Here is a 115,343-nt window from a genome sequence, read left to right on the forward strand (position 1 = left end):
ACTCGGATTAGCAAACTGATGCAACCATAAAAGAAAAGATGTATCAAATGCAAAAGCTTCTTTCTCTAAAACTTCTTCAGCAAGCTTGGCGACAACAAACAGGATCAGCAGACAACTAGTAAGTCCAACAATACCAATTGTGGCGATTAAGGAAATCAAACGAGGATGTATATAACGCAACCAAAAGGTAGAAATAATTTGTATCATATGTTAAAATATTAAGCTCACAAAAGATATGCTTGGGAATGAAAACCTTACTCTCTGCTAACGTGACTTCCGTCTTCCGCCTTCAAGTAGCAGCAGTTTAAATGCATCACTCAATTGGGTGACGCACTTTTTTCTCCTTTCGCACTGAAAAGAATAGGACAACAGCCAGCAGGATAAAGGCGATCGCCGAAGCATAGCCCCTTGGCAGTGATAGACCACCATCTTTGACTGGTTTGGTAAGAAAATCTCCGAAGGTGGCTCCGAAGGGTCGCGTGAAGATGAACGCGAGCCAGAATAGGAAAACATCGCTCAACTTTGTTAGGTAGTGAAGGGCGATGACAACACCAATGACGCTGCCTGTCACGAATGCGCCCTCAATATAGCTCAGTCCCAAGTTGCTTGTCAGAAAGTCACCAAATGCCGTTCCCAAACTGTTGGAGAACACGATAGCCAGCCAATAGGTGGTCTCTGCGTCTTTCCTCATAATCGGATAAACGCTCAGATCCCGATCCCGGTAGTACCAGATGGCAAGAACGCTCAACAGACTGGCTACCAGGATAAGCGATCCCACTGCGTAGCCCAGCCCGAGAGATCGATCCATCAAGTCTGAAACTTCGGTTCCCGCTGTGGTTGTCGCAATGATAGCCGCCCAATAAAGGACTGGACGATATCTGTCGGATTGAATTTGAAAAAACAGGAGAATAGCCAGAATGGCGAACGTTACGGCAAAGGCTATGTAATACCCCAGCCCAAGAGACATTGAGATGAAGTCACCTGCCGTCTCGCCAAGCGTCGTGGCGATAATCTTCATAATCCAGAAGAAAATTGTGACTTTTGCAACTTTGTTCATTTCTTTTTCACAATAAAAAATAGTAAGTCATCATCATTCCGATGAGCGCAGTCTGGTAGAAACAACCTAAGCTATGTGGAATCAGGACTACAGTTTTAAAAGCTATTGAACAGTGAAGGGATGGATCAGGCGATCACAAATTGCCAACCAAATCGCCTCTTCACAAACAGAAAAATGCCCAAGTTCGAGAAGGCGAGCGCCAATCAGTGTTGTGAGTTGATCGGCAATGATACTGATTTCTTCTGCTTCAGGCTTAAGTAAATAACCAAACTCGTTATTATAGAAAGAAAAAGCATACTAGTGCCAACCGTACCTAAACCAAAGCCACCATTTGAAGCAGGTTGGGATAGTAAATCGCCTATAGATGCTCCAAGCGGACGAGTCAAGATGTAAGCTAACCAAAATGCCAAAACAGCATTCATTCTGAAGTAATAATAACTGACTGTTATTACTGCAATTGAAGCACCAAATATCAGTGCTGATTGGGTATATCCCAGCTTCAAAGCCTCTGCCAAGAGATCTCCTGTTGCGGTTCCCAAGGCAAACGTAAATAAAATAGCTACCCAGTAGAAAAGTTCTCTTTTCGCTGTATTTATGGAGTGCATGGCTAACGTCTTTTCGTTTGAATACCAGAGCGCAAAGACTACCAATAAGGAAACACTAAAAATCACAGTAGTTGTCATCAAACTAACTTTAAGCTCGTCCACCAATCTATCAGTGATCAGTGTGCCAGTAATACTCATCAAAACAACTACAATCCAGTAACTCAATGGAATATACCGTTTCAGCCTAAACTGATTCAAAAGCACAATCAATAATATGCCGCTCATTATATACGATGTAGCACTTAAACCAAGGTTCAGGGTTACTGACAAATAATCTGCTGCCGTTTCACCTACCGTGGTTGCGAGAACCTTAATAATCCAGAAAACAAGTGTAATCTCTGGAACCCTGTTTAACATCTTCTTCATCGTATTCCTCCTCCTTTCTAAAAGTAATGATTTATAGTTTGTTGATATCAATTTAGTCACAATAGTACCTAAAAAAACTCGCCTCAATAGAAGCAGAGAAAAGTTTTTTTATAACTTTATTTGGTACATAGTGATTGCACTATACACACCAAAGGTCAAGAAAAAGTCAAGATTTTATCTCAAGCGGAATTTACCCTTAATAGATGGACAGAAAATAGCTTAAATATCTAATCATTACTTGATTTCACGATTTGATATTGAATTTTGTTAACTCCAACCAATCTTGACTATTTCTGAACTTTTATTACGTACCGTGAAAAGACAAACCCAGAATGAAAGGTATTCTACAACTGTGAAAACTTCAACAAAAATCATCTTGGCAGCAGCTTTTCTTGGTACTTTAGGATTTGCTGGATTGGCACGAGTCGTGTCTGCAAAACAAGCACAATCTCCAGTAGCAATTGTGCATCAGCATCACAGCACTACCCAAGTTGCCCAAGCGAGTGATGGCGATGGTGAAACCAACGACGATGCACAAGAACAGCAAGAAGCAACTAAATTACAACCTCTAGCTAAAATTACAGCACAACAAGCACAGCAAGCAGCAGAAACATCTGTAGAAGGTAAAGCTAGCCGCGTCAAACTCGAAAATGAAGATGGAAATTTAGTTTATGCCGTAGAAATTGCCCAGCAAGAGATTAAAGTTGATGCTGGTAATGGTAAGGTTCTCTACACTGAGAATGCCAATCAAGAAGACGATAAGAATGAAGCCACTCGCCCCAAAAGTAGCATTCAAGTTCAGGAAGCCAGTGATGGCGATGGTGAAATCAATGATGATGGTAAGTAGGGAAATTGAAATTTACACTATCTCAGTTGTAAACACCAGAAGTTAAGTAAAATACTGCTGTAGCGCGTATTAACAAAACATCAACTACATGGGGATTGTTGAAAATAACCTTCACAATCCCTTATTTGTATAATTGGGATTAGAATCAAGTAGATATTAAACAATTTCAAGAGGTTACGTGAAAAATAAGCGTCCACCTGCTTTATTAGCAATTGTAATTTACAAGACCTTTGTCGCTTCACTCTTAGCTGTTACTTCTATCGCTTTACTATTAGCACTAAAAAATTACCAAAACTTAGCTGACTTTTCGGAATCTTATGTTTTAGAAACCAAAATGACAATTATTGAATGGCTCATAGATAAAATTCTCAATATCAGTCCAACAAGACTGAAATTCAGCGGAATAGCTATTGGGGTTTATGCTATTGTAACTGCAATTGAAGCAGTTGGATTGTGGTATGAAAAATCCTGGGCAACACTGTTAGTTGTGGGACTTGTTGGCATTAGTATCCCTCCAGAAATATTTGAGTTAATTAAAGGAATTACAATACTAAAGTTCATAGTACTTTTATTGAATGTAGCTGTCTTCTGGTACTTGCTGCGTCATTTGATGAAGCATAAAAAGTAATTTTTATCAAGTCTTGATAGTCAAGAAGCTGGTAAGCGTACTGTAAAACAACTACCAACTCCTAATTGACTTGTGACAGTAATCAATCCACCATGATTTTGAGCAATGGCTTGTGCGATCGCTAACCCCAAACCAGAACCACCTCCCCAATAAGAACGAGACTGATCCGCCCGCCAAAAGCGCTCAAAAACCTTGTCGATATGTTCTGGCGCAATTCCCACACCTGTGTCTTGTACGTTCACATAAAGCTGGGAACCAACACGATTAGTTTTGATTTCAACTACGCCGGATGATGGTGTGTAGTAGAGCGCGTTTTCAATTAAATTCGTAAATAGCCGCGTCAGTTGAACTGAATCACCCATCAAATGAAGATTCCCGCTCAACTGAGATGTCAAGTTAATTTGCTTAGCTTGAGCTTGAGGTTTATACAGTTGTATTAAGTTATCTAAAATTGACGTTAAATTGACAGTCTCCCAATCCCGATTTGGAACTTTATCGGTACGTGCTAACAATAGTAAGTCTTCTGTGAGGCGAGTCATCTGATTAGTAGCGCTGGCGATCGCCTGAAACTTGTCTACATCTTTTGGTCCTATTTCTTCTGGATATAAGAGTGCAAAATCAGCATTAATTTTAATTGCCATTAACGGACTGCGTAGTTCGTGGGAAGCATCAGCAGTAAACTGTTTAAGTTTTTGAAAACTCTCCTCAATTGGCTGCATTGCTTGACGAGTGAGTAAAATTCCCCCAACTCCACTAAGAATCAAAGTCATAATAATTCCACCGCCTAATCCCCAGTCCAATTTTTCCAGGGTTTCCTCAAATTCTTCTAGAGATTGACTTACTCTGACATACCCAACTAGTTGACTATTATCGCTACCAATAATTGGTATAGTCACTGCTTGAATAGGGACTTTACCACTTTGAACTTGTACCATTTTGCTTGGTAACAAGGGTAAAGTTAAGACAGTTTGTCCTTGTTGGGCAATCAAATTTCCCTGAGTATCAAACCACTGCAATGCCTGATGACGAGTTATTAAGTCTTGTGGACGAAAGTCACTTTCTACTGTCAGGTGATCTTTTTCAAACTCTGCATTTGCAGCCGCACCTTGTCCTATGGCTATGAGTTTATCTGTTGTTTGTTGAGTCAGACTGCGAGTGAAAGCAACTCGGACTGCTAGAGCAAATATTCCCAGCAGCGATGCGAACACTACCAAATAAGACAACAATAACCGATAACGAATTTTTTGAAACACATTTTTGTGAGTATCAAATTATCATTTATTAGCTGAGAGCTTTGTTGATAAAAATGCTAAAAAATAACCAAGTTTTTCATTTTTGACAGAGACGATAACCAATGCCGTAGATACTTTCAATAAAGTCTTCTGAACTTCCAGCGGCTCTGAGCTTATTCCGTAAATTGGTGATATGAGTTTTGATGGTTTGTTCTCCAGAAGACTTATCAAATTCCCACAGTTTATCGAGGATTGCCGAACGAGTCAAAACTTGATTTGGGTTTCTCAAAAAATATTCTAATATCATGTATTCTTTAGGAGTTAATGATAGAGTATTCCCCGCATAAGTAACTTGTTGGGTAGCAGGATTGAGTTGCATTTCCCCGTGGATTAAAATCGGTGGGCGAATCTCTTGACTTCTCCTAGCTAAAGCCCTGATGCGTGCTGCTAACTCTTTTAGATCAAAGGGTTTGATTAAATAATCATCAGCTCCAGCATCGAGTCCAATAATTTTATCGCCTGTTGTATCTCGTGCTGTGAGCATTAAGATGAGAGCGTTAGATGAAGCAGCACGTAAACGCTGACACAGAGTAATTCCATCTAATTTAGGCAGCATTAAATCTAATAAAATGATTTCGTATAACCCTGATTTCGACCATTCCCAGCCCTCAAGCCCATCATTTGTGATATCCACAATATGGTGTTGGCGTCTTAAATACTCAGCTAATGGTTTGGCAATGCGATCGTCATCTTCAACTATCAAAATTCTCATATCGCTTTAGCAGTCTTGGATATTGTTACAATTCCTTTGGTAGCATGGTTATATAGTAGTGTCACTCTCACTTATTGGGAGAGTGAAAAACACTGTTATGATTCGCATTTGCTATAAGACACTCAAAATCTAAGCTGGAAAAGGTTTTGATAATAGCGATACAAGAGAGCGCACTGCCCCTTGGGCAATCGCATCGCTTGTGAGAAATGCGGAGATCGCCCATTTAATGATAGCACTCAGCATTTTTATTGTTGAGTATTTTTATTTACAACTGTGACTTTTGGCTCCTGATGAGCCACGTGGTGATTATCATCCCATGTTGGAGATTCCGAGGTTTTTGCAGAACCATTAGCAGATTCTTCTGGCACATAGATAAATTCTGGTGTTCCTGGAACCTCTTGACGTTTGGTGCGACGACCTGCTAAGAAACCAACTGCAGCAATAGCAGTCCCTCCTCCAGATAAGAGCAACCACAAGGGTACTGGCAAGTTAGGCGTTTTAACTTCCGTCTTCTGTGCGGGTTGCGCTTCCTTCTCCTCACCTTCTGTTGGCTTAGTACCACCCCGCAAAGACTGAGCATAAAGTTGAGGCGCACGCTGAGTGACAATCATATCCCCCTCAAATAAACCAGTCTTGACCTCAACCATGTCCCCAGAGGTTTGACCTAAAGTGACTTCAGTTGCTTGAAAAGCATTACCATTTTGTACGTAAACCTGTTTCTTACCATTGACATCAACCACAGCTGAATTAGGAATAGCTAATATAGCTGTCGATGTTTGGTTTGTCAAAACTTCAAGTTCGGCAAACATTCCTGGCTTGAGAACTCCACCAGGGTTATCTATTTCGGCTTTCACAGGGACTACCCGCGTTTCGCCTTCCACCACAGAACCAATTACGGCTATTCGTCCAGTGAAGGTACGATTAGGCACAGAAGCTACCTTCAAACTTACCCTTTGACCCCTCCTTACCTTGCCCAAATCTTTTTCATAAATATTTGCTGTGGCATAAACCCGACTGTCATTGACAATTGTTATCAGCTTGCCACCTACATCATTGAATGATTGACCAATAGTAACTTCTCTGTCAGCAACCCGACCGGAAATGGGAGCCGTCACCGTCACCAGTCCCTTAGCATTGGCGCTGTTTCCCAGTTGTTGCAACCGAGTCTCATAATTAGTATTACTAAGTTGAATACGTTTTTTTGCTAACTGAACTGTTGATTTTGCAAGTTCGAGTTTATTTTCAGCATCAATTACGTCTCGGCGGCTCAAAGCTGTGGTCAGTACCGCTTTGGCTTCTGCCAGCTGGGTTTGGGATTCGAGGGCATTGCGACGGGGGAGAGCGCCTGCATCAGCTACTACCTTATCTTTATCATACTTTTCTTGAGCAAAGGCTACCTGACGCTGTGCAGAGGCTATTTCAGCGGCGGCTATTTGCTGATATTTTTCGTAGTTTTGTTGAGCTAGCCGTAAGTTAGCTGACGCCTGCTGCAACTCAGCTTGACCTTCAGCAAGTTTCCCCTGGGATTCTACGCGCAGTGTCACTAAGTCAGGACTGGTTACAACAGCAACTGGTTGACCTTTTTTCACGACTGCACCGGGTTCCACCAATAACTCAACTACTTTCGCCCCAGCAATTGGGGTATTGACTTCCGCTTTTTGACTGGGCAAGGTTTCAATTTGTCCGGTGGTTTTAATACCAACCGCTAGTCGCTGGCTTTTGACTGGCTCGACCTTTATTCCCAACCGTTTTGCAGTTTCTGTATCAACTTGAACAGAGCCACTATTTTGAGAGGTTTCATTTCCTCCTTGAAATTCGTCTCCGTGTCCGCCGTGTGCTAAAACTACTGCAGGACTGGCAAGTAAGAGCAGACTTGCAAGTGTGCCTGACACACAACGAATGGCTGTTGATGGCTTAGAATAAGGGTGACGCATAGCACTTTTAAAGTTTTTATATACTGAGGGAACGGAGCTAGTAGGGCGCTTTTGTGCTTTTAGGCTTTATAAATAGTAGATGCACATATTTCTTAGTTTTGCATTGAGAAATGAAATTAGGATGAAATAGCGATAAGAACAGACAGGGGAGCAGGGGAGCAGGAGGGGAGCCACTGCGTTGGTGAGGCAGTACTGCGGGAGGGTTTCCCTCCACAGGTATCTACCGAAAGGGTTTCCCGGCTGGAAGCATGTGGCGTTTTCCTTCCGTAGGTAACTGGCGTTAATTCCCTCCATAAGCGATTGCACCAAGCCGGAGGATCAGTTAAAGAATATCGTTCCTCTACAGGAAAGTCTTTAGACACCTCAAATATTTTCATCGCAGCATCAAAAGCCATTTGATAAACTCTTAAATCTTTGTGACTTTTGATTGGTTCTCTTTTCAACACCTGGTGCTCCTCTGCTCCTCTGCTCCCCCACTCTTACTACTGGTTGTACCAAGCTTGTCGCCATTGCTTCATTTGTTCAATTTCTTTTTGTTGAGAAGTGATAATATTTTGAGCCAGTTTCTTGATTTCAGGGCGCTTGGACTTACTCAATGCATCTTGCGCCATTGTCACCGCTCCTTCATGATGCGGAATCATTGCATTGATGAAGCGCAAATCAAATTCAGCATCACCGGCTCCCAAGTCCATGTCCATTCGCATAGCTTTAGATTGTTCATCAGACATTGCGATCGTCTGATTCTTTTGAGTATTCCAAGCCATTGGCGTGCTAGATGCTTTGGGATACCAAGCTTGTCGCCACTGTTTCAACTCAGCAATTTCTTTGTTTTGAGCTTTGATGATTTCTTCTGCTAGCTTTTTGATTTCAGGACGTTTTGATTTCTGTAGGGCTTCTTTTGCCATCACCACAGCACCTTGATGGTGCGGAGTCATCCCATCAATGAACCGCAAATCGTAGTTGGCATCCGCTGGACCTAAATCCATTGCCATGCTGTGGTTCATGCCACTATCATGATGCATACCACTGCCGTGGTTCATCTGCTGCTTGTCACTAGCCTCAGTTGCGGTGGTACTTGGGGTTTGGGTTTCGTTTTGGGAAGTCGTTGTGGAACAAGCTGTCAGCACGCCGCTTGTTAAGGAAGCAAGTGTTATGAAAGTCATCGCAAAAAACCCAGTTTTCCAAGAAATACGTTGCATAAATTTGAAATTCATTACTTACTATAGTTTCTTCTATTTTTAAATCTCTAGTTAGCTGGAGTGTCAAGTGCTATTTTCCAACGGGGTACAATAGCCAATTTGTTATTGAAACAATAGAGATGACCAAACCCCGTCAGGAATTACGCAAGCAATTGCAAACTGCTTAAACCACAAGTGTTTCGGCTTTTCTTAGTGCCATTCGTCTCAATACGGTTCAGTTAGAGCTAAAAACCTTAAATTTCGTAGGTTGGGGAGCCAGCGCGAATGACGGCTTTCCCGACCTAGGCAAGTCTGGCGTTTGAGGAACGAAACCCAACATTTCCGAGACTTTGTTGGGTTTCACTACGTTCAACCCAACCTACAATTCTCCTTAACTGAACCGTATTGCCATTCGTCTATGCTCTTTTTTTATTTTTTACCTCATCGCATACCCTAAGACAATACTCATGGCATTTTCCTCATCTTTATTGGCGATAAGCCGGAGGCTTGACGCTCCGCTCATCGCACTTCTAAATTGTTCTCTCTTTTTAATACATACGTACTGTTTTCCTAGCCCGTTGCCCACCGCCTATACTATGTGACACTTCAGGGTGCGGAATGGTGCGACTCGTTTGCGGTGAATTCATAACCAGGTTTCGTTCGGTTACAACAAGGAATGTTTGGTTGTAAAAGACGTTAAAACGGGGTTTATCAGTCTTGCGTTTTATTAATGAATCGGTGTTCTAGAACCGTTATGAATACAAGATTTTTGGTATAAAGTGTTTCTTTGATTTCTCAAGGGTGGCGATCGCCGCATGCCTGTGACAGTTGCGTAAGTGCTGTGTAGTATTACACTTTTGCTTCCTAGTTAACTAGAGAATCAAAAATTGCAGATTATCCTGCTCATTACAGGATTGATTTTTTAAGTCGGATAGATAATCGGACAGATGGTATTTTCAGGTATTTCAGAAACACTTTTCCAGCCTGAAAGTAGCCCTTCTAACTCTAACTTCAAGACCTGTAGCTGTTCAATTTGGTATTCGATTGCTGTAACTTTATCATTCAGTTTTGCTTGGATGTGGTCGCAGGGTAAGTCCCCTTGGTCATGCACATCCAAAAACTCTTTAATCTCTAACAAGCTCAATCCAAGGCTCTGGGCACGCTTGATAAAGCTTAGGCGGGCAAAAACATTTGAGTTAAATAATCGAAATCCACCCTCAGTTCGATCCGAAGCCTTGAGCAAGCCCAGTTCTTCGTAGTAGCGAATAGTTTTAATCGGCACACCACTTTCTTTAGCAACAACACCAATTTGTTTTCCCTGTTCTTTGAGTAACATATTTAACAGTTCCCTCGCTAAACCTCTTATATTAGCTTTATTAGTCATAAACCCTCTAGTTAACTAGAGAGTTCAGACGAAACGTCAAATTATTCACTTTTGCTTGTCAAGTAATTGGCATTTTTTATCGGTATCATTCATGCTGCGCTCTTAGTTGCGATTCCTTTATATAGATGAGCCGTAATATCTGGCATTTTTTCAGGTGTAAATTGCTTAAGTTCAATATCATCAAATTGCTCTTCTACCAATTCCCGAATGTTTCGATTGAGATGACATCCATCCGCTATTACTTTTTGAATAGGTGTTAGCCGATGTTGCCAAAGCTGTATGTTAGGTTTATCGCTTAACCCATGTTCCAAAAAGAAAAACCTACCACCTCGTTTGAGGATGCGGTAAATTTCTTGAAGTGCTTGCTCTACATTGGCAATGCTGCATAATGTAAAAGTACTGACAACGCTATCAAAAGTATTATTTGATATTGGTAAATTTTCACTCGATAGCATTAATTGCTCAACTGTTATATTTGAGTTACTAATACGCTTTTTTGCAAAAGCATTCATACCAGGATTTGCATCTACGGTGGTAATTTTGTGAATATGTGGAGGATAGAAGGCGAGATTTAATCCAGTTCCAAAACCAATTTCTAGAACTTCTCCTTGGACATCTGCGAGTAGTTCCTGACGGTATTTGGCTAAATTTGGGTCTGATAAGCTCCAATCTAAAAAGCGCGGTAAAATAACCTGTGAGTAAAACCCCATAATTCTAAATCCTCTAAAATAACTATTTTCGCCTGCTTTCACCCCGAAGGGGTTAGGTAACAGCGAGTGGGGGAAATCCCCCTATTTTACGCGCTACCTAACCTCCAAGACACCGCGAAACATATTCATGCCGCAGGTAAAGGTGTAGGTTCCTGGTTGGTTGGGAGTAAACTCAATGGGAGTAACTTGGTTCAGGGGTAGCTCTTGGGCTATGTGGAAATCAGGAAATCGGATTTCTTCAAGACAACTGCTGGGGTCTTTGCGGTAGAAGTTGAGTCGCACTCTTTGAAGAGCATTAACTACCACTTGGCTTGGTTCATACCCACCATCAACAGTAATTGTTACCTCCTGAATGCCCTGGTTTGATTGTGCTTTTTGCGACTTTGGCTTACTCAACAGAAACCACCATAACTCCAGTCCGATCAATCCTAATCCGCCAGCAGTCACGACACCTTTTGCCCATAGGGGTTGTTCAATACGACGGAACTGAGTTGTTTGCTTTGTTTGAGATGGTTGCATCTGTTCGTGAGACATTTGTGCAATTGCTTTGTTAGAAGCAATTCCAAACACCAATCCCAAACTCACAACATTGCCAATGATTGCTATTGCTATTTTGTTCATGATTTAAACGTCTCCATAGCGCGAATGTAACTAGATTGCAAGCTACGCTAATGCACCAGAAATAGCTCCGAGTAAAAATCCAAATCCTGCCAAGGTTGCGAAAAATGTTACTTTTTTAAGCATCGTTCATACTCCTTGTGATTTATTCAACCAATTGTTTTAGGTTGGAAGTTACGCAAACGCAGCGCATTCGTTACCACTGACACAGAACTAAACGCCATTGCTGCACCTGCAATGATGGGACTAAGCAGCCAACCGAAGAAGGGGAAAAGAATTCCTGCTGCAATTGGAATACCAGCAACGTTATAAATAAAGGCAAAGAAGAGATTCTGACGAATGTTGCGAATCGTGGCACCAGAGAGTTGAATGGCGGTGACAATACCTTGTAAATCCCCAGAGATCAGGGTGATGTCACTCGCTGCGATCGCCACATCTGTTCCAGTTCCAATTGCCATCCCGACATCGGCTTGAGCCAGCGCCGGTGCATCATTGATACCATCCCCCACCATTGCTACAATCTTACCTTCCGACTGAAGTTTCTCGACAGTCTCGGCTTTCTGTTCCGGGCGAACTTCAGCAAAGACTCGCTTGATACCCACTTCACGGGCAATCACTTCGGCTGTACGGTGATTGTCTCCAGTCAACATTACGACTTCCAATCCCATTTTCTGCAATGTGCGAATCGCGTTCACAGAAGACGGTTTCACTGCATCGGCTATGCCCATAATCCCTTGGACTTTGCTATTGACTGCAAGCCAAATAACCGTTTTACCGAGATACTCCAAACGATCCCAATGTTCCTGCAATGCAGTTGTATCGATGCCTAACTCGTTCATCCAACGGTGGGTGCCAATTTGTATCCATTGATTTGACACATACCCTTGCACACCGCTACCCGCAATCGCTTCAAACTCCTGTGCATCCGTCAATTCCACACCTTGAGATTTGGCATAATTCACAACAGCTTCCGCAAGAGGATGTTCTGAATTGCGTTCAACAGATGCTGCAAGGCGCAGAAGATTTAGCTCGTTGCCATTGGCTGTACCTTTGACGCTTACAAAATCGGTGACAGTAGGCTTACCTTGCGTGATTGTACCTGTTTTGTCGAGAATGACAGTCTGAAGCTTGTGCGCGAGTTCCAGACTTTCTGCCCCTTTGATGAGGATACCATTTTCTGCACCCTTACCTGTTCCCACCATGATAGAAGTCGGCGTTGCCAAGCCAAGGGCGCATGGGCAAGCAATAATTAACACACCTACAGTGGTAATCAGTGCCATTGTGACATTGCCCATGATGTTGTACCAGATGATGAAAGTGGCGATCGCAATGGCAATGACAGCAGGCACAAACCATCCAGTCACTTGGTCAGCTAATCGCTGAATCGGTGCTTTTGAACCTTGGGCTTGTTGGACTAGCTTGACAATCTGCGCCAAGAATGTATCTTTACCCACTCGTGTCGCTCGGAATTTGAAGCTACCAGTTTTGTTAATCGTGGCTCCGATAACTTCATCACCTGGCTGCTTCTTCACAGGAAGACTTTCACCTGTCACCATTGCCTCATCAATAGTTGAGGAACCATCAATAATCTCGCCATCCACTGGAATCTTTTCACCCGGACGTACCAGAATCACATCACCTTTCATCACTTGGGCAATGGGAATGTCAACTTCTTTGCCGTCACGAATCACACGAGCAGTCTTTGCTTGCAAACCCATCAACTTACGAATTGCTTCAGAAGTTTGTCCTTTGGCACGATTTTCAAGCAGTCGTCCCAGCAAAATCAAAGTGATGATGACTACAGCTGCTTCGTAGTACACATCAGCTGGTAATCCTTGGTGAGTGAAAAACCCAGGCAAGAAGGTGGGGAAGAGGGAATAAAGATAAGCGGCAAGAGTACCAATCGCCACCAAGGTATCCATTGTTGCCGCGTGACGTTTCAGGGCTTTCCAGGCATTGATAAAAAAGGATGAACCACACCAGAACAAGACTGGAGTCGCCAGCACAAGCTGTAACCAAGGATTATGCATCCACATGGGAATAAAGGGAATGGAGAATCCCGTCATCATCGGTAGCGAACCAATGACCAGAATAGCGCTGATAATGCCGCCAACCCAAACTTTTCTGACTAACGCTCGATTTTCAGCTTGGCGTGCCTGCTGTTCTGTATCATCATCGTCTACAGTAAATAAATCATCATCTTGCATCGGTTGAGCAGAGTATCCCACCGCATCTACCGCATCACAAATTGCTTCTGGGTTAGTTTTTCTGGGGTCATAAGTGACAGTAGCTTGCTCTGCCCCAAAGTTTACACTACACTCATTCACACCCCTGACGGAGTTAATCGCATCTTCAACGATTTTAGCGCAAGAGGCACAACTCATGCCCCGCAGTTTCAGATTTGTGTTTTCCATTGAGTGACTCCTTGACACGCACTAGTATTCGGTCTTGGGAATTCGGCAACTAAGTAACGGAGTAACCCGCGTCGGTAATTGCTTGTTTTACAAGCGTTTGTGAAGCTTGAGTCTCAATGCTGACCAACTTCGTTTTGGGATCAGCTTGCACTGTTGCGGTTGGATCGACTGCTTTGACAGCTTTTGTAATAGTTTCTGCACAAGCTGAACACGCCATGTTGGGAACGTTGAGTTGTAAGTTCATGATTCTAATCCTTTTGCGATGAACTATTTTTAGTTTGCAGTCTCCAGCAGACTGGAGAGTCAAGAGAGAGCGCAAGCAAATTTTGAAAATCTGTCAAAAGAAAGAACTTCTAGTTTAAAGGGTTTCACGATCAGCAACCCGCACAACAAAGGGGAGAGTAATCACAAGCCCGTAGTGCTGGAACTGTGCCCATATCTTATAAAGTCCAGCACGAGGGAAACTAGAACACCGATTCAGTCATCGGGGAACAAGGTAAAAATCAACTTTGGTTGGAGTAAATGGTAAAGGAGAGAGAAAATAGAGCAAACGGTTGCTAGTCAAGGATTATGGCAGCGACATCTTGTCTAATTCCCTGATAATGACTGACGGCGGCAGGAATACGGTTCTCAGTTTGCAGGTTGGTAAGTCAGTAATAACGCTCTTCCATCACTTTGCTGAGAGAAAAATCAAAGCCAAAATCTGAAACATAGACACTGTTAGGGATTTGAACTTTAATTTTTCACACAAAGCTTGAAATATTTATTCCTACATAAAGCCTTTCACTGTAAGGGTTTCAGAATATACTCTGGCGAGAGTGATGAAAGAGCGATAAGCTGTTGGACATTTAACTTGCATATTAGCTAAAAGTAAAGCTCTTACCGAAGAAGAATTCAGGAGTCAGGAGCCAGGAGTCAGAATGACTCCTGTGCGACTGGTGGATGAATCGAGGTTTAAAGCCCCCGGATTTATCCGTGGAGAAAAGAAAGAATTTTCGTTTGTTGAAACCCCTGACTTCAGGCATGGGGTATTCTGACTCCTGAATTCTGACTTCTGACTCCTCTTCATGGCGTAGGCATCTTGCTCGTTCTAATTATGCAAACTAAAAGTACATTAGCTTAACGCTTCTGGTCAGAGAAGGAATTTGCCGCAGCCAATTCCTCCGTTAGAACTTTTTGATAAACCTGTGATAGCAAAGGTGTAATTTGATTATTTTCTGTGCCATATCCTAAGCTTGTCCACGTACCAGACAAAAGCTGCAAAACCTGATTTAGTTTTCCCTGTTCAAGAAGAACTACAATATCAGTTCTCCAAGCATCGTGGTCATTGAGCCAAGCATATACAACCTCATCTTGAATTTGTGGCTTGAAACTGTCAGGAGTTACACTTAACGAGTTAGAGAATTTATGATGGTACTTCTTAACTTTTTCCTGCCAGGTAGCAGCAAGGATTTGATACCGACCTGCTGCTGTACTGCACTCTCCTATGTGAGGACCAGAAACAATTGTTACGCATTGGTTTGGATGGCGGCTCAAATCAGAAAAATGTTTACCACCATAAAGCAGAGTATAAGGGTTAGAATCCTGAGCTTCACTGGCAGAAATAGTTCGCATCAAAGCCCGAATATAAGGGTTACCTCCTTTTATCACTAGAGGGGGAATTTGGTCAATGGTAGAGGTTCTGCGTCCTCCAAGTCCCTGCCAAAGAAGAATTAGCAAAGCGAAAGATAATATTCCAAGAATTATCGGTTGCCACTTAAACTTTTTAGAGTTTTTGAATGATAGGAGTTTAGCTAACTTTAGAGAATTATTTTCACCATTTGCATTAGCCAATTGCTGAAAATAAGCTAAAAAATATTTTTTAAGAGAAATGTGTTTTTTCATATGTTCTTCCAGAACGATACAATCTGCTGTTTCATATTTTCATTACTAATCTATTAATTCAGTATTTTTGATTTTCAATTATTGAAAGATTGGAAATACTTTAATTGTCAATGCTTGCTCATTAAAAAATATAAGAGTCAAACAGAAAAACATGATTAATTATATACTTTTTCATTTGCTAATGAAATTGGGGGTTAAATCTTCATGAAACAGACGTTAAAAAAGTTAAACATATAGAAATGAAATTAGGATGAAATCCTTGTACCTCACTAGAAATAAATTATTCTCCTGCCATTGGAGAGATGCTAACACACTTGGAACCTCTTAATTTAATAGCGAAGAAGTCTTGTCGCCAGATTTCTACAGCGATAATATCAGTTACTTTATGCACCAGTTACTCCTTTAATGTGGTACAAGTGCTAATTCAAAACAGCAATCAAGAGGAAAAGAGATGTCGGACAGCAACACCATAAGACAGAGTTTGACCCTAAACCCTACCTTTCCATCCTCGGTTTTCACTTTTGATGGACTTACCTTTGCACTTACTCCAACAGAACCAGCTTCACGCTTTGATGTGCGTTTTTTGCAGGAGACAATAGGTCACCACCAAATGGCTGTAGATATGGCGCAGCTAAGTGTGGAGAAAGCAATAAACTCAGATTTGCGAGACCTCAGCCAAAACATCATTACCACCCAAACCCAGGAAATAGAAATAATGCAATCCTGGTTGAAAGACTGGTATGGCTATAGTTACACGCCTCAGAAGAAACCGGGCGATATGCGAATGCTAGACCAAATGGCAATGATGAGCGGCGCTGAGTTTGAAATCGATTTCATGCAGGAGATGACCGACCATCATAAGTCAATGTTAAGTGATGCTGTTCCTTGCACTTATCGTGCCGGACACGATGACTTGACAGGTCTTTGTCACAATATTGTTGACACCCAAACTAGAGAAATTAACCAGATGCAGCAGTGGCTGAGTGAGCGGTATGGGATATCTGATAACATGAACGAACCTGTCTCTAACCATGTTGCTGATGCTGCAATTGCCAATGGGAGTTTCGAGACTAGTAATTTCACTGGATGGTCAACAATAGGAAAGGCTGAGATTGAAACAGCAGACTTTGGAACTGAACCAGCTGAAGGAACATATTATGCTGCATTATCAACTCAGTTTGATACAGTTTCAGGTTTAGATATAGAAACATTTTTAGGCTTACCGGCTGGCAGCTTGAATGTTTTGGAGAAAGGAAACATTGAGGAAGGCTCTGCCATGAAGACAACATTTACAGCCAAAGCAGGAGATGTTTTAACGCTTGATTGGAATTTTATGACAAACGAGCTAGACTCAACTCTCGTTGGTTCTAACAATGACTTCGCCTTCCTAACACTCAACTCTTTACCATACGATGTAGCTGATCCCTCCTCATCATTTAAGACTTCTCTAACACCGTTTTTAAATGAAACTGGGTTTCAAACTTTGTCCATTGAAATACCTGTTACTGGTACTTACACTTTGGGCTTAGGAGTAGTAAATGTGGATGACCCCATCTTTGACTCAGCCCTAGCTGTCGATAACATTAAACTTACCTCAAATCATGAGTCAACTTCTCTATCTGGAGTCATGGCATTTGATACTTTAGGTTTGGTTTAGATGTTGCAATGCAAGCACAAAACCACTTCAAATTAAGTTCACAAAACTGTACAAACTGTTAGACACTATTTAAGTCAAGTCAGATTTTACTCTATCTCAAGAAATGGCAGCAAAAGGGGAATACATTATCCTCTTATCCAAAGTGAATAGGCATTACCTTCGATGACGATTTTAATAAAACAGGAGCACAAATGGCTAAGATAGGTTTGTTTTTTGGCACTCAAACAGGCAATACTCAAACGGAAGCTGAAATAATTCAGAAAGAGTTTGGAGGAGAAAGTGTTGTTACCTTAAATGATATTTCCAAGACTGCTCCAAGTGATATTAATGAATATAGTTATATCATCATAGGTTGCCCTACTTGGAATATTGGCGAATTGCAAAGTGATTGGGAAGATTTCTATGATGAGCTAGATAACATTGATTTTACAGGCAAAAAAGTTGCTTATTTTGGAGCAGGAGACCAAGTTGGTTATCCTGACACCTTCCAAGATGCAATGGGTATTTTGGAGGAAAAAATTTCGGAACGAGGTGGCGAAACAGTTGGATATTGGTCTACGGATGGTTATGAATTTACTGAGTCTAAGGCTGTCCAGAATGGTAAATTTGTAGGTCTTGCTCTTGATGAAGATAATCAATCTGACTTGACGAAGGAACGAATTAAAGCCTGGGTCAGCCAACTGAAGAAAGAGTTTGATCTATAGATAGTATTTAGTCAAACTTTGTACAATGAAAAGTAAAAATTAGTCGTTCAACTGTTTTATCTGCCGTGACAATAACTGCATTGGTTACTTCAATAACTACTACAACGCGACGTAAATAGGGCAACCCTATGGCTGACGCCACGCCTTACGGCTATCGGGGAAGACCTCCGGTCTCGCTGCGCTAACACCAGTCGCCTAGGTCGGGAAAACGCCACATGCTTCAAGTCGGGCATTGCCCGCCCAACGCAGTGGCTCCCCTCCTGTAGCGCTGGTGAACCATTTAAAATCCCTAAAAACCTCATTCCATAATACTTTTGACTTTTGAATGCATAACTTCCGCCTTGCGGTACTAGCGTGTTTACCCTACAACGCTAAAATCACCAAAATTAGACAAATGCGCTCGTGAACCATACCCATAATACAGTAGTGTTTGGTTTAGTTACTTGCCGTCAGTTTTCTCAAATCAGGTAACGTTGATAATCATTGTTAAACCACCTGCGCCTTCTACCTCAACGTTATCGTTTGTTGCGTGATGGGCAATGTGGCAATGTAGCAACCACTTACCCTTCTCACGAGCTGTCCAAATTACGTCATAGCGTTCACCGGGAGCTACATTGATAGTATCCTTTTCAATTTGGGCAGCGGCTGGTAGCAGATTGCCATCTGTTTCAATAATTTTGAATGGCCCACCATGAATATGCATTGGGTGAATGAAGGCATTATTTGAGCCAATAAAGCGGAAGCGGATTTTTTGACCAATTTTGGCGTTAATTGTTTCAGTAGAGGGATAAGCTTTACCGTTAATCGTAAAAAAGTTAGGCATTAGCCCTTCCATCGGCATTGCTGGGAAGGTGTAGCCTTGCTTTACTGTCCACTCCTGAAGCTGAACCACAAAGTCTTGATCATAGGCAGGAGTTTCAGGTTTATTCTTGGGATCGATGATTAATGCACCGTACATCCCTAAAGTTTGCTGGCGGTCTACATCTTTGTGAGAGTGGTAAAAGTAAGTGCCTGCTTGCTTGACAGTAAATTCGTAAATATAGCTTGCACCAGGTGGAATTGGCTTTTGGGTAACATCGGCTGGACCGTCCATGTTGTTAGGTACAATCATGCCATGCCAATGTACTGTGGTTGATTCTGATAAGTTGTTCTTGACTACAATCCGGACGCGATCGCCTTCAGTAACCCGAATACGCGGTCCTGGAACTTGACGGTTGAAGGCATAAGCAGCTACCTGGACATTTGGTAAAATATTCCACTTAATTAAAGAAACATCGAGGTTAAAAACCTTCACACCATTCTCTAGCTTAGGCTGGAGAACCTGATCCCCACGTGCATCAACAGAAGCAGTATAGGTAATTTTTGTCAAGTCTACTGCTGCCATATCTTCCATTGTTTCCATGCTCATATCAGAGGTCATAATCATCCCTGGCGGCATAACTAAACCATTCGTCTGAGTGACACTGCTTATAGGTGCAGGTGGTAGCGATGACACTGGAGCCGGAGATTTCGTGCCACCCATATTCATCCCAGGCGTTGACTGGTTGCTCATATTCATTCCTGGCATTGACCCATGCTGCATATTCCTAGCACTCATGGTAAAGTTGCCATAGAGTGCGGCGATAAGAACACCGAATGCTAGGGCTAATAGTGTTAACAGCGTCACTGCCAAAAGTTGCGATCGCGTAGCTTTGGGTTTCATTGCCATATTCGCGTGCGAATCGGCAGCAGACGAATTCATGTTCATATTTCTATGAGTTTTCATTTTTACATTCCTTCCATGCTGGACATATCAGACTCAGCTGCCACATGAGTGAACTAGTGTGTGGAAGCATTGGGTGCAGGCACTTCACCAGAAGTTGCTGTAATTCGTTCTACTTCGGCAGCTAAATTATCCCTCTTCTGTCACTTTCCACAAATTAAAATCTGAAAACCTTGCTGCATAAGAGTTTTAGTGTCAAGCTATGAGAATGTTTATCATATTAGGAAATAAAGTCACAAACCCAGTCTCAGTCAAAGTTTTAAACATTGCTTTCTATTTTTGTTTCCGGAGAGTGACAAAAGTGGGTTATAGCGGTTCTCACTTGAATCATATACACCTCCACGAATGATGTAGAGATGTAGCATGCTACGTCTCTACAGATCTGTATTGCACTCAACCGAGAAGCGCTATATGACCACCTTTACCCAATGCCCGTACAGTACCCATACCATGTTTTAAACCCACTGCCACTAGCCACATATTGACGGGAAAAGCAATTATAAATCCTACTAAGGTTGCCAAAGACATCACGCCCCAAAAGCGGATTGAGGTTGCCTCCATTGCTGTCATATCACGACTCATCAGGATTACCATCACTGGAATCATACCTGCCATCACCGCATTCATTGAGAGCCATTCCGGTATGAAGGAACGCCGGACGGCTTTTAGATATGATCCACCCAGCATATCTTTCATAAATAGCGATTGAAAAACAAACAGCCCGAAGGCAAAGCCAAAAATGTACTCAGAAATTACGTCAAGCCACATTGGCAGTCCAAGCGTCATTGTGATTGCTGCAGCAACGATGATTCCTGTTGCATCACCTGCCAAACAGTGAATCGTCGATCCCAAGGTTTGTTTCCACACCGGCTTAATGAACTCCTCATGCTGCATCGGTCCTGGCTCCTTGCAGGACAGAATGTAGAGTGCTGCACCAATCGGTCCTGTGTAGAGAGTTACCAACAGCCACCCCCACTTCATGACTGTCAGTTCAGGATTACTGGTGAACGCATCCCAAGCTACGTAGATTGCTGAGAGTGCTGTCAGGCTAAACCAAACAATGAGAACGGTATCAATTAAAGTAGAGCTTTTGAAGTTTGCTTCATTCGTGCCTGACATATTCATACCAGGCATATTTTGGTTCATTGCAGGTTGAACTGGAGAGGTATTTTGGACAATCAAGTTGGGACTGTTCCTAAAAGTAGGTATGTTTTGACTGACTCCCAACCGAGGTGTTAAGAACACTAATCCCAAAGTTAGTGCAAACAAAACTATCCATAAAATTAATTTAGAGCGCATATTGACCTTTAAATTTGCAGCAAGCAGGTTCTTCCAAAATTTACTATTTATACAAAGTTCTAGCTGGATGTCATCTGTCAATAGCAACAATTCAGCGCAGAGTGAAAAACTCTTCTGCTGCTGAAGGATGAATGCCAATTGTTGCATCAAAGTCCTTCTTGGTAACACCCTTACGAACAGCAAGTCCGAGACATTGAATAATCTCTGTAGCGTATTCACCTACCATGTGAGCACCTAGCACTTCGTTTGTGTTACCATCGACCACTAATTTAATCAGAGTTTTCTCTTCCGGTTCAGCAATACTGTTGAACAGGGGTTGGAACCTTGAGCGATAGCAGCGTACAGATTCCCCAAATTTTTCCCTTGCCTCAGCTTCAGTCAAGCCAACAGTAGCGGCTTCAGGTTGAGAAGAAAGTGCTGAGGGAATGCACTCAAAATTCACAGTTCGCGGTTGATTACCAAATACGGTGTCAGCAAAGGCACGTCCTGTTGCTATTGCCATAGGAGTCCAATGGGGTCGGCTTGTGCAATCTCCGACTGCAAAAATATTTGTCTGGGTAGTGCGGCTGTATTCGTCTACTGCAATCGCTCCTTGTTTGACTTCAACACCCACCTTCTCCAAATCAAGACCACTTAAATTAGGAGTTCGACCTGTGGCACAAAGAACTGTGTTTACAGTTACAGTATCTTGTTTACCTCCTGATAGATTCAAACGGAAACCATCTTGGATTTGTTCAATTTTTTCGACAGTAGTATTGCATAAAACTTGAATTCCATTCTTCTCCATAATCTCTTGAACAGCAGTTCTAATATCTTCATCGCGATTTAATAAAACACGGTTTTCCGCCACTATTAAAGTGACTTTTGAAATCAGACCATTCATGCTCCCAGCAAACTTCACAGCTATCTGGTCGCTACCAATTATTGCAATATGTTCTGGTTGCTGCTTTAGTTCAAACATCTGACGGGAGGTGATGGCATATTCAAAACCTGGTATGTTTGGTTTGACTGCTTCCCCACCTACCGCAATCAATATTTTGTCAGCAGTGATTTTACGTCCCGCAACATCTAGAGTGTGAGCGTCTAAAAATTTAGTTTGCCCGTAAATTAATTCAACTCCTGCTTCTTTAAGATGCTTAATATGCAATTGGCTCAAATGTTCAATAGCTCTGTCTTTGGCTGTCATAAATTGCTGCCAATTAATACGGCGTTGAACTTTGCCCCAGCCATATTCGTCTGCATCTTCAAAAAAGTGGGAGAAACTAGCAGCATAGACCATTAGCTTCTCAGGAATACAGCCATGAATCACACAAGTACCGCCTACCTGGTCACGTTCTGCAATTGCCACACGAACACCATAAGCAGCAGCAAGTCTTGCAGCAGCAATGCCTCCAGGACCAGCACCAATTACAAAGAGATCGTAATCAAAGCTCATAATTACTGACCCAGCTTTTAACAACGCTAGGGTTTCCTATATCTTCAGCTTTTCATAGAAAGATGAAATCAGCATGAAATCTTTACAATCTCAACTCAAAAAACTTTATACATATAGAAATGAAATTAAGATGAAATCATCTTATTTCATTAGCTAGAAATATTAAACATTCCATTAGGAAGACGCAAACACATTAGCAATTTTTTAACGTGAGGGCTAAGGAGCATAAATGCTGCCTTCTATAGAATTGATAACTTCACATGATTGAGAGGAATTATGACGACAGCCCAATCTCATCAATCCCTGCTGGAAACTTGCATTCAGAATTGTCTTGATTGTCTACGTGATTGCGAAAACTGTGCCGATGCCTGCTTAAGTAGCAATATGGTGCAGATGATGGCTCAATGTATCAAGCTGTGCCGGGATTGCGCTGACACTTGTGATCTGTGCGCCCGTTTCATGTCTCGCAATTCAGCTCTCCATGCTCAGATGTGCAGTGTCTGTGCCGAAGCTTGCGATCGCTGTGCGGCTGAGTGTGAGAAGCACGATAGCGACCACTGTAAACGCTGTGCTGCATCTTGCCGCCGTTGTGCTGATTCCTGCCGTCAGATGGCTGGGGCAATGGCGTAAGTCAGTCACTGTATTCGCTATTCGCTGGCTACCGCAAGATTGTGGTAGTCAGCGATCGCATAAAACCTGGTTAAAAAGTTCTGTATTTACATAAGGAAGAATCCACCAATAAGTTTCTCCGGTCTTGGGATGTACAAATGCATACAACCATAACCACTTATATCTCCAGTTAACATTGGCGATTGGTGTTTCGCCTTCAGGAACATAAACGTAGTCGTTTAACTGGCTTGAGTCCGGTGGCGTTGCTCATCTACCCTTCGGGAAGCCGCTGAGTCGCAAAGCGCACGCGTTCGCGTTCGCGAACGCGTCTACGCACCAAAGTTCCACTTGTGCATCTGGCTAAGTAGCTTTAAGTTTTTCAAGTGTGGTTGTAGTTTGAAAACACGCCCTAGGGCGTGTTTTCAAACTCGTTATATCCTGAAAGAGGAGGCGATTGCGCGGAGCGCAGTGCCGGAGGCAATCGGAGGGTATATTATTGATGAACCGAGGAGACTGTAAAGTGTTATTTGTTGGCTTGAGGCTCTAGCTCAATTGACTGCGAAACCTGTTAATGCTGATAGTCAATAACACAACGGTAAAGCCAACTAATGCCAGAGTATGTATCCACAGTACATCCAAACCAACCCCTTTGAGTAGAATTCCCCGGACAATAGCGATGTAATGACGTAGGGGATTAAGTAGAGACAGAACTTGAAAAAAGGGGGGCATGGCTTCGACGGGGGCGATCGCTCCAGAAGTCTGTACCATCGGCAGATTGATGAAAAAAGACGTGAGTACGACTTGCTGTTGAGAGCGGCAAATTGTCGCCAACATAATGCCTAAACTGATTCCTACAAACAGATATATACTCGATAGTCCGAAAAACAGCACGAAACTGCCACGAAATGGCAAATTAAAGACCAACCGTCCTAAAGCCAGCGCCAGCATGACATCTCCCATCAGTAGGAACACCAAGGGCACAATTTTAGCCAGCAAAATTTCCCAGTTTGCCGCCGGAGTCATCAGTAATTGCTCAAGAGTTCCTGTATCCTTCTCCCGCACAACAGTCACCGCTGAAACCAGCGTCCCAATCAGCGTTAGTACTAGACCCATCACTCCCGGCACAAAAAACCAGCTACTTATCAGTCCTGGATTATAAAGAAACACCATTTGGGGTGACACTGGAAGACTTGCCTGATTCTCTGCCAAGCGGCGATTATATTGTTGGATAATCTGGGTCATGTAGCCGCTAGCAATACCTGCCGTATTCGCATTCACCCCATCAATGAATACCTGAATTTCTGCCGATTCTTGTGCCACCTGACGCGGAAACTCTGGCGGAATTATCACCCCCACATCCAGCTTGCCTTCTTCTACCAACCGGCTCAACTCTTTCTCGCTAGTAGATACGGACTCTAGGGTAAAAATTCGATTGGAGGTCATTGCTGTCAGTAGTTCCCTACTTGTCGCCACGTTGGCATAGTCAATAATACCTAATTTCAAATTATGTATATCAGGATTGAGTGCAAAGCCGTAGAGCAATAATTGTAATGTTGGCGGCACAATCAGCAAAACAATCAACTGCTTATTTCGCAGAATTTGATTGAATTCCTTAGTAACTAATGCCCAAAATGAACTATCAAATAATCGGAGAAAAATTTTCATACTGGTGAGAGATTAGTAGTTAATGGTTAATGGTTAGCGATTAGTAGTGAGTGGTAATTGCTAGTAACAAAAAACTAACCACTTAGGAAGGCAATTGCATTTGGCTTAAAACCCTACGCGATGCATTGAAAAACACTAATCCCAACACCATTAGCATTACCAAATCCAACCAAACCCCTGTCCACCCCGTACCCCGCACCAATGCATCACGGGTAATGTCAATGTAATATCGGGTGGGAACCACGTTAGGTACAAGTGAAAGGGGAAAGGGAATATTGTTGAGCGGATAAATAAAACCAGACAGCAATACGGAAGTAATAAAACCGACAAGAGAAATCCCTTGTACAGCTGCGTTCTGGTTACTGCTTCGTACCCCTATCAGCAAACCAAACAGAACACTATCTGTGAGAAACAGCAGCGTACCAAGCAATAAGGTAGTGGGGTCGCCTACCAAGCCAACTTGAAAAATCAATGACCCCAGTCCCATGACCACTAATGCCTCGCTGATAGCAATCAGTAGGTAAGCCAGTCCTTTGCCGAGTAACAGCTCGGTCGCACTGATACTGGAAGCGTAGACTTGCAAGATGGTGCCTTTCTCCTTTTCCCGCACCATTGCGATCGCTGTCAGCAAGGACGGAAAAATCCACAATACCACACCATATACTCCAGGTACAATGTAAAGCGCTTCTAACCGACCGGGGTTAAACCACAAGCGAATCCGAGGTGTAATGCTGTTAGTAGTTGGCAGAAGCCCTTGCACCTGCATAAAGAAATTTGTCACTCTTCGGATGCTGTTCTTAATAACACGGGCATTGTTAACATCAGTGGCATCGATTAGCACTTGTACTACAGTACTTCTACGAGCTTGCACATCCCGGCTGAATTGAGGAGGAATAATCACCGCTGCCTTGGCAATGCCCTTGTCGATGGCATCCCGCACCGGATCTACTCCTGACCATTGCTTGGGCACAAACTGATTAGTCGCATACAACCGCTCGATATAGCTGCCACTGAGATTTGTGCGGTCAAAATCCTGCACAATTAATGGAATATTTTTACTTTCCAACCGGATAGCAAACCCAAAAATCAACAGCGTCATGAATGGCAACAGAAACGCTAACGCCAATGTCAGACCATCGCGGCGAAACTGTACTAATTCTTTGGCACACTGGGCAAGAATCCGTTTCATGGGGAAGTGGGGAGATGGGAAGAGAATTTGACAACTAACAACTAAAATCCAAAATCCAAAATTGTCTTAATCTTATGTGCGTTGTACGATACCGATGAAGGCATCTTCTAGGGAGAAAGGAATGGGGCGGAGGGAGTGAACGATGAGGTTGGTTGATTCTAGCAGCTTAAGTATTTGGGGAAGTTGTTCATTGGAGTTATCGAGGACAACGTGTAAGCTATTGGCAAAGATGGAGACGCGCCAAGGTTCGAGGTATTGTTTGAGCAGGTTGGAGGCAGCTTGGTTCTGGTTAACGATCATTTCTATGAGTTGTCCTGGTTGCGAGGCTTTGATGAAACTGGGTGAGCCTTCGGCGACGGTTTCCCCCGCTACCATAAAGCTCATGCAGTTACACTGTTCGGCTTCTTCGAGGTAATGGGTTGTGACTAAAATAGCCGTACCATTACGGGCGAAGTCATTAATCAACTTCCAGAACTGGCGACGGGCAAGCGGGTCTACCCCTGATGTTGGCTCATCAAGAAACAAAATATCTGGTTCGTGCATTACCGAAGCACCAAAAGCAACCCGTTGCTTCCAACCACCAGGTAGCTGTCCAGTGAGCATATGTTCTTGTCCTAACAGCCCACAGGTGGCAATCACCCAATCAATCTTTTCGCGGCGTAGCTTGCGGGGTACACCGTAAACACCGCTGTAAAACTCTAGGTTTTCTAGAATTGTCAAGTCATCGTAAAGAGTAAATTTCTGGCTCATGTAGCCGATACGTCGCCGTAAGTCAGCGTTACGTAGGTTTCTTGTTTCCCCGCCCAGGGAAATTTCACCACCACTAGCTCGAAGTAATCCACACAGCATTTTGATTGTAGTGGTTTTTCCCGCCCCATTAGCGCCTAAAAGTCCAAAAATTTCCCCGTAACGCACTTCGACATTGACGCTTTTGACGGCTTGGAATTTACCAAAGGAGCGGCTAAGGTTGTGGGCATAGATGGCAATGGATGAGGAAGAGCGGGGGAGTGGAGGAGTGGGAGACTGAGGGAGTTGCTGTAACATTTCCCCCCCTTCCCCCCTCTCTCTTTTTCCCCCTCTCCCTCCTCTGTAGCGCGGAAATTGGAAAAATTGCGGTGCTGACCCCTGCTGCCGCAGACGGCTGACAAAGACGTTTTCAAGGGTGGGTTCGGTACGCTCGATACTGGGGGATGGTAACTGATGCTGTTGCAGCAGTTCGCGTACTTGGGTTTCTCCTGCTGCAACATTTTTGACCAGGACATCAAGGCGATCGCCAAATGTTTGCACATCGACGATGTTTGCTTGAGCGCTCCTTGATAGGACTTGTTCAGTCATTTCCAGGTTTGCTGTGCGGACTTCCAGGCGATGTAAACCTAAGCTGGCACGTAAGGAAGCAGGGGTACCTATCTCTTGAATTTGACCATCATACATCAATGCCACACGATGGCAGCGTTCAGCTTCGTCCAAGTAGGGCGTAGCGACGACAATTGTCATGCCCTCTGCTGACAGTGCGGCTAGCACATCCCAAAACTCCCGTCGTGAAATTGGGTCAACACCTATGGTGGGTTCATCTAGTAACAGGATTTGGGGTTGAGAAACGAGGGCACAGCAAAGTGCCAGCTTCTGTTTCATACCGCCTGAGAGTTGCCCAGCTAAGCGATCGCCAAACTGCTCCAGGTTCATCAAGCGCAGGTATTTATTGCGGCGTTTCATCAGTAAATCCTCTGACACTTGCCGCAATCCCGCCGCATAGCGCAAATTTTCATCAATGCTCAAATCCAAGTATAAAGAAAACTGCTGCGTCAGATACCCCGTCATCGAGCGAGCATCGCGTGGAAGCTGACCAAATATTTGCACTTCTCCAGCTGTTGCCTCCATCACACCACCCAAAATGTGAAAGGTGGTGGTCTTACCGGCACCGTCGGGACCAATCAGCCCAAACAACTCTCCTTTATGCACTGTGAAGTCAATTAAGCGGACAGCCGCTAAGCGACCATAGTGCTTGCGCAAGCCGCGAACATGGATAGCTTCAGTTGGAAAACTAGGGGTTGAGGGCAGGTTTGGGGTGTTGATTGTTACTTGTTCTTTCATCCCTTCTACCTTCTGCTTTCTACCTTTACCCTTCCCACTTCGCCCTTCAACAATATTTCCGCATCCGCCGGCATACCAATCTTGGCACAGGCCAGATCTCCCCCTGCGTAGGGATTATCAGGGTTAAAACAGCCAACAGGATTCTCAACATTGATGCGAATACCGACGACTTGTCTCACCCTATCTTTTTGAAAGTAAATATTTTCGGGCGTAAACGAGGCTTGCGGATCAATGGAAATTACTTTGCCATTAAGGGGTTTGTTGGGAGCAGAATCCAGAGCGATTTTCACTGTCTGTCCCAAGCGCACTTTGCCAATATCCCCTTCAGGAATAAAACCTCTAAGATAAACTGTCTTGGGGTCAACCACCGTCATAATCTTGGTTTGGCTGCTGACTACCGCCCCCGGTTCCACACTGCGAGCAGTCACAACTCCATTTAGGGGACTGACGACATTCAAGTCTTTCTTTGAGTCTTTAATCTGGGTGATAATTTGCTGCTTTGATGCTGTGGCATCTTTAACCATCGCGGAGACTGATTTCACTTTCGCCTGAGCAGATTTTAGTTGGGCATAGCTGTGCTGTTTCTTTCTCATGAGCCCTTCTAACTGGGCGTTGCGAATGCTGGGGTTGAAACCTGTCGTTTCTGCTTGGGTCAAACCCCCAACTGCTGCGCTTAACTGCTCGCGAGCGGCATTTACAGCTGCCTGTCGTGCCTCTAGGGTTGCTACTGCTGTATCGAAGGTGGTTTGTGACTGGTCGAATTGCTGTTGATTAATAGCTCCTTCTTTAACCAGTTTGGCGTAGCGCTCGCGATTCATGCCTGCTAGCTTCACTTCTGCCGCCGCCTGCTTTGCTTGTGCCTCTGCCTGTAACAGTTGTGCCCTCGCAGCTGCTACGTTAGATCGAGCCTGGTCAATCCGACCTTGAGCATCGCCTTGCGACTGCTGCAAATTTAGCTGTGCTTCGCGAATTTGGCTTTCGACTTGCTCAATTTCGCGTTGTACTCCCTCTACATCTGAGCGTACCTGCTGTTCATCTGACTGAGCAGAGACTACCCTTGCCTGTGCTCCGCGCAGTTGCTCTTGCAGCAGTTGGTCGTTACTGTCATCCAACCTGATTAACTCTTGCCCCTTCTTCACTGCTGCTCCTTCCCGCACAGCAATTGACTCAATTCTTCCCGAACGCTTCACTCCAATCTCCGTTTCGTAACCCTCAATCCGTCCGCTTACCTTAAGGACATCTGCTACAGGTTGCGGCTGTAAACGCCAGACTGCAAAGCCAACACCGCTTGCAAAAACCAGCATCGGCAACAGCAAAGAAATCGGTTTCTTGCGACGCTGCTGCTTAGAGGGCTGCGCTGGAGCAGGAGTATGACCTTCTGTAGATTTCGGGGCAGTCTGAGTCATAGTATCATTTTACATTGTTATGGACAAGCATCGACACGCTCATTTGACCCTCTTGTCCGTGCAAACGACAGTCGATGAGTTTGCCCCCGTGGGGCTGAATCAAAGTTTTGATTTGGGACATAATTTTATCTCGATATTGTGTTAAAGTACATGGTGTAAAAAAATTTAACGAGTCATCTGGAAAATTAGTATCATGAAACTTTATATATGAATGCTTCCGAACTGACAGGTAAAGCTTCATAATCTGTAGTTATACGGCAATTTAGACATCCTCTTAAACACCTGTTCAAATAGCTTAAGAAGAACTCAGAATACATCCCTATAAATAAATTTAGGGGATTTAAAGTGCGGACGCCTTGTTTCATCGCACCCTCCGGGTTCGCCAGTCACCTGCGGAGGGAGACCCTCCCGCAGTGCTGGACTCACTACGTGTCTTGAAACAATTCTTTTTCTTCTTTCCATAAATAAATTTAGGGGCTTGCATCCTTTTACTTATTCCTATTCTGACTACTGACTTCTGAGTCCTGAGTTCTTTCTTCGGTCACTTCCAAACAGCAGCGAGGGAAGTCTCGGTCGAATACACACCAGTCCACCTCGACACCATGAATATACAACTCACCTAAACTTTGGAGAAGCTGTTGCCAATCAGAGATCCCCTTCCGTAACGAAGCTAGCCAAATTCCCTTGCCTGACGGTAAACATCGACGACCCATCTCTGACAGCATAGGATCTGGACCTATCTCTACAAATATTTCATACCTTTGCTCATGCAAAACTTGTACACCTGCTAAAAATCTGACTGGCTCACGGATATGACGACACCAGTACTCTGCTTGAGCAACCTCTTTTCCAGTCACCAGCTTCCCAGTCAAGCTGGAAATCAGACCAATATTCGGAGATGAATAATTTACCTTGATTGCAGTTTGGGCCAAAATTTTGGCTGCTATTTGCTCAAAAATATCCAGTATTGGCTCCATCAAGGGAGAGTGAAAAGCGTGTGATACCTTCAACCGTCGAGTTTCGATTCCCTCTGCTTCTAATGCTAATACTACTGACTGTACCGCTTCGCGCCTACCCGAAATCACAATATTCTCTGGGCTGTTAATTGCAGAAATTGAAACCTGTCCGTTATAAGCAGCTACAGCGGTTGCTACCTGTGCCTCGGATGCAAATACTGCCACCATTTGGCCACTTTGAGGCAAAGTCTGCATCAGTCGCCCTCGTTGGGCTATCAGCTTCAGCCCATCTTCCAAGCTGAAAACTCCAGCGATGCAAGCTGCTACATACTCTCCAACGCTGTGACCCATGACTACAGCAGGTTCTATTCCCCATGAACGCCATAACTGAGCTAGGGCATACTCTAAGGCAAATAAAGCTGGCTGAGTATAAGCAGTCTCATCTAGGGGTGAGGTGACTCCTGGATCTGGATAGATTACCGATAAAAGCGGCTGTTTCAATTCAGGGTACAGCAGTTCGTCACAGAGATCTAAAGCTTGACGAAATATCGGTTGGGTTTCATAGAGTTGGCGTCCCATGCCGATGTACTGGGAACCTTGACCAGTGAATAAAAAAGCGACTTTAGTTTTACTCATATAATTTGCTACTTTACAATGAATATATGAAGTCTTTTAGCAAGTGCATCATCTGCGAAATTGCTGTCCCAACGTCCTATTCTCTCGTTGCCCATTTTCATTGATTTAAGACAATAATGAATAAAACTAAGTTTAAGATCTTTATAGATAAGTAGGTGGGTGGAGAAATTTGTCGTTATGGCAAGGCAGAGGGCAGAGGGCAGAAGGGAAGAGGGTTTTGATTAATTTTACTTTTCTTTACATACTTCCGTTTTTTCATGCCTACTTACTTACACCCTAGTTTTCCTATTGGGACTTAGACAAAAAGTAGCCAGAAAATAACCTCAAATGTATATATAGAGGGAATTTGACATCGTTTTACCTAGTTTGTTGATATATTTGGGTTTCAGGCATTTTTGAGCCTTTGGTGTATTTCCCTTGTCCTGCATGGGTTTGGGGCTTATTTCTGCTTCAAAAATGTTTAAGTCCCGCTATCAGCTTTTTGTTAATGTTTAAGTTTTAAAGCTCTTGAGAAATAGCTTGAAGTAAAAGCGGCTGTGCTGTGTTGATGAAAAAGTGGTCGCCAGAAAACATTTTTATTGAGAAAGAAGCATTCGTATGTTCGCGCCATGCTTTAAGGTCATCAAGGCTAGTTTCCGGGTCCTGCAAGCCACCGAACACAGTAATTGGGAGTTCTAAGGCTGGTTTAGTAGTGTAAACATAGGCTTCATCAAGCATTAAATCTGCCCGCAGGATGGGAATAAACAACTGCATCATTTCAGGGTTTTCCAGAATTTCCTTAGGCGTACCATTAAGACGGTGCAGTTCCTGCAAAAACGCTGATTCTGGCAAAGCGTGCATGGGTGATAGATCGGGAATATGAGGTGCTTGGCGAGCAGATACAAATAAGCGAACTGGAGTTTTACCATACTCTCTACGGAGAAAGTGAGCGAGTTCAAAGCAGATCAGTGCACCCAAGCTGTGACCAAAAAAGGCGAATGGCTTGTCCAAGTATGGAAGAAGAGCTTGAGCGCATGCTTGAACGAGGGGAACAACTTGAGTGAAAGGAGCCTCCATCAATCGAGAACCCCGTCCAGGGAGTTCGATAGGACAGACTTCAACCATAATTGGTAAATTATCTTCCCAGGAACGAAAAATTAGAGCGTTGCTGCCTGCATAGGGAAAACAGAATAAACGTAGTTCCGCTTGAGGATTGTACTTGGAAGAAACGATCCAAGGGGTTTTTACGTATGAAAGTGCCATAATACCTCGAAATGGTTGTGTTGCAAAAACTGACTTCGGTCTGGTAAAAGTTCTTAGTGGGACTTAAACATTTTTGAGGCAGAAATAAGCCCCAAACCTATGCAGGACAAGGGAAATACACCAAAGACTCAAAAATGTCTGAAACCCAGATATATCAAGAAACTAGGTAAAACGATGTCAAACTCCCCCTATATATAGATTTGAGGTTATTTTACGGCTACTTTTTATCTAAGTCGCATTAGGGTTGTGTAACTATCACGAGCACGTCTACGTTGCTTGACTCCAAACATCCCTTCAAATAGCGTTATTTTCTGCCTGAGATCATCTACCAGGTTTTTCCAAAAACCAAGTAACTTCGCACTGAATATGTCAGGATATCACTGAGCAGCGATCGCACAAGGGAACAACTTGCAGCCCAATTGTTGGAAGAACTCAGGAACTGGGAGTCGGGACGCAAGCCTGTGAAATTTAAGAAGAAAATGGAGCATTACCTCCAGAAAATGCACTAATGCCAACTCCTCAATTAACCTAACACTGACCGTTTGAGAGACGCTCCCAAACAATATGGGCAACTTGCTGCTTACCGTTCATTGGAAAGGAAGGCGTACTGAACAATAGCCTATTGCCTTTAAATTTAAAAAAGCGTTCTTGGTCTACACCAACTAAGTTAGGATACAGGCTGGCTTCAATGTGATGAATCACTTTGTTAGCCTGGATTTCATACTTACCGCAATAGGCGAGGTAAGTCTGAACTGCTGTTGCCTGTTCCTCTATGCTTACTGCTGCAATATCTTGAGATGTAAACTTGAAGCGGTTGGCTCTCATGAGAGTTGCAGACATATATCCGTCAGAAGTGTAAATGAGGTAGCCAATTGCATCTTTACCGTATGGGTAACTTACCTGCTCATCAGTATCTCTGTATTCACAAGATACTAGTCGCCAAGTTCCTATCAGTTGATTGTTTAGCATAGCACATACCGAAAATTTGCGTTCATTTTTTTTCAGATGCCTCAACTTGATCGAGGCAGAATTTTAACTTTTGTGCCAGAATCTGAACGTGGGGTTCGACTAACATCGTGTAATGATTGCCAGGGACAACATGTAAATCTAGCGGTTTGGTAGAAAGTTGACTCCAATTTCTCCGATTCAGTATGGATTCGCGGACAACTCCACTTAACCCGTCTAATGCTTCACTAGCTTGAAATAGGGTGATGCGGTTTGGGTATATCTGTGGTCTGTAGTTCTGCACTCGTCGTAAGGAGGTTTGAGCACCGGCTTTGTAAATTTGGAAAATATGACGAATCTCAGAAAGATCGGTATTTGGAGACAAAACGCCCGCCATGATGGACTGCTTTAAGACGTGCCTCAATTGCTCATTTAAATCGAGCCTCTGAAGGTTGTCGTTGCTAAGCGTTAACGCCCTATTATAGCGAGCTCCCAGGTAACTGGCAAACCCGGATATCAATGCACAATCCTCATCTAAGGGGAAGTCAGTTATATTGGTAACATCGAGCAAGGCAAGCAGAGCTACTTCATCACCTTGCTTGCATAGCTGATAAGCCATCTCGAAAGCTACACAACCTCCCAGCGACCAACCTCCTAATAAATAAGGACCTTTTGGCTGAAAACTCTTTAAAGCTTCAATGCACTGATCGGCTATCTCTTCAATAGTAATAGAAGAAAGCAGTTCCTTGTTTAGGTCTCGATAATTATCAAGTTCTGGTGGTTGCAGTGTATAAAACGGTTGTTCGTGAGTTAAGTGACGTGCTAAATTGGCATAGATAGAAACATCTAAACCGCCCGGATGTACACAGACAAAAGGTAATTTTGAACCGATAGGTTGAATCTCTACTAGTGGTGACTTGGACAGTAAAACAGAATGCTTAAAGGCTGTTTCTAGTACCGAACTTTCAGCAGCGTTAGAGGTAGAAGGTGTCGCTGTCAGTTGCTCAAGTATCTGTATTGCTAGCTGACCAAAGCTGATATCTTGTAAGAAATTTTCTATGGGCACAGTTATCCCCAGATCGGTTTCGATCCGGTTCTTAAGAACAATTGCCATGAGGGAGTCTAATCCTAAATTTTTGAGAGAGTGTTTTTTATCCAGCGCAGAATCAGACAGTCCCAACACTTTGGCAAGCTGTTTGTCCAGATAAAATTTGAGTAGACGTTGGCGCTCCTGTGACGATGCGTCTAACAGCTCCTTGCGTATTAAGCTCGGTTCGGGTGTATGTAGGGCAGTATATGAAGTAGAGGATTTTTGATCTGCCATAGCAGGGATGGTGGAGTTGTTTGGGTGTGCAACATATACTGGTACCTGAGCCACCAGTATATGTTGTCCCAAAATTTCTGCAACAGAACCAGGTTCAGGAAAAGCTTTAACCTTCTCAAACCCATGAGATAAAAGAGCTTCTTCCCACTGCTTTTCTGAAAGTAGTGGTTTTCCTTGTCGCAGTGGATCGTCAAACCCCTGCCAACTTTCCATCAGCCCCGTGCAAATTTCCAACCAAAAGCTATGGTGCGTGACTTCATTAAGCAGGAGCAAGCCACCAGGAGCAAGGAGAGAGAGAATATGCTCTATGGTCTTTCCTAGGTTACGTGTACCATATAGGACATTGGTGACTACAACCACGTCAAAGCTTTGGTATTCATAACCAAAGTTTTGGGGATTTTGCTCAATGTCTAATAAACCATAGTGAACAAACGGGTATGATTTGAATTTTTCCTTAGCTTGAATCAACAAAAATTTTGAAACATCAGTGAAATGATAAATGGTTTTTTCTGGTGACAGAATTGGCAGCACGGATGCGGTTGTTCCCCCTACTCCAGCCCCGATTTCTAGAATACGTAGGTGCTTATGTAGTGACAGAGCTTTTAACACCGACTCAATAATACTTCTGGTAATACCATTGAAGTAACGAGCTGCAGCCCATTTTTGATAAAAGTTTTCAGCCACGTCGAAAGAACCCCCAGGAAACAGGGTTTCTGAAGGGGCCTGTTTACCTGTTAAGATGTCTGCTAACTGTTGACCACAGTTTTGTAAATGATTGAGTAAGAAGGTATCGTCTGTGAAGAACTTCCTAGCTTCACTCAAAAGAAAATCCACTTGAGAATTGGGCAGGGGGCAATCACAAACATAGATTTCCTCTCCCCGATGCTTCAAGATACCAGTATTTGCCAATTGATGCAGCCATCGGGACAAAAGTTGGCTGTAAGTTGATAAAATCTTGAAGTGATGAATCAAACTGTCTGCAGAATGGCTTTCTCCAGGTTGTTTGTAGGCACCAAGCTGGAAAAGCGCTTCTGTGATATATGCAGTTGCCAAGTGCTCTAAATATTGTCGTTTAGTTGAGTATGTGTGGAGTGCTAAATCTAATGGTCCCTGCTGGCTTTGATAATGACCAGCTGATAATGCAGATTTCCAAAGGTACAAGACGTCTAACTTTTGATCTTGCTGTTTCTCATGAACCTTTTCCAACCAGTAACGGGAGCGCTGCCACGGATAAGTTGGCAGTTGGAAACGGTAACGTGAATAGTCCCGCTCAAAGCCAAACCAATCAACTTTTACCCCCTGTACATATAGCTCTGCCAGACTCTGCAGGATCTGCTGCCAATCCGAATGTCCTTGACGCAAACTAGGTAGCCAAACTCCTACTCCTTCTGGTAAACATTGACGACCCATTCCCAATAAAGTTGGTTTTGGACCTATTTCTATGAAAATTTCACAACCTTGTTGATCAAGAGTTTCCATGCTATCAGCAAATTTCACCGTCTGCAGTATATGACTACACCAGTATTCAGGCGTGGCTATTTCCCTTCTGGCTATCTCCCCACTGAGATTAGAAATGATGTCTATATGTGGGCATGAGTAAGTAATTTTCTTGGTGAACTGCTCAAAAGTCGGCAGAATTGGCTGCATCAGGGGCGAATGGAAAGCATGAGAAACCTTCAAATTTTTTGTCTTGACTCCTTGAGCTTGTAGGGTAGCGATCGCTTCATTGACTGCCTCACGCTTGCCAGAAATCACGATATTTTGTGGCCCGTTAACAGCTGCTATCGCTACATCTTGAACATAGGGTTGAACGGCTGCTAGCACCTGTGCATGGGAGGCAAACACCACTGCCATCTCGCCATCCTGTGGTAAAGACTGCATTAGGCAACTGCGTTCGACGACGAGCTTGAGCGCATCTTCCAAGCTGAACACCCCAGCTACACAAGCAGCGACGTATTCCCCTAAACTGTGACCCATCACGACAGATGGTTTTATACCCCATGACCGCAGCAACTCGACCAAAGCATACTCCAAAGCAAATAGTGCAGGTTGAGTGTACGCTGTCTGATCTAGGAGCGAGGTAACACCCGATTTTGGATAGAGTACTGACAACAGCGACTGCTTCAGAAGAGGTCGTAGTATTATATCACACTTGTCAAGAATATTGCGGAAAGTCGCTTGGGTATCATAAAGTTGACGCCCCATGTTTACGTACTGGGAACCTTGACCTGTGAACAAGAAAGCTATTTTCGGCTGACTCGAACTCAGCACTTGCTGACTGAACACCCCAGATGTTTCTTGACGGGCAGTAAAAGCAGCTAGCCGCTCGCGCATTTTTGCTGGAGACTCAGCCACTACAGCTAGACGGTGGGTAAAATGCGATCGCCCTGTATTTGCCGTAAAACAGAGGTCACCCAGTGATATGGATTGATTCGCCACCAGGTGGCTCTCAAACCGTTGAGCAAGTTCTGTCAAAGCCTTTTCGTTTTTCGCTGACAGGCAAAGAAGATGAACAGGACGCTCTACCTCCACGGGTTTTGGGTTCCGCTTGGGTGCCTCTTCCAGCACGACATGGGCGTTGGTGCCTCCAATTCCAAAGGAGCTGACTCCGGCTCGACAGGGAAATCCATCTGTCTGCCATTGTTTTAGTTTAGTATTGACATAGAAAGGACTGCTTGCGAAATCAATCTGAGGATTAGGCTCTTCAAAATTTATGCTGGGGGGAATAAGCTTGTGTTTGAGTGCTAAGACAGTCTTGATTAATCCTGTCACTCCCGCAGCCGCCTCCAAATGACCAAAGTTGCTTTTGACAGAGCCAAGAGCACAGAAGCCTTTTTTCTCGGTACTAGCTCTAAACACCTGGGTGAGCGCTGCCACCTCAATTGGGTCACCGATGGGAGTTCCCGTACCGTGGGTTTCTACATAAGTAATGGTCTCAGGCTCAACCCCCGCCAGAGCCTGGGCCATTGCAATCACCTCAGCCTGACCATCTAACCCAGGTGCAGTGTACCCAACTTTCAAAGCTCCATCATTATTGATCGCGCAGCCTTTGATCACAGCATGAATGTCATCGCCATCAGCGATCGCATCTGCCAACCGTTTGAGCACGACAACACCAAGCCCGCTGCCAAAAATAGTTCCTTGGGCGCGAGCATCAAATGTTCGGCAATGTCCGTCGGGAGAAAATATACTGCCTTTTTCAGAAAAATAGCCTGCCTTGAGAGGTACCCTGATGGAAACGCCACCCGCCAAAGCCATATCACATTGGTAATTTAGTAAGCTTTGATAAGCTTGACAAATGGCAACTAATGATGTAGAACAAGAAGATTGAACTGTAATACTCGGTCCCTTTAAGTTTAATTTATAGGAAAGGCGGGTTGCCAAGTAATCTTTATCATTCCCAATCACGGTTTGGAGAATGTCGTTTCCGCCTGTCAGGTCAAAGTTTAGATACAGATTGGACAGCAAATAACTGCTCATCACTGTACCAGCGTAAACGCCAATTTTACCATCATAGGTTTCTGAGGTGTAGCCTGCACTTTCTAAAGCTTCCCAAGCACACTCCATGAACAGGCGGTGTTGAGGGTCCATGACAGAAGCTTCCCTGTTGCTAAGACCGAAGAAGGAAGCATCAAACAAATCTACGTCTTCCAGAACCGCTCCTGCTTTAACATAGTTAGGGTGACAGACCATAGCCGGATCGATTCCAGCATCAATAAGTTCTTGCTCAGAGAAAAAGGAAATAGATTCAACCCCGTCTCGCAGATTCTGCCAAAACTCATCCAGATTTTTGGCTCCAGGAAATCGACCACTCATGCCAATGATGGCAATGCTTCCAATTGCATCAAAGTTAACTGCACTATCCATTTTTTCTCTTCTCCATCAGCTGCCTTTGTTGCCTTATGACCTCTTTTTGTTTCAAAGCTCGGTCATGAATTTGCGTATATGATTTCTCAACATTTTCCTGACTTAAGTGCGTAGCCAAAAAGTTGATAGTTGGGTGTTGGAACATTTTCACAATGGCGATGTCTCTTCCCAAAGTCTCTTTGATCTGGCTATGGATCTGAACCATATGAATAGAATTTGCCCCCAACTCAAAGAAGTTGCTATGGATGCCGATTGTCTCAACTTGCAGCACTGCTTGTACAATATCTGCTATGGTGCGCTCCACTTCAGTTTGGGGTGGCGCATCGAGCAAATCAAGCTTTGACTGCACCAGCGTTGGTGCAGGGAGAGCCCGACGATCTACTTTGCCATTTACTGTCAACGGCAAGGTATCAAGAGGTACATAAATCCCAGGTACCATGTAATCTGGTAATTTCCCTTGCAAAAAGCTCCGCAGTTCATCGTCAATGGTAGCCATTGACAGAGTCGCTTTGGGCTGCAACGCTTGTGCGGTTTTTTCAGGATCGATTCCCCCACCTAAAAAGCTGTGCAGCAGAATCTGATTGGAATCTAGCCCAAAGAAATTTTGGATCGCTGCAAAATCCAGAGTGCCCACGGGACAAAGTCCAATTTGGCTAGCCGATGCTGCGCTCATGAGCAACTGGCTCATATAACCTGCTTCCAAAAGACAAAAGTCTCTAGCTAACTCCCCGTACATGGGGGTAATTGCGCTCAGTTGTCCAATTAAAAACAGCGAAAAGGCGGATTTATCGAAAATCGCTTGATTAACCCCAGTGTAAATGCGACGTTCAATTTCAGCCTCAGGAGAAAGTAAGACTAAACGGTGGTCTGCGGGATGGTAATAGTAAATACCTGCTTCCAGTCCTTCAACTCGCCCAGGTTTGATGTAGATGTAAGTTTGCACTGGGTAAAGACTGCCAGCAGATGGATAGCGGTACTTGGGCAACGGGGAACCATTGAGCTTGATTTGTAGCAGACAGTTCAAAAGTTCACTGAGCTGGGTAAGAGAAATTGGGGTATCCAAAAATTGTCGATGGCTTTGGCGTTTCACATAAGTTTCGATCAAAGCCTCGTCAATTTGCGGCTTAATCAACTCGATAGAGAGTCTATTGGGTTCGAGCGATCGCAATCCAGGCTGCTTGAGCATAAATTCCAGTCGCTTGACTGGGTCATTCAACACTCCATCCGTTTGGTGAAGACCGTAAACCGCTGCTGTCTGCTGAGCGGGAGCTGGCTGAGCTTGAGAGCTTGAGAGTGAGTCAGAAACAATATATGCTACCAATTGTTTATTTTCTCGTGTCTCTCCCACCGCCATTACCACGGTATGATTAACTAAGGGATGCTGCTCAAGCATCGCCTCAATCTCGCCTAGCTCAATGCGGTAACCATTGATTTTGACCTGGAAGTCTTCTCGTCCCAGAAACTCTATGTTGCTATCAGGCAGATAACGACCCAAGTCACCTGTCTTGTACAGCCGCTCTCCTGTGCGAGGATGAATAATAAAGCTGCTTTGGGTCTTCAAATCATCTTGCCAGTAACCTTTAGCGAGTCCTATTCCACCAATATAAAGTTGTCCTGGCACCCATACCGGGCAAGGTTCTAGCGCTTTATTTAACACATAAAAGCGCTGGTTGGTCATCGGGCAACCGTAGGGAATACTTTTCCAAGCAGGATCAACTGTGTTAATGGGGTAGAGAATTGACCAGATCGATGCCTCTGTGGCACCTCCTAGACTAACAACTTGTACCTTTCCAAATAAGTTTTGAATTTGACCAGGTAAGGTTAAAGGTAGCCAATCCCCACTTAACATAACCAACCGTAGCGATTTAGGTAGTATTTTCTGACCTTTTGCATACTCTACCAGCATTTGCATCAAAGCTGGTACTGAGTTCCAGATAGTGATTTGATATTCTACCAGCAACTGCATCCAGTAAGATGGATCTCTTGTGGCTGATGCATCAGGAACGATTAGCGTTCCTCCGGCTGCCAAGGTGCCAAAAATGTCATACACAGACAGATCAAAACTGAGAGACGACAGGGCAATGACCCGATCTTCTGGTTGCACATGAAAACGCTGGTTAATATCTAAGATAGTATTAACAGCACCCCGATGGTCAATCATCACTCCTTTTGGCAAACCAGTGGAACCAGAAGTAAAAATGACATAGGCTAAATCTGAAACTTGCTGTACAGGTTCCAGAGGTTCACAGGAGTTAGGGGGTTCTAAGATATCTACTGAGAGACGGAGGACGTTTTCTGGCCATTCTAGAGAAGTGTCTAGCTTCGATTGCGTGATTACCCACTGAACTTTCGTTTGTTTTAAAAGATAAGATAGACGCTCGCTGGGCAGGTCGGGATCGATAGGCACATAAGCGGCTCCAGCGGCGAGGATGCCCAAGGTTGCGACAACTTGCTCCCACCCTTTTTCCATGACAATAGCTACCAGCTGGTTGGGGCAAGCGCCCAATTGTCGCAGTTGATACCCGATATGGCAAGCACGAGTACTTAATTCTTGATAGGTGAGCGTGCGACAGGAAGTAATGACAGCAGCTTGTTCTGGGTGCAAAAGCACTCGCTCAAAAAACAAGGTATGCAATAGGACAGTTTCTAGGACTGGTGTTTCGGTAGCATTAATGGCTGCTATTTGCTTGAACTGTGTTGGTGGTAGCAGTTCTCTTGTCGTTACTTGCCACAGTTCGTGAGAATTGGATAGACGCTCCAAGAAATTGGAGTAAGCAGCAAACATATCATCCAAGAGCCCCGTTGGGAAGAGTTCTTCTACAGCATCCCAGTTGAAAACCAAAGCTCCGTCATGTTCAAAAACCTGATGATCTAGATAAACCTGCGGTGTTTGGCTGACGCTGTAAACAACTTCTCCCAGGCAAGCCATTGATGAAGGTTTTTTACTTGGTGTATCGCGGGTTAAGTCATTATGAACTAGGGTGCTGGTAAAGACAATTGGCATGAGCGCCCCTAAAAACCGCTCTTGAGTGCGAGCTAATTCGCGCAAAACTTGCACGCCACTGAAATAACGATGGTCAAAGTCATCCCAGAGCTGCTTTTGGATGCGCCGCGCTCGCACTTCAAAAGAATCTTGTCCGGAGTTGTCTACTGACAGTAAAGTCAAAGAAGTAAAGTCCCCAGAAATTTGATTTACCTGTGGATGCAGGGGCAGGCGATTGAACAGCGTTAAATTGATGGTAAATTGAGGATTCTTACTCCATACGGTTAAGATTTCGGCAAAAGCAGCTAACAACAGTCCAGAAGGAGTCAAATTCACTTTGCTAGCCCTGTTTTTGAGGCGACCCCATGTATCTGAATCTAGTGTTCCACGACGACTTACAAAACGGGGGTGTTTGACAGTAGTTAAGCTCTTTTCTAGAGGTAGTTCAGGAGACGGTGGTAAGGTGCGAATTCGATGTAACCAATACTCTTGTGAGCGACGGTATAGTTGTGAATCATGTAAGCCAATTTCTGCTAAGACATAATCCCGAAATGAGAGTTCTAAAGCAGGAAAGACAATCTCAGCATTGTGTATAAATTCTACCAGTTCTCTTAGAATTAAGTCTATACTCCAATAGTCTGCCGTCAATAAGTCAAAACTTAAGTGAATTCTGGTTTTATTCTCGTTTAATAAAGACGCTTGAATTTCAAACAGAGGCCACTGGTGAGGGGGTAGCACTTGGTGAGACATTTGCTCACGAATGTGGTTCAACTGGTAAGCAATTATTTCTGGCTCTTTCCCGCACAAGTCTAAACTTTTAATTTTATAAGGAGGCACTTTCTCCAAAATCTGCTGTTGTCCATCTGGTCGCACAATCGTCCGTAGCATATCGTGGCGTTCTATCAGCCACTGCCAAGCTTTTTCAAATCTTTCTAGGTCTAAATCGACAATGTCAATTTCCACATATACGTGAGTTGCTACGTTACTCAGTTCAACAGCACCACTGCGACCAATCCAGTAAGCCTGTTGAACGTCAGTGAGTGGAAAAGGTTGATGCCGTTCGTCTGGATTGGGTACTATTGTGGGTAGCGGTTGGTAATCAGTGCTTAAGTTTTCAGTATTATAAGCATTATGTAGAAATGCCAAAATGTCTGCTTTGCGCTCAGCTATCTGATTACGTAGGGTTGGCGTCAATGTTCCCTTAGGACCATTACAGCAAAGGCGATCGCCATCAGCAGAGAACTTTATATCTAAGTCGCTGAGGTAGGACAAAAACTCTTGAATAGATTTCATAAGTCTATCTACTTATTGTTTATGCGTTACTTTAAAAGCCTGAAGTTTCTCCGCTTGCAATCATACTTTTTTGAATCTGAATATCTTATAGAGCCAGCTTCTATTTTTGAAATTGGTGTAGGTTGTGGAACCAGGTAACCCCAAAAAATTACTTATTAGGATTTCAGGTGCATTTCCATAAGCTTGGCTACCTATGGTTGCCGCTTCATCGCAGGATAACAAGACATTAGCTGTAATATCTCTATCCTTTTCAATAACAAAACCTATCTCTTGTAAATCTGATAAATAATCATCTAATTTATCTACGGGAAAGAAATCTGTGTACAAAAAGTACCCTCCGAGTTTTAATACTCTATATACTTCTCTATAAAAAGCAAAGATATTAGGGTAAGCATTAGATGATTCAATATTAGTTACAATATCGAATTTGTGTTCTTCAAAAGGTAGTGTTTCTGCATCTCCCTGCATAAAATGAGCATGACTATGATTATAATTTGTTTGACAAAATGAAATAGCTGTTGTTGATAAATCAATTCCAAATATTTCTTTAACATGAAAAGATGTGGCAATAACATTAACTGTTCCACCTCTGCCACAACCCACATCTAAAATTGTACGATCTGTAAGGTCGCAATCTCCAATAAGTTCGAGTACTAATTTAATGCGATTTTTATTAGGAGTGTAATTTGGTAAATCAACCAATGCCTCTTGTGGAGAATCGTTGGCAACATAACCGTAGTTCAAAAAAGTTGCATAACTACCAACTGTTGAGTTAAGTTTTTGGGAAAAATAATTATAAAGCTTCTCCCAAAGTTCTTTAGCTTTATTGGAAGAAAGATTTGAACTATTGTAATTAAGAAAGGGAAATGAATCTATCTGTTCTTGGATTTCAGCAAGTTCTTGTTCGCTTAGGTCTTTACAAAGATTAGCTTGAAAAAGAAAATTATACTTATTTATAAATTCCAAAATCTCTGCTTTGCGCTCAGCTATCTGATTACGTAGGGTTGGCGTCAATATTCCCTTGGGACCATTACAGCAAAGGCGATCGCCATCAGCAGAGAGCTTTATATCTAAATCGCTGAGGTAGGACAAAAACTCTTGAATGGATTTCATCTGAGTATTCATATCTAACTCCTGCAAAAATTGGTGCAAATGCAAAATTTACTGAAAAAGCAAATTCCTACAAAACTAGACTTTTAATTGTGACAGAGTGACGAGAAAGCTAGGAAGCAGATTGAAACAGTGCTATATATCGCCTTCAAACCACCTGAAAAAATGATGACTTATGAAGTGATAGTTTGATGTAGAGTTTTTTGTTCCTCTAGATGACTGCTTCCTTCTTTTTCTGGGAGATGTTTATAGTACTATTTCTTCTCTGTCATTCAAATTGTCACTGGTGTAAGCTTGGAGTTGCTGAGCAGTTGTACGAATCGTTTCAATACACTGTGCCATGCCAGCCACGGTAGGTTCCTCAAATAACCTGCCCAAGGACATTCCTATCTGGAATACTTCGCGCACCTTGGTGACGATTTGGGTAGCCATTAAGGAATGTCCCCCCAATTCAAAGAAATTATCGTGAATTCCTATTAGTTCAACTCCAAGAAAATCCTGCCACATATTGACAAGCTTTTGCTCAGTTTCATTCTTGGGAGCGACATAGCCATTTGGTAAATTCGGTCTGGAATGAAGCGAAAATGAAGTAATTTTTTGGGAAGCTGGTTTTTCTCGTAAAAATTCCAGTTTGATCCATTGGTCAATCCTGGCTTGTAAATTTCCCGTTGAAACCACTACCTGAGGTTCAATATCCTTGGACAAGATCCTAGTAAATGCCTCTACACCTTCTTCTTTTGCGATCGCTAATTCAGTCGATACATCTCCCACAAACTTACCTTGCTTGTTATCTTGCTCTAGTTGCCAGCCATCCCAGTTGACGCTGAGCCAGGAGACAGGATTGGTCTGATTGTAATGGTGAACAAAAGCGTCCATAAACAGATTTGCTGCTGAATATGCAACATATCCTAATCCTCCTAAAACTGATGACAAAGAAGATAGCAACAAACAAAAATCAAGCTCTTTGTCCTGCAAAACCTTTTTCAACACCAAAAGTCCATATATTTTTGGTTGAAATTGCTGCTCACACTCAGTTTTAGTTATCTGTTCAATATCACAAAACGTTTTTTCTGTCACAACTCCTGCAGCATGGATTACACCGTTGATCTGACCAAACCGCTCTAGAGTCTGAGCAATTACTTCTCGCATTTGTTCAAGATTGACAGCATCGGCACTAGCTACCAAAACCTCAGCACCGAGTTCCTCAAGTTCTTGCACTTTGCGAATCTTGCGGCTCGTGCCATCGGTTTTACTGTGAGTACTCAACCACTCGCACCACCTATCTCGGTTGGGCAAACCTAAACGTCCTGTCAGAACTAGTTTGGCTCGTACAGTCTTTGCCAGATACTCAGCCAAAACAAGTCCAATGCTTCCGAGTCCACCCGTGATTAGATAGACTCCCCCTTCCCTTAATCGTGGAGTCGCTTCCTTTGCTTTATCCAAGTAGACTGGCTCAAAGGTTTGCACCCAGCGATGATTACCACGGTAGGCAATAAATCGCTCTGAGGAGGGGACTATGAGTTCCGTTATTAAGTAGTTTACGAGTTTCTCTTGCCAAATTCCTGCTGAAGGAAGAACAACATCAATGCTACGACAGGTAATATTCGGATATTCTTGGGGAATTACCTTCACTGGACCCAGTAAGGTCGCCTTTTCTGGACAGAGTATTTCTGTGGGGTTTATTTTCTGAAGATTATTAGAAACGACCGTGATTTGAAACTCATGCGTAAGATTTAGTTTTCCTAGTACTTTGGCGAGGAACAGTAGACTGTAGAATCCTTTGTCTTGAGCTTGGTCAAGAAGCAATTCCAGTTCTGATGCTGTATGACATTGGGGTGTGACATTCCATAGATGAACAATCTTTGTTGGTAGATTTTCCCGTGACTGTAGTTCATTGAGCAAAACCTCGTAGTCATCAGGTTGTTGAGGATTAAGAGTATACAGGCATTCGCTCAGCTTTGCAAACTCCGATCCAAGCTTCACGGTAATCACATCCTGGTTCTGTGTTCGGAGTTTTTTCTCCAATTGGGAGCCCAAGCCGCACTCATCGCTCAACACCAAAATGCAAGACTTTTGCTTTGCCAGTTCTTCCTGAAGCAACGATGGGGGTACTGATGGCTTCCAAAAAGGTAGGTAGAACCAGTCGCCGATATCTGGTTTTTTGCCCAGTAACGCCTGAGCCGTATGATTACCCTGCCCCTTTTGGGGCGGTTCAATCCAGTAACCTTGCCGCTCAAAGGGATAGGTAGGCAAGGGGAGACGATGACGCTGCTCGGAAGCATAAAATCTTGACCAATCCACCTGTACTCCATTGAGCCAGATCTGACCTAACGTCTGTAACAAGAATGCTACATCCGATTTCCTCTCTTGTGGATGGGGTACCGAAGTTAACACTATCTGTTCGGGTTTTTTATCAGGATGCTGTTTGGCTAATTTACTCAAAGTCCGACCCGGTCCCACCTCTAGCAGAATTTGAGAGGGTTCTTGTAATAACTCTTGCAAGCCTTGGGCAAACCGCACCGTTTGCCGTATATGAGAAGCCCAATAAGAAGGATCTGTTGCTTGTTCTGCGGTAATCCAAGTACCAGTGACGTTAGAAATGTAGGGGATTTGTGGGGGCTTAAGGCTGACTTGTGTCACCCGCTCAGTGAAGCGCTTCAAAATCGGCTCCATCATGTGAGAATGGAAGGCATGAGAAGTATGTAAACGTTGGCTGTCTATGCCTTGGGAAGCTAACTGGTTTTGTATTGCCTCTACAGTATCTGTCGTACCTGAAACGACACAGGAGGACGATCCGTTAATTGCTGCCAAAGACAGTGTCTGAGCCAAGAATGGTTGCACCTTTTCTTCAGACATAGGAACGGCGAGCATACTTCCTGATGGCAGTTCCTGCATTAGTTGACCCCGTGCCGTCACTAAAACTAAAGCATCTTCCAAAGAGAATACACCTGCAAGAGTGGCGGCTACATATTCACCGATGCTGTGACCAATCATTGCCACAGGTTGCACTCCCCAAGACATCCACAATTTAGCCAGGGCGTACTCAATCACAAACAGTGTTGGTTGGGTAATAGCAGTCTGCTGTAATTGCTGTGCCGCCTTTTCAACTTCTTCCTCTTTTGGGTACAGACAAGAGCGCAAATCTAATCCAAGGTAGGGCTTGAGTAATTCACAGCAGGAATCGCACTCTTGGCGAAATGTCGGTTCACTCTGGTAAATTTCCCGCGTCATATTTACATACTGGGCTCCTTGACCAGTAAACATGAACACAACGGGGCGATCACTTGATTCCTGAAACTGGGTGTAAACTCGCTGTTGAAACTCTTGTAGATATGCTTCGTCAGTAGTTGACGCTAAAGCTTTGACCGCATCCTCAATATCTTTGGCTATAACCATTCGGCGATGATTAAATGCCTGACGACCCACTTGCAGAGTATAAGCCACATCGGGAAGATTGATGTCTGGGTGCTGCCTTAAGTAATTGGCTAGGTTAGTTGTTGCCGTTTCTAAGGCTGAAGGGGTTTTGGCAGACAGCACCAGGAGTTGCTGGGATCGGGAACGATTGGAAGATGTTTCTAAAGCAGGAGCTTCCTCAAGAATTACATGAGCATTTGTGCCACCAAAGCCGAAGGAACTCACCCCAGCACGACGGGGAATGTTATTGACTTTCCACTCTGACAGTTTATTATTGACGTAAAACGGATTATTCTCAAAATCAATTTGAGAATTTGGTATCTCAAAGTTGAGGCTTGGTGGTATCAACTTGTGTTGAAGTGCCAAGACGGTTTTGATTAAGCCTGCGATCCCAGCCGCTGAATTCAAATGCCCAACATTGGTTTTTACTGAGCCGATTGCACAGTAGCCATTTTTATCCGTACCGCACCGAAACGCTTGTGTCATGGCTGCGATTTCAATCGGATCTCCCAAAGGAGTTCCGGTTCCGTGGGCTTCCATATAAGTGATGGTTTCTGGCTCCACTTCCGCCATAGCTTGAGCGGTGCGAATCACCCTCGCTTGACCATCTTGGCTGGGTGCTGTGTAGCCGATTTTCAAAGAACCATCATTATTGATAGCAGAGCCTTTGATGACTGCATAAATACGATCATTGTCTGCGATCGCATCCTTTAGCCTTTTTAGGACAACAACTCCAACTCCATTACCGCCAACTGTACCGTTTGCTTTAGCATCAAAGGCTCTGCAATGTCCATCAGGAGAAACAATAGCATCTGGTGAGAGGGTTAATTCATTTTGGGGAACTTTAATTGAAACTCCAGCAGCCAAAGCCATGTCGCATTCACCATTGAGCAAACTTTGACAAGCAAAGTGAACAGCAACTAATGAACTAGAACAGGCTGTTTGAACAGTGACACTAGGTCCCTTAAGATTCAATTTGTAGGATACACGTGTGGCAATGTAATCTTTATCAACACCAATTTCGGTTTGTAAGAATCCTCTGGATTCCATCAATTCCTGATTGGGATAAATGTTATAGAGTAAGTAAGTGCTTAGACTTACACTAGCGTAAACTCCTACGAGTTTTTCTTCTGTTTGGCAGTCATAGCCAGCATTTTCAAGAGCTTCCCAGGCACATTCTAAAAACAGGCGGTGTTGTGGGTCCATAGTTTCAGCTTCTTTGGGACTGAAGCCGAAAAATGAAGCATCAAACATTTCGACATCATCAAGGATAGCGCCAACTTTGATTATCTTATTGTTTTGACCAGACCCATTAGCAAGTATCCCTTGCTGTTCTAAATCAGAGAAAACCGTAATGAGCTCCTTTCCATTTTTGAGACACTCCCAAAATTCATCAATATTTTTTGCACCTGGAAAACGTCCGGACATTCCAACAATCGCTATTTCTAGACCATTCTGCTCAAAATTCATAATCTTTACGACCTTACATTCTGCATTAAAGATTAACAATCGTGTTATTGCGTCTTTTTGCCATTAACTGTTTTTGTCGATGACTCAATTCTTTTTGCTTCTGAGTTTGCTCATCCATTTGATGAGAAAAAGATTTTTCAATCTGATTGTGGCTCAAGTATTTTGCTAAAAAGCTAATAGTTGGATAGCGAAATATTTGCACAATGGGTATATCCATACCTAAAGCCTCTTTAACCTTGCTATGAACCTGCACAATGTGAACTGAAGTGGCACCTAGGTCAAAAAAGTTGCTCTGCATACCTATACTCTCTACCTGAAGCACATTTTTGACGATAGCTGCTAAGGTTCGCTCTACTTCACTTTGGGGCGGTAAATTGACCGTGTCAGACTCAGAATGCACAGGTTCCAGCTGAGGGAGCGCCCGACGATCTACTTTGCCATTTGCTGACAGTGGCAAAGTCGGGAGTGGTACATAAGCTGAAGGTATCATGTAATTGGGTAGTTTCTTTTGCAAGAAACTGTGTAACTCATCAGCAATCGAGGCAAATGTAGAACTTGCTTTAGGAGGTACTTGTTCGCTAACGCCTTGGTTAGTCATAACTCCCTCAGGTTGCTGGGGTTTATAGACATGAGCTATCGGGTTAGTGAAATCTAGCTCCAGAGACACCCATTCTGAGTCGGGAACAACATAGGCTACCAAATATTTCTTTTCTCGCTCTTTTCCTACTGCTGTTACGACTGCATATTTAACCGCAGAATGCTGTTCCAAAGCTTTTTCAATCTCGCCCAACTCGATGCGGTAGCCGCTAATTTTGACTTGGAGATCCTCTCGTCCTAAAAACTCAATATTACCATCGGGCAGATAACGACCTAAATCCCCAGTCTTGTATAAACGTTCACCTGTTTCAGGATGGATAATGAAGCTAGTGTTGGTCTTTTGTTCATCCCGCCAGTAACCTTGAGCCAGTCCGATCCCACCAATATAAACCTGTCCTGGTACCCATACTGGGCATGGCTCCATCTTTTCATTAAGAATTTGAAAATATTGATTGCACATTGGTTGACCATATGGAATACTCTTCCAGGCTAGGTCTACAGCTTCAATTGGATAAAGAATCGACCAAATAGAAGCTTCAGTGGCTCCTCCTAGGCTAATCACCTGTGCGTTTTTAAACAGTGCTTTTATCTGATTAGGTAAGTTTAGCGGTATCCAATCTCCACTCAGTAGCACTAATTGCAAACCGTTAAGCCACTCTTGGTGCTGATTTTTTTTACTATATTCTACCAGCATTTGCATTAAGGCAGGTACTGAATTCCAGACAGTCACTTTGTTTTGAGCCATCAAAGCAACCCAATGAGCTGGGTCTTTCGTGTGTTCAGCATCTGGAATGACGATAGTTCCTCCTGCAGCTAGTGTGCCGAAGATATCGTAGACCGACAGGTCAAAATTGAGAGAAGACAGGGCTAGCACTCGATCTGTAGGTTCAACGCCAAAACGCTGGTTAATGTCAACAATTGTGTTGACAGCACCCCGATGGTCAATCATTACCCCTTTAGGTGTTCCCGTAGAGCCTGAAGTAAAAATAACATAGGCTAAATCTTCTGGTTTCTGCACTGACTCTAAGGGACTATCGTCAACTCCCTGGATATCTTCATCATCAACACCTAGCCGCTGAATACCATTAGACCAAGTCAATTTCTCATTCAGCCAAGATTGCGTTAAAACGAGCTTTACTTCCCCCTGCTCTAAAAGATGCCACAGTCGCTCCTGAGGAAGTGCTGGGTCAATAGGTAAGTAAGCAGCACCGGAATAAAGGATTCCTAGCACAGCAACGACTTGCTCCCACCCCTTTTCCATGACAACCCCAACCAATGTGTTAGGATGGGCACCGAGTTGTCGCAGCCGATGTCCTACTTGATGAGCACGGCGGTACAATTCCAGGTAATTGAGAGTGCGTTTGGATGAGATGACAGCCGGTTGTTGCGATCGCTGTGGCACCTGTTCGGCAAATAAAGTGTGCAGCATATGAGATGTTACAGGTGCCTGGGTGGCGTTGATGGCAGTTCGCCGTTCTAGTTGTGCTTTTGGAATCAGTTGAAAGATTTTTTGCTGCCAACTTTCTTTGTGATTAGCTAATCTCTGAAGCAAACGATTGTAAGCATTGAGCATATCATCCAGAAGTCCCTCTGGAAACAGCCCTTCTACCGTAGCCCAGACATTAATCAGAGATCCTCCTTGCTCGTGTGCCTGATAATCTAACCAAACCTGGGGTGTCTGGGAAATACTGTAGACAACGGAGCCAAACTTGTTTAACCATTCAAATATTCCGTCACTGCTGGAGTTAAGGGCACTCGTAAATATCACAGGCATAACAGCCTCTCGCTCCCTACTTTGGAGACGAGACAGTTCTCGCAAAACTTGGACACCACTAACATGGCAGTGATCCATATCATCCCAAAGCTGCTTCTGTATGTGCTTTGCCCGCTCTGCAAAAGTATACTGCCCTGAATTGTCAACTGCCAACAGAATGAGAGACGTAAAGTCACCAGCAATATCGTTTATTTTAGGATGTAACGGCAGGCGATTAAAAAGTGTAAGATTAATGGTAAAGCGTAAATTCTTGCTCCAAGTAGCCAGGATTTCGGCATAGGCTGCCAGTAACACTCCAGATGGTGACAGCCCCATCTCAACTGCCCGATTCTTTAACTTTGACCAGGTTTCAGCTTCTAAGGTTGCTTTGTGACACTTGAATTTAGGCTGGTTTAGGACATTGGGATTGATAGCGAGACTCAGTTCGGGAGCAGGGGGAAGTGTTGCCACACGTTCTTTCCAGTAAGCTAGGGAACGCTGGTAGGCTTCTGATTTTCGGAAGGCATCGGTTGCTAAGATATAGTCTCTAAAAGAAAATTCTAAGGCTGGAAGAGAAAGCTCAGGATTCTTGTACAACTGCCACCACTCCCGGAAAATCATGGTTGCACTTGTGACATCCAGGTTTAAAAGCTCTATACTGATTAGAAGTCGGATACGTCGCTCATCTAAAAGGTAAGCTTGAACTTCAAACCAGGGCCACTGTTCTGGCTGAAATAGTTGGTGTGAGAGGCGATCGCGAGCTGCCTCTAGTCGTTGAGCAACTGTTTCTGGTTCCTGAGCGCGCAGGTCTTGGATTTCAATTTGATAGGGAGGAACTTGCTCTAGGATTTGCTGCTGGGCATCTGCTGTGACAACCGCACGCAACATATCATGACGACTGATAACCTTCTGCCAAGCAGAACTCAACCGATTTAAATCTAGTTCTTCACATTCAAGTTCTACATAGAAATGGTTTCCGACATTACCTAGCTCAAATGCTCCATTTCGACCAAGCCAGTAGGCTTGCTGAATTTCTGTCAGAGGAAAAGGAAGATGTCGCTGGTCAAGAGCAGGTACAATTGTGGGCAACGTTGAGCTACGCGTTTCCTTGTCATGAAAATGTAGCAGTGCCAACAGCTCTGATTTTTGCTGAGCCATCAAAGTGCGAAGTTCAGGCGTTAAGGTACCTTTAGGAGCACGGCAAATCAACTCCTGTCCATCTATCCACAACTGAACGCCCAATTGCCTAAGCTCTGTTAATAGTTCTGTTGCCTTCATAATTTATACTCATTCATAAATTTAATAGCGGGCTTCCCGATAACTTTGAGTCGTTCTGCTTCTAGACCATCTAAGCTCGACAAAATGGATTTTGTCGAGCTTAGCTCATGTCATAGATTGGAGCTTTTTCAGCAGATGTCCAGGCAGCACCGTATTTTTTGGGAAAACCTGCTTGTTCCATCTGGTCAAGAAATCCAATCTCTTTAAACACTCGTGTTGATGATGGAACTAGAGATTCTCCTACATGTGGGCGAGGAAAAATTTCGCTTTCAAAAATAACACATTTAAGACCTGCTTTAGCAAGGTAAGCAGCGGTTGCTGAACCCGCAGGTTCACCACCAATGATTCCGATATCAAAGTCTACTTCTGACATATTTAGTTCACAGTTGTTATTGTAAAGGTTTGTACCTATGAGATTGTGTACTGCACTTTTGGTGCAAGAAGCCTATTGCTGTGTAGAAATATCTGCAACTACCAGTCATGCAGCCAATCTATAGAAGCAGCTGAGGTTGTCCTACAAGATTAACCTTTATATTTTGAATTCTTCCCAAGTCTGATGAATAACTGCGTCACTGTTGTGCAGGAAATCACTGGTTTGTATGTCTTTGGTCACCCTAGTTATCTCGAGTTCCCGATCTGGGGTAAGAGCAGATGATGCCGTGTTAACCCCAGTTGTCAGCTGCTTCATTAGTACTTGCGCTACAATTTGGGGAATTCCATATCCTTCCAATAACTTAGTTATTGGTATGGTAACCCCAAGGTCAGCCTCTACTCGATGTTTCACCTCAAGAGCCGAGATAGAATCTAGTCCCAGTCTATTTAGAGGTAGCTGAATATCCAGCTCGTGGAGATCACATCCTAGCGCTGAAGCAACCTGTTTAATAAGGTAAGACTCTAACAAATGCTGGCGTTGACATGGCTCTACCCTCAGAATTGTCTCGCGGGTTGTACGTGTTGCTATATTTGAACTCCATGTTTCTTCCCTTAGTTTTTGACGCCCATTGGCAATTTCAGGGGCAGTACTTATTGTCTTAACATCGAGCCAATCAAGCCATAGTCGCTCGCGCTGCCAAGGATAAGTTGGTAGTTGAACACATCGGCATTCATCAGAATAGAGTGTCTCCCAATTTACTTTGCATCCTAAGGTGTAAAGGGCAGACAGAGACTTTAGCATAACTGTTCGTTCCTCTTCCCGTTGACGCAGAGATGCCAACACAGTTCCTTCTCTACCAATTTGGTGCAAGCACTTAAAAATTGATTCGGACAAAACAGGGTGTGGGGCGAGTTCTACAAACACATTGTAATCCTTCGTCACCATTTGCTCGAGAATTGCTGCACAGAAAAACGGTTCTTCGTCATTTGTTTTTTGTCCTTTGTCCTTGGTTTGTTTCGCGACGGACTTTAGATTGTTGACTAAAGACAACACAGCATCTTCTAGGCTCAGGGTTGCGACCAAGTAAGCCGCCGTTATTTCCCCCAAACCGTCACCAATAACAGCTTTTGGCACAATCCCCCAAGAACGCCATACAGCTGCTAAAGCTACCTGAAGAGCAAAAAGTTCTAGCTGAAAAGTCTCAGTTTGAGCCAAGGGGGAGCAAGACTCATTAGCGTCTGCTTCTTTCCACAAAGACCAGTTAGCGTGCTGGCGAAAAAGGCGATCGCACTCCTCCAAAGCCGTTTTGAAATGAATTTCTTCTCCTAAAAGCTTTTTTCTTAGAGTCCACCCTTGGGGGACTTGACTAGGAAGCACAAAGACAATCTTTGGTGAACTGTTTGACACCTTAGTTGCCAGGCATAATCCGGACGAAGCTTGTCCCTCCAAAAAAAACTCTAGTGACTTAGCTAAGGTCTGTCGAGAATTACCTGTAATTGCAAGGCGATACTCGTGGTGACTACGTCGTACACTGGCAGTATAACAAATGTCTTGCAAAGAAAGGGTATTAGACTCCTCAATAGTCAAGAAATCTTTAAAAGCACAAGCCAAATCCGCAAGCGCTTCTGGACTACGTGCTGACAGAGGTAGTAAGTGTACCTGTCCAGTTTCAAGTTGTTCTATAAGAGATAACTTGTTGTTGGACTGAGGAGAACCTTCTAATACCACATGGGCATTAATGCCTGTCATTGAGGTTACAGTCACCCCTGCTAAATGTGATCCTATCTTATTAGGCCACGGACCGAGTTTCTGTTGGGCTACTAAGCCGAGAGATTCCAGGCAAATGTCTGGGTGGGGCTGCTGTAGATGCAAAGTAGGTGGAATTTCCCGATGGTAAAGGGAAAGCGCCACTTTGATTAAGCTAGCAATGCCCGCAGCAGCTTCCAGATGACCAATATTGGTTTTGACCGATCCGACAATGCAATGGTGACTGCGTCCACACTGAGTACCTATTGTTGCTCCAACAACTTTCGCCTCAATGGGATCGCCTTTTGGAAGCCCCGTGCCATTCAGCTCAACATAATCTATGTCTGATAATTCGACACCAGATCGACGACAAGCGTCACGGATCACTGATTCCTGTGACGTAGGATTAGCTGCCATAATCCATTCATTATGGCCATTGTGATTAATCGCAGTCCCAAGGATAAGAGCATAAACTCTATCAGACCGGGTCACCTGAGAGAGGGGCTTTAGAACTACACTGCCAGCTCCTTCCCCGCGAACATAGCCATCAGCCCGTGCGTCAAGAGTTTTGCAACGTCCTTCAGGAGAGAGAGTTCCAGCTTTAGACAGCATGATACTAATGTCTGGCGACAACATGAGATTCACCCCACCCGCAATAGCCAACGTAGCTTCTCCTGTCCACAAGCTTTGACAGGCATAATGAACGGCAGCTAATGATGCAGCACAAGCTTGGGTGATAGTAATGCTTGGTCCTTTTAAGTCAAAGAAGTACGAGATCCGGTTAGCAGTAAAGGCAGGGTTATTTCCTGTAATAGTGTAGCTATCAAGCTTAGACCAATCTCTAGTTTGCAACCTGAGATAGTCGTTGGATGAAATTCCCTGGAAGACGCTAGTCCGGCTACCTGCTACTTTCTCTAGGGTAAGTCCGGCATCTTCCAGTGCTTCCCAAACAACCTCCAAAAGCAAGCGCTGCTGGGGATCGATATACTTTGCTTCACGGGGAGAGAGACGAAATGCACGCCAGTCAAACTTATCTACATCATCGATGAAACCACCCCATCGGCTTGACATTTTTCCAGACTTTGTTATGTCTGGGTCATAAAGCTGATTTACATCCCAGCGATTCTCAGGAACCTCACGAACAGCATCAATACCATCTCGTAACAGTTTCCAGAACGCTTGGAGATTCTTGGCACCAGGAAAACGACATCCAATCCCGATGATAGCGATAGGCTCTGGTTGCATCCCGTTCATAGCATCACCTGCACTTTCACCTTGGTAATCTATTATACAAAAATTAGAAATGACTCAATTTGCCCCCAACTCCTACTTCAAAACGAGCAGGGCTGTTTCATTCCCTCAAAGGCTCATAATGTCAAGGGTTAATGTTAGCGACCGCCCTTAATTTTCTGGATAAAAGTTAAATTGTCTGGATCTAAATATAGGTTTTCTATAACTTATATCCCAAAAATTATCGCGCTACGTATTGACAAATTCTCTCTCCTTAACGAATGAAACAGCCCTACTTCAAAACGAGGGCGCTAGTGAAGGAGCTTTCAAATCACCCAGGAATTGATGCCATAGGTGATTTTTGTTCTGCTCCACTGCCGTGACAGTCTCCCTCATCGCTCGGAGAACTTCCGGTTCCTCTTCGTCGTATACATCCCCCTGGAGCAGCTTGATGATATCGAGCCGATATCGAGAATCTTGGATAAAAGCAGTAAAGAGGACGTTTAAACGATAATAGAGAGAAATGAACTCATACCAGTTTCTCACGCCTCGGCGGAGAATAGCTTCATAGGTTGCAAAGCTATCTTTAGTAAAGATGCCCTTTTCGGCAGCTTTAATAATATCTATACTGGCACAGCGGGCACTGTTGAGAGCAATGCTAACGCCACTAGAAAAAATGGGGTCAACAAAACGAGCGGCATCACCAATCAGCACAAAGCCATCTCCACAGATCTGCTTCATAGAGTAGCTGTAATTGCCTTCCTCTTTGAATGCGCGGAGTTGCTTAGCTGCCTTCAAACCAGCTAAAAGTTCTGGACGGCTCTCTACACAATCCCAGAAAAACTTTTCACGAGATGCTTGCGATTTTACAAAATTTTTCCGTTGTGTGACTACACCAATGCTGGTGATAGTCTCTGAGATCGGGATTTGCCAAACCCAACTATTCGTGATTGGTAAGAAGTGAACAAAAATATAGTCTTGCTGTCGCTCATTTCTGGAAAGTGTGGACCGATCATAGCCTTCAAACCAGGTGTGTATGGCGCACTGATCAAACACAGGATCGGGAATTCTTAATTTGAGTTGATTGCCAAGCAGCGTTTGACGACCACTGGCATCGACAACCACCCGAACACTCGTGCTCATCTCTCGTTTGTTTGTAGAAAAGTGAATTTGAGGTTGGGATGGCTCCGAGAAATCTACTTCCTTTACTCGTACCTCTTCACAGACGGTTGCACCTAACTCTTGAGCATGCTGAAGTAAAAGTAAGTCAAATTTGCCGCGATCAACATGGTAAGTATAGCTACGGTCTACACCATGTTGGTCTCGTTCTTCAAACCTAACATCTGCATGACAGTCTGCTTCCAGTCCTTGCCAATCATGTTGGTAAATCGGACTTTTTGAATTGGAAGCTGCTGTCCATACAGCACCATACTTCCGAGGAAAACCTGCCCGATCCATCTTCTCAAGAAAACCAATTTCTTTGAAAACCCGCGTTGAAGATGGTACCAGAGATTCTCCAACATGAGGACGGGGAAACTTCTCCCGTTCTAACACAATGCATTTTAGACCTGCTTTAGCCAGATAAGAAGCGATCGCGGAACCGGCAGGTCCACCACCAATAATTCCAACATCAAAGTTGGGCTGTTCTATACTCACGTTTTTCTCCTCTTAAACACATTAGGATAACTGTAAGAGTTATTCTTTCTAGCTTAAAACCGATTAGTTTGAGTTTGCCTTGCTACACAATTGTAATTTTTAACTAGCTCACAGATGCCTAACTTTCCTTAGCGATTCCGAGAACTAAATGAGTGAGAGAAACTAAATCTTTGAAATGTTCAGCAGTCACTTTTTCAGCAGGTATTTCAATTCCAAATTGATTCCAAATGAAGTTGAGTACTTTAACAATCTCAAGTGAGTTGATAACACCCCATTCAAGCAAGGGAGTTGTTGTTTCTAAACCAATGTCCTTACCGTCTAGAACCTCGTTGGTAATGTATGCCTTCAAAGCTTCCAAAACCTCAGACTGTTGCATTTGTTCCTTCCTATACTCGTGATAATGCACTGGTGATATTAACCGCTTCCTGCGTCAGCCTCTGGCGATCAATTTTGCCGTTTCTAGTGCGAGGCAGTGCCGCAATAAAGCGCACATCATCAACGATCATATAACGCGGCAAACGCTCGGCACAGTGCCGTTTAATGGACAAGAGGGGCAAATCGCCTGTGCTAACTACAAACGCGGTTAGACGGGCATCAATTCCCGAACCGGACACAACAACCGCTGCCTCATGGATTTCAGGATGTTCTGCTAGGGCTGCTTCAATGTCGCCAAGTTCCACCCGGTGACCGCGCACTTTAACCAGGTGGTCACGGCGACCTACATACAGGTAATTGTCATCTTTGAGTAGCCTGACAATATCCCCTGTGGCATAAGGTTTGTCACCTTGTGGTGGATGTCCCCAGTAACCGAGCATGACGGTAGGACCAGAGACTATTAACTCTCCCTCTTCACCGAGCTTAGCCTTTGTGCCGTCATCTTTCAGCGCCCAGACGCAATTGCCAGAACACGCCCGACCGATAGGAACAGGCTTCGTGCGGTCCGGCTCAATCCCTTGTACTTCGTAGAATGTACAGACATTTGTTTCAGTTGGACCATAAAGATTCAGAAATCGCACTGACGGCAAGTATTCATAAAGCCGCCTTAAGTGCTTGAGCGAGAAAGGCTCTCCAGCAAAGAGGATAGCACGCAATGGGAGGGTTTGCCTGTCTAACAAACCGCCCTGCTCCATCATCAGAATCAACGCTGACGGCACAGAGTACCAGATGGTGATTGTCTCTTGAGTGATGAAATCGACTAGTCGCTTGGGAGCATAAGACATTCCATCGGGAACGAGAGAGACAGACGCTCCCACGTGAAATGCGACATAAAGGTCTAGTACTGATAGGTCGAAGTGAAAAGGTGCGTGGTTAGAAAACCTATCGGCAGGGGTTGCTTGGAGTTCTTGGGCGGCCCACTCGATAAATGCCAATGCATTGCGATGGCTGATACAGACTCCTTTGGGTTTTCCTGTTGAACCAGACGTGTAAAGGATGTATGCCAAGTCATCGTCAGCAGGGGAAAATCCTTCTACTGGCTCGTCAGAGAATGCCACCAGGTCATTCCAGGTTTGCCCTTTCCAGATGCCATCGGTACATAAGCAAGCCACGCACTCAAGATCATTAGTCAACGTGGCTTCAGCACGTTTCTCAGTGGTGATAAGTGCCTTGACTGCACAATCTTTGAGAATGGTGCGGGTGCGAACAGCAGGACCCAGTGGATCGATGGGGACATAAGCAGCGCCAAGGCGCAACACCCCTTGCATTGTTGCCACAGCACGTACTGATTTATCGAGCCAAATCCCGACGCGATCTCCCCTACAAACACCAAGTGCAGTCAGTGCTTTAGCAATGCGGTTGGCTAACCTATCTAGCTCACCATAAGTTATACTGCCGTCAGGTCCCCTGATAGCCAACGCATCTGGCGTACGTTTTGCACTAAGGATGAGAAAGTTCTGCAGGCTCATAAACAACCCCCTTGCAAGGTTAATAAGATAATCTTCAAAGTCTTTGCTCTAAAAGGATTACAAGTACGCTTATCAATAGCAACACAACACTTGGAAGGTTATACCATAACTAAATTCCTTGAAAGGGGTACTCACAGACCTAACTCTCGAGCGATTAGCTCGCGCTGCATCTCTGACGTACCTGAAAAAATGGTGCTGGGAATAGCATCTCGTAACCCCCGTTCAATGCCAAACTCAGTCAGAAAGCCTATCCCACCGTGGATTTGGATAGCATCTAGACTGGATTGAATTGCGGCTTCGCTGATCGCTAACTTAGACATTGACACGTCCAGCACGGGATTTTTTCCTTGATCGAATAGCCAACAAGCGCGGTAAAGCAGAAGACGGGCAGATTCAAGACGTAACTTCATATCAGCAATGCGATGCGAAATTGCTTGATTCTTACTAATTGCTCTGCCGAACTGGCGACGAGAGCGAGTATAACCGATAGTTTGCTCAAGTTGACGTTCCATCATCCCCACATATGCAGCAAACAAGCACGCTCGCTCCCATTGCATAGAGCTTTGAAAGACTTGTGCTCCTTGTCCCTCATTTCCGAGCTTGTTGCCTTCTGGCACATGGCAGTCCTTAAAGTAGACTGAACTGGCAAAAGTGCTGTCTAGACCCATTTTACTAAACGGTTTCCCGACAATCACTCCAGGCGTGTTTTTCTCAACAATGAATGCAGTAATCCCTAGGTAACCATGAGTGGGATTTGTCGATGCGTATACGACAAATACGTCAGCAAGAGGAGCGTTAGTTACGTAAATCTTATGACCTGTCAATACATAGGATTTACCATCACGAACTGCCTTGGTTCTAAGGGCAAAAACATCGGAGCCAGCTTCTTTCTCAGTGATTGCATTAGCGCCTTTCCACTCACCAGAACATAACTGTGGCAGAATCGCTTCTTTAAGTAGCTCAGTTCCATACTCCAAAATTGGCATGGTACAGGCAAATAGGTGGGCCAATGTGGCAAAGACGAAACCCATATCCTCACATCCACGCCCGTAAGCTTCTATGACGCGCGTTGTAGTTAACGCATCTAGACCCATACCACCATAGCGCTTTGGCACACATAAGCCTAAAATTCCTAATTCACCACACAGATGCCAAAGGTTCTGAGCCATTTCTGGTTCTTTAGCCGAACTATTTAGTTTTTCTTTTGCTAAAGCCAGGACTTTAGCATACAGTTCATTCTGATTCTCCGTCCAACTGAAGTCCATAGTTCAGTTATTACCAATGCAACAATTAATTGAGAGAGTAGATATGGTGCTGAACCTGCGTAAAATTCGCTTTTCGAGCAAACCGAATAAGATTTTTCTGAATGTTCAAGCGCAACTGCTATTGAATTGATGTGACTGAATACTCTCGATGAGGTGCACGCTGCCCTGTTATTACCATTTTGACACCATTGCCAGGTGCCATGGTAAGACGTTGGCGCTGTGGTCGTTCTGGTCGCTCATCGACTAGAGCCAGTTCGTAACGAGAGATTGCTGTTGCCAATACTAGCTTCATTTCAAACAGCGCTAAAGCCTCGCCAATACAACGACGGATTCCACCACCAAACGGCAAAAATTCATAGGGAGAAAATTGTCGTTCTAAAAATCGCTCTGGCTTAAACTGCTGGGGATTTGGGTATAAGTCCTCACGCTGATGCGTAAGATGAATACAGCCTACTACTAAAGTACCAGGTTCTAAAAGATGTCCTAGTAGTTCAACTGGTTCTTTCACAACTCTAGTAAAGGTAAAAGGAAAAACGGGATGAATTCGCAGACTTTCATTACAGACACCGGTGAGATAGGGGAGCCGGAAAATGCTTATCGGATCTGGAGAATCACCAAGGCTATGTAGTTCTTGGAGCAGTTTTTCAGGTATGAATGGTTTCTTGTGAATCCAATATAATCCCCAAGCCATTGCAGTTGCTGTGGATTCATGTCCTCCCACTAGAAGCGTCAATAACTCATCGCGCAACTGCTGATCAGTCATCGGTTTACCCTCTTCATCACGGACAGACATCAATAATGAGAGGATATCGACGCGATTTGGATCGGGTTGCTCCCGGCGTTGAGCAATTTCAGCGTAAAGCAATTCATAAATTTGTTGCTGTAGCCGCACAAAGTAGCCCCAAGGGCTCCAAGAACCTAAATCCTTTTGCAGGAAAGGGAAAAATAATAAGCTAGAAGTTAAAGGAGACTTAAGCACATCTTCCAACATTACAGTTATTAAGCGCTTGAGTTGTTGGTAGCGTTCTCCTTCATACAAGCCGAAGACAGCTTCTAATATGACTTGCAAAGCAATATCCTGCATTGCAGTACGAGCAGAAAAGGGTGTGTCTATGGGTAACTGACCAAATACTTTTTCTGTAATATTAACGATGAGTTGACCGTAGGCTCGCCGCATTTGGTCACCGAAAAAGCAAGGCATTAAGAGTTTTCGCCGTTGCTTGTGGCGTTCCCCCTCAAGCAGGACGAGTGAGTATTCTCCTAGTAAAGGCTTCATGATTTTGTTGACATCACCGGGGGCTGCAAACTTCTTTGTGTTGGTTAAAATTTCCTCTATTCCTTGAGGATGGTTAATAAATACCAGATTTTCCCAAAAAGCAGACCCGGTGTAAGATACTTTCGCGGTGAATATGTCAGGATATTGCTGAGCCACTTTTTCTACAAATCTTACAGGGTTAGCAATAAACTGGAGCGTCTGTAGAAAAAACGGAGTCTTGAGAGTATTTGGTAGTTGCATGTGAATCTTCCATTGGTTAACTTGTTGTGAACAAGTACCTTTCTGTACGATGTATCCAAGTGTGACAGCGTTTTAGACCATCATCCAGAAACTTGTAGTTGTTGTGGAGAGACATTATTAGGAGAAGATGTCAATTCCTATCAACAGAAGGGTTTTGTTGTCTCGCAATTTGCGATCACCCCGTGGTCGATTACAAATGGTTTTTTTATTATCAAACTTGTTTGACTTATAGTAACAAATTTTGAACAAATGGAAAATAGCTAGTTAAAAAAAGAAGCATTACAAGGACTTTTAAGAACTGCTGAACCTCTCTACTAATAATATTAGAGTATGTAAGATGCGATTCAATAAACTATTTGTTGCAAAAAGTAGCGTTTCTTTCGCAATTATTCTTTGTGCTGAACTATAGCAATCCTAAATAAATTATCCATATTTTCATTATGACTGTCTTTTGTCATATGTCATTGGTTTTAAGTTTCCTAAATCGAAAGGTGGAGAACAGAGCCAACGCACCATGAACACCATACCGGCGTAACCGTTCACGGGGGGGTCAAAAAAATGACCTGTATGAAATCCACGAAATCAGTACCAAAACCAGTCTAGAATTGATTTTTTTCGGTTAATTTTGAGTAGTCAAAAGTGCTCTGGAGTTTAGACTAAAGGTGAGCGATCGTTAGATCATGCCTAGAAAATTACGGAGAAAAAAATTACACTATTATGAGAGTAGAAACGTCCCTTAAAAGAAAAAGCGGTCAGTTATGTTGAACTGATCGCTAAATGGTCAATGCTGATAAAAAGAAAAAATTAGCAGCTTGACCATGACATTTGATAAGCTTAAACAATTCCGAAGATCCGTTTGAAGAACATTATGGTTGGAAAGTAGAACGCAGTTGTGTTAGACGAGAAGTAGAAAATATCGCAATGCTTGCCTTTGAATATGTAGAAAACCGATTGCTTGGATTAGCAACGCAATTTCAAAATCAAGAGCCACCTAAAAAAAGATGTGGTTGGAACAGAATTTTGGTGGAGTTAGACGGTTGCCAAATTCGTACTGGGATTAATATACCTACTGAAACACAAAAACTTACACCACGACGCCGAATCAAAAAATGTAAACGTCAGCTCAGATCTTGCACCTAACCGTATAAACCCGGACTTAGTTAAAAGCAGTGCAAAAAAGTGACACGGTTTTTCTTGTCTTTTATCGTAAAAATATAAATTTGAAGCTTAGTACTGTGTGTAAAATTTAAATCAACTTTTATTGGTGCAAGATGTGAGTCAGGTAGATTGGCGTGAAGTTAGAGTCGGATTGGCAGGTTCTGTAGAGCAAAAAGACCAGCGCACTTTTATTGCTCGAATGGGTCAATATCCGGAAGTTGTGTCACAACTCAAAACTGCTGCGATTGATAGAGGATTATCAACTTATACATTAGTTTATGGGATAGCGGATGGGGGAAACGGCTTACGAGAAGCATTATCATCTGAATTTAATCATTTTCAGTTTATTCTAGATCGAGCACATCTTAAACAGCATGTTTATGCGACAGCTGAAGAAATGGAATTTAGTGATGAAATGCGTTCTATGTGGATAAAACACATTCTTGATTCAATTGATAGCGGTTACGTTAAAAGAGTGATTAGTCGTCTCAAGCGATGGCAAGGAGAAGGGCAAAAAAGTGTCTCAAATTTATCCAAATATTTGTTACGCTTTCAAGATGCTGTTCACTATAACAAATATCGCTCACTGGGTTTACCAATTGGCTCGGGAGAAGTGGAAAGTGCCCATCGTTATATTCCACAAAAACGCCTAAAAATTCCAGGCGCGACTTGGCATCCAAATATGATTAACCCAATGCTTGCTTTACGAGTGATTCGGGCTAATCATTGGTGGGCGGATTTTTGGAAACAAATAGTACTAAAAACAAAAATTAACGACAATACTGGCTTTGCTTGAATACTTTTTCACTTTTCTATAATTTATCTACTCTTATCGTGTAAAAGTAATACTAAATATTTTGACTGCCCTATTAAATAAAAGTTTTAGTCAGTAGGGGAGGTGAGCTACGCTCACCTACTCTCCAATTGATTATTATTATTAGTTAGCTGCATATATTTAGCGATCGCTCACTTACCAACAGGTTTTGACCACACCCTTGCTGGACGGATGTTTGACTCGGAATACGATTTGGCAATGGCTGTCATTCAAGCTATAGAAGAACGCGCAACTAAAAAAGGATATCAGGTTGAACGATTTCGCTTTCCTTCTGGTTAGTATAAGTGCTTAGTACAGAATTGCACAAGGAAAGTAGCGTTATAGTCTGTCATTATTACTGGGTGAATACTCAATCAATAATCCTAGATGCTGAGTCTCAAAGGGACACGCAGCTTTGTATGCCGCAGGCATACAAAGCTGCGCTTACATTTCGCTACCGTTACACGACTCATGACATATTACGATACACATTTATCAAATGTAGTACTTAGCGATCGCCTGAAATTTTACCCCTTAACCTTTCTTTACACAGTCTTATTTATTTTTGTCCAGCTACTTACCATCCACAGTTGATGTCTTTGCCCATCTTTGACGCGAAAATCTTTTACTTGCCCCAGCTGTTCAATCAGATTTGCACCCATTTTTTTCATCCCCTCGACGCTTGTAATTTTACACCTTTTAGGCAATGAAACAGCCCTGATTGTTAAGGGGGGGGAAGGAGAAGCAGCCGTTGGCTGCTTCTCCTTGCCTTGTTTTTATTCTGGCGAGAGTGATGAAAGAGCGATATAACTGCGACACTCCTTTCTCCAGGCATGGGGAGTTGTCCCATAATGTTGGCGAAACTGGCGGAAGAAATTAACCGGACACTTATAGCCCACCTTAGCAGCGATCTCCTCCACACTCTCTGAAGTTTCTAAAAGCAAGGAATGTGCTGCTTCTATCCGGCGCTGGATAATCCAACTTTGCACAGTTTGTCCCGTTTGACGTCGCATTAAGTTAGTGAGGTAAGCTGGGGAATAACCAACTGCTTGAGCCACATCGGCAAGGGTAATAGCTCGGTGAAAATTGGTCTCGATGAAGCGGAAGACCTCACTTAACTTGGGATTTGACAGAAAAACCGACTTAGGGTCACTCGATTTTTTAATGTCAGCAGATAATGGTTCTGCAATTAGCTGGCACTGTGCAGAGTAGCACTGCTGCAGGGTGGCTTGTCTTTTCAAGCGGGCTGCAATCGCCTTGAGTAATTCATCTACTGTACAGGGCTTGGTGAGATAGTCATCCACCCCCAATTCCATGCCTTTGCGAATGTCATCCCGAGTCGCTTTAGCAGTGACAAAAATCAAGGGGATAATTGCTGTGGTAGGGTTTTGGCGCAGCACCCTTAGCAGGCTGTAACCATCAAGCTTCGGTAACATAATGGCGCTAATTATCAAATCAGGTAACTCTTTCTGTGCCAAATGGACACCGATAACGCCATTATCAGCACCTATAGTTTGGAAACCTTTAGCTTTAATGCCTTCTAGAAAAAAGTTTCTAGTGGCTGCTACATTTTCAATTACCAGAATTTTTGTCATTATTATTGTAGTCCCTGAGCTAATGAAAATCTACAGACGTACAGTAAAAATTATTAATGATGTTATTTCACAGCGTTTGCGTCACAGTTGAAATCACAGTGAAGCCCTACCCTAATTGTTAATAGAGGTCAGTAAAAAAAACTTATGCACTTTTTAGATAAAAATGGGAAATAAGGGGTTCTGGTAGGAATAGAACAAAAACGTACACTAAGCCCAGAATGTATATAGAGAAAGCGTTATAGATCTCGGTAAACTTTGCCTATTTTGAACCAAGGTAGGCAAATTCAAACAGCTTTTTTTCTCTTCAAAATACTACTATATTTTGATAGTTATACAGTATTAATCAGCGATTTTAGGACGCCCTTTCAGAGGATGTTTTAAAAAGGGCATTGGCACGGAGTGCCCACCTTCTTGCGATGCTCCCAGAGGGAGCATTAGTGACAGGTTAAGATAACATTGGTTTTGTAAATTAGAAATTCTGCTGAAAATTTCTGAAAAACTAAGGTATCAAGCTAAGCTTTGTACTGATGTTTCAGCACAAAGATGAATGATGAACACAAAGATTAGGCGTTCGCGTAGCGTGCGCCTTTGGCGCTTTGTCCTGAGTCATCAATTAGATATATTGACAAATGCATCATAATCTTAACCTGTCACGAATGCTCTGGGAGCCGCCCCTTGGGCGATCGCCCTGCATTGAAATGAACTTTGAATTACATTTTTGTAAAACGATCATCACCAAAAGTTGCTAAAAGCCAGGATTAATTGCGACTTAATGGTAAGATAAACGACCGTTTTCTTGATAGACGTTTGCATTCTGTTGTTGGTCATTTCAAGCTACTTGTTGCAAAAGTACCTAATGAATGAACAAGTCGCACAACGCATTATTAAAAAATTAGCTCTTAAACAGTCTACAAATCCATCAACTCCAACGCACTACTTTCATGTGGACGCGCCCGTAAATACCTGTCCGTAACCGACAAATCACTATGTCCCAACGTATCGCGTATCAACACTGGATTCACCTTACGTTCAGCAGCATGGCTCCCATGTGCGTGCCGTAACCAATGACAACTAATCTTCTCATCTAACCCTGCTTCTTCAACAACCGCCTTAATAATCGGATGAAGATTTTGTCGTTCTAGATGTCCACCCTTTTGGCTTGTAAAAACAGCATCATAGGACTTAACATTATCACCTTTAAATGCCATCAACTCAGCCCACAGTTTTGGTTTCAGCAAAATACTGCGACTTTTATTCCCCTTGCCCTCACGCACATAAACTTGCCCACTGTCACCCCTGGCGGTTAAATCCCCCCACGTCAGGTGACACAACTCATTGGCACGCAACCCTGCCGCATACAACAATTTAATTATCAACACATTACGACGAGCAATTTCTTGACGCTTCGGAGTTTTTGCACGTTCGCAAAGTTTTTGGGCAGCACGCACCAATAATTTCACATCCGCCTCATCAATATACCGAGAGTTAATTGCATCCGGCATTTCGCCCAATTTCAACGCCATTCCGACATTAAACGGTAAATAACCAATTTGATGGGCAAACGAAATCAAACTCTTAACTGCTGCAAGATGAATACGCCGCGTACTCTCGCTGTGGGCGCTAAACGTTGTTTTATACTCAACCAAATCTTCATAAGTCACACTTTTGAGTGGCTTCTTCCGTAAAAACGCCAAAAAACGCTTGATATAGCACCGGTATGCCACCACCGACGATTGCGCCTTCCCATCCAACCATAACGCCACGAGCTTCGCCTGAGCAGCAGGAGTAGGCAATTCTGCTATAGCCTTACGGTAGTTTTGGACGTGGACGAGAGAAAGAGTCATAGATGAGGCAGAGGGGTAGGGGCGGAGGGGCAGAGGAGCGGAGGGGCGGAGGGGAAAGAATTATTGGACAATAACTCTTTTTCTCCTCTGCTCCCCATCTCCCCATCCCCTAGTAGTGTCTCAACGAATAAATATCTTAACTGAACCGTATTGGGGGCATGGGGAAAGAACTTCAACGTTTCATTAGCCACGGCTCAGGGTTAGCAATCATATTCACCAAACCACCCAAAATTCGGTTGTAATTGCCGTAAAGTTCTCGCCCTGCTTCTACATCCATGTAATTGCATTTGACAGCAAATTCAATCCAAGTTTGAGTTTCAGCAGCTTCTGATTCACAATCATTCAATTTCGCGACAAATGCTGCTTCATAACGACGTTTACGCCAAGCTTCCGCCAAATTAGCACAAACAGAACGCGACGAACGCCGAATTTGGTCAGTCAACGAATACTTCTCTTCTATAGGAAACTTTTTTGAAAATTCAAAAATTTTCATAGCTGTATCAAAAGCCATTTGATATACCTCTAACTGTTTGTGACTTTTTATAAGTTCTCTTGCCATCTCCTCCGCTCCTCTGCCCCCCTGCTCCTCTGCCCCCCTGCATGATTTGGTCATATTTCCTACTTTCTAACAAACAAGACTAAATTACAGTTTGGTCTGATGTTAAGATGTCTGATTTTTATTGTCCCGCTTTTTGGTACTATAAAAATATGCTAATTAAATTTGTTAAGAGCGACGCAACATAAGAAATTTTACGTGCGGATATATTTTCCGGAAATATAGTATACAAGCAATTTGACCACGAGTAGCACTCACTTTGGTTTTTGGCACAACTGAATGCATTAAAATTGCTATTAGTCAAGTAATAGTTTGCATTTCTTTGTAATTATTGGGGTTTCATTTTTTCGCTCTTTATCTGGGCAACCGGGCGCGCAAAGTCTGCCTGCTGGGTGAAAGATTCCATCCACCGGAGCGCGTTAGCGCCGCGCCCCTTTGGGGCTAGCGGAACCGGAGGTTCTCCCCGATAGGCGCAGCCGTGCCGTAGGCATAGGGCACCGCAGATTTTTCCGGTTTTAATGAAACGGCTAGCGAACCGAAGGTTGCTTTGCACTCTTTAACAGCAGAAAAATCTCTTTCTCCCCCTGCACCGGGTGCTCCCCTGCTCCCAAGCGCTTGCCCTAACCCGGCAATTTTGGGTTGGTCGAGTAAGCTGTTAAGCACCTAATTTACACATTTAGACAGCAGAGGAGCAGAGGGGCTCCAGGGGCAGGGGAGAAGGATTAACGCTTTTTCTCCAAAATTGATAAAGGCCAAGTTAAATGCGTATTAGCTTACTAGCGTTGGGGGTGGTACAGTCCGTCCGAAGTTTTCCATTCCCAAGCAATACTCATAGGATCGCGGTTCCGGGACCAACTCAAAAATTCTTTAACGCTCTTGTTTTCTCTTTCAGCGACGAGACCTTGAGCTGTGACACCAAGTCTTTGGGCAAGGCTTTCGTTTGTCCTAGGCTGTAGTTCAACTTGTGTTTGTTGGTACGGGTAAGCAAGTCTTCGCGGTTTAGTGTTGTGACTTAATCTCCCAGAGGCAATTGCCCGTTCGATTAACTCTAGCTTCTTAGTAATAACCTCTAGTTTTGTTTCTACCGAAGAACCAAGAGCCGCAAGATGGGATTCCAGTTTCAAAAGCCTCTCTTCTTGCTGTTTGACTGATTTATTGCCTGCTGTTACATCGATATCATTCTTGATATCAAATCGGAGTAGCAATTCCTCTAAGGCTTGCAGCAAGGCAATTGTATGACCCTGCCTGTGTAACTTTGATAGTCGCCGAACCACCCCAATGAGTGGAACGGGCACACGAATCATCTCGCTTGGTGGGGATTTTTGGTCTGGCATTTGATATCATTATTGATATCGACAAGCTGATTATAAAAGGTTTGGCGGAATACAGTAATTGACTGAGTATTAATTGTGTCCAGATTTCTCAAACTTGTTACATATCAACACAATTTGCGACGGTTGGTTCACAACGATAGCCGTCAGGCGTGCCGTAGGCATATGAAAAATCTGCCAAGCGCCAAAGGAGTTATCTCAGCACCCAAAACCGAGGCTGGCTATGATTCCAGGGATAAAATTATTCACCTTGTACAAGAGGTGAAACGAGAAATAGCAGCAGAACGTCAACAGCAGCAAGAGCAGTAGTCATGCTTACAAAACTGCGTCTGGAACGATTTAAAAATTTCAAAGATGCCGAACTCATTCTCGGTGCTTTGACCCTTTTAGTAGGGACAAATGCCTCTGGAAAAAGCAATATTCGGGATGCGTTTCGCTTTCTTCATGGTATTTCTCGTAATTACAACCTAGCTGAAATCTTTGGTGAAAAATGGATTGAAGGGGGCGTTCTCCAATGGCGGGGTATTCGTGGCGGAACGCGAGAAGTCACTTTTATCAATGAATCAACTTTTGCACTAGCAGTTTCATTTACCTTGGCAAAAAATGATTCCTCACAAGAAGCAACTTATCGGATTGAGGTGAATCCTGGTGCAAGTGGTAAAGCCCCTATTGTTATTGCCGAAAGTCTCACAATTGCAGGGCAATCTGATAGCGTTTTTGAAGCGCAATCTCATCAGGAGTCAGGGCAGAATAATTTCTCTGTGAAAGTAGGCGGTGTAACTCCTTATGATCCAATTTTATCTTATACCAATTCTCGTCCTGTGCTTTCACAAATTGCAGCGGCAATTCCATCACCATCAGTGAGAGAAACAGCCCTAGCTGCAATGTCCGCCCTAAGTTCAATGCGGTTTTTAGATTTAAGCCCAGATGCCATGCGACTACCTTCCTTGCCAGGACAAACAGTCCTGGGAGACAGGGGTGAAAACCTATCTTCTGTATTGCAAGAAATTTGTGAAAACCCTGAAAGTAAACAAGCACTTCTCCAATGGGTACAAGAACTAACCCCAATGGATGCTAAAGATTTTGAGTTCCCTGCTGATTTTACTGGAAAAATATTGCTTCAATTAATTGAAGAAAATGGTCAAAAAACATCTGCTATTAGTGCGTCAGATGGGACGTTACGTTTTCTAGCAATGATAGCTGCTTTACTAGGACAAGAACCAGCAAGATTCTATTTTTTTGAAGAACTGGACAACGGCATTCACCCCACCCGCTTACACCTACTTCTGGAACTTATCGAGCGCAAAGTTTCTCAAGGAACAATCCAAATTGTAGCAACCACTCACTCACCACAGTTGCTCAGACTTTTAAGTCCGCAATCATTAGAATATGCCTCATTAACCTATCGCTTTTGGGATAAACCTGATGCACATATAAAACGCATTGTTGACATTCCAGAAGCAAGACGTGTTATCAATGAGCAAGACTTGGCACGCCTTCATGAATCTGGATGGTTGGAAGATGCAGTGGATTTTCTGGAAGACGAGGAAACAAACCAATGAATGTACTTGTGATTCCAGAAGATTTTCGTAAAGACCAATATATGCTTAAGCCGATAATTACGGCGATGATGGAAGCATTAGGAAAACCGAAAACCAAGGTCAGAGTTTGTCAAGATCCACTTTTAGGAGGCATTAATGAAGCTCTCAAATGGGAACGGATTTCAGAAATTATTGAGCGTTACAAAGGTATGGTTAACTTATTCCTACTTTGCGTAGACCGGGATGGAAAAGAAGGAAGAAGAGGGATGCTTGATAATATTTCGCAACAAGCTGCAAATATTTTAACTGGTAATAGGTTATTTTTAGCAGAGAACGCTTGGCAGGAAATTGAGGTTTGGGTTTTAGCAGGTCATGATTTACCTGCTGATTGGAATTGGCAATTCATCCGCAATGAAATTAATCCTAAAGAAACCTACTTTCTTCCTTTTGCTGCACAACGAAATATTTTAGATGCTCCTGGTGAAGGACGAAAGTTACTAGCCCAAGAAGCAGCGCGACGATACAGCCGAATTCGCCAACTCTGTCCCGAAGATATAGCTGTTCTCGAAAACCGAATTAACTCTTACATAGCAGGATAAAGCATGAGCAGACCGTTACATAGCAATCCACTCTGATACTTTGGCTTGTTGACTATTCACCTTAAACTTCCATCGGATATTTCGCCATCATTTCTTCAATTTTAAGCGTTTCTCCATACCAGTATCTCATTCTCCGAGATTTATCTGTTGCTCCTATATTGTCTGCCAAATCTAGTAATCAATTCCTCGCGTGACAATTGCATGAGTAATGGGGTAAATTCTTCAGGTGATAATGCTAATACTGGTTCAAGAATTGCGCTTAATTCTTTATCTAATGAACCAAAACGAACTTGTAGTAAATTTTCCACTACAAGACGTTCACCTTGTTGAATCCCTTCTTGTTTGGCTTGTTCTCGGTCTTGCTGGTAAAGTGGTTCTAACTGCATAATTAACTCCCTATCATCTTCTTCTAAATCTTGATTTACTCTCAAGATAGGAGCGCAGGTTGTAGATTAATTCTAACGCCGCTTTCTGGAATGGGTGATTTGATGGTAGTGCTTTTAACTCATTAATTGCCTGCTCTTGTATCCTTCCTCTACCGAGGATTCTCAACCACAGTGTTTCTGAGGTTTGCGGTAGCTGATGGATGGCTACGATGGCTGTCCGCAAATACTCTGCCAGAAAGTGTACTCCAGGCAACCACTCTTCTGCTTGAGTAGCACCAAATCCTGATAACAGCGTTGTGGATGCTGTTGGCGTGAGTATCCATAATTTGGGAATTTCTAATTCTTGAATGGGAGTTTTATTTTTATTAGCTTCCCGTTGTAATGCGCCCCTAACTTCTAATAATTTCAGGAGACAATCACAAATTTCTTCTTTAGATGCAGCCGAAGCGGAATGGTTCGCCAGCGCGGTCTTGGGGAGCCAGTCCTGCAGGAGGGTTTCCCTCCGTAGGGACCTGGCGTTGGTTTCCCCCATGAGCGACTGGCGAACCCGTAAGGGTTCAAAGATAGCAGGATTGGCTGCAAATCTTCCTAATAACCCTAGTGTTTCTAAATTGGCGCTTTGTTGTTCTATCGAAGGAGAAAATAAAACATCGATTTCTCGAACTTCTCCTGCTACACGACTGGGTGCTTGTACTTCTCCATAAGGTTTTAATAATTCTTCCAGATAATCCTTGGCGAATTGGTCATGAATAAATCGGGTCATTCAATTTGATTGATGGAAAATTTATTTGACGTAATTAATAATATTTTATCTGTTTTTACAATCCGAGCAGACATTGATTTAATATTTGATTCTGTATAAAGCGCACAATCAGCAACTATTAACCCGGCGTTGCGGGTTATCAGATTCATGTTGATCGTAATTAGGCGATACGCACATGCGATAAGCCTCTGGCTTATCGCGCACAACGCGCGTAGCGGTTGCTATCTCCTTCTTCTGAATTAATACCTTACGCCCGAAGCTATTGCTTTGCAAGATGATTTATACGGTGAAGAGTTTATATCTAACCGCAAAGCCCTCAAATCACTACTTGCAGTACTTCTTACTGATTCTGATAGAGAAGAAATTGCAGAGAATGCTGCTCATTAAATACGTGCATAGTTTATGTGTTAACTTAACTTTATATAAAGTTTTATGCGTACATATACTAAAAACCAAAGAGCATTAGTTCTTAACCCCATCCCTTTGAACTAAATCTATCCGGATGGCGCGACTTAACCAGCTAAAAATTGATGTGTAAAGATACTTATTTTTGCCTTATTATCAACAGTAACTGTCTCAAAGTCTTATTTTTGCGTGGAGACTAGCTGATGTTTGAAATTGGCTTGACGCGCGCGTCAAGCCAGAGGCTTATCGCCTGTTGAAAGCCAATTAGAGAGTGGTATTGGCATTTTTCACCAGATGTCTAATCAACGGAGGCTTACGCCAGGAAAAGTAGAAGTCACTTAACATGCACGCTTCGACTATGCAATTCCACTTTCAAGTTTTTGGTATCTGGGTATCTAACGCCTCCGGAAACTGTTTCAAACCAGCTATCCAGTTTAAAGATGGAGGTTGTCTCGTTCGTACAAACAACTGGTTAGAAACCAAGATTTGTCGTCGAACTGATGGTAGTTGGTACTGGAACAGTGAACATATTGCTCGCTATCTAGGAAAATACATCGAAGGCGATGAGAAACGGGGATACCCTGATAGCTGGGAATATGAAGGGTGGTTAGGCTACCACTATTACGTCTAAATCTACATCTACAAATCCACAAAAACCGTAAGCAATTGAACAGGCTTGCGGTTTTTTTTCACTATTCATTCAAAACGAGTAACCGACGTAGACTATAAAAGGATGACCGTGTTCTACCGAAGCTAGTCTTTTTACAAATCGATATAGCCTAACCATGAACTAGTTCTCATCGACTAGTAATGGTCATTATAAGACTAATAGCTCATGGAAAAATGCTGATGGGGGCAGTCTATTAATAATTTTTACGCAAATTAGGTTTTCATCACCCAATCAAGTAAGGATAGATATATCATCAGGTAATTTGCAGTTCAACATCAAGAAGATTCCCGCGCTCCAATAGGATTTGGCTGAAAATACACTTCTGTGACGGGTTGTACTAACCAGTGGTAAAAACTACGTGCGAGGCGTGAGAACTATTATTACCGATATAATCACAATTAGTTTTGTGCAACCCAAAAGGAACTAATTAATGGCTAGCAAAAACCGCAGTCGGTATCCTTCAAACTGGGATACTATCGCGCTTGAAATTAAATCAAAATCCGACTGGCGATGTACGCGCTGCGGGATGCAATGTCTGAGACCAACTGATAAAAAAGAAGGATTATCTCGTAGGGAACGTAGCATCAAAACATTAGTTGTCCACCACTGGAATTACACGCCCGAGGACAATCGAAACGAAAATCTTGCGGCTTTATGCAGTGCGTGCCACATGCTATTCCATACGCGGCGACGGGGAAACATATCACCAGGGCAACTCTCTTTATGGTAACAAAACCAATAATTTAAGACAAATCAATAGTAATTAATTATCATCAGGAGAATAAAATAATCTCCCCTTTTAAAATCAACATCACAACAAATGCTGACGCAAAAACTTCACGCTCATGAATTGAAGTTGTATAGAGATGAAAACTACTACTGCTAATTCTAACTCAAAAACCCATCATAAATCAGCCAAACTCATACCAAAAATTCAACAGGTTAATACCCCTATGAATGAGGCAGATTACTACAACACCGTTGCTAATTTAACAGAGGATAAAGCAGACTATTTTCACTTACAGTACAGCTACTAAGCTCAATTTACCTCCAACCATCACTCTTGATAGTCAACAACCAGTAGCTAAATACTACTGGTTTTTCATATTAGGAAAAAATCATGACTCAAGCAATTGAACGCGAAATTAACCAACTTACCCTCCAGGAGTTAAGCCTGGATGCAGCTAAACTGTGGTCACAAATAGAAGAAGCAAGCGAATTAGGCTCTGAGGGTAAAGTAGAGGAACTTGTACAAGAACTTATGACTATTCAGGATGGTATCGAAACCAAAATCGATGCCATCGCCTGGGTAGTTGACCAGTTAAATCTTGACCTTGGAACCTGGGAGGAAAGAAAAGGACGAGTAGTCGAACTCCACGACCAGGTAATTTCACGCCGCAAAACTCAACTTGAACAAATCAAGCGCACCCTCATCCATTTATACGAGATTGGATTAATCAATGACAAAAATATCGGTAAGGAAAGGGTGATTGAAATTAGAGATAACCCGCCTAAAGTGGCTAACTTACTATTAGAAGTAGATGATGAAGATTTTCCGAATGAGTTTAGAACTATCAAGTACCAAGCTAATAATAAGGCAATTATCGAAGCTTACAAATCGGGTCAAGATATCAACAATGTTGCTGAGGTAACTATCGGTAAGCAGGTACGGTTTAAAGTACAATCAAGTGGAAAAAATCGCAACAATAAAAACCACAGATGATGGCAGAAGCCAAGCTCGATAAAACAAATTCCCTATCAGAAATATTACCATCATGGTTGAGATTTTACTCAACCATTTTTTTATTAACTCTTACATACTGTACTTATAAGGATAAAGAATAAAAATATCCGAAAATATACACCACAGCAGCTTCGCTGAATAATATTAGAATAAATTGCCTAAATTTCTTCATCAAAGCAACAACAATTCAGTTTTATAAGGCAACTGCAAATGGAAAGTTTAGTTCATTTTATCGACAACTTACTCTACATCCTTATCTATGGATTTAGCAGCTTGTTTATTCTGGTATTCATATTAGATATGCAAACTGCATTCGCCAACCATATGTCAGGTTACACCGCGCATAACCACATTCAATCATTCAGTCATCAACTGCTACCAGTCAGAGAAAAAAATGAGTAATATCCGTATCGTTTGGCTAAAAAGTTATAAAGAAAAGCTAAAAATAATTAGACTACAATCAATAGCTAATGCTCATTAGAAAGAAATATTTATGGATTCTTTATAATGAGCTATCATCTCAATACAACTGGTACTTCTCGCAATCCAATCGGCAGTATTTGCCCTCTAGACATAGTAGTTCAAGTAGGATTTGGAACGGCTAAGATAACCAAAAACAGACAAACTTACTACGACGGCGAGACTGAAGTAGGTCAACCAAAAACACTTGCTGAGTTTGAGGAAATTGCCCAACAAGAACCAGGAAATTGGAAATTAATAATGGAAGCGCCTTTATGGGAAGCAATCTGGGAAAGGCAGGATACTAACAAGTGGGTTTGTATTAAGGCAGGAAAAGGATTCGCATAGTGACACAACCGAAAAGCTGCTTCAATTGCAAGCACATCCATACACGGGATAATTCTAGCAGCTAGCTATTGGGCAATACAGTTCAGTTAAGGAAATTAATCTGTTGAGGCAGGCAGGGGGGCAGAGGAGCAGAGGAGCAGAGGAGCAGAGGCGAAAGAACTAATGGGACTTAGACAAAAAGTAGCAAGAATTTAACCTCAAATCTATATATAGAGCGAGTTTGACATCGTTTTGCCTAGTTTCTTGATATATCTGGGTTTCAGGCATTTTTGAGTCTTTGGTGTATTTCTCTTGTCCTGCATAGGTTTGGGGCTTATTTCTGCCTCAAAAATGTTTAAGTCCCGCTAATGGTAATGGACGTTAACTCTTCATCACCCAAGCGCTCCCCATCTCCCCATCTCCCCTGCTGTCTCAACGAATAAATGTCTTAACACCAAGCGTATTGAGCTATTGGGAACCACCAGATAGCGGCTCTTCGTGCAACCATCTGAAAAATTTTGGGAAGTTGAGGTAGTAGATATTCAGGAACGATTAAAAGAACTTAAACTAATTCCCGTATGATAAATAGGTCAGCACAAATATTTGTCGTTGAGACAAGGCAGCCGGAGCTCAAGGGAAGAGGATTTCAATACCTTAATCTTTCTGAACATAGTTGTGTTTATTTGTGCTTTCCTACTTAGCGCCAAAGCCGTTAGTTCAATATTTTTTACAAATAGCGCAGTTGAGCTGTAAGTGATTCAATTAACCCTTCTGCTTCATCCTTGCCAATACCTCCTAAAATCGCAATCGCTTCTTTGAGATTAATTTGACAGTCTTCTGAATATCCTTGCATCATATCCTCTAAGGCATGATTTAAAGTATACTCACCTAAATCAGCAACTTCGCAGTGGAATAACCAATATGTTAATGTTACCCGCAATGCAAGCTTATCAGCTAGGGTAAGTTTCTCTAGTGTTGTGCCGAAAGACTCGACAAGTTGGTCAATTTGATTCGTCTGCGTATAATATGTAACACACTTGCTCATCTTGAGAAACTCCCTAATTTTTTCTCGAAAATACCACCAGTAGTAGCCCAGCGCTCTAGGCTAAATAGCTGAAAAACTTTACTAGTTCCTAGATGCCAAATACCCCTGACGGTAATTACTTTTCTTCAGCTTCGTAGCCTGACGAGGTGTCCACTGCTTAATAGCGTCTACCCTACCTGCATGGCGCAACTTCTGTTCATAAGTAGTATTGCCGGTCAGTTTTGCGATCGCACCAGCTATGACAAGCGCACAACGCTCCGGTTGGCTAGAAACCTGTTCCTCCGCAAAGCGCACCACCACCCAGTTAGCATCAACAAAGCACTTGTTTCTGTAGTTATCCTCCCCAATACAGTGGGTAGGTTTTCCCGTTGCAAATGAGATAGGCTCATCCACTTCAACATCTAGGTGTAGCCCAGTAGTGGGTTCCACAATCAGAAAATCAGCTGTGTAATGTAAATCGTGCCCTGGAGGTAACATCTTCTGTTGGGGTAAAACAACCCCTTCACCAAAATAATGCTTCAAGACATTCCCAAATAGATTCTCACTCGCCCCCACAGGGGCATCACCCGTACCCGAAGGTGCAGTCACGGGAGCAAATTTCTTATCTCGAACCAACTGCGGGACAAATATTTGAGGAAAAGATGGAACTGGTAATGCTGATTTCGCCATCTAGATCTCCCTTTGGGTACTCCCGCCACACTGGAACGGTTGGCGGGGATGGGGAATTGCGGGGCAATTAAGAGGGTATTGAACCCCCTCAATTGCCAGGACTACTTTGTTTCTCAACGTAGGATCTAAGTTCAGAAAGTGTGACACTGCCACAGGACGCAACGAAGTACGCACCTGTCCAAAATACGGGTTTGTTATAAAACTGGTTGACGTGTTCATGAAACTCCTTGCGGATTAAACGGCTAGAAACGGTTTTAAGGTTATTGACTAGTTTGCTTACTTCAACATATGGTGGGTAGCTGATAATCAAATGAACATGATCTGGTTCCCCATTACACCCAGTTTTACAAGTACACCAATATTATTGAAACCAACAGATGTTGCATATTTTTTACAACTAAAATTGGATGCCAATTGTCAGTCACATGGAAGAAAATACGCTAAAAGCACTTCGGACAAGGTATGTACAGCTTCCAGATACTCTCAGGACTGATTCAAGAAGAATATCCCGTCATCGCCTGCGAATCTCCCCTCCAAGAAAGACTGCGCCTACTCACTCATATCAGTCAGTTCTGCCAAACCACCAGAAAAAGGTGCTACCTGTGGAACCTAGGAGAGGAAACAATCAAGGAACTGACAGTTGAAAATTCAAAATTAGTGATTGGAGAATTTCAAGACTATATTCCTAAACCAAGACAAAATAAAGAAGATTATTTTCATATCCTCAATTTTTGGAAAGAATATCAAGAAAATGGGATACTAATTATCGAGAATATATATCCCTGGATTCAGGAAAATAGCCCAAAAAAAACTGAAGATTTACTGGTGTCAGAGTGGATGAAATCTTCACTACTCAACCTGAAACTTTATAACCAAAATACTGGGAAAGTTGCCCTACTCCTAGGAGCAACTGCTGATATTAGTAGCGATATCTCCGCCGAGATTCCTATCTGGAAACAAGATTTACCTGATGTTAGCGAAATCATCAACTCTCTCACTCAAACCAGCCTCCTACTCCCAGAATATACAAACACAGACTATCTCACAGTGGCGAATGCTGGGATGGGGTTGTACATATCTGACATCATAAACCTACTCAAGGAGGTTAGAAAAACCACCGATTTCAATAACTCCGAATTCGTAGCACAATCTCTGCTCAAACAAAAAATCCAACTGCTCAACCGCCTCTACGATATTGAGTTTCTACCTCCACCCAAAGTCCAACTAGGTGGGTTAGAACTCATGCAAGAGTCATTTAAAAAATTCAAGCGCCTCCTCACCCCTCGCGCCAAACAATATAACCTCAAGGTGCCCAAAGGTATCATGTTAGTGGGACCACCAGGAACAGGTAAATCTCACTCCGCCAAAGCCTGTTCCCAAAACATGGGTATTCCCCTCATCATGGTAGATTGGGGGAACTTCCGCAGTTTCGGGAACCAAGCTGAAATTAAGCTTGAACGCCTGCTAAAACTCGCTGATAAATTGTCACAAATAATACTTTATTTTGATGATTTTGATAAAGCTTTTGCCGGAGATGATGATTTAGCTAAACGCCTAGCTGGTAAGCTTTTGACCTGGATGCAAGAAAGACAGTCTGATGTATTAGTTATTGCTTCAGTCAACCGAATGGAGTGGCTACCACCCGAACTCACCCGCGCCGGACGGTTTGACTACCTCTTCAAGGTAGACCTACCCAACAACGGGGAAAGATATACTATCTTCAAACTGCACGCTGCCCGATTTGACGAACGCTTCCGCAATGGTGGCGATCCTTGGGACGAAGAACAGTGGCGCAGACTTCTTAAAGCCACCAATAGGTGTGTGGGTGCTGAAATTCAGACAATTGTAGAACGTGCTGCTAGCACCATATTCTGTCAGACAGTAATAGAAGATACTTACTCACAAAGCAAACTCCCGCCTCTAGAATTAACAATTGAAGCACTACTCGAAGAACGCCGCCAAATTAACCCGCTTGCTATCCGGGAAGCAGATAGAGTCGAGTCAATGCGTAATAAAGCAGACCAACAAGCTTTACCTAGTAGCCCTCTTGATGAAAGCAAGTTTGCTGTTGGAAACATCAATATTTTCAGCTAGCAAACATCAATAAATCAGTTATCAGTTACCAGTTACCAGTTACCAGTTACCACTGGTCATTGGTCACTGGTCACTGTTCACCCTATGGCTAACGCCACGCCTTACGGCTATCGGGTTCGCCAGATGCCTACGGAGGGAAACCCTCCTGTAGCACTGGACTCACTGTTCACGCTCTTTAATCACTTTACCATTTTATTCATCTAAAATTATGGAAGTCACAAGACCAACCACTCAAAGGGGAATTCAAGCTAAGCAAGCACAAACTTCACCAAAAAGCTTATTCTTCAAAATTCTCAATGTCGTTGGACCAATTGCCGGTTTCACTGCTGCCCTCTCACCCCTAGCGCTCTACTTTTGGAATCATCAACCCCAGTATCTACCTGTTAGTGCAACCTTTACTAGTAATAACCAAACTATCAAACTAGAGGTAGCTAGAGTTGCCCAAGAACTATCCAAAGGACTCAAATTCCGCAAGTCAATACCGAACAACCACGGGATGCTATTTGTTATCAACAAATCAGAACCTATTAGCTTGTGGATGAAGGATACTCACATCCCCCTAGATATGATATTTCTTAAAAGTGGAGAAATTAAACATATCGTCAGGAATGTACCACCCTGTACAACTCAGGAATGTCCTAAATACAATTCAGTGTACCCTGTAAACCAAGTCATCGAATTACCCGCAGGTAGTGTAGATTTTCTAAGGTTAAATAATGGAGAATTTCTCAAAATCAATCTGAAATAGCCTCAACTCCTAATCAAACAACACATTAGCCAAAATCAAGCATAAAATCCCTAAAAATCCTTGTTTTTAGGGATTTTACTTTGCTTAAAGATAGTGTTGAGATACATTTTTAGTTTTGTCAATTCAACTAGATTTTAAATTAACTTCAACACTGTATAGGCAAAGATAACATCAAAACTTAAACAATTAATCGGATGTATCAAAATTCATTCCACTTATAGAATAAACGTATAAGCCACAAGGCTTTCAAGAGTTTTAACCAATACCGATTCTCCGTTGAACTTTGCCCAAAAGAGTATCTCCCCGACAAGTTCTCTCAAAAATTAGCTCTCATAAATCGATAATTACACTCACATGAGAACAAACTACGACCCCGATTACAATAAGGACTATACATCCTACGAACAAGAATACGGATATCTTGTTTCAGCGAGACGCCGCCGCACTTGGAAAGAAAATGGCACAATCGCCGGTTTGATGGCTGTTGGTACCGGATTGATGATTGTGGATCTTTCAATCCACAACATGGTTATGGCATCACTCGCATTCGCTACTGCCATCGTCGCATTAATGCCCAAAGAAGCAAACAGCCTGCTTTCTAACTTTGAGAAATGGCAGCAGAAGTACGGTATCAATATTTACACAATCATGTTTTGCTTGGTAGGTGCGGTATTCCTGCTGGATATGTCAGTTGCACCAGCCAGCGCGCAATTCATGAACAGCGCTGAAAAATTCTTCACAAATGAAAAGTACTTCCCTGGTATAGATAAAAAAATAACTGGCTTTATCTTCGCAGTACTGCGCGGTCTGTTCCTGATTTATCTTGCTATCGGTCTTATCCGAGTCGTCCAAGCAGCCAGAAATGACGAAGATTGGCAGACCATTGCCCGTACTCCAATTATTATTGCCATCACTGTAGTAGTTGGCGATATCCTAGCTGGATTAGTAGTCGGTACTGGCGGCGGCTAAACACAAAAGAGCACCATAATCAACCCTATAGGAGTGATACAAATTACTCCTACTTTCATTAAATATGCTTAGAGATAGAGAATTCCGTACCGTCAACCGAGTTTTAGGTAACCAACCCCGCCTCGGTCCATTTCCCGCCGACCAAATTGTTCCTTGGAGTGCGATCGCACTGATCATGTATTTCGTAGTTCAAGGATTTCTTCAAGCAGGATGGCTAGCAACAGGAATATCAATTACCTGGGGATGGGCAACTTGGTGGACAGTCACATCAAATAAAGCCTTCTTAGGTAAGTTTGTCGGTACTCCCCGCATCACTCGTGGATATAAGCCCTTTGTTTCACTGCTTAATCCACGCCAAAGCGAACCAAGGAAAAAACCCGCTCCTAAGCGCAAACGCAATTCAAACAGTGAACAGTAAACAGTGAACAGTGAACAATAAACAGTGAACAGTAAACAGTGAACAGTGAACAGTGAACAAGGGGACACGACACTGATAACTGATAACTGTTTAGATCCAACGGAAAACGACACTGGTAACTGATAACTGATAACTGCTAACTGTTAACTGGTAACTGATAACCTTCTCCTTTTAAGAATTAACACAGATATCATACCGCCATGACTTCGACTAAATCAACCAAGCCGAAAGATAAACTTGGCAGACAATCCCTCGAAACCGAACAATTAGGAGTAGTAAAAGGTCTTACCCCGTTTGAAGATATTACCCATCTAGCAGGAATTGCAAGTATCTCACTCGGTGGTCGTAAAAATATTGGTGCACTCATTCTCAAGAAGAAGGAAAATATCCAAATCAGATTTTGCTTTGATATCCAAGGTATTCACCCATCCCTAAGCTCTGAACAAATCCTACCTATATTTGAAAATATCGAGGGCGGACTCAAAGAATTACCTGAACGCGAAACCCTAACAATCCACATTGGCTCATTTACCGATGATACCTTCCGGCAACAAGAATTAAAGAAAATCGAAAAAGAATGCGATCTCGAACAGCTAACACTACTTATTAGGTCAGAACGCCTGCGAACACGCGAACTCACTCAAGCAGGGGTACGTAAAAATAAGTTCCTCCGCTTTTGGTGTACCTATACCGTACTCGTAGCTGAAAATAGCAAAAGCAACGACCCCATCGAGAAAACAATCAAACAACTGCAAACCTACTGGCAAAGATTTACTGGAGAAATTCACAAGCTTCGTCACCAGAGAATCGAAACCATTCTGCAGGATAGCTTCACCTCTGGATTCCAAATGTGGGAGCAAATTATCTCCAACACAATGGGATTAAGCGCCAAAATACTTACAGCAGGTGATATTTGGGAAGTTATCTGGAATCAATTTAACCGTAGTGAAGTACCACCCATTCCCAACCCCCTCATCCTCGATGAAGCAGGACTTAGGGAAGAACAAACTAGCGATTTTCATATCAAACACCTAGTTCTGGAAAACGAACAATCAGTTCCCTTTCTCGACCGTAGTTGGGTTAAGCTTCAAGATAAGTATATCGGTGTCTTGCAATTTAGCGAGAAACCTCAAGGGTGGGTAGATGAATACGACCAACTACGATACCTCTGGAGAGTACTTTCTAAAGAAAAAATCTCCGACACCGAAATTATCTGCCAGCTATCCAAAGCAAATCAAGGGCTAGCAAAAACAGTTTTACAACGTATAACTAAACAGTCAATTACATCTAGCGCCATGTCTGCCGATAAAGGTTCCATCGATGTTAAGGCAAACATGAACATTGAAGAAGCTGTGCGGGCACAAGAAACTATCCTTAGAGGTTCTATCCCCATCCACACGGCAGTTGTCTTTTGTATCCATCGTCACAACCGTTATCAACTAGATGAAGCTTGCAGGTATCTTTCTAGTTGCTTCCTACGACCAGCGGTAGTTGAGAGAGAAGTAGAATACGCATGGAAAACTTGGCTGCAAACAGTACCTATTATTTGGGAGAATTTACTAACAAAGCCATTTAACCGCCGCCTTCCATATTTCTCTTGTGAAGTACCAGGAATCACACCCTTAGTACGCACCGCCACAGGTGATAAAAATGGGTTTGAACTCATTGCCGAAGAGGGAGGAACACCCGTACATCTCGACTTGTACAACCAACATAAAAACTTAGCTGTGTTTGGTACCACCAGGGCTGGGAAATCTGTACTAGTGGCAGGATTATTAACACAAGCCCTGGCGCAAGGTATCCCCGTTATCGCCCTAGACTATCCCAAGCCTGATGGGAGTTCCACATTTACCGATTATACCAAATTCATGGGAACAGAAGGGGCGTATTTTGATATTAGCAAAGAATCAAACAATTTATTTGAATTACCCGATTTGAGGGGGTATGAACCTGAAGTTATTAAGGAGCGCATGACTGATTTCAAGGATTTTTTGAAATCAACACTCCTGACAATGGTACTAGGGACAAACCCGATAGGAGTCAGTCCCACAATGATATCAAATATCGAGAGTATTATTACAATTGCAATTGAAACATTCTTTAATGATGATGATATCAAGCTTCGGTATAAACTCGCCCTAGAAAATGGAGTAGTCACAACAGAATGGGCAGATATACCAACTCTTAAAGATTTTTACAATTACTGCTCACCGGGATTTATTAAGCTTGATTCCATTGCTAATAATAGTAAAGAAATTCTTGATGCATTAGACCACATTAGGTTAAGATTAAAGTTTTGGTTAAATTCACGAGTTGGTCAATCAATCGCTAATCCATCTAGCTTTAGAACTGATGCCAGGCTACTCGTATTTGCACTGCGTTCACTTTCTTCAGAAGCAGATGCAGCAGTCCTCGCACTCAGCGCTTATGCAGCTGCCTTGCGTCGGGCCTTATCATCTAAAGCAAGTATTTTCTTCCTTGATGAAGCACCGATTCTCTTTTCTTTTGAGTCAATTGCCGAACTTATTGGAAGACTTTGTGCCAACGGTGCAAAAGCTGGTATACGTGTTATTTTATCAGCACAAGAGCCAGAAAGTATATTTCAAAGTAAATCAGCTCCCAAAATATTCGCTAACATTACCACACGACTCATCGGGAGAATCCAAACATCTGCAGTAGACCCGTTTGTTAACCGATTCAAATATCCCTACGAAATTATCTCACGCAATAGTACCGAAGCTTTTTTCCCAAAACGGGAAAGTATTTACTCGCAGTGGTTACTTGATGATAATGGCAAACTGACTTTCTGTCGTTATTATCCTGCTTATTGCTTACTTGCAGCAGTAGCAAACAACCCAAACGAGCAAGAACTGCGTACTTTATTCCTCAACAAATATGCCAATAATCCAATGCTTGGAATGGTGAGATTTTCTGAGGCTTATGTACAGATGATTCGAGGAAATGAGTTAAGTGAAGAAGCGAAAGAACTACTTGATAAGAATAACCAAAAGCAATTGAAGGAGAAGTCAGGAGGAGGCAGTGCGGTGGACGGGTTCCCCGGCATAAAGCAACTGCCGTTCAGAAGTCAGGAGTCAGAAGAAAATGCTGTTCGCGCAGCGTGCCCTACGCGCATATACTGAATTCTTCTTACTCTCCTAAATACTGACTTACGAAATAGCTGAATTCTTCTTCTTATTCTTCTGAATTCTGACTGCTGTATAGCTGAATTCTTCTTCAATTCTTCTTCTTACTCTCCTGAATTCTGACTCCTGACTCCTGACTCCTAAATTCTTACAATTTCTCCACCAAATGTATGAAAATCAAGTTAAAGTTGAAACCGAGTAAAGTAGTCATAATTGGATCAGCGATTGGTCTGGTGACTCTGCTAAGTGCAGCCCCCAGTTATGCCTTCTCAGTGAAAGATTTTTTTAATGAGATTTTAGGCGAACTCAATAGCTATTTTGAAGAAACCAAAAACGAACTTACCGCAGTGATAAATGAAAGCTGGGGTGGGATGAAAGGGGAAGCAAAAACTGCTACCAACAACTCAACCGGAACTATGGGTTTACCAGACCCTGTAGAAAGTGCAGACAAACTAAAAGACCAACTCAAAGCGACGGGGAACTGGAACGAAAGCAATACTGTCGAGGGTGCAGTTTTTGCTGGTAACGAACTGGAACGCGAAACCACCCGTGCTACAGTTGAAAGCGTCCTGGGAGAAAAAGGGCAAGAACGTACCAAGAAGGAAATTGAAGCAACCCAACAAACAGTAGCCGACGCGCAAGATTTGGCAAACCAGGCTCAAGGTATGGATGCTTCGCAGAATATCCTCAAGGTAATCGCTGCTCAAAACGCCCAAATTGTCTCGATGTTGGGACAGTCCCGCACTGATGGACTGCAACAAAGGCACGACGCACAGCAAACTAACCTCATGTTATCCCAAATCGCCGAACAAGGCGCAAGCGATCGCCGCCGTCAAAATCTGATGATGGACGGTATCACCTCCCAATACATGGAAATCAGTGGGTTTAGCTCTCTCAAAACGACTGCTGGTAAATAGTTTGCTGTAATTAACGGTCATGTGGACACTCACTTCAAGTCGGGAAACTCGCCCACAGGGGTGTCCTTTCCATTGCACCAGATGACCTCCTCAGCATCAGGTAATTAAAGCACCATGTTAGAACATTTCATAATCGCCACCGACCCATTTTTTGGACAAGACATTCTCGAAAATGCTGCTGGCGGAGCGCAACTCGTAGCAGAAGGATTTAACGAACTTTGGCAGGAAACCCTCAACGGTAACTTGTATGGCTCGATGTGCAAGGTAGGACAGTTTTTTGCGATCGCCACTCTCACCCTGTATATGGTGGAACTTGGTAAAAACTTTATCAACCAAGAAGACATGAAGGCACTGTCAAGTTGGATATGGCCCATCATAGTTATTGCATTGTTGGCAAACAACGGCACCCTACTTAGAAGCGGAACCTTCACTATCAGAGGTTATATCAATAATGTTAATAATGATGTCATAAATTTTACCACTGCCGGAGCAAACCTTGAGGTAGCATTCAACCGCGCAGTTGGAAATATTGCCCTCCAACAGCAAGTCGGAGGCGCAATGGAAAGGTGTAGGTCAATTCCCGGTAGTACTCAAGATGCGATCGCATGTCTCCAACAAGCTGAACTCGAAATCAAAAAATCTGCGCCCGACCTATTTAAGGGAGAAGCACCAAGCGTTGGGAGTTGGGAATTTAACCCCCTTAAGTCCCTATCCGACGCCAAAGACGCACTCTCAAATCTTTCCCCAGGTCAAGTATTAGAAAAAGTCGGTAACACAATCACCAGTACCATTGGTGCAATGATTACTGGTTTTGTCGCCGTCATATTACTTGCCCTCAATAATGCGTACCAGTGGGGAATCGAATTTACCATGCTGCTAACCGCCCTCCTTGGTCCGCTTGCAGTTGGTGGTTCGTTACTCCCCTTTGGTGCTAAACCAATATTTGCCTGGTTAACGGGCTATTTCACCGTTGGAATGGCGAAACTTTGCTTCAACATCATTATCGGGTTGTGCGGACAACTCATTGCCAATTCCGAACAAAACCAACCTATGATATTTCTCCTTTTCGTCGGGTTAGTATCCCCCATTCTCGCATCAGCCCTGGCTGCTGGTGGTGGAATAGCCGTTTGGACGGGACTAGGTAAAGTCACATCATTTGGATCTGAAGTTGCAGCAGGAATTGCCACTGGTGGAGCAAGTACAGCAGCGACAGTAGCTATTAATACTACAAAACTTATCGCTTCAAAAACCAGAAAAAGATAATCAACCATGCTCAAATCAAAATCAAAATCACAGCCACTTCGCCTCCTTAGTTACGGACAATCTACATCAGCACCAGTTGCAATCACAACTACAGTAGGCGCAGCAGCAGGCATACTTTCTCTTTTATTACAATTTGTCAATTTTGGAGTAAATTCTGCTGCTGCCAAATACATGAAGGGCATGACATTTGTACAACTCCAAGATGGAACAACCGCAGCAGCTAAAACTCTTGGTCCAGGAGAAAGAACTAACGAAACTATTAAAACTTTTGTCACCAATAGCATGGTGAAGCTATTCAATTGGGATGGAATTATCAACACCGACGAAAATGGTAAGCTCATTCAAAAAGTTGATAAGGGAGTAGAAATCGAAACCGAAAATGGAGGTAGAAGAAAAATTCCCAGTGATGTTTGGGAAGCAGCATTTACTTTATCTGAAAACCAAGATTTTCGTGCCAGCTTCCTCAAAACACTAGCTTCAACAATTCCTGAAGGTATATTCTCAGGACAAGGTACAGTCACAATCGTCACCAACTACATCTCCGCACCTAGAAAAATATCTGAGGGTAAGTGGGAAGTTGATATTATCGCCAGTTTAGTTACATTCAATAGCGAAAGAAACAAAAGTAAAGGTTTACCTTTTAATAAAACAATAACTATTGCAGCAGTAGATACACCACAGAATCCACCCCAAACTACTGATATTGCTCAAAAAGTATACAAAGCAAAAAATTCTGGTTTAGAAATCATTCAAATTATCGATTATGAACTTGGTAAAAAGAAATAATAATACGACAAATTAATTTTTATTAATCTCTTTCAATCAAATAATTATGTCACAGTTGCAAAACGACATTCAAGACAGCGTTAGTAATAACGGGAATTCACAACCAGCTAATTCGGTTGATGCACTCTTACCGTTAGATGAGAAATTAGTGAAAAATCCCGAATCCGAAGATAAATTAGAACCAGAAGAGGGGGAAGAGGAAGAAAACCCCGCAGCTGTTCAAACCAAACACGACTTTGTAACTTCTCCCTGGTCAAGACTTGGTATTATTGGAGGTGCATTTGGAGTAGGTTTTCTAGTCATGTTTGTCGCCCTTAACGGCATGATGAACAGTGGCAGCAATACTGCCCAAACTCCAGTTGCAATTTCCTCTCCTACTCCCACATCCACACCATTTGAAAAGAAAGACGGGGATGTTTATGCAAAACTAGCGCTCGCTAAGCAACAGCAAGAACTTGAAACACTGAACGGTAAAGAGGAAGAAACCAAAGAAAATAAGACTGAACAAAAAACTCCAAATAAAGAAAAACAAGCCTCAGCTACCACCAACATAAACACTAACAAAACAGCAAGTCAAATTAGAGTTACTCCGCAACAGACACCTCCCCCTCCTAAGAGACGGGTATATCAGGAACCAAACCCTGAAGGCGAATACAGAGCGACGAGGCGCAGTGCGGTACTCGCATCTCGTTCCATCGAACCCAAAAGTCCAACTGCAACTAAAGATCGAATAACCCTACCAATTAGTAGAAATAATAATGCGATTGCCTTTGGCAGTGCGCGGAGCGCAATCACCCTTGGCGGCTCCTCAAAAAGCATCGCACGCACAGCCTTATCACCCACCAGGGGTAGTATGTTAGGAACACCGAAAGACCCCCTCGCCGAACTCGAACGCCTTCGTAACTTAGGAAGTATCGGTAGGGTTGAATATACCAGCGCTGACAACACCACCATTGCAAGCAAGGTAAGTGAAGAGGAAGTACCGAATGGTGATGAAACACCCCGCCGTCGCCGCAACCGTCGCAGTGAAACAAGCGTTGAAAACACAATCAACAGTACACCCAACAACACAGGGGAAGTTGAAGAACTGCGTCCCCGGTGGAAACCAACTAACAATACAGTCGAGTTGACTGCATCTTATAGCAAGCAAACCCAACTCGCTTCTGCTAACTACCTGAGTGATGAAGTCCAAATTTTAGAGGAAAGACAAACTCAATATTTAGTAGTAGGTTCTTCCGCAAGCGCTACCCTAGTTACTCCCTTGATACTTGCCCAAGGCAGTGCAAATAACAATATCAGGTTTGTTGCTCGCCTAGATGAACCAATCAAAAGTAATACAGGTGGAATAGCCATCCCTGCTGGCACCCAGGTAGCAGTTGCTATGACTGGTGTAGATAGTGGATTTAATATCACCGCCTCAGTCAGCGCCATACTCAAAGATGGTACCGAATACCCCATCTCCCCTGGCGCAATCTCAATCCTGGGTAAAGGTAACAATCCCCTTATTGCCCGTCCCTACAAAGATAAGGGTGGTGAAATTGCTCTTGGTGACGCCACTCTCGGTACTATCGCTGGACTTGCAAAGGTGGGGGAAATTATCAACCAGCCTGAAGAAATAACCGAAGATTTACTGTTCGGTGGTAGTCGCACCCGTTCTAGAGGCAATAACCGCAATATCGCAGGTGCATTTTTACAAGGTGCATTCGGCAAAGTTGCTGAAACTATGGGCAGCCGCACTCAAAAGGCTACTAGTGAAATTACTAGCCGTCCCAACATCTGGTATGTACCTGCCAATACCAAAATTTCTATTGTCGTCAATCGCTCTATCAAACTGTATTAAGCCGTGAAAGCTAGATATTTATTTGGTTTAAGCTTACTTTTCTTCAGCGCGAGCGCACCCCTCGTACTACTTATACAAACCGCTACAGCAGGTATCGTAAGGCAGGTGCAAGCATCCCAGGTATCAGGAGAAAAAGCGACTGGGCAAACAGTTCAGGTATGGGCGGGACACGGGGTATCCATCTCGTTTTACCGCACCGAGGAAGTTATTAAAAAAATCTGGTTGGATGACCCCTCTAAGTTCGTAATTGACGTGGATGGATGTCTGGAAGGATTAGGGAGATGTTCAAGAGAGGGAACAGGAGCAGGACTTATTCACCTTCGCCGCATCGAAACAGTAAAAATCCCCGGCTTGCCACAAGCTACCTACGGCACACATCTCACTGTAATCACTGAATCTGGAAGTACCAAAAAATCCTATCACTTTCGTATTATACCCGGCACGGGAAAACCCGAATACAGCCAGTTAGAAATTATAGGCGATTCAAGCAATGACCGGGAACTCAGACAACCAAAAGCTGATTACACCGCCATATCTGATAGCAAGTATATCGCCAAAGGAATGCAGTTTGCACTTTCCAAACAGTGGATAACCAGCGATACCCCGCTGTGGGAAAGACTAACCAAACTCGTCGAGTTGCGATCGCAAGGAGAAGAACTCACTATCGCTGCAACCAACGCCGGAGTATCGATGCAATTAGTTGAAAAGCTCATGCTTATGGGTGGAAAACGCTTGCTAGAGATGCCCTCTCCCAAACCTGTAGAAACAAATACAGCAGAATTCAGGAGTCAGAAGTAGAAAGGGCTTAGAGTCTGCCTTTTAGACCTCAGTACTGTACTTCATTTACTTGCAATGTGCTGTAATACTCAACCTACACCAAAAAAGCTAGTTGTTGAAAAGTAATAAAGATTATGGAAACTAAAGATTTATTGACAGACAATTCCAGATTTAAAGTAATAAATATTACAACAGAAACAGTACAGCCACAAACAAGTGCTATCCAAGTCAACTCGGAGATAGTTGCAATCGTCCCAGTTACAACCACCAATGACAACCCTCCTAAAAATGAACTAAGTAAAGGGTATCAATGGCGCGAACAAAAAATGAACACTTGGCGCTACCTCATGGTTGCTGGTATGGTAGCAGGACTCGCCCTGCACGGGTTAATTAGATTCGGGGGTAACTACAATATCGGCAGTCTCGTATTTGGGGATAAAGCTGTCGCAGCTACACCAACGAATGTTTCAAATTTGAGAGAAGTTGCTGGGGGGATACTCCCTCCAGCAAACTTCGGGAACACTTCAGCAAACCTCTGGTCGAATGATTCAAATTTGAATCATTCGACCAAACAAGCTAAAACACTGAAAAAACAACCTCTTGCGGTCAAGTATGTGAATGGAGTGCCTGTCCCTGACTGGAGCAAAATTAACTTTGATAGCATGAAGTTTTCAAGTGCAGGGGAAGTCGAATTTCCTAACATTAAAGACCTAAAACTTAAAGGAAAGCGTGTTTGGAGCGCAGGACAGTCACTTGCTGAGGTAATGCAGTTGGGAGATTTTGAGGCAACAGAATTCAAAATCGAAAATCTTAACCTCACTCAAATCTCAAGAATAACGGGTACCAGCCTCAAAAATCTCAAACTATCAGACTTTGAGACATTCAAGTGGCAGTCACTCGGCGACTTAGCTTCAGCTATCCCAGAATTATCCAAATTAGAAGTTGCCGATATTCCAGCAATTGATGATTTAGTTACTAAAGTCACAGGGGATGCAACAAGCAGTCTGACTATAGGAGAAGCACTCGAAAGTTACCCCAAACTTGAAACCGCCGAACTTGGCAAATACCTCAAACTTGATAAATACAAACTCACCAGCATTCCCGGTATTGAAAAAGCCGCCCTCAAAAAGTTTAATAACTGGGAAAATACTATTATTGGCAAGGTTCCGGGATTGGGAAAAGTACCATTCGACCAGTTACCTGGAGTACCCGTACCCGATCTCAGCTATATCGGTAAGGTAGATATGGTACTTAAAGAGGTAGAAAACGGCAGGTGGAAATCAATATCGGGTAGCGAGCAAGAAGGATTTAACGTTCCCTGTTATAACAAAAAATGCGCCCACATCGAAGTAGCTGGAAGCGATATCCTCACTGGTGCGGCATGGATGTCAGGCAAGTTCCAAAAAGTCAAGGGCGGGTTCGGTATCCTTGGCAGCGTAAACGTTGGGAAAGAACCAACCGGAAGACATCCCTTTGGTAAATCATTCAAACAAGTCATTTGGGATGTCAACGAAGCTGACGGAAGTATAACTACCGCGATGTTCTTCCGTTTCTGCAAAACAATCCCCTTCGTTGGTCGCACCTGCACGCCCTACTTTATCGGTCCCGTTCCATTCTTCAACTATAGCGAGATGGACCCAATTATCTTAGGCACACCCCTCACAGTGCCTAAAAAACCAACTCCGTAAAAGTTTAGTTAACAAACAAGAGCGCAACACAAAAGACTTCTCCATAAATTAAACATTAGTTCAGACAGCGCAATGCTTTGAGATTAGTTTTCAAAGATGTCTAAAGTAAAAAGTCACGATGCGGCGATCGCTCGCTGCAAGGGGAGTGCTTTGTACCTGAGTCGCTACGGGCAGACTCTCCCTTAGAGTCAATCTCAAGTTTTCCTCTTTAAACACCATAAAGAGAAATATGCAATCCAAAAGTATATTTTTTCATACCAATTTTTATGTATAACTTATATTTCGCCACAGCCAAAACCGTTAAAGTTAAAACTGCTACAGAAACTAAACCTTCGTCCGACTATGACTTTAGCAAATATACCAACCAACTAATGTCTCCCCAAGGACTAGCACTCGCTGGGGGAATATTAGCACTATTTCTCCTACATATATTCTCTGGAGGTAAGAAAGGCAAACTTGCTACCAGCTATTGGGGTGGAGGAAAAGAAACAGCACGCGCCAAGAAAAAAGCCATCAAGCAAGTCACCTCCCCCAAGTGCGATAGCGCTAGCTTGTATATCGGAGTACATAAGTACAAGGGACAAAAACTACCCAAGGGGAGTGGGGGGACACCTATGTATGTACCCGATGTTCAAAGAGGTACAGCCGTCATTGGGGCACCTGGTAGCGGTAAATCCTTCTCGGCAATCAACCCCATGCTTTACTCAGCTATCGACCAAGGTTTTGGTATTGTTCTATACGATTTTAAATACCCCAGTCAAGCCAAAATCGCCAGTTACGCAAAATCAAAAGGGTATGAAGTACACGTCTTTGCTCCGGGTTTTCCTGAATCTGAAGTATGCAACCCCATCGATTTCTTGCGCGACAGTGGCGATGCTGAAACTGCACGGCAGTTGGCTACAGTCATCAACAAAAACTTCCGTATGCTTGGTGGTGGAAACGAAGACGCATTCTTCGGTCCTGCGGGTGACCAGCTAACCCAAGCAATTCTCATGCTCACCAAAGAGTTTGGGGAGTTTGCCGATATCATGACCGCAGCAGCTATTCTCTCAAGCGAGAAGATGGTCGAACGCCTAATGGCAGCAAGTCTTAATCCGTGGATACGGATAGCCTTCGGTCAATTATTTAGCTCCAGCGGAAGTGAAAAAACCATCGCGGGTATTGCTGGTACCGCCTCGCTCATGTTTACGCGTTTCATGGCAAAGAACACGCTTGGCTGCTTTGTCGGCAAAACTACCCTACCATTAGAGGTAGGCAAGAAACAGATGATTATCTTCGGACTTGACCGCGAACGCCGCGATGCAGTTGGTCCGCTTATGACTTCAATTTTACATATGACCGTCGCCCGCAGTATTGCCAAAAAGAGAAAAGAAACTGGTCCACTTGTAGTTAGCGTTGACGAACTGCCATCGATTTTTCTCCCAGACCTATTCAAATGGCTTAACGAATCCCGAAGCGAAGGATTCTGCGGAATTCTCGGATGGCAGAACATGGGGCAGTTGGAGAAAATTTATGGCAAGGAAATCTCAAAAGCAATCCTCGGTGCTTGTGGCACCAAGTTTGTATTCAACCCAGGTGAAGAGGAATCTGCAAGAATTTTTAGTGCTTACCTCGGTGAAGAGGAAATTAAATATAAGCAGAAATCCCGGTCAACTGGAGGGGGAAAAGCTTCAACATCTATCTCAGAACAAGAGAAAATCAGAAAGCTTTTTGAACCCGCTCAATTTCTCAAATTACCACCCGGTAAATGCGTATTTATCAACCCTGCCTACGACAACAACAAGGAAGGTTCTGTACCAATTTTAAAAAGTATTAAAGTCCCAAAATATATCATCTCGCTAGAGTCAGAAAACGGGAATAATTGGGATAAACTTATCACAAAACTTGCTCGAAAAAGTACCCAAAAAAGACCAACTCAAGAAGATTTGGATATCAGGGTCAAAGAGGTAGACAAGCGTTTCCCCATTCCTCAAGCACCTGTACAAGCAGGAAATGCACCATTACCTGTGGATAGTTACAAAGAATTTTTCTCATAATTTTTTATAAGTATTGGAATATAAATTAGCAAATCTCAAAACTTATCTAAATGGAATTGTTAATGAAATAAATGTTTAGAAAAACATGATTTTGATAATATCCTAGTCTATCACTACGACAGCAATAATCTAGATAATATTTGTCGTGATAATTTTTTAAAAATGAAACTAAAGCATTATTACTAATCATTAGATTGTAATAATTCGGGAGCCAGAAAGGGCTGCGCCCTTGCACTCTACAGGAGTCAGAAGGGTTAAAAAATCAGAATAACATTTGATGAAATGAATATACCAAGAATCATAGACTCCTTATAAATTCTGACCCCTTCGGGGTTCGCCAGTCGCTCATGGGGGAAACCACGCCAGGTCGCACAACGGGGGGAACCCCCGCAAGCGACTGGCTCCCCAAGACCGCGCTGGCTCACTTTTGACTCAAGAAGTGCTGAATTTTTACATTAGATTACCAATACCACCATGTTTGATCCACAACAACAACGAATAGCAGATAATTATCTTCAAGTAGCTGATACTGCTGGTAAAGCAGCCTTGGAATTAGCCAAAATCTTGATTAACACTTTTAAAAAGATTCAAGAAATACTTAAAGAACGGGAAGAAATAGATAAAATCGCAGTCGAGGTTGGCAAGGATACTTACAACCTCGTACCCGATGAAACTACCCCTGGGGCTTACAAATGGGAAAAGGTAGATTTAAACCAGGAGGTAGGTAGTAGAGACACAGTAGTCTTCATGCCGGATATGTACATGGATAATGTACAGTACAGCATGACAGTTGAATATAATACACAAAACGAACCTAGCAAATATCAAGCACAAACTATCGCCGCCCTAATTGTACAAGACGTACCTGATTTAGGTGATAATTACACCACAGATTACGAACCTGTTATCAAGATAACTGCCTATACTGAATCAGGCGAGAAAACTATCATTTACGAACAAGATTCAAAAGGTAAATGTCGAATAAACTTAGTCACAGAAAATCTCTCTCAAGATGAAATTATAGATGTAGCTTACGAACCAATCGTAAAACTACTACCTCCTTCATCTGATATGATTCCAAATTATCAATCTCCCATTTTTTTAGAATCTAATAGTAATTTTCAGTATGAACGGAACGTAAATAATCAGCTTTTTAAAATTCTAATAAACCAACTCAAACATCTATCCATAGTAGCAAATGATAAAATGTCATCGCAACTGTTAAATAATAACAAAATGGAAGAAGATGCAACATATTTAATGACTACTGATGCCAAAGATATTCAATCATTAGAATATACTCCAATAGAAGATGCACCGCCGTCAGAAGAGACAGTTGTGTTTCTAGAAGATATAGATATTAGCAATCCTCCAGATTTTGATGATGCACCAGATGAAGATGAGAAAATTATTGTGGTCATTCAGAATAATGAGGAAACAGAATTAATAGATAATACTGGTGCAACATTTCTATCAAAACCAAGTAATCAGATAGATAACCAACCTTCAAATATTGAAAATACTAACTCCATAGTATTAATCATATCAGAGAAAGCCGAAGAGAAGTTTGAAGAATCTGTCATCAACAACCTTCAGGAAGAGGTAGAAAATCATGAAAATTATACTTCCGAAGAAAAAATTACTAATAATAAGAAACCTGTTGAAGAAGAAAGCCCAAGCAGAACTCCGAAAAGAGAAAATTTGGAGGAAGAGGAACAATATACTGGTCAATATACTTACCAACAAGCAGCCAACTCCGAGGGGGTAGAACCGCAAGCGCAACAGTGGGCACGTCAAGTAGAAGTACCAGTATACGAGATAAAAAACAAACGAGCAGAAAAAGAACGTTACAACGGCGAAAACAAAGATATTGTCCAAGCTGCAACCGAAATGTTGAAAAAATATAAAACCATCGAGCAAGATGGTTCTCGTATTTACAGAAGTGATGCTTTTGTAATTCGGCAAGAAGGGGATACCATCAGCATCCACCGCCGCAGTGACGAACTTCAGGGTTGGAACAACTCCTTGATAGAGTTTAAACCTGGTAAGGCAAACAAAGAACCCAAAATCACCAAACAGCCTAAAGAAATGTTAGGGGTAGAACGTCAGGAATTTTTGATGGTAAACGAACACCTCCAGGATAAGGGTAAACTACCTGACTTGAATTCTTCAGATATCCGGGATGTGGCAAATACACTTGGTTCTCTTGCGCCTGCTGGTACTATCAAAACTCTTGAGGTATTCAAACAAAACGAGATGCTGGATACTCTCAACAACATACTCCTGACAGCAGGGAAGGATGAACTCGCCGTAGGAGAATTTACCATTAAACGCACCCGTGATCCTCAAGGAAAAAAAGCCAGCCTGCAACTATTTAAAACCACCGAGGAAAGAGGTACTCAGGAACTTGTCCGGTTTGATCTGACTAAAACCGAAGCTGGCATTACCAAAGAAGTCAGTAAAATGAATATCTCTGACTACGATATCAACCAAATGAAGTTTATTGCCCAAAACGCCCAAAAGCTTAACCTAGAACAAATCTTCGGTAACGAACAGCCTACCGCCGCACCCGCACCCACACCCAAAGAACAACCAATACAAGCAGCCATGCATATCCCCGTTAAAGTTCACCCCTATATCGCCGAGGAATGGGCAAACATGGTCAAGTATGGTGGTCCTGACTGGGGAGGGGCGATGAACCAGGGTAATGCAGAAATTCAAGAGCGCATAAAAGACAACGACGGCAAGTTGCCAATTGCTGAGCAGCGGGAAATGTACTTCAAAATTTTGACCTACAAGACTGATAAAGCCCAGAAAAGGGGTGAACAAGTCGTAGATTTTGTTCCTCTCAAGGATATTATGAATGACTTACAAACATGGCGCGCTCAAGAAATCAAAATACAGTATACCCCTACAGAACATATCTCCTCCCCCCAACGCCAAACCGTCGCTACTGTTACACCTAACGTCAAGTCAGCAGGAGTGGAATTTTGACACTCTCTAGGAAGACAGCAGGGAGATTTTAAGAAATTGCTCCCAATTCACTATGTGAAGCACTCATGCTTCAAAAATACAGTATTTTGTGATCGCCAAGAAAGTACTTTTTGCGGTTGAAATCGATATTCTTGAGGACAAGCCCAACTCGATTGAAGTCACTGTGTAAGCAGAACAATCAGCAAAAGCGACGCTCACCTTTGCGTATCATTCAAGTTAAAACTTCTACAAATGTGGTGATTGCACAGAGCGCAGCACCCTACTCCTTAACCGTCACCACCAACTCTTGCAACAGAGCGTCATTCACCTGCTGCAAATGTTCGTTTGAATTCTCCATTACATCAAAAGCCTGCTGCACCGTGTTCCTGATTTCTGCTGGCAGTGCTTCAAACTTGTCTGCGTTAAGAATGACGATGCGACAACCAGGATAGGGCATGAAGTCGCTAAACGGTTCCATGCCAGCTTCAATTAGAGTTCGGGAAAGTTCAATGATGGGATGACACGGTTTGTTGTTGTCCTCGGCGCAGTTGATTTCCCCAGCAAAATACCCGCACAACCAGCTGCAGATGTCGGTGTCGTCACAGAATGCTGTCAAACAACCCGCCACCACTTGCTTATTTAAGTTAACAGACAGATTGTCAAATATTTGGTCAAGCGCTTCTGGATTGCGTTTTTGGCAGTAACGCACCGCTTGCTCAACTAACTTATCGGTTTTTGTGGATCGGGGTTGCCCAAAGCCTTTGGCAGACATGGTACTCTCGCTCAATTAGAAGTTAAGGGAATTGTAGCCCAGTGCGATCGCGCTTCTTGCTCTGTTAAAATCATCACAGCTTGACTCATCGACTCAAACAAGTCATGAATCTTTTCTACGTTTTCAGAAATCGGTTGGATTAGCACCTGTCGGCTCAATACCCGGTACAGCCTACCATCTGCGCTTATCAAAAAACTCCGTAGATAAAATTGTAACTTTTGTATATAAATTACCATTTAAGCGTATGAAGAAAGTTTGGAACAATCAATCCCATGATCGCGCTAACGGATCAATTGGTATATCTGGATCAATCTCAATCACAGTGATTTTGGCATTCTCAACCACCGTATTTCCCATAATCGTATTGTGCATTGCCTCAAACTTTGATTCTTCAGAAGCAATGCGTTCGTAGTGCAAAATGACATGATAATGCTTGGCAATTGGCTCTGAGCGAGTCTAATCGTTCCACTGTGTCCCAATCTATATTTTGTCGTTCTTGAGCCATCTGGCGATACTCCGAGGCTAGCTGCTCTAAGGCAATTGCAATCGCGTGTTCCTTTGTTTGACCGTAGCATTGCAAATTTTCTTGTGAAAAATCACCCAAATCCGGTGACATCTGACAAATGTAGTGTCCATTGTCTTGAGGCAGCACTGTGATCGTAATAGTTCCAGTTATGCTCACAGGGTTCACGTCAGTCATATTAACCGTGCTGACAAATTTAGGAGAATATGCTCATGGTTAAATTGTAAGCGATCGCCCTACTGTGACTTTTCACGTTTGTGTTTTTCGATTTCGGCGATATCAGCTGTTTCGATTTGGTGCGCGCAAACGCTTGAACCTACTTTAACACTCTACATCCAGTGGGGTCGCCGATGCTAAAGAAGGTTCGATATATAAAAAGTTACACTTAATTTATTAACAATGACGGGAAATCAGTTAATGTACGATTATGCTGTGATAAGCAAAGCTTGCTGCCAAAGGCAGATCGCACTTGCAGGTATCCTGGTTAAACTCCTAGTTGCCGTAACGTTAGGCTAACTGTCCGTACCAGAGTAATGAGTATGGCTAAAACTAAGAAATCAGAAAACGTTCCCAACGCGATGCAAGAAAAGTTCAATGGCATTGTAGCGATAACGGATGATTTTGCCAAACAACATTTGAACGATGAATATGCCCAGTTACTCCGCTTTGCGACAGCAGCTTTATGTCGCAAGAAACCATCTCCACTAGCAAAGGGTAGGGAGAAAACTTGGGCTTGTGGGATTACTCATGCTATCGGTATGGTCAATTTTCTCTTTGACCCTTCACAAGACCCCCACATTAGTGCCAAGGAAATTTATCAGTGGTTTGGTGTGAACCCTAGCACCGGGCAGTCGAAATCAAAACAGGTACGAGATACCCTGGATATGCATCAGATGGACCCTGATTGGTGTCTCTCCAGTAAGTTAGACGACAACCCCATGACTTGGATGATTTCTGTTGATGGATTTATCTTGGATGCAAGGTTTACACCCCGAGAAATTCAGGAAGTAGCATATACACAGGGCTTAATTCCTTATATTCCGGACAATGGTGAATCGGAGTATATTGGTGACAAGCAAGCATCACCCCATCATGAAAAAGCAGTGAACCCTTCTCCAAATGCACTATATGTGCTGGATGTGTTTTTAATTGACGGTCCAATTACTGAAGAATTTATTGCGGAGAATTCAGTGGTGTCTCGAACAATTGAGATTAAAGGCAGCAATACTTTAGAGGATCTCCATAAAATTATCTTCAAGGCATTCGACCGCCAAGAAGAGCATATGTACGAATTTCAAGTGGGAGGAAGTGGCCCGCAAGATCCAAATGCAAGACGGTACTGCTTGAAACAAGCATTTTCAAGTTCCGGTTTGACACAAACGCCTACAGGGGATGTGTCTAGTACTTCAATTGCTTCGCTGGGCTTATCTATTGATGAGGCTTTTGGTTACTGGTTCGATTTTGGTGATGATTGGTGGCACCAGATTAATGTAACAAACATCGTAGACAAGGCTCAATCGGGCAAGTATCCCAGAATAACTAAGCGGGTTGGGGCTAGCCCTCCTCAATACGCGGATTTTGAGTAGGAGAAAAAGCGTAACGAACAAATTATCTTTTCTCCTACGCTACTCAACAGGACGGTCTTGTTCTTCGGAGTATGTCACTTAACGATATTTTTATACAAGCTCAATTTTTAAAGAAAGATTACTAAATATGCGTCGTCGAACTATTGACATTGGAGAAAAGTTTGGTTATTGGCAAGTCATTGAAAATAAAGGGACAGAAATACTATGCCAGTGCACAGCATGTGGAACAAGAAGAGAAGTATTTAAGTTTAATCTTCTCAACGGCAAAACAAAAAGCTGTGGATGCATTAAAAAAGGAAATCTTTTAGAAATAGGAGAAACCTTTGGCAAGTTAACAGTAATTGATAACCAAGAAATACAACAAGCAGGTAGATTTGTAAAAGTTCTAGTACTTTGTAGCTGCGGAATTGAGAAATATGTCTATAAGCATAGCTTAATTGCTGGTAATACCCTAAGCTGTGGCTGTGGAAGAAAGAAGCCAATCAAAATCACAAGCGAAAACCCAAGAGAATACCACTCATGGAACTATATTAAACAAGTTTGTTATAACAAGAAACACCCCTTTTATAAAAAACATGGCGGTTGTGGAATCGAAGTACATCCAGATTGGAAAGATAATTTTAACCAATTCTTTTTAGATATAGGAACCGCTCCCAATAATACAATTATCGCCCGTATCGATCCCACTGGGAATTATGCACCTGGCAATTGTTTTTGGAGCAACCGCAAAAAATATTGGCAAGAACTCGAACGAGCAGAAATCAACAAATTTATCAAAAGCTTTTACACCAGTACAGGTCAAGACAAAAAGGTAAAGATATCTGAATCAACTATTCGCCTGATACTACTGGAACACATGAACGGGGAGGCCAATATAAACAACATTGCTCGCAAATTTAACATCTCTAAAGATGATGTATTAAATATAATTATTAATATTTGACACTCGTCGATCAAGAAGACCTATCAGTAGCGCGTCATTAACATTGTTAGATCATGATTCGTCTATTTCACGAGATTCGCCTGTTTCTGCCATTGCGCCTGTTTCTTTGTACGTTGTATACTTAAGCAAGATGGCAATCCTAAAAGACAAAACCTATGGCTACGCTTCGCCCATCTGATCCTCTCATTCCTACTCCCGAAGTCGCTACCATGGCTGAAGCGGCGTTGTATTCTCTGGGACAATTTCTTGACAATCCACCCGACAAGATAACACTCGCAATCATCGAACCGCCTCTTGCGAACGCGGAAATCACTCTTTCAGGCGACATGTTTCGGCTTGTAACCGAAGTCCTAAAGACGATCAGCAAAGGACATCCGGTCACCATCCTACCTTTACAGGCAGAACTCTCGACACAGGAAGCTGCAGACATACTCAACGTCTCACGTCCCTATTTAGTCAAACTACTCGACTCTGGAACAATCCCTTCTCGTAAAGTCGGAGTCTATCGGCGCGTACTCGCCTCTGATGTTTTACAGTATAAGCAACAGAACGAAGCAGCTCGCCATCAAGCGCTCGACGAGTTGACAAAACAGGCACAGGAACTCGACATGGGATATTGATGGATGTCTGTTGCCGTTGCCCTCCTTGATGCATGTGTCTTGTATCCTGCTCCTTTACGCGACTTCCTTATGCGTCTTGCCACCACTGGTAGTTACAAACCTCGCTGGTCGGCAATGATACACGATGAATGGATACGCAACGTCTGTGCAAATCGGCCTGACCTCTCACTTGCATACTTGGAACGCACGCGCACCTTAATGGATCTGCATGTCGAGGATGCACTTGTAGAAGGGTACGAAACCATTATTCCTACACTGTCACTGCCAGATGCTGACGATCGCCATATCCTTGCAGCCGCAATTGTCGGTCAGTGTGACACCATCATTACCTTCAATTTAAAAGATTTTCCTCAAGAGACGTTAGCCCCCTATCGGATCGAGGCTGTGCATCAGTCATGCGTTTGTCATGCGCTGCATTGAAGTATCTCTGGATGCGGTGTATCGTACGGTACTCCGACAGCAACAAGCGCTCAAAAATCCGACAAAGACACTTGAGGAGGTGTTGTCAGCACTAGAACGAAACGGATTGAAAGACACTGTCCGCACGTTGCGCTCTCATCACATAAGTATACGTCTTAGCGATTGATGATGCTCTATTGCAGAGATTGTGGAATACGCTCATCACCGTACTTCTGCTGATGCCAATACGGATAGATCGGTGGTGTAGCGCTGACTGAACGGAGTCGTTTCAATTCGTCCGGTGTCAACTCCCAATTTGCTGCACAGAGATTATCTTTGAGTTGCTGCTCCAGGGCGGGCTCCAATAATGACCGATGTAATACCAGGTTGACGCAAAAGCCAATTGAGCGCCACCTGAGCAACGGTGACTCCACGGTTACGAGCTATTTCATCCAAAACTTCTACAATATCTTGAACCCTCCCCGCGAAGACAGCGACGGGGATTCACGCCACATCCTCGGTTGACTTTTTGCTCGATTCAGCTATCTGTTTTAAAACGAATGATGGTTTGGTACTCCGGGGCATATTTAATCACCTCCTTGCTTTGTGCTATCCTCTACTTAGAATACCGTACCAGTTCTGAATATGTCAACAGGGAAAGGAATAAAGAGGACAAGAAATCAACCAGCACTTCACTCTGAGCTTAAAGAATCTCACAGAATTCACCTCACGCCTACAGCATGGAGTAAATTGCAAAAAATGGCAGCAGTTAAAGGAACAAGCATAAGTGAACTTGTTGAGGGTTGGGCAAGAGAAAGCGATATTGACGGCGAATAAATTCGCCCGTGCCGGCATTCCACCCCGACATAAATGACGTACCTCGGTCAAGAAATTAAATGAATTGACCGAGGTACTTCGGGGCTATCTGCCTCCCGCGTTATTTTAGGTATGCTTTCTCCACGTCGCTAACCGTTCCAATATCACCAAGCGTCGCCCGCCGTGTCCCTTCTGGTTCTGGTTGACCGCGACGGTACTTACCGGTGAGGAAACCGATCCTGCAAGAACTCATTAAAGTTCAAATTCAGAATTTCTGGATGGAAAAGCCTGAAATTGCCTTTGCCGCGCGACAGCTATCTGAGCAGGTGTGTCATATTGAGTAGCTTTGGTTCCAAGTTTTAGCTCTTCAGCAAGGGTCAAGCCATCACCATCAGCATCACTCTCCAGTACTCGTGCTATCACATCTGCCGGAGCAATCTGCGCCAACCTAGTCAAAGCCATTACCACAAATTCGTTCGACGCATCACAACTGTCTAGAAATTTAACAAAGTTAGTGGCATCTTGCTCCGTCATCTTGGCAGGATTTTTTATCCCCCCTTCAGCAAAAAAATCATTGTACAGGGCAATTTCGTTATCATTAAATTTCTCTTGTTTCGCCCGCTCAATTACCAGATTAACTTGAGAATTCTGCTGAAATTTCATAAGTAAATATCCACACACAATCCAGATTAACCTATACATTTCAATCGTCAAGTTCATCTTATATTTTCTTAAAAATCACTCATAATTATAAAAAATAAAAAAAAGTCAACTCTATTTGCCTTGAAAATACGAGGAGTTAAAATCATAGTATATGTATCGTACCCCCTCAAAATTTCGGGGTAGGGAGTCATTCTGGAATCCACGACCAACCAAATGGATTAGAATCAGATTTTTCCCAAATAATACTTCCCAAAGAAGGAATATCTCCAAACGGTAAAAGTCAAACCACCACTATCACTAACGCTTACTTGTTATAAACAACAAGTAGGTAATTTTTGATGAAAAACCGACCAGAGTGGTTACAACCAAGCCGTAGCATCTATTCCAAGCAGCACGGAATAATTCAAATTAGCACAATCATCGGTAACAACCTTTATTTCAGAAAAGGAAATATCAGCCAAATTATCTTCAATTGGGAAGAAGAGATAGAGCAAGGAAATCTTACTACAGTTGAAGATGCGCCATCTCTAAAAAATTTAATATATCAAGAAATAGCAACCGAACTAGAGGGTAGAAATAAACTTGCCTACTGCGATGTGATTCCCGAACAAGCAGCAAAGAGTCAACCGATACCAGAAAACATTCATTCAGCAGTCAATAATGCACTCATCCAATTAGGAATAAATCAATTATACTTCCACCAAATTCAAGCATGGTCAGCATACAATCAATCATCAGATATAATTCTCGAAACTCCAACAAGTAGTGGGAAATCAATATCATTCCTACTTCCCGTTATTCACGAATGTCTCAAAGGCAATTCATGCATCATTTTCTTCAACCTTAAAGCCCTAGCATTTGACCAAGAGGAGAAAATAAAGGAGTTCATCAACCTTCTACCAGAGTCTATTCGCCCTGCAATTCTCAATATTAATGGCGATACTCCAGCTCAAGAACGTAAAAAACTCTATACACATAAACCTTCGATTCTTTGTGTCACACCCGATGTTTGGAATCATGAACTTACCAACTACCAATTTGATAACTACAACTTCATTGAAACACTACGCAAAATTTCCATAATCGTAGTAGATGAAGCTCACTTCTACAGCGGAATCTTCGGTGCAAACTTTGCTCTACTCAACCGTCGCACCCAACTAATGATAGAAACAGCTGGAGGGAATTTATCTAAACTAAAGTATATTTACGCCTCAGCTACCATCAACAACAGTCAAGAGATAGCCCAAAAGATTTCCAATCGTAGAGAAAATATTACGGTAATTAACCAAAATGGTGCAAGAAAAGCTGAAACCACCTTTATCAGTCTTAAACCCCAGAACAGTATCCTGTACACAACTGCTCAAATAGCAGCTTTACTCGTCAGTAAAGATGTAGTAGGAATCTGCTTTTGCGACAGTCGGGAAATGGTCAAAACCCTAACCCAAACTATCCGCAAAATATTAAGCGAAAATGGGTTGTCTCAAAATACTATTTCTGCATTTTACGCCAACTTGAAAAACAACCAAAGGAGAAAAATAATTGCAGATATCAAATCCGGAGAAGTGAAATTCATTGTCTCAACGTCTGCTCTCGAAGCTGGTTTAGACCTGGGATGTATAGATGCTGTTCTCATTTGCGGGTATCCTGGCAGTATCTTATCCTTCCGCCAAAGGGCAGGTCGTGCTGGCAGAAAAGAAGAAGGACTGGTGGTATTTATCCCCTCCAGACAATCAATCTTGGACTCGTACTACTCGAAACATCCCAACCGACTGCTAACCGATCCGCCGGAGGTCATCAATTTTAATCCGAATTTTGAAAATCTACTCACGTGGCATATCTTAGCCTGCTGTAAGGAATCACGCCCGACAATCAATCAAATTATCACGCATTTCGGGCAGTCAGGACTTGCGATCGCAAACCAACTCATTAATGAAAATAAGCTTGTATACAGCTTCAACGGTAAGCTAGCGTGCGCCCGTCATCTAGGTTACATACACGGCGATATCAAAATTAGGGGGAGCAGAAACAACAATATCAACTACATAAATACCTCAAACGGAGAGGAATTTGAACAAAGTGCAATCAACACTGCCTTAAGAGAGGTATACCCTGATGCAATTTATACAGCCCAAGATTTTGATGGCAACCCTGTTTGGTATAAATCATCAGAGTTAAAAATCAAAGAGGGACAAGCTTTTCTCAAGCCTATTGGACAAACAAACCTATTTACGCGCCCTCAAGGAGTCATTAAATTTGAGGAGGTTAAAACTACTAGCAAAGCAAAGTCAATCAAACTACCAAGGGGAGTGATAGAACTCACACCTAAAATATGTAAAATATCTGAGTCGATTACCGGATACAAAATATACAATCGGGAGTCAAGATGGACTTGTCCAAATCAAGATTGTAGAAACCACAATCAATCTCTAGCAAGCAAGTTACAAAACTGTCTCATATGCAACAGTCAACTCACAGAAAGAGACATAATCCAGCTAGTAGAAGAAGTCTCATATAAGGAATCTTTTACTATTAGTTATTCTACCAGTTGTCTGCAAGTTACAATCGACCGACAAGCAAGAAGTTTTTTCAAATCAAAAGTAGAAAAAATTAGGTCAGAAATCAAGAATCAGAAGTACGTCTCCAGGGAGGAAAGAGAGTTATTTGAATACAACGAAACCGACATTTGCATCCACAGTCTAGCACATCAACTTATGCTAGCATTACCACTAGTCGAACATGGAGCCAGCAGTAAAGATATCGACTTTATACTCCATCAAGAACCAACTCAATCTAATTCATTCGGCTACTTCTTTGATACAGTTGAAGGAGGAACCGGAATGTGCGATACGCTGTTTCAATATTTGGAAAAAGTCGTATCCAGGGCAAGATTCCTAGTGGAACATTGCCCATGCAAGCATGGATGTTCCAATTGTACTGTTATCTACAGATGCCCAGATGACAATACAGCCATTTCCAAACAAGTTGGATTATCTATACTTCAAGATTTCATCCAGGAAGAAGTACAAACCCTCTAAAAAATAGTCTTGCCCTATTAATAGGGCAGGACTATAGATAATAAATGTAATACTGACTAACATAAATTAAACCACTACTAGTAACTAACGTTGACCAAAATCAAAAGTATTTTGGTTAGTGTTATGTACGTAGAATTAGTTCCTGACTGCGAGCAATCACCTCAAAAATTCCAAATTGTTCATGCGCCGACATATTTACTTTTAGATACAAATTATAAGTTGGGTGATTATATCCCTGCATCAGATATTTATCTAATCGTTAATCATGCAGTCAGTTTAGGGTATCAAGTGAAAATATGCCCTAATCTAAAGAAAGAAAATATTCCATATCCTTTACCTGCTATCAGCAATGAACTAGCTGATTTAATGATTGATTATCCATCAGATTTAAAAATGCGAACCAATGGAATGGTTTTTGAGCAAAGAGCATATTTAATGTCTAAATGTCATCACGAAGTATGTCAGGATACGGAATCAAAAACCCTCCTCAAGGAAGCCGAGTATTGGCTGGTAAATTATGCGCGAGAAGTTATCACCCAAGAGTGTAACTACTTGCCAGATATACTTACTAAGCTTGATGATCCAGTTGTTAGGTCAATGGCAATAAATACTCTCATGGTCTGGCAACCTAATTGGAAAAAAGCTATCTCTCAGCACGCAGGAAGCAAGTTTGAAGCAGGTAATAATGAGTTTGAGGTCATCAGCTATTATCACAATCAAGAGAAAAAGGGGAGGGAGGGAGTAATGGTACTGTGCAGGGTAACAAAAAACATGAATAACTACCCCGAATTCCCCACATTCCCCCTCAATACAAACTGCACCCTTGGTACTTATCAAGTGGAAAATGCTCTTAATCGACGATTAGCTTAAAACATAGGGTAGGTAGTTACAACTGCCGGCCCTAACATCATAATGTTAATCACTAAAAAAAGCTTATGCATTGAACTACCAAAGTTAACTATTAAGAATCAAACAAAATCATGCACACCCAGGCACGTAAAATCATCTCGTCCCTGGAAACACTACCCGATATATGGCGAATTATACCCACCTTCGGCAAACGCCCTCTGGGAGGAAAACAATGGCAACATAAAACTTATTCCCCCAAACAGTTACAAGCCGAACTCATTCGTACTAGATGCAAAATTTGGTCGGGGAAAAGGTATATACACGCGACTGGTGTTGCTATTGTTTGCGGTAACTATCACCCCCAAGGGCACATCGTTGCTATTGACTGCGACGGACCACGCGCTTGGGGTCAAATCCTGATCCTCAACAAAAAACTCGAAGAGGATGAGATGGAGAAAATTTCTCCCCAAAAGTTATACGAAGGCGCACTTACTTACCTCCCGCCGACAGTCGCCTTTACTTCTGGAGGCGAATATAAGCGCCAGCTTCTCTACCTAATTCCTGGAAACTCATCAATCACTTCCAGCAAAATCTCAAACCTAGAGTTCAGAGGCAAAAATCATGCCTCAGTTCTACCTCCTTCCTATCACCCAGAAGGGAGATACTACCAGTGGGTTTCCGGTTGCAGTCCTCAAGAAAAGCAAGTTGCGATCGCACCAGATTGGGTAATAGCCCAAATGTTATTAAAGCAGGAGAAAGCAAGGTTAACCAGCTTTCCACAAGAAAAATACAACCGCAGAGATAAGGTAGACAGGTACATCAACTTATACCCGAACATCAAAACCAATATCCAAACTGCACTCACATTCTTAGAAGTTATCCATCCCCGGTTTGCTTCGGACTACACAACCTGGATTCAAGTTGGAATGGCACTCAAGTCAGTCAGTCCTATCTTACTTGATGCCTGGGACAGATGGAGTCAGCTGTCACCCAAATACAAACCAGGAGAGTGTGCCTACAAATGGCAGTCTTTCCGCAGAACGGGCATTACCATTCGTACCCTCGTAAAATTTGCCAACCTTTCATGAACAATCAAAACCAAGAAAGTGTAACTAACTCCGAAGCTAGTTACAGTAGTGATTTTAATCCTAATAACAATAATAATTTAGAAGAAGATGATGAAATTTCTGAGCAAGACGATAGTAACAACCCCCCAAAAACCAAAACTTATATAATAACTATCCAAATTCATCCAGAAGAAGGACAAGCCATCCTATCAATTGGTATCAGAAACGCACCACCCATCATCAAAACTATCGACTATCAGGAAATAACTTCACAACCAGCCATCAAAGACTGCATCCGAGAGTTGGAAGAAATACTACCCAAAATCATAGAAACTGCTGAAAAGGCAATAAATACTACCAGTAATTCCACTCAAACAAGACAAGTACAACAGCGAGAATTACCCAAAGATTATCAAAAAGCCGAATCTAACAAAAAACAACTTTCACTTTTCTAAATAATTATGAATTACATCGCCATTATTGAAGGGCAGCAAGTACCTATCCCAGAGGAAACAGCAATCAGTGACGAAAAGCTAAAATTAGCAATCACTACCTATTTCCCAGAGTACGCCAATGCCGAAATTACTAGACAGATCTTAGGAGATACAACCGAAATAAGGCTAATTAAGCGCGCTGGAACGAAGGGCAATTGCATCACCGAACTCAAGTTAGCACCCGAACAAATTAACCCAGCATTTGAGTTAGCCTGGGATTTGAAACTTCTAGAAAGAAAAAATCAACTAACACTGGAAGTTTTGATTGATCTGCAGGGAAACATAAACAAAACAATCAAAATAGGGGAAAGCTGGGAAACATACATCGACAAAGTTTTTAGCTCTCTCAGGCAACAACCCTCTGTACCCAGCAATTATCCCGTACTGTAATCAAGTAATGCCGCTACTATATAGCGGCATATCTCAAAATCATGATATCACTAGAACTATTTAAAATACCCATCACCTGCAAAGAAACAATCATCTATCTGGAAAACCTATCTCAAAAAGCACGTTTACTCGGCTTATATCAAAAACTATTTCCAGAACAGTGGAGTGAATCAACAACACCCTTAAATACAAAAACACATCCTAATTGCATATATTCAGACAGGGAAATTGAATTTATTCAGCTAGTAAATTCCGACTTGTTCCCCGTTGAATTTATTGATGAAATAGAAGCATACGAAGAATATGAAAATATCGTTATATTACCACAAAAAATTGAATGGTGGAATGAGAATTTTGAAGATTTAGAGATGAGCGAAAAATTTTTACTTTCCCTTATGGGCAATGGATACAATTTGAAATATTGGCAAGAAGAATTTGGGTTTGAACCTGACTACCTAACAAATGACGAAGATATAAACTTTCAAAAACTTGTAAAAATATGTAAAAAGTTCAAATCACCTATCAAATATTTAGTAACTAGCCTCATGGTTCTCGCTCATTCAACAGGAAATATTTGGTTAGATACAACCTATGAAACCGGTTATTGGTGGGAATGGAGTGAAGAAAATATTATTTTACTAGCAGAGCAATGGCAAGAAGCTACTATGATGCTAGAGCACTTTCAAGAGTTAACAGACTGGATAGAAGCATCAGTAACTAATAGAAAAAAACTCGTCAGAATCTGGAATCAAGCCGCCACATGAATACAGAAGTCAATGCCCAACTCATATTATCAAACATTCCAACACAGGAAATTTTAGGGCATTTAATCATTCTCAGAGGACAGTTTGTACTAGTAGAAAAAGAGGGTAAAAAAACACAGTACAAGTTTCTATCACCAGAAGCAGTAGAAAAGGCATTTACAACTAAAACTGTAAGTTCTGGATGGCTATCTCCCAATACCCTGTGGTGGGAAAAAACACCTTTTGGAGAGGGTGTTATTCAATTTTACCCGCCCAAAAAATATTCAGTCTCAATACAAACCTCAGAAGAAAACAAAACGATAACTATTCCTATGCCAGCATTTCTATTCGCTGGCTGCAATAGCAGCTACTACCTGTGGGCAATTAAAGGAAAAACCTTCAAGCAGGATTGTCAATTATACAAGGCACCCTTACCAAATATTTGGGATGACTCAAATAGAATTTGCTTCGGCAGAAATACTCCACCTGCTTGCAATCCAAACTCAATCAATAAAGCCTGGGAATTGTTCTGGAGAAGCTCTTTTAACGAAGACTTCAGTCAGAACAAGTGCAAATCACACCTCCACAATGTCTGCAACCTACTAATTAGCCTGCAAGGTACAAAATCCTTCCCAGCAAAAGAATTACTAACTAGCAACTATCAAAGAGTCAAAACTCCAAATGATATACCCAGATATATATTTTAACATGAATAACCCCTTCATCAGTTATAACTATGCCATCAGTCACAACCTTCCTCCCTATAGCCAAAAGCTTCAGGAATACTGGCTTGCAGCTGATGGAGTCTATGCGCGAGCGCACCGCCCAGAACTAGAAATCTGCCTACAAATCGCTCATACCCAGATACCAGGATTGACACAAATACAACCCTATTTCAAATTAAATGTACCGAAAGTCCCAGCAAGCATCATTGCAGACATTATCAATGCTGCACAAGTTAATCCTCATCAAGAAATCCTCTTTTACCTGGGGGTTGAGAATAACATCTGGTGGTATCATACTCCACTGCAAGAAGCATCTTCAACCCATGTGCGATCATTAGAAACTGGAAACTTCAAATACAGCCAAGCACTGGTTGAAGTACACAGCCACGGCTGTATGAAAGCAACCCCCTCATGCCAGGACAACCAAGAAGAGTCAGGAGTGCGATTCGTTGATTGCTGAATCGCGGTAACCAGTCCGTACATAGGCAATCCAACCCTTCAAGGGTTGAACTTCGGAAAGGATGGAGGTGAAAGCCCTTCCCCTCAAACTCAGAGGTGACTCCCTATCTGCCCACAGTGACCGAACTCGGAATTTCGGAGGCTGAAGCTGGGAACAGGGCGCAATCAGACGGTCGTTATGGGCTGACACTGGCGCTAATGGGAAGTGTACAAGATGAAACAGAACCTAAAAAAGCGACCTATCTTCAAGCAGGGCATAACACAAACCCCTGACTTCGCTAGAGCTGAAACCCCGCCGACAATTTCTGAGTGAACGGCAAGAGTAAGGGGTTCTAGCGGTTGAATTGGTTCCATCTGACGGCACATAACAATCTCTTCCGGGGAACGAATAAAAACGAGTTAAAGGTCTTGGGAAAAGGTCGAAAACCCAGGTAAGCCAGACGAGCGGCAGAACTCCTTTAATTCGGGTAGGACAGACCGTAATTGGTCCGAGGTGTTCAGAAAGTAGTCAGTAGGAGTAGAGCATGATTGGACACAGTAGAAATGCTAGTGAATCTTGGAGCAAATTACCGTGGAAGAAACTCCGACGCAGTTTGTTTCGCCTACAAGTTCGGCTATTCAAAGCAGTTAAAACAGGAGACATGCGGAAAGCCCGGTCTATCCAAAAACTGATTCTGAAATCTAAAGCAGCACGGCTACTGGCTATTCGACAAGTAACTCAGCTAAACGCTGGCAAAAAGACTGCGGGTATTGATGGGAAAGCGTCCTTAACTATTGAAGAACGCTTTGAACTTGAGAAACTTCTCAAAGTAAACTACCTTGATTGGCATCTCGCGCAAATTAAGACAAATCCCGATACCCAAGAAGGATGGCAAAACCAGAATTCTAAAAGTTCCCACTATTGCGGATAGAACATGGCAGTGCCTTGTGAAATACGCCTTAGAACCAGCACATGAAGCAACATTCCACGCCAAGAGCTACGGATTCAGGGCAGGACGTTCAGCGCAAGACGCACAAAAAGTACTGTTTCTCAACCTAAGCTCTCAAGCAAATGGGATAGAAAAACGAGTCATAGAACTCGACATAGAAAAATGCTTCGACAGGATAAGCCACAACGCCATAATGAATAATCTCATTGCCCCGCAAGGTATGAAGAAAGGTATCTTTCGCTGCCTTAAGGCTGGGATTAACCCAGAGTTTCCAGAACAGGGAACCCCACAGGGTGGTGTAGTAAGTCCACTTTTAGCCAACATCGCACTCAACGGAATCGAAAGTATCCATAGGTATCATGTGGATTCAAAAAGACGGATAACTCCACGTACGTCCCTAAGGGACATTGTGGAACCGTCTATAAGATACGCTGACGACATGGTTATAATACTCCGACCCGAAGACAACGCAGAAGAGATACTTGGAAGAATAAATCAGTTCCTTGCAGACAGAGGAATGAATGTCAGTGAAAAGAAGACCAAGATTACTGCATCGACAGATGGCTTTGACTTCCTCGGCTGGCACTTCAAAGTGCAAAGCAACGGAAAGTTTAGATGTGTCCCTTCCGTGGATAACTTCAAAGCATTCCACAGGAAGGTAAGAGCTATCGTCAACTGTTCTAACTATGGTTCCGAGGAAAAAGCTAAGAGATTAGCGCCCTTGGTTAGAGGATGGAGGAACTACCACCGATCTTGTAAGATGGACGGTTCTCGCAATTCGCTATACCACATCGAAACACGAGCATTTAAGGTATTCAACAAGGAAGCAAAGAATAACCGACACACTAGTAAGAAATTACTAGATAAGGCGTTCCCAGCAGTTCCTTACTCCGAAAACAAATTTGTCAATGTCCAGGGTGATAAATCACCTTTCGACGGAGACATCCCTTACTGGAGCGAGCGCAATAGCAAGCTCTACGACGGGGAAACCTCTAAAACCCTAAAGCGGCAAAACCATGCATGTGGATACTGTGGTATGAAAATACTCAGCGATGAACGGGTACATTTACACCACATCGACGACAATCACGACAACTGGAAGAAAAATAATCTTCTGGCAGTACATGAAAGCTGTCACGATTACCACCACATGAGCAAGGGGAAACCCTAGAACGTCAGAAGCCGGATGCACAGAAATGGGCACGTCCGGATTTAACTGAGAGGTGCGCAGGATAATACCCGCCATCGACTCAACCAAGTTCCGCATATTCGGAATTATCGGGACAGTTAATACAACTCCCACCATATACACCCGCTTGGGGGTGTACAACCACTTCTTTGAAATTGACCCCAATTTTATATTTGAGCCATGATACAAATCGATACAGAAATTTTCTTACCCGTTCTCCCCCATCCCCACCGCAAAGTAGATTTTATCTTAGTGGGGGCTGGTGGCACAGGAGGATACCTCGCAGAAGATGTTTGCCGTCTCATACTACAGCTACAGCAAAACGATAAAAAGGCTAACCTCACCATCATTGATGGAGATAGTGTCGAAACTAAAAATATTGCACGCCAAAATTACCAACCATCAGAGATAAGTTTGCCCAAAGCACAGTGTTTAGCCACGAGATGTAGTGCAAAATATGGGCTATAAGTCACAGCAATTTCAGATCGGTTCTCCCCCAACCATGTAGAAAAATACAGATGGAATACCCTCACGGTTATCATCGGCTGCGTAGACAATGCCGCCGCTAGGGCGCAAATTCACTCGTGTCTGGAATATAGCAAAAGCCGCGAGCAAGCTGATCTATTCTGGCTGGACTGCGGTAACACAAGCACTTCCGGACAAGTTCTATTAGGAACCCACCCTGACTTCGATATTGTAAGCGCTTCGGATAACGCAGACAATCCCTCTTTCTGGAAACATCTACCATCCCCAGCGCTGGTGCATCCCGAACTGCTAATTCCAAAACCTGAAGAGATCAGCAGTAATAAACTCTCATGTGCGGAACTTCAAATACTTAATTATCAAACTCTATTCATAAACCGCATGACATCAGCTATCGCATCTCAATACCTTCTAGAATTAACACTAGCAGGAAAAATAACCAAGTTTGCTAGCTACTTCAACCTAATGACTATGTCCTGTCGCAGCATTAAAACCACAATTACAAACCTTGGTAAATATCATCTTGTCTAAATAAAAACAACTACAAGAGTTAACACATATTTGTCCTGAAAAATACTCAGGACAGATTTTTATGATGAACAGATTCAATCCAAGTCTATTAGAAAAACTTGAGTGGGAAAACAAAAAAATTTCCAAAAACAACATACGCACAACACCAATTAGCCAAGGCGAAAAACTCGGCGGTGAGTTTCACCTCATCATGCAGCAGATTGGATTGGGACTGCCTGTAGAACTATTTTTAAAAGCATACCCTCAAATAGACAAGTGGGTAGAAGTAGCCAAACCATTTCTAGATATTCCCGGCAGCAAACAATGGAATACCGAGGCACAATATCTTTATAAATCACAGTTGCTATATGCTAACTATGATCTAATCATTTATCAAGAAAAACAGGTAATTGGACTAGATTGGACTATTCAAAAAACATCAAACTTTCAGTTACTAGAAAATTCATTTCACACCCAACTCAGATTATTCTTGCTCCATGAGAGAACCCAATTATCAGCATCAGAAATTAGTTTAGTGTATTTGTTCGTTAACACGGGTGATGTTTACCAATTTACCTATTCCAAA

The 115,343-nt window shown here is 42.9% G+C and carries 94 protein-coding genes and 6 pseudogenes (2 of these 100 cut by a window edge); 46 read left to right on the plus strand and 54 right to left on the minus strand.

What is annotated here, in order from left to right; translation table 11 throughout:
- The 3 genes from DP114_RS32890 to DP114_RS32900 all read right to left on the minus strand — a co-directional run.
- Window positions 1-207: the 5' end (the start) of a phosphatase PAP2 family protein gene (locus DP114_RS32890; RefSeq protein WP_171978380.1), read on the minus strand. The gene continues 492 nt to the left of window position 1, outside the view; only the first 207 of its 699 coding nucleotides appear in the window; its start codon is at window positions 205-207; its stop codon lies off the left edge, out of view.
- 106 nt (window positions 208-313) lie between these two features.
- A complete protein-coding gene (locus tag DP114_RS32895; RefSeq protein ID WP_171978381.1) occupies window positions 314-1,057 on the minus strand; it encodes a COG4705 family protein in 744 nt (247 codons plus the stop codon).
- Between the two features lie 203 nt (window positions 1,058-1,260).
- Window positions 1,261-2,028 carry a COG4705 family protein gene (locus DP114_RS32900; protein ID WP_169263282.1) on the minus strand — a complete coding sequence of 256 codons (768 nt, stop codon included), beginning with the start codon at window positions 2,026-2,028 and terminating at the stop codon, window positions 1,261-1,263.
- A 352-nt stretch (window positions 2,029-2,380) separates the two neighbouring features.
- Between DP114_RS32900 and DP114_RS32905 the strand changes: the two genes are divergently transcribed.
- Window positions 2,381-2,875 (plus strand): PepSY domain-containing protein, encoded by a 495-nt coding sequence (locus tag DP114_RS32905; RefSeq protein WP_171978382.1) that lies wholly within the window; start codon window positions 2,381-2,383, stop codon window positions 2,873-2,875.
- A 178-nt stretch (window positions 2,876-3,053) separates the two neighbouring features.
- Entirely contained in the window at window positions 3,054-3,503 is a 450-nt protein-coding gene (locus tag DP114_RS32910) for a DUF2127 domain-containing protein (protein ID WP_171978383.1), read from the plus strand.
- 20 nt (window positions 3,504-3,523) lie between these two features.
- Here DP114_RS32910 and DP114_RS32915 read toward each other — a convergent pair whose 3' ends face one another.
- The 11 genes from DP114_RS32915 to DP114_RS32965 all read right to left on the minus strand — a co-directional run bounded on the left by DP114_RS32915 (window position 3,524) and on the right by DP114_RS32965 (window position 15,629).
- A complete protein-coding gene (locus tag DP114_RS32915) occupies window positions 3,524-4,756 on the minus strand; it encodes a sensor histidine kinase (RefSeq protein WP_171978384.1) in 1,233 nt (410 codons plus the stop codon).
- Window positions 4,757-4,832: 76 nt separating this feature from the next.
- On the minus strand, window positions 4,833-5,507 hold the full coding sequence (locus tag DP114_RS32920) for a response regulator transcription factor (protein ID WP_171978385.1): 675 nt from the start codon (window positions 5,505-5,507) through the stop codon (window positions 4,833-4,835).
- Between the two features lie 245 nt (window positions 5,508-5,752).
- Window positions 5,753-7,441 carry an efflux RND transporter periplasmic adaptor subunit gene (locus DP114_RS32925; RefSeq protein ID WP_171978386.1) on the minus strand — a complete coding sequence of 563 codons (1,689 nt, stop codon included), beginning with the start codon at window positions 7,439-7,441 and terminating at the stop codon, window positions 5,753-5,755.
- Window positions 7,442-7,557: 116 nt separating this feature from the next.
- The gene (locus DP114_RS35550) at window positions 7,558-7,884 is read right to left on the minus strand and encodes a four helix bundle protein (protein WP_246163639.1); all 327 of its coding nucleotides are present in this window, start codon (window positions 7,882-7,884) and stop codon (window positions 7,558-7,560) included.
- Window positions 7,885-7,923: 39 nt separating this feature from the next.
- Entirely contained in the window at window positions 7,924-8,640 is a 717-nt protein-coding gene (locus DP114_RS32935; protein WP_169268900.1) for a DUF305 domain-containing protein, read from the minus strand.
- Between the two features lie 901 nt (window positions 8,641-9,541).
- Window positions 9,542-9,955: a heavy metal-responsive transcriptional regulator gene (locus DP114_RS32940; RefSeq protein WP_171978400.1), complete on the minus strand. Its 414-nt coding sequence runs from the start codon at window positions 9,953-9,955 to the stop codon at window positions 9,542-9,544.
- A 137-nt stretch (window positions 9,956-10,092) separates the two neighbouring features.
- Window positions 10,093-10,713, minus strand: coding sequence for a class I SAM-dependent methyltransferase (locus tag DP114_RS32945; RefSeq protein ID WP_169268901.1), 621 nt, complete (start codon window positions 10,711-10,713; stop codon window positions 10,093-10,095).
- Between the two features lie 93 nt (window positions 10,714-10,806).
- Complete coding sequence (locus DP114_RS32950; RefSeq protein WP_171978387.1) at window positions 10,807-11,334, minus strand: cupredoxin domain-containing protein; 528 nt, start codon at window positions 11,332-11,334, stop codon at window positions 10,807-10,809.
- Between the two features lie 146 nt (window positions 11,335-11,480).
- The gene (locus DP114_RS32955) at window positions 11,481-13,745 is read right to left on the minus strand and encodes a heavy metal translocating P-type ATPase (protein ID WP_171978388.1); all 2,265 of its coding nucleotides are present in this window, start codon (window positions 13,743-13,745) and stop codon (window positions 11,481-11,483) included.
- Window positions 13,746-13,794: 49 nt separating this feature from the next.
- Complete coding sequence (locus DP114_RS32960; RefSeq protein WP_171978389.1) at window positions 13,795-13,989, minus strand: heavy-metal-associated domain-containing protein; 195 nt, start codon at window positions 13,987-13,989, stop codon at window positions 13,795-13,797.
- A gap of 875 nt (window positions 13,990-14,864) precedes the next feature.
- On the minus strand, window positions 14,865-15,629 hold the full coding sequence (locus tag DP114_RS32965; RefSeq protein ID WP_169264182.1) for a glycoside hydrolase family 24 protein: 765 nt from the start codon (window positions 15,627-15,629) through the stop codon (window positions 14,865-14,867).
- Window positions 15,630-16,080: 451 nt separating this feature from the next.
- On the opposite strand from DP114_RS32965, the gene DP114_RS32970 reads away from it, so the two are divergent.
- Both DP114_RS32970 and fldA read left to right on the plus strand, forming a co-directional pair.
- Window positions 16,081-17,286, plus strand: coding sequence for a DUF305 domain-containing protein (locus DP114_RS32970; protein WP_169264181.1), 1,206 nt, complete (start codon window positions 16,081-16,083; stop codon window positions 17,284-17,286).
- Between the two features lie 191 nt (window positions 17,287-17,477).
- On the plus strand, window positions 17,478-17,990 hold the full coding sequence (fldA, locus tag DP114_RS32975) for a flavodoxin FldA (protein ID WP_169264180.1): 513 nt from the start codon (window positions 17,478-17,480) through the stop codon (window positions 17,988-17,990).
- 463 nt (window positions 17,991-18,453) lie between these two features.
- On the opposite strand, the gene DP114_RS32980 is transcribed toward fldA, so the two are convergent.
- From DP114_RS32980 to gorA, 3 genes are all read right to left on the minus strand, one after another.
- On the minus strand, window positions 18,454-19,731 hold the full coding sequence (locus DP114_RS32980) for a multicopper oxidase family protein (protein ID WP_211178357.1): 1,278 nt from the start codon (window positions 19,729-19,731) through the stop codon (window positions 18,454-18,456).
- Window positions 19,732-20,145: 414 nt separating this feature from the next.
- Window positions 20,146-21,198: a DUF4396 domain-containing protein gene (locus tag DP114_RS32985; protein WP_211178356.1), complete on the minus strand. Its 1,053-nt coding sequence runs from the start codon at window positions 21,196-21,198 to the stop codon at window positions 20,146-20,148.
- Window positions 21,143-22,486: a glutathione-disulfide reductase gene (gene gorA / locus DP114_RS32990; protein WP_169264178.1), complete on the minus strand. Its 1,344-nt coding sequence runs from the start codon at window positions 22,484-22,486 to the stop codon at window positions 21,143-21,145. Before gorA ends, DP114_RS32985 begins: the two co-directional genes overlap by 56 nt.
- Window positions 22,487-22,762: 276 nt before the next feature.
- On the opposite strand from gorA, the gene DP114_RS32995 reads away from it, so the two are divergent.
- A complete protein-coding gene (locus DP114_RS32995) occupies window positions 22,763-23,116 on the plus strand; it encodes a four-helix bundle copper-binding protein (protein WP_169264177.1) in 354 nt (117 codons plus the stop codon).
- A gap of 60 nt (window positions 23,117-23,176) precedes the next feature.
- Here the strand turns inward: DP114_RS32995 and DP114_RS36475 are convergent.
- The 20 genes and pseudogenes from DP114_RS36475 to DP114_RS33090 all read right to left on the minus strand — a co-directional run.
- Window positions 23,177-23,351 (minus strand): annotated as a pseudogene (locus DP114_RS36475) (IS630 family transposase); the annotation flags it as partial.
- A 287-nt stretch (window positions 23,352-23,638) separates the two neighbouring features.
- Window positions 23,639-24,760, minus strand: coding sequence for an ABC transporter permease (locus DP114_RS33000; RefSeq protein ID WP_169264176.1), 1,122 nt, complete (start codon window positions 24,758-24,760; stop codon window positions 23,639-23,641).
- A gap of 82 nt (window positions 24,761-24,842) precedes the next feature.
- Window positions 24,843-25,949 carry an ABC transporter permease gene (locus DP114_RS33005; protein ID WP_169264175.1) on the minus strand — a complete coding sequence of 369 codons (1,107 nt, stop codon included), beginning with the start codon at window positions 25,947-25,949 and terminating at the stop codon, window positions 24,843-24,845.
- 72 nt (window positions 25,950-26,021) lie between these two features.
- A complete protein-coding gene (locus DP114_RS33010) occupies window positions 26,022-28,040 on the minus strand; it encodes an ATP-binding cassette domain-containing protein (RefSeq protein WP_169264174.1) in 2,019 nt (672 codons plus the stop codon).
- Between the two features lie 5 nt (window positions 28,041-28,045).
- A complete protein-coding gene (locus DP114_RS33015) occupies window positions 28,046-29,446 on the minus strand; it encodes an HlyD family secretion protein (RefSeq protein ID WP_169264173.1) in 1,401 nt (466 codons plus the stop codon).
- Between the two features lie 557 nt (window positions 29,447-30,003).
- Window positions 30,004-31,032, minus strand: a pseudogene (locus tag DP114_RS33020) (acyltransferase domain-containing protein); the annotation flags it as partial.
- Between the two features lie 504 nt (window positions 31,033-31,536).
- Window positions 31,537-32,280 (minus strand): thioesterase II family protein, encoded by a 744-nt coding sequence (locus DP114_RS33025; RefSeq protein WP_169264171.1) that lies wholly within the window; start codon window positions 32,278-32,280, stop codon window positions 31,537-31,539.
- A 528-nt stretch (window positions 32,281-32,808) separates the two neighbouring features.
- Entirely contained in the window at window positions 32,809-33,249 is a 441-nt protein-coding gene (locus tag DP114_RS33030; protein ID WP_169264170.1) for a lipocalin-like domain-containing protein, read from the minus strand.
- Between the two features lie 22 nt (window positions 33,250-33,271).
- The gene (locus DP114_RS33035) at window positions 33,272-38,416 is read right to left on the minus strand and encodes a type I polyketide synthase (RefSeq protein WP_169264169.1); all 5,145 of its coding nucleotides are present in this window, start codon (window positions 38,414-38,416) and stop codon (window positions 33,272-33,274) included.
- Window positions 38,409-42,692 (minus strand): non-ribosomal peptide synthetase, encoded by a 4,284-nt coding sequence (locus tag DP114_RS33040; protein ID WP_169264168.1) that lies wholly within the window; start codon window positions 42,690-42,692, stop codon window positions 38,409-38,411. The genes DP114_RS33035 and DP114_RS33040 overlap by 8 nt, the downstream gene beginning before the upstream one ends.
- Window positions 42,693-42,752: 60 nt before the next feature.
- Window positions 42,753-43,817 carry a methyltransferase domain-containing protein gene (locus tag DP114_RS33045; protein ID WP_169264167.1) on the minus strand — a complete coding sequence of 355 codons (1,065 nt, stop codon included), beginning with the start codon at window positions 43,815-43,817 and terminating at the stop codon, window positions 42,753-42,755.
- 231 nt (window positions 43,818-44,048) lie between these two features.
- Window positions 44,049-48,686 (minus strand): type I polyketide synthase, encoded by a 4,638-nt coding sequence (locus DP114_RS33050; protein ID WP_169264166.1) that lies wholly within the window; start codon window positions 48,684-48,686, stop codon window positions 44,049-44,051.
- A gap of 25 nt (window positions 48,687-48,711) precedes the next feature.
- Window positions 48,712-52,314, minus strand: a complete 3,603-nt coding sequence (locus tag DP114_RS33055) for a non-ribosomal peptide synthetase (RefSeq protein WP_169264165.1) — start codon at window positions 52,312-52,314, stop codon at window positions 48,712-48,714.
- A gap of 118 nt (window positions 52,315-52,432) precedes the next feature.
- Window positions 52,433-52,687, minus strand: a pseudogene (locus DP114_RS33060) (FAD-dependent oxidoreductase); the annotation flags it as partial.
- Window positions 52,688-52,843: 156 nt separating this feature from the next.
- On the minus strand, window positions 52,844-55,687 hold the full coding sequence (locus DP114_RS33065; protein WP_169264163.1) for a type I polyketide synthase: 2,844 nt from the start codon (window positions 55,685-55,687) through the stop codon (window positions 52,844-52,846).
- Between the two features lie 273 nt (window positions 55,688-55,960).
- Window positions 55,961-57,313 carry an NAD(P)/FAD-dependent oxidoreductase gene (locus tag DP114_RS33070; protein WP_169264185.1) on the minus strand — a complete coding sequence of 451 codons (1,353 nt, stop codon included), beginning with the start codon at window positions 57,311-57,313 and terminating at the stop codon, window positions 55,961-55,963.
- A gap of 124 nt (window positions 57,314-57,437) precedes the next feature.
- Window positions 57,438-57,695, minus strand: a complete 258-nt coding sequence (locus DP114_RS33075; protein WP_169264162.1) for an acyl carrier protein — start codon at window positions 57,693-57,695, stop codon at window positions 57,438-57,440.
- Window positions 57,696-57,705: 10 nt separating this feature from the next.
- Window positions 57,706-59,223, minus strand: coding sequence for an amino acid adenylation domain-containing protein (locus DP114_RS33080; protein ID WP_169264161.1), 1,518 nt, complete (start codon window positions 59,221-59,223; stop codon window positions 57,706-57,708).
- A 131-nt stretch (window positions 59,224-59,354) separates the two neighbouring features.
- On the minus strand, window positions 59,355-60,488 hold the full coding sequence (locus DP114_RS33085) for an acyl-CoA dehydrogenase family protein (protein WP_169264160.1): 1,134 nt from the start codon (window positions 60,486-60,488) through the stop codon (window positions 59,355-59,357).
- Window positions 60,489-60,606: 118 nt separating this feature from the next.
- Entirely contained in the window at window positions 60,607-62,004 is a 1,398-nt protein-coding gene (locus DP114_RS33090) for a cytochrome P450 (protein WP_169264159.1), read from the minus strand.
- A gap of 825 nt (window positions 62,005-62,829) precedes the next feature.
- On the opposite strand from DP114_RS33090, the gene DP114_RS33095 reads away from it, so the two are divergent.
- The gene (locus tag DP114_RS33095) at window positions 62,830-63,144 is read left to right on the plus strand and encodes a hypothetical protein (protein WP_169264158.1); all 315 of its coding nucleotides are present in this window, start codon (window positions 62,830-62,832) and stop codon (window positions 63,142-63,144) included.
- A gap of 133 nt (window positions 63,145-63,277) precedes the next feature.
- Window positions 63,278-63,958 (plus strand): hypothetical protein, encoded by a 681-nt coding sequence (locus DP114_RS33100; protein WP_169264157.1) that lies wholly within the window; start codon window positions 63,278-63,280, stop codon window positions 63,956-63,958.
- Window positions 63,959-64,752: 794 nt separating this feature from the next.
- Here DP114_RS33100 and DP114_RS33105 read toward each other — a convergent pair.
- From DP114_RS33105 to DP114_RS33125, 5 genes are all read right to left on the minus strand, one after another.
- On the minus strand, window positions 64,753-65,571 hold the full coding sequence (locus DP114_RS33105; protein ID WP_169264156.1) for a response regulator transcription factor: 819 nt from the start codon (window positions 65,569-65,571) through the stop codon (window positions 64,753-64,755).
- Between the two features lie 908 nt (window positions 65,572-66,479).
- Window positions 66,480-67,415 (minus strand): tyrosine-type recombinase/integrase, encoded by a 936-nt coding sequence (locus DP114_RS33110; RefSeq protein ID WP_169264155.1) that lies wholly within the window; start codon window positions 67,413-67,415, stop codon window positions 66,480-66,482.
- 172 nt (window positions 67,416-67,587) lie between these two features.
- Window positions 67,588-67,974: a four helix bundle protein gene (locus tag DP114_RS33115; protein ID WP_169264154.1), complete on the minus strand. Its 387-nt coding sequence runs from the start codon at window positions 67,972-67,974 to the stop codon at window positions 67,588-67,590.
- 438 nt (window positions 67,975-68,412) lie between these two features.
- Complete coding sequence (locus DP114_RS33120; protein WP_171978390.1) at window positions 68,413-68,634, minus strand: hypothetical protein; 222 nt, start codon at window positions 68,632-68,634, stop codon at window positions 68,413-68,415.
- Window positions 68,635-68,747: 113 nt separating this feature from the next.
- On the minus strand, window positions 68,748-69,305 hold the full coding sequence (locus tag DP114_RS33125; RefSeq protein ID WP_171978391.1) for a hypothetical protein: 558 nt from the start codon (window positions 69,303-69,305) through the stop codon (window positions 68,748-68,750).
- Between the two features lie 75 nt (window positions 69,306-69,380).
- Here DP114_RS33125 and DP114_RS33130 point away from each other — a divergent pair, with 75 nt between their 5' ends.
- Genes DP114_RS33130 through DP114_RS33140 form a run of 3 tightly spaced genes read left to right on the plus strand, consistent with a single transcriptional unit; the run spans window position 69,381 to window position 71,442 of the window.
- Window positions 69,381-69,611 carry a hypothetical protein gene (locus DP114_RS33130; RefSeq protein WP_169264142.1) on the plus strand — a complete coding sequence of 77 codons (231 nt, stop codon included), beginning with the start codon at window positions 69,381-69,383 and terminating at the stop codon, window positions 69,609-69,611.
- Between the two features lie 2 nt (window positions 69,612-69,613).
- Complete coding sequence (locus DP114_RS33135; protein WP_171978392.1) at window positions 69,614-70,864, plus strand: AAA family ATPase; 1,251 nt, start codon at window positions 69,614-69,616, stop codon at window positions 70,862-70,864.
- The gene (locus DP114_RS33140; RefSeq protein ID WP_171978393.1) at window positions 70,861-71,442 is read left to right on the plus strand and encodes a hypothetical protein; all 582 of its coding nucleotides are present in this window, start codon (window positions 70,861-70,863) and stop codon (window positions 71,440-71,442) included. The genes DP114_RS33135 and DP114_RS33140 overlap by 4 nt, the downstream gene beginning before the upstream one ends.
- 140 nt (window positions 71,443-71,582) lie before the next feature.
- On the opposite strand, the gene DP114_RS35555 is transcribed toward DP114_RS33140, so the two are convergent.
- Together DP114_RS35555 and DP114_RS35560 are read right to left on the minus strand one after the other, a co-directional pair.
- Complete coding sequence (locus DP114_RS35555; protein ID WP_246163613.1) at window positions 71,583-71,828, minus strand: hypothetical protein; 246 nt, start codon at window positions 71,826-71,828, stop codon at window positions 71,583-71,585.
- 13 nt (window positions 71,829-71,841) lie between these two features.
- A complete protein-coding gene (locus DP114_RS35560) occupies window positions 71,842-72,591 on the minus strand; it encodes a hypothetical protein (RefSeq protein WP_246163614.1) in 750 nt (249 codons plus the stop codon).
- 748 nt (window positions 72,592-73,339) lie between these two features.
- Between DP114_RS35560 and DP114_RS33155 the strand changes: the two genes are divergently transcribed.
- The 6 genes from DP114_RS33155 (at window position 73,340) to DP114_RS33180 (ending at window position 76,217) form a co-directional block, all read left to right on the plus strand.
- Window positions 73,340-73,627 (plus strand): hypothetical protein, encoded by a 288-nt coding sequence (locus tag DP114_RS33155; RefSeq protein ID WP_169264150.1) that lies wholly within the window; start codon window positions 73,340-73,342, stop codon window positions 73,625-73,627.
- Window positions 73,628-74,096: 469 nt separating this feature from the next.
- Window positions 74,097-74,396 (plus strand): HNH endonuclease, encoded by a 300-nt coding sequence (locus tag DP114_RS33160; protein ID WP_169264149.1) that lies wholly within the window; start codon window positions 74,097-74,099, stop codon window positions 74,394-74,396.
- A 136-nt stretch (window positions 74,397-74,532) separates the two neighbouring features.
- On the plus strand, window positions 74,533-74,703 hold the full coding sequence (locus DP114_RS33165; protein WP_169264148.1) for a hypothetical protein: 171 nt from the start codon (window positions 74,533-74,535) through the stop codon (window positions 74,701-74,703).
- 83 nt (window positions 74,704-74,786) lie between these two features.
- Window positions 74,787-75,389, plus strand: coding sequence for a siphovirus Gp157 family protein (locus DP114_RS33170; protein WP_169264147.1), 603 nt, complete (start codon window positions 74,787-74,789; stop codon window positions 75,387-75,389).
- Window positions 75,390-75,620: 231 nt separating this feature from the next.
- Window positions 75,621-75,812, plus strand: coding sequence for a hypothetical protein (locus DP114_RS33175; protein ID WP_169264146.1), 192 nt, complete (start codon window positions 75,621-75,623; stop codon window positions 75,810-75,812).
- 105 nt (window positions 75,813-75,917) lie between these two features.
- Window positions 75,918-76,217, plus strand: a complete 300-nt coding sequence (locus DP114_RS33180; RefSeq protein WP_169157930.1) for a hypothetical protein — start codon at window positions 75,918-75,920, stop codon at window positions 76,215-76,217.
- A gap of 706 nt (window positions 76,218-76,923) precedes the next feature.
- Here the strand turns inward: DP114_RS33180 and DP114_RS33185 are convergent.
- The 3 genes and pseudogenes from DP114_RS33185 to tnpA form a co-directional block, all read right to left on the minus strand.
- Window positions 76,924-77,241, minus strand: coding sequence for a hypothetical protein (locus tag DP114_RS33185; RefSeq protein ID WP_169264145.1), 318 nt, complete (start codon window positions 77,239-77,241; stop codon window positions 76,924-76,926).
- 81 nt (window positions 77,242-77,322) lie between these two features.
- Window positions 77,323-77,910 (minus strand): hypothetical protein, encoded by a 588-nt coding sequence (locus DP114_RS33190; protein ID WP_169264144.1) that lies wholly within the window; start codon window positions 77,908-77,910, stop codon window positions 77,323-77,325.
- A gap of 88 nt (window positions 77,911-77,998) precedes the next feature.
- A pseudogene (gene tnpA, locus DP114_RS33195) lies at window positions 77,999-78,244 on the minus strand (IS200/IS605 family transposase); the annotation flags it as partial.
- A gap of 128 nt (window positions 78,245-78,372) precedes the next feature.
- On the opposite strand from tnpA, the gene DP114_RS33200 reads away from it, so the two are divergent.
- The 13 genes from DP114_RS33200 (at window position 78,373) to DP114_RS33260 (ending at window position 97,583) form a co-directional block, all read left to right on the plus strand.
- Window positions 78,373-80,004 carry an ATP-binding protein gene (locus DP114_RS33200; protein ID WP_169264143.1) on the plus strand — a complete coding sequence of 544 codons (1,632 nt, stop codon included), beginning with the start codon at window positions 78,373-78,375 and terminating at the stop codon, window positions 80,002-80,004.
- Between the two features lie 208 nt (window positions 80,005-80,212).
- Window positions 80,213-80,752 (plus strand): DUF192 domain-containing protein, encoded by a 540-nt coding sequence (locus tag DP114_RS33205; RefSeq protein ID WP_171978394.1) that lies wholly within the window; start codon window positions 80,213-80,215, stop codon window positions 80,750-80,752.
- Window positions 80,753-81,106: 354 nt separating this feature from the next.
- Complete coding sequence (locus tag DP114_RS33210) at window positions 81,107-81,721, plus strand: hypothetical protein (protein WP_169266905.1); 615 nt, start codon at window positions 81,107-81,109, stop codon at window positions 81,719-81,721.
- Window positions 81,722-81,785: 64 nt separating this feature from the next.
- Entirely contained in the window at window positions 81,786-82,139 is a 354-nt protein-coding gene (locus tag DP114_RS33215; protein WP_169266904.1) for a hypothetical protein, read from the plus strand.
- 200 nt (window positions 82,140-82,339) lie between these two features.
- Entirely contained in the window at window positions 82,340-85,279 is a 2,940-nt protein-coding gene (locus DP114_RS33220) for a hypothetical protein (RefSeq protein ID WP_172195412.1), read from the plus strand.
- A 173-nt stretch (window positions 85,280-85,452) separates the two neighbouring features.
- Window positions 85,453-86,199 (plus strand): hypothetical protein, encoded by a 747-nt coding sequence (locus DP114_RS33225; RefSeq protein ID WP_172195414.1) that lies wholly within the window; start codon window positions 85,453-85,455, stop codon window positions 86,197-86,199.
- A 114-nt stretch (window positions 86,200-86,313) separates the two neighbouring features.
- Window positions 86,314-87,462 carry a hypothetical protein gene (locus DP114_RS33230; protein WP_169266901.1) on the plus strand — a complete coding sequence of 383 codons (1,149 nt, stop codon included), beginning with the start codon at window positions 86,314-86,316 and terminating at the stop codon, window positions 87,460-87,462.
- A 6-nt stretch (window positions 87,463-87,468) separates the two neighbouring features.
- Window positions 87,469-88,248 carry a hypothetical protein gene (locus tag DP114_RS33235; protein WP_169266900.1) on the plus strand — a complete coding sequence of 260 codons (780 nt, stop codon included), beginning with the start codon at window positions 87,469-87,471 and terminating at the stop codon, window positions 88,246-88,248.
- Between the two features lie 46 nt (window positions 88,249-88,294).
- Entirely contained in the window at window positions 88,295-90,088 is a 1,794-nt protein-coding gene (locus DP114_RS33240) for a TrbI/VirB10 family protein (RefSeq protein ID WP_169266899.1), read from the plus strand.
- Window positions 90,089-90,091: 3 nt separating this feature from the next.
- Window positions 90,092-90,886, plus strand: a complete 795-nt coding sequence (locus DP114_RS33245; protein ID WP_370460813.1) for a hypothetical protein — start codon at window positions 90,092-90,094, stop codon at window positions 90,884-90,886.
- 113 nt (window positions 90,887-90,999) lie between these two features.
- The gene (locus DP114_RS33250) at window positions 91,000-92,553 is read left to right on the plus strand and encodes a hypothetical protein (RefSeq protein ID WP_169266898.1); all 1,554 of its coding nucleotides are present in this window, start codon (window positions 91,000-91,002) and stop codon (window positions 92,551-92,553) included.
- Window positions 92,554-92,819: 266 nt separating this feature from the next.
- The gene (locus DP114_RS33255) at window positions 92,820-94,589 is read left to right on the plus strand and encodes a type IV secretory system conjugative DNA transfer family protein (protein WP_169266897.1); all 1,770 of its coding nucleotides are present in this window, start codon (window positions 92,820-92,822) and stop codon (window positions 94,587-94,589) included.
- Between the two features lie 474 nt (window positions 94,590-95,063).
- Entirely contained in the window at window positions 95,064-97,583 is a 2,520-nt protein-coding gene (locus tag DP114_RS33260) for a hypothetical protein (protein WP_169266896.1), read from the plus strand.
- A gap of 259 nt (window positions 97,584-97,842) precedes the next feature.
- Here the strand turns inward: DP114_RS33260 and DP114_RS33265 are convergent, their stop codons facing one another.
- From DP114_RS33265 to DP114_RS33275, 3 genes and pseudogenes are all read right to left on the minus strand, one after another.
- Window positions 97,843-98,334: a hypothetical protein gene (locus tag DP114_RS33265; RefSeq protein ID WP_169266895.1), complete on the minus strand. Its 492-nt coding sequence runs from the start codon at window positions 98,332-98,334 to the stop codon at window positions 97,843-97,845.
- 11 nt (window positions 98,335-98,345) lie between these two features.
- Window positions 98,346-98,570: a hypothetical protein gene (locus tag DP114_RS33270; RefSeq protein WP_169266894.1), complete on the minus strand. Its 225-nt coding sequence runs from the start codon at window positions 98,568-98,570 to the stop codon at window positions 98,346-98,348.
- Between the two features lie 28 nt (window positions 98,571-98,598).
- Window positions 98,599-99,034 (minus strand): annotated as a pseudogene (locus DP114_RS33275) (hypothetical protein).
- A gap of 362 nt (window positions 99,035-99,396) precedes the next feature.
- Between DP114_RS33275 and DP114_RS33280 the strand changes: the two are divergent.
- The 5 genes from DP114_RS33280 (at window position 99,397) to DP114_RS36600 (ending at window position 102,592) form a co-directional block, all read left to right on the plus strand.
- The gene (locus tag DP114_RS33280; protein WP_246163615.1) at window positions 99,397-100,443 is read left to right on the plus strand and encodes a DUF6398 domain-containing protein; all 1,047 of its coding nucleotides are present in this window, start codon (window positions 99,397-99,399) and stop codon (window positions 100,441-100,443) included.
- Window positions 100,444-100,570: 127 nt separating this feature from the next.
- Window positions 100,571-101,386, plus strand: a complete 816-nt coding sequence (locus tag DP114_RS33285) for a hypothetical protein (RefSeq protein WP_169266893.1) — start codon at window positions 100,571-100,573, stop codon at window positions 101,384-101,386.
- Window positions 101,387-101,541: 155 nt separating this feature from the next.
- On the plus strand, window positions 101,542-102,006 hold the full coding sequence (locus DP114_RS33290) for a helix-turn-helix domain-containing protein (protein WP_169266892.1): 465 nt from the start codon (window positions 101,542-101,544) through the stop codon (window positions 102,004-102,006).
- Between the two features lie 69 nt (window positions 102,007-102,075).
- A complete protein-coding gene (locus tag DP114_RS33295) occupies window positions 102,076-102,426 on the plus strand; it encodes a PIN domain-containing protein (RefSeq protein WP_246163641.1) in 351 nt (116 codons plus the stop codon).
- Entirely contained in the window at window positions 102,413-102,592 is a 180-nt protein-coding gene (locus DP114_RS36600) for a hypothetical protein (protein WP_211178604.1), read from the plus strand. The genes DP114_RS33295 and DP114_RS36600 overlap by 14 nt, the downstream gene beginning before the upstream one ends.
- 143 nt (window positions 102,593-102,735) lie before the next feature.
- Here the strand turns inward: DP114_RS36600 and DP114_RS35565 are convergent, their stop codons facing one another.
- A complete protein-coding gene (locus DP114_RS35565) occupies window positions 102,736-102,861 on the minus strand; it encodes an aldo/keto reductase (RefSeq protein ID WP_211178603.1) in 126 nt (41 codons plus the stop codon).
- A 189-nt stretch (window positions 102,862-103,050) separates the two neighbouring features.
- Between DP114_RS35565 and DP114_RS33305 the strand changes: the two genes are divergently transcribed.
- Window positions 103,051-103,242, plus strand: coding sequence for a hypothetical protein (locus DP114_RS33305; RefSeq protein WP_169266890.1), 192 nt, complete (start codon window positions 103,051-103,053; stop codon window positions 103,240-103,242).
- A 100-nt stretch (window positions 103,243-103,342) separates the two neighbouring features.
- Here DP114_RS33305 and DP114_RS35925 read toward each other — a convergent pair whose 3' ends face one another.
- Both DP114_RS35925 and DP114_RS35570 read right to left on the minus strand, forming a co-directional pair.
- Window positions 103,343-103,474, minus strand: a complete 132-nt coding sequence (locus tag DP114_RS35925; RefSeq protein WP_256379423.1) for a hypothetical protein — start codon at window positions 103,472-103,474, stop codon at window positions 103,343-103,345.
- Window positions 103,474-103,884 carry a hypothetical protein gene (locus DP114_RS35570; RefSeq protein ID WP_246163617.1) on the minus strand — a complete coding sequence of 137 codons (411 nt, stop codon included), beginning with the start codon at window positions 103,882-103,884 and terminating at the stop codon, window positions 103,474-103,476. The genes DP114_RS35925 and DP114_RS35570 overlap by 1 nt, the downstream gene beginning before the upstream one ends.
- A 338-nt stretch (window positions 103,885-104,222) precedes the next feature.
- Here DP114_RS35570 and DP114_RS33320 point away from each other — a divergent pair, with 338 nt between their 5' ends.
- The 10 genes and pseudogenes from DP114_RS33320 to DP114_RS35575 all read left to right on the plus strand — a co-directional run bounded on the left by DP114_RS33320 (window position 104,223) and on the right by DP114_RS35575 (window position 114,232).
- The gene (locus DP114_RS33320) at window positions 104,223-106,919 is read left to right on the plus strand and encodes a DEAD/DEAH box helicase (protein ID WP_169266889.1); all 2,697 of its coding nucleotides are present in this window, start codon (window positions 104,223-104,225) and stop codon (window positions 106,917-106,919) included.
- A 123-nt stretch (window positions 106,920-107,042) separates the two neighbouring features.
- On the plus strand, window positions 107,043-107,789 hold the full coding sequence (locus DP114_RS33325; protein WP_169266906.1) for a hypothetical protein: 747 nt from the start codon (window positions 107,043-107,045) through the stop codon (window positions 107,787-107,789).
- 110 nt (window positions 107,790-107,899) lie between these two features.
- Window positions 107,900-108,856: a bifunctional DNA primase/polymerase gene (locus DP114_RS33330; protein ID WP_169266888.1), complete on the plus strand. Its 957-nt coding sequence runs from the start codon at window positions 107,900-107,902 to the stop codon at window positions 108,854-108,856.
- The gene (locus DP114_RS33335) at window positions 108,853-109,290 is read left to right on the plus strand and encodes a hypothetical protein (protein ID WP_169266887.1); all 438 of its coding nucleotides are present in this window, start codon (window positions 108,853-108,855) and stop codon (window positions 109,288-109,290) included. Before DP114_RS33330 ends, DP114_RS33335 begins: the two co-directional genes overlap by 4 nt.
- Before the next feature lie 6 nt (window positions 109,291-109,296).
- Window positions 109,297-109,719 (plus strand): hypothetical protein, encoded by a 423-nt coding sequence (locus DP114_RS33340; RefSeq protein WP_169266886.1) that lies wholly within the window; start codon window positions 109,297-109,299, stop codon window positions 109,717-109,719.
- Window positions 109,720-109,760: 41 nt separating this feature from the next.
- On the plus strand, window positions 109,761-110,483 hold the full coding sequence (locus DP114_RS33345; RefSeq protein WP_169266885.1) for a hypothetical protein: 723 nt from the start codon (window positions 109,761-109,763) through the stop codon (window positions 110,481-110,483).
- Window positions 110,480-111,169, plus strand: a complete 690-nt coding sequence (locus tag DP114_RS33350) for a hypothetical protein (RefSeq protein WP_169266884.1) — start codon at window positions 110,480-110,482, stop codon at window positions 111,167-111,169. The genes DP114_RS33345 and DP114_RS33350 overlap by 4 nt, the downstream gene beginning before the upstream one ends.
- Window position 111,170: 1 nt before the next feature.
- Entirely contained in the window at window positions 111,171-111,647 is a 477-nt protein-coding gene (locus DP114_RS33355; RefSeq protein WP_246163618.1) for a hypothetical protein, read from the plus strand.
- Window positions 111,648-112,170: 523 nt separating this feature from the next.
- Window positions 112,171-113,746: pseudogene (locus tag DP114_RS33360) on the plus strand (group II intron reverse transcriptase/maturase).
- A gap of 198 nt (window positions 113,747-113,944) precedes the next feature.
- Window positions 113,945-114,232, plus strand: coding sequence for a ThiF family adenylyltransferase (locus DP114_RS35575; protein ID WP_246163620.1), 288 nt, complete (start codon window positions 113,945-113,947; stop codon window positions 114,230-114,232).
- 12 nt (window positions 114,233-114,244) lie between these two features.
- On the opposite strand, the gene DP114_RS35930 is transcribed toward DP114_RS35575, so the two are convergent.
- Complete coding sequence (locus DP114_RS35930) at window positions 114,245-114,379, minus strand: hypothetical protein (protein ID WP_256379424.1); 135 nt, start codon at window positions 114,377-114,379, stop codon at window positions 114,245-114,247.
- 460 nt (window positions 114,380-114,839) lie between these two features.
- On the opposite strand from DP114_RS35930, the gene DP114_RS33370 reads away from it, so the two are divergent.
- A protein-coding gene (locus DP114_RS33370; RefSeq protein WP_246163623.1) for a hypothetical protein crosses the window boundary here: on the plus strand, window positions 114,840-115,343 show its 5' portion. It continues 189 nt past the right edge of the window; the window shows 504 of its 693 coding nt (coding positions 1-504); the start codon lies at window positions 114,840-114,842; its stop codon lies off the right edge, out of view.

Source organism: Brasilonema sennae CENA114, from assembly GCF_006968745.1.
Classification (GTDB): Bacteria; Cyanobacteriota; Cyanobacteriia; order Cyanobacteriales; family Nostocaceae; genus Brasilonema; species Brasilonema sennae.

Excerpts from the sequence above, each read along its gene's own strand:
- DP114_RS32895 (WP_171978381.1), bottom strand. The coding sequence starts at position 1,057 with ATGAACAAAGTTGCAAAAGTCACAATTTTCTTCTGGATTATGAAGATT.
- DP114_RS32900 (WP_169263282.1), bottom strand. The coding sequence starts at position 2,028 with ATGAAGAAGATGTTAAACAGGGTTCCAGAGATTACACTTGTTTTCTGG.
- DP114_RS32920 (WP_171978385.1), bottom strand. The coding sequence starts at position 5,507 with ATGAGAATTTTGATAGTTGAAGATGACGATCGCATTGCCAAACCATTA.
- DP114_RS32925 (WP_171978386.1), bottom strand. The coding sequence starts at position 7,441 with ATGCGTCACCCTTATTCTAAGCCATCAACAGCCATTCGTTGTGTGTCA.
- DP114_RS32935 (WP_169268900.1), bottom strand. The coding sequence starts at position 8,640 with ATGCAACGTATTTCTTGGAAAACTGGGTTTTTTGCGATGACTTTCATA.
- DP114_RS32940 (WP_171978400.1), bottom strand. The coding sequence starts at position 9,955 with ATGTTACTCAAAGAACAGGGAAAACAAATTGGTGTTGTTGCTAAAGAA.
- DP114_RS32945 (WP_169268901.1), bottom strand. The coding sequence starts at position 10,713 with ATGGGGTTTTACTCACAGGTTATTTTACCGCGCTTTTTAGATTGGAGC.
- DP114_RS32950 (WP_171978387.1), bottom strand. The coding sequence starts at position 11,334 with ATGAACAAAATAGCAATAGCAATCATTGGCAATGTTGTGAGTTTGGGA.
- DP114_RS32955 (WP_171978388.1), bottom strand. The coding sequence starts at position 13,745 with ATGGAAAACACAAATCTGAAACTGCGGGGCATGAGTTGTGCCTCTTGC.
- DP114_RS32960 (WP_171978389.1), bottom strand. The coding sequence starts at position 13,989 with ATGAACTTACAACTCAACGTTCCCAACATGGCGTGTTCAGCTTGTGCA.
- DP114_RS32965 (WP_169264182.1), bottom strand. The coding sequence starts at position 15,629 with ATGAAAAAACACATTTCTCTTAAAAAATATTTTTTAGCTTATTTTCAG.
- DP114_RS32970 (WP_169264181.1), top strand. The coding sequence starts at position 16,081 with ATGTCGGACAGCAACACCATAAGACAGAGTTTGACCCTAAACCCTACC.
- fldA (WP_169264180.1), top strand. The coding sequence starts at position 17,478 with ATGGCTAAGATAGGTTTGTTTTTTGGCACTCAAACAGGCAATACTCAA.
- DP114_RS32980 (WP_211178357.1), bottom strand. The coding sequence starts at position 19,731 with ATGAATTCGTCTGCTGCCGATTCGCACGCGAATATGGCAATGAAACCC.
- DP114_RS32985 (WP_211178356.1), bottom strand. The coding sequence starts at position 21,198 with ATGCAACAATTGGCATTCATCCTTCAGCAGCAGAAGAGTTTTTCACTC.
- gorA (WP_169264178.1), bottom strand. The coding sequence starts at position 22,486 with ATGAGCTTTGATTACGATCTCTTTGTAATTGGTGCTGGTCCTGGAGGC.
- DP114_RS32995 (WP_169264177.1), top strand. The coding sequence starts at position 22,763 with ATGACGACAGCCCAATCTCATCAATCCCTGCTGGAAACTTGCATTCAG.
- DP114_RS33000 (WP_169264176.1), bottom strand. The coding sequence starts at position 24,760 with ATGAAAATTTTTCTCCGATTATTTGATAGTTCATTTTGGGCATTAGTT.
- DP114_RS33005 (WP_169264175.1), bottom strand. The coding sequence starts at position 25,949 with ATGAAACGGATTCTTGCCCAGTGTGCCAAAGAATTAGTACAGTTTCGC.
- DP114_RS33010 (WP_169264174.1), bottom strand. The coding sequence starts at position 28,040 with ATGAAAGAACAAGTAACAATCAACACCCCAAACCTGCCCTCAACCCCT.
- DP114_RS33015 (WP_169264173.1), bottom strand. The coding sequence starts at position 29,446 with ATGACTCAGACTGCCCCGAAATCTACAGAAGGTCATACTCCTGCTCCA.
- DP114_RS33025 (WP_169264171.1), bottom strand. The coding sequence starts at position 32,280 with ATGGCACTTTCATACGTAAAAACCCCTTGGATCGTTTCTTCCAAGTAC.
- DP114_RS33030 (WP_169264170.1), bottom strand. The coding sequence starts at position 33,249 with ATGCTAAACAATCAACTGATAGGAACTTGGCGACTAGTATCTTGTGAA.
- DP114_RS33035 (WP_169264169.1), bottom strand. The coding sequence starts at position 38,416 with ATGGATAGTGCAGTTAACTTTGATGCAATTGGAAGCATTGCCATCATT.
- DP114_RS33040 (WP_169264168.1), bottom strand. The coding sequence starts at position 42,692 with ATGAAATCTATTCAAGAGTTTTTGTCCTACCTCAGCGACTTAGATATA.
- DP114_RS33045 (WP_169264167.1), bottom strand. The coding sequence starts at position 43,817 with ATGAATACTCAGATGAAATCCATTCAAGAGTTTTTGTCCTACCTCAGC.
- DP114_RS33050 (WP_169264166.1), bottom strand. The coding sequence starts at position 48,686 with ATGAATTTTGAGCAGAATGGTCTAGAAATAGCGATTGTTGGAATGTCC.
- DP114_RS33055 (WP_169264165.1), bottom strand. The coding sequence starts at position 52,314 with ATGAAGGCAACAGAACTATTAACAGAGCTTAGGCAATTGGGCGTTCAG.
- DP114_RS33065 (WP_169264163.1), bottom strand. The coding sequence starts at position 55,687 with ATGAACGGGATGCAACCAGAGCCTATCGCTATCATCGGGATTGGATGT.
- DP114_RS33075 (WP_169264162.1), bottom strand. The coding sequence starts at position 57,695 with ATGCAACAGTCTGAGGTTTTGGAAGCTTTGAAGGCATACATTACCAAC.
- DP114_RS33080 (WP_169264161.1), bottom strand. The coding sequence starts at position 59,223 with ATGAGCCTGCAGAACTTTCTCATCCTTAGTGCAAAACGTACGCCAGAT.
- DP114_RS33085 (WP_169264160.1), bottom strand. The coding sequence starts at position 60,488 with ATGGACTTCAGTTGGACGGAGAATCAGAATGAACTGTATGCTAAAGTC.
- DP114_RS33090 (WP_169264159.1), bottom strand. The coding sequence starts at position 62,004 with ATGCAACTACCAAATACTCTCAAGACTCCGTTTTTTCTACAGACGCTC.
- DP114_RS33105 (WP_169264156.1), bottom strand. The coding sequence starts at position 65,571 with ATGACAAAAATTCTGGTAATTGAAAATGTAGCAGCCACTAGAAACTTT.
- DP114_RS33110 (WP_169264155.1), bottom strand. The coding sequence starts at position 67,415 with ATGACTCTTTCTCTCGTCCACGTCCAAAACTACCGTAAGGCTATAGCA.
- DP114_RS33115 (WP_169264154.1), bottom strand. The coding sequence starts at position 67,974 with ATGGCAAGAGAACTTATAAAAAGTCACAAACAGTTAGAGGTATATCAA.
- DP114_RS33125 (WP_171978391.1), bottom strand. The coding sequence starts at position 69,305 with ATGCCAGACCAAAAATCCCCACCAAGCGAGATGATTCGTGTGCCCGTT.
- DP114_RS33135 (WP_171978392.1), top strand. The coding sequence starts at position 69,614 with ATGCTTACAAAACTGCGTCTGGAACGATTTAAAAATTTCAAAGATGCC.
- DP114_RS33140 (WP_171978393.1), top strand. The coding sequence starts at position 70,861 with ATGAATGTACTTGTGATTCCAGAAGATTTTCGTAAAGACCAATATATG.
- DP114_RS35555 (WP_246163613.1), bottom strand. The coding sequence starts at position 71,828 with ATGCAGTTAGAACCACTTTACCAGCAAGACCGAGAACAAGCCAAACAA.
- DP114_RS35560 (WP_246163614.1), bottom strand. The coding sequence starts at position 72,591 with ATGACCCGATTTATTCATGACCAATTCGCCAAGGATTATCTGGAAGAA.
- DP114_RS33155 (WP_169264150.1), top strand. The coding sequence starts at position 73,340 with ATGCACGCTTCGACTATGCAATTCCACTTTCAAGTTTTTGGTATCTGG.
- DP114_RS33160 (WP_169264149.1), top strand. The coding sequence starts at position 74,097 with ATGGCTAGCAAAAACCGCAGTCGGTATCCTTCAAACTGGGATACTATC.
- DP114_RS33165 (WP_169264148.1), top strand. The coding sequence starts at position 74,533 with ATGAAAACTACTACTGCTAATTCTAACTCAAAAACCCATCATAAATCA.
- DP114_RS33170 (WP_169264147.1), top strand. The coding sequence starts at position 74,787 with ATGACTCAAGCAATTGAACGCGAAATTAACCAACTTACCCTCCAGGAG.
- DP114_RS33175 (WP_169264146.1), top strand. The coding sequence starts at position 75,621 with ATGGAAAGTTTAGTTCATTTTATCGACAACTTACTCTACATCCTTATC.
- DP114_RS33180 (WP_169157930.1), top strand. The coding sequence starts at position 75,918 with ATGAGCTATCATCTCAATACAACTGGTACTTCTCGCAATCCAATCGGC.
- DP114_RS33185 (WP_169264145.1), bottom strand. The coding sequence starts at position 77,241 with ATGAGCAAGTGTGTTACATATTATACGCAGACGAATCAAATTGACCAA.
- DP114_RS33190 (WP_169264144.1), bottom strand. The coding sequence starts at position 77,910 with ATGGCGAAATCAGCATTACCAGTTCCATCTTTTCCTCAAATATTTGTC.
- DP114_RS33200 (WP_169264143.1), top strand. The coding sequence starts at position 78,373 with ATGTACAGCTTCCAGATACTCTCAGGACTGATTCAAGAAGAATATCCC.
- DP114_RS33205 (WP_171978394.1), top strand. The coding sequence starts at position 80,213 with ATGGAAGTCACAAGACCAACCACTCAAAGGGGAATTCAAGCTAAGCAA.
- DP114_RS33210 (WP_169266905.1), top strand. The coding sequence starts at position 81,107 with ATGAGAACAAACTACGACCCCGATTACAATAAGGACTATACATCCTAC.
- DP114_RS33215 (WP_169266904.1), top strand. The coding sequence starts at position 81,786 with ATGCTTAGAGATAGAGAATTCCGTACCGTCAACCGAGTTTTAGGTAAC.
- DP114_RS33220 (WP_172195412.1), top strand. The coding sequence starts at position 82,340 with ATGACTTCGACTAAATCAACCAAGCCGAAAGATAAACTTGGCAGACAA.
- DP114_RS33225 (WP_172195414.1), top strand. The coding sequence starts at position 85,453 with ATGAAAATCAAGTTAAAGTTGAAACCGAGTAAAGTAGTCATAATTGGA.
- DP114_RS33230 (WP_169266901.1), top strand. The coding sequence starts at position 86,314 with ATGTTAGAACATTTCATAATCGCCACCGACCCATTTTTTGGACAAGAC.
- DP114_RS33235 (WP_169266900.1), top strand. The coding sequence starts at position 87,469 with ATGCTCAAATCAAAATCAAAATCACAGCCACTTCGCCTCCTTAGTTAC.
- DP114_RS33240 (WP_169266899.1), top strand. The coding sequence starts at position 88,295 with ATGTCACAGTTGCAAAACGACATTCAAGACAGCGTTAGTAATAACGGG.
- DP114_RS33250 (WP_169266898.1), top strand. The coding sequence starts at position 91,000 with ATGGAAACTAAAGATTTATTGACAGACAATTCCAGATTTAAAGTAATA.
- DP114_RS33255 (WP_169266897.1), top strand. The coding sequence starts at position 92,820 with ATGTATAACTTATATTTCGCCACAGCCAAAACCGTTAAAGTTAAAACT.
- DP114_RS33260 (WP_169266896.1), top strand. The coding sequence starts at position 95,064 with ATGTTTGATCCACAACAACAACGAATAGCAGATAATTATCTTCAAGTA.
- DP114_RS33265 (WP_169266895.1), bottom strand. The coding sequence starts at position 98,334 with ATGTCTGCCAAAGGCTTTGGGCAACCCCGATCCACAAAAACCGATAAG.
- DP114_RS33270 (WP_169266894.1), bottom strand. The coding sequence starts at position 98,570 with ATGGTAATTTATATACAAAAGTTACAATTTTATCTACGGAGTTTTTTG.
- DP114_RS33280 (WP_246163615.1), top strand. The coding sequence starts at position 99,397 with ATGGCTAAAACTAAGAAATCAGAAAACGTTCCCAACGCGATGCAAGAA.
- DP114_RS33285 (WP_169266893.1), top strand. The coding sequence starts at position 100,571 with ATGCGTCGTCGAACTATTGACATTGGAGAAAAGTTTGGTTATTGGCAA.
- DP114_RS33290 (WP_169266892.1), top strand. The coding sequence starts at position 101,542 with ATGGCTACGCTTCGCCCATCTGATCCTCTCATTCCTACTCCCGAAGTC.
- DP114_RS33295 (WP_246163641.1), top strand. The coding sequence starts at position 102,076 with ATGCGTCTTGCCACCACTGGTAGTTACAAACCTCGCTGGTCGGCAATG.
- DP114_RS36600 (WP_211178604.1), top strand. The coding sequence starts at position 102,413 with ATGCGCTGCATTGAAGTATCTCTGGATGCGGTGTATCGTACGGTACTC.
- DP114_RS33305 (WP_169266890.1), top strand. The coding sequence starts at position 103,051 with ATGTCAACAGGGAAAGGAATAAAGAGGACAAGAAATCAACCAGCACTT.
- DP114_RS35925 (WP_256379423.1), bottom strand. The coding sequence starts at position 103,474 with ATGAGTTCTTGCAGGATCGGTTTCCTCACCGGTAAGTACCGTCGCGGT.
- DP114_RS35570 (WP_246163617.1), bottom strand. The coding sequence starts at position 103,884 with ATGAAATTTCAGCAGAATTCTCAAGTTAATCTGGTAATTGAGCGGGCG.
- DP114_RS33320 (WP_169266889.1), top strand. The coding sequence starts at position 104,223 with ATGAAAAACCGACCAGAGTGGTTACAACCAAGCCGTAGCATCTATTCC.
- DP114_RS33325 (WP_169266906.1), top strand. The coding sequence starts at position 107,043 with ATGTACGTAGAATTAGTTCCTGACTGCGAGCAATCACCTCAAAAATTC.
- DP114_RS33330 (WP_169266888.1), top strand. The coding sequence starts at position 107,900 with ATGCACACCCAGGCACGTAAAATCATCTCGTCCCTGGAAACACTACCC.
- DP114_RS33335 (WP_169266887.1), top strand. The coding sequence starts at position 108,853 with ATGAACAATCAAAACCAAGAAAGTGTAACTAACTCCGAAGCTAGTTAC.
- DP114_RS33340 (WP_169266886.1), top strand. The coding sequence starts at position 109,297 with ATGAATTACATCGCCATTATTGAAGGGCAGCAAGTACCTATCCCAGAG.
- DP114_RS33345 (WP_169266885.1), top strand. The coding sequence starts at position 109,761 with ATGATATCACTAGAACTATTTAAAATACCCATCACCTGCAAAGAAACA.
- DP114_RS33350 (WP_169266884.1), top strand. The coding sequence starts at position 110,480 with ATGAATACAGAAGTCAATGCCCAACTCATATTATCAAACATTCCAACA.
- DP114_RS33355 (WP_246163618.1), top strand. The coding sequence starts at position 111,171 with ATGAATAACCCCTTCATCAGTTATAACTATGCCATCAGTCACAACCTT.
- DP114_RS35575 (WP_246163620.1), top strand. The coding sequence starts at position 113,945 with ATGATACAAATCGATACAGAAATTTTCTTACCCGTTCTCCCCCATCCC.